The 114,758-nt window shown below is 63.9% G+C and carries 103 protein-coding genes, 1 other RNA gene and 1 pseudogene (1 of these 105 only partly in view); 54 read left to right on the top strand and 51 right to left on the bottom strand.

Going from position 1 to position 114,758, the window contains the following annotated elements:
• Positions 1-103: 103 nt before the first annotated feature.
• The 4 genes and pseudogenes from PQQ51_RS05725 (at position 104) to PQQ51_RS05710 (ending at position 3,326) form a co-directional block, all read left to right on the top strand.
• Positions 104-931 carry an AraC family transcriptional regulator gene (locus PQQ51_RS05725; protein ID WP_408495529.1) on the top strand — a complete coding sequence of 276 codons (828 nt, stop codon included), beginning with the start codon at positions 104-106 and terminating at the stop codon, positions 929-931.
• 88 nt (positions 932-1,019) lie between these two features.
• Positions 1,020-1,760, top strand: a pseudogene (locus PQQ51_RS05720) (AzlC family ABC transporter permease); the annotation flags it as partial.
• Between the two features lie 191 nt (positions 1,761-1,951).
• Positions 1,952-2,275, top strand: a complete 324-nt coding sequence (locus PQQ51_RS05715) for a branched-chain amino acid transport AzlD family protein (RefSeq protein ID WP_408495527.1) — start codon at positions 1,952-1,954, stop codon at positions 2,273-2,275.
• A gap of 274 nt (positions 2,276-2,549) precedes the next feature.
• Positions 2,550-3,326 (top strand): DUF4088 family protein, encoded by a 777-nt coding sequence (locus PQQ51_RS05710; RefSeq protein WP_408495525.1) that lies wholly within the window; start codon positions 2,550-2,552, stop codon positions 3,324-3,326.
• A gap of 91 nt (positions 3,327-3,417) precedes the next feature.
• Here PQQ51_RS05710 and PQQ51_RS05705 read toward each other — a convergent pair whose 3' ends face one another.
• From PQQ51_RS05705 to PQQ51_RS05695, 3 genes are all read right to left on the bottom strand, one after another.
• Positions 3,418-5,571 carry an ATP-dependent helicase gene (locus tag PQQ51_RS05705; RefSeq protein ID WP_408495523.1) on the bottom strand — a complete coding sequence of 718 codons (2,154 nt, stop codon included), beginning with the start codon at positions 5,569-5,571 and terminating at the stop codon, positions 3,418-3,420.
• A gap of 256 nt (positions 5,572-5,827) precedes the next feature.
• Positions 5,828-6,088 (bottom strand): hypothetical protein, encoded by a 261-nt coding sequence (locus PQQ51_RS05700; RefSeq protein ID WP_408495521.1) that lies wholly within the window; start codon positions 6,086-6,088, stop codon positions 5,828-5,830.
• Between the two features lie 58 nt (positions 6,089-6,146).
• On the bottom strand, positions 6,147-6,596 hold the full coding sequence (locus tag PQQ51_RS05695; RefSeq protein WP_408495519.1) for a hypothetical protein: 450 nt from the start codon (positions 6,594-6,596) through the stop codon (positions 6,147-6,149).
• Positions 6,597-6,878: 282 nt separating this feature from the next.
• Between PQQ51_RS05695 and PQQ51_RS05690 the strand changes: the two genes are divergently transcribed.
• From PQQ51_RS05690 to fumC, 5 genes are all read left to right on the top strand, one after another.
• The gene (locus PQQ51_RS05690) at positions 6,879-7,097 is read left to right on the top strand and encodes an RNA-binding S4 domain-containing protein (protein ID WP_172311306.1); all 219 of its coding nucleotides are present in this window, start codon (positions 6,879-6,881) and stop codon (positions 7,095-7,097) included.
• 315 nt (positions 7,098-7,412) lie between these two features.
• Entirely contained in the window at positions 7,413-8,825 is a 1,413-nt protein-coding gene (locus PQQ51_RS05685; RefSeq protein WP_408495517.1) for an MATE family efflux transporter, read from the top strand.
• A 491-nt stretch (positions 8,826-9,316) separates the two neighbouring features.
• Complete coding sequence (panS, locus tag PQQ51_RS05680) at positions 9,317-10,276, top strand: ketopantoate/pantoate/pantothenate transporter PanS (RefSeq protein WP_408495515.1); 960 nt, start codon at positions 9,317-9,319, stop codon at positions 10,274-10,276.
• Between the two features lie 345 nt (positions 10,277-10,621).
• The gene (locus tag PQQ51_RS05675) at positions 10,622-12,232 is read left to right on the top strand and encodes a phospholipase D family protein (protein WP_408495513.1); all 1,611 of its coding nucleotides are present in this window, start codon (positions 10,622-10,624) and stop codon (positions 12,230-12,232) included.
• A 13-nt stretch (positions 12,233-12,245) separates the two neighbouring features.
• Positions 12,246-13,646, top strand: coding sequence for a class II fumarate hydratase (gene fumC, locus PQQ51_RS05670; protein WP_408495511.1), 1,401 nt, complete (start codon positions 12,246-12,248; stop codon positions 13,644-13,646).
• A 44-nt stretch (positions 13,647-13,690) separates the two neighbouring features.
• Here fumC and PQQ51_RS05665 read toward each other — a convergent pair whose 3' ends face one another.
• The 4 genes from PQQ51_RS05665 to PQQ51_RS05650 form a co-directional block, all read right to left on the bottom strand.
• Entirely contained in the window at positions 13,691-14,197 is a 507-nt protein-coding gene (locus PQQ51_RS05665) for an acyl-CoA thioesterase (RefSeq protein ID WP_408495509.1), read from the bottom strand.
• A gap of 174 nt (positions 14,198-14,371) precedes the next feature.
• Positions 14,372-15,475: a GlxA family transcriptional regulator gene (locus PQQ51_RS05660; RefSeq protein ID WP_408495507.1), complete on the bottom strand. Its 1,104-nt coding sequence runs from the start codon at positions 15,473-15,475 to the stop codon at positions 14,372-14,374.
• Positions 15,472-16,647 (bottom strand): MFS transporter, encoded by a 1,176-nt coding sequence (locus tag PQQ51_RS05655; protein WP_408495505.1) that lies wholly within the window; start codon positions 16,645-16,647, stop codon positions 15,472-15,474. Before PQQ51_RS05655 ends, PQQ51_RS05660 begins: the two co-directional genes overlap by 4 nt.
• A 274-nt stretch (positions 16,648-16,921) precedes the next feature.
• Positions 16,922-17,062 (bottom strand): hypothetical protein, encoded by a 141-nt coding sequence (locus PQQ51_RS05650; protein WP_408495714.1) that lies wholly within the window; start codon positions 17,060-17,062, stop codon positions 16,922-16,924.
• A gap of 266 nt (positions 17,063-17,328) precedes the next feature.
• Here PQQ51_RS05650 and PQQ51_RS05645 point away from each other — a divergent pair, with 266 nt between their 5' ends.
• Positions 17,329-18,042, top strand: coding sequence for an ArsR/SmtB family transcription factor (locus PQQ51_RS05645; RefSeq protein ID WP_408495503.1), 714 nt, complete (start codon positions 17,329-17,331; stop codon positions 18,040-18,042).
• A 206-nt stretch (positions 18,043-18,248) separates the two neighbouring features.
• Positions 18,249-20,807: a DUF6600 domain-containing protein gene (locus PQQ51_RS05640; protein ID WP_408495501.1), complete on the top strand. Its 2,559-nt coding sequence runs from the start codon at positions 18,249-18,251 to the stop codon at positions 20,805-20,807.
• A gap of 103 nt (positions 20,808-20,910) precedes the next feature.
• Here the strand turns inward: PQQ51_RS05640 and PQQ51_RS05635 are convergent, their stop codons facing one another.
• On the bottom strand, positions 20,911-21,882 hold the full coding sequence (locus tag PQQ51_RS05635; RefSeq protein ID WP_408495499.1) for a thymidylate synthase: 972 nt from the start codon (positions 21,880-21,882) through the stop codon (positions 20,911-20,913).
• Between the two features lie 166 nt (positions 21,883-22,048).
• The gene (locus PQQ51_RS05630) at positions 22,049-23,443 is read right to left on the bottom strand and encodes a sigma-54 dependent transcriptional regulator (RefSeq protein ID WP_408495497.1); all 1,395 of its coding nucleotides are present in this window, start codon (positions 23,441-23,443) and stop codon (positions 22,049-22,051) included.
• Positions 23,444-23,976: 533 nt separating this feature from the next.
• Here PQQ51_RS05630 and PQQ51_RS05625 point away from each other — a divergent pair.
• The 9 genes from PQQ51_RS05625 (at position 23,977) to PQQ51_RS05585 (ending at position 32,552) form a co-directional block, all read left to right on the top strand.
• Positions 23,977-24,465 carry a hypothetical protein gene (locus PQQ51_RS05625; RefSeq protein WP_408495495.1) on the top strand — a complete coding sequence of 163 codons (489 nt, stop codon included), beginning with the start codon at positions 23,977-23,979 and terminating at the stop codon, positions 24,463-24,465.
• Positions 24,466-24,552: 87 nt separating this feature from the next.
• Positions 24,553-25,080 (top strand): FapA family amyloid fibril periplasmic chaperone, encoded by a 528-nt coding sequence (locus PQQ51_RS05620; protein ID WP_408495493.1) that lies wholly within the window; start codon positions 24,553-24,555, stop codon positions 25,078-25,080.
• On the top strand, positions 25,077-25,721 hold the full coding sequence (locus PQQ51_RS05615) for a FapB/FapC family functional amyloid domain-containing protein (protein WP_408495491.1): 645 nt from the start codon (positions 25,077-25,079) through the stop codon (positions 25,719-25,721). The genes PQQ51_RS05620 and PQQ51_RS05615 overlap by 4 nt, the downstream gene beginning before the upstream one ends.
• A 26-nt stretch (positions 25,722-25,747) precedes the next feature.
• The gene (locus PQQ51_RS05610; protein WP_408495489.1) at positions 25,748-27,139 is read left to right on the top strand and encodes a FapB/FapC family functional amyloid domain-containing protein; all 1,392 of its coding nucleotides are present in this window, start codon (positions 25,748-25,750) and stop codon (positions 27,137-27,139) included.
• 131 nt (positions 27,140-27,270) lie between these two features.
• A complete protein-coding gene (locus tag PQQ51_RS05605) occupies positions 27,271-27,984 on the top strand; it encodes a C39 family peptidase (RefSeq protein ID WP_408495487.1) in 714 nt (237 codons plus the stop codon).
• A 7-nt stretch (positions 27,985-27,991) separates the two neighbouring features.
• Positions 27,992-28,843: a peptidase C39 gene (locus PQQ51_RS05600; RefSeq protein ID WP_408495485.1), complete on the top strand. Its 852-nt coding sequence runs from the start codon at positions 27,992-27,994 to the stop codon at positions 28,841-28,843.
• 115 nt (positions 28,844-28,958) lie between these two features.
• Positions 28,959-30,395, top strand: coding sequence for a hypothetical protein (locus tag PQQ51_RS05595; protein ID WP_408495483.1), 1,437 nt, complete (start codon positions 28,959-28,961; stop codon positions 30,393-30,395).
• A gap of 192 nt (positions 30,396-30,587) precedes the next feature.
• Positions 30,588-31,937, top strand: a complete 1,350-nt coding sequence (locus PQQ51_RS05590) for a sigma-54 dependent transcriptional regulator (RefSeq protein ID WP_408495706.1) — start codon at positions 30,588-30,590, stop codon at positions 31,935-31,937.
• 114 nt (positions 31,938-32,051) lie between these two features.
• The gene (locus PQQ51_RS05585; protein WP_408495481.1) at positions 32,052-32,552 is read left to right on the top strand and encodes a dihydrofolate reductase; all 501 of its coding nucleotides are present in this window, start codon (positions 32,052-32,054) and stop codon (positions 32,550-32,552) included.
• Between the two features lie 97 nt (positions 32,553-32,649).
• On the opposite strand, the gene pmbA is transcribed toward PQQ51_RS05585, so the two are convergent.
• Positions 32,650-34,020, bottom strand: a complete 1,371-nt coding sequence (gene pmbA, locus PQQ51_RS05580) for a metalloprotease PmbA (RefSeq protein ID WP_408495479.1) — start codon at positions 34,018-34,020, stop codon at positions 32,650-32,652.
• Between the two features lie 248 nt (positions 34,021-34,268).
• On the opposite strand from pmbA, the gene yjgA reads away from it, so the two are divergent.
• A complete protein-coding gene (gene yjgA / locus PQQ51_RS05575) occupies positions 34,269-34,883 on the top strand; it encodes a ribosome biogenesis factor YjgA (protein ID WP_408495477.1) in 615 nt (204 codons plus the stop codon).
• Entirely contained in the window at positions 34,864-35,508 is a 645-nt protein-coding gene (mog, locus tag PQQ51_RS05570; protein ID WP_408495705.1) for a molybdopterin adenylyltransferase, read from the top strand. Before yjgA ends, mog begins: the two co-directional genes overlap by 20 nt.
• A 53-nt stretch (positions 35,509-35,561) precedes the next feature.
• Here mog and orn read toward each other — a convergent pair whose 3' ends face one another.
• Positions 35,562-36,170 (bottom strand): oligoribonuclease, encoded by a 609-nt coding sequence (gene orn / locus PQQ51_RS05565; RefSeq protein ID WP_408495475.1) that lies wholly within the window; start codon positions 36,168-36,170, stop codon positions 35,562-35,564.
• 180 nt (positions 36,171-36,350) lie between these two features.
• On the opposite strand from orn, the gene PQQ51_RS05560 reads away from it, so the two are divergent.
• Genes PQQ51_RS05560 through PQQ51_RS05550 form a run of 3 tightly spaced genes read left to right on the top strand, consistent with a single transcriptional unit; the run spans position 36,351 to position 38,917 of the window.
• Positions 36,351-37,610, top strand: coding sequence for a M48 family metallopeptidase (locus PQQ51_RS05560; protein WP_408495473.1), 1,260 nt, complete (start codon positions 36,351-36,353; stop codon positions 37,608-37,610).
• Complete coding sequence (gene rsgA, locus PQQ51_RS05555; protein ID WP_408495471.1) at positions 37,607-38,560, top strand: ribosome small subunit-dependent GTPase A; 954 nt, start codon at positions 37,607-37,609, stop codon at positions 38,558-38,560. The genes PQQ51_RS05560 and rsgA overlap by 4 nt, the downstream gene beginning before the upstream one ends.
• Before the next feature lie 36 nt (positions 38,561-38,596).
• Positions 38,597-38,917, top strand: coding sequence for a putative signal transducing protein (locus PQQ51_RS05550; RefSeq protein ID WP_408495469.1), 321 nt, complete (start codon positions 38,597-38,599; stop codon positions 38,915-38,917).
• An 84-nt stretch (positions 38,918-39,001) separates the two neighbouring features.
• Here the strand turns inward: PQQ51_RS05550 and PQQ51_RS05545 are convergent, their stop codons facing one another.
• The 6 genes from PQQ51_RS05545 to rpsP form a co-directional block, all read right to left on the bottom strand.
• A complete protein-coding gene (locus PQQ51_RS05545; protein ID WP_408495467.1) occupies positions 39,002-39,940 on the bottom strand; it encodes a CobD/CbiB family protein in 939 nt (312 codons plus the stop codon).
• Positions 39,941-40,053: 113 nt separating this feature from the next.
• Entirely contained in the window at positions 40,054-40,770 is a 717-nt protein-coding gene (locus tag PQQ51_RS05540) for a CoA pyrophosphatase (protein WP_408495465.1), read from the bottom strand.
• Positions 40,771-40,878: 108 nt separating this feature from the next.
• Positions 40,879-41,268, bottom strand: coding sequence for a 50S ribosomal protein L19 (rplS, locus tag PQQ51_RS05535; protein ID WP_310814272.1), 390 nt, complete (start codon positions 41,266-41,268; stop codon positions 40,879-40,881).
• 144 nt (positions 41,269-41,412) lie between these two features.
• Complete coding sequence (gene trmD, locus PQQ51_RS05530) at positions 41,413-42,180, bottom strand: tRNA (guanosine(37)-N1)-methyltransferase TrmD (RefSeq protein WP_408495462.1); 768 nt, start codon at positions 42,178-42,180, stop codon at positions 41,413-41,415.
• Between the two features lie 24 nt (positions 42,181-42,204).
• The gene (gene rimM, locus PQQ51_RS05525) at positions 42,205-42,948 is read right to left on the bottom strand and encodes a ribosome maturation factor RimM (RefSeq protein ID WP_408495460.1); all 744 of its coding nucleotides are present in this window, start codon (positions 42,946-42,948) and stop codon (positions 42,205-42,207) included.
• Positions 42,949-43,107: 159 nt separating this feature from the next.
• Complete coding sequence (rpsP, locus tag PQQ51_RS05520; protein WP_007180912.1) at positions 43,108-43,362, bottom strand: 30S ribosomal protein S16; 255 nt, start codon at positions 43,360-43,362, stop codon at positions 43,108-43,110.
• A 172-nt stretch (positions 43,363-43,534) separates the two neighbouring features.
• Here rpsP and PQQ51_RS05515 point away from each other — a divergent pair, with 172 nt between their 5' ends.
• Both PQQ51_RS05515 and PQQ51_RS05510 read left to right on the top strand, forming a co-directional pair.
• Positions 43,535-44,719 (top strand): PQQ-dependent sugar dehydrogenase, encoded by a 1,185-nt coding sequence (locus tag PQQ51_RS05515; RefSeq protein WP_408495458.1) that lies wholly within the window; start codon positions 43,535-43,537, stop codon positions 44,717-44,719.
• Positions 44,720-44,892: 173 nt separating this feature from the next.
• A complete protein-coding gene (locus tag PQQ51_RS05510; RefSeq protein ID WP_408495456.1) occupies positions 44,893-45,360 on the top strand; it encodes an NINE protein in 468 nt (155 codons plus the stop codon).
• Between the two features lie 14 nt (positions 45,361-45,374).
• Here PQQ51_RS05510 and PQQ51_RS05505 read toward each other — a convergent pair whose 3' ends face one another.
• Both PQQ51_RS05505 and PQQ51_RS05500 read right to left on the bottom strand, forming a co-directional pair.
• Positions 45,375-46,520: a PA0069 family radical SAM protein gene (locus PQQ51_RS05505; protein ID WP_408495454.1), complete on the bottom strand. Its 1,146-nt coding sequence runs from the start codon at positions 46,518-46,520 to the stop codon at positions 45,375-45,377.
• A gap of 113 nt (positions 46,521-46,633) precedes the next feature.
• A complete protein-coding gene (locus PQQ51_RS05500; RefSeq protein ID WP_007180908.1) occupies positions 46,634-47,122 on the bottom strand; it encodes an Lrp/AsnC ligand binding domain-containing protein in 489 nt (162 codons plus the stop codon).
• Between the two features lie 166 nt (positions 47,123-47,288).
• On the opposite strand from PQQ51_RS05500, the gene PQQ51_RS05495 reads away from it, so the two are divergent.
• Positions 47,289-48,575 (top strand): D-amino acid dehydrogenase, encoded by a 1,287-nt coding sequence (locus PQQ51_RS05495; protein WP_408495452.1) that lies wholly within the window; start codon positions 47,289-47,291, stop codon positions 48,573-48,575.
• A gap of 133 nt (positions 48,576-48,708) precedes the next feature.
• Here the strand turns inward: PQQ51_RS05495 and PQQ51_RS05490 are convergent, their stop codons facing one another.
• The 6 genes from PQQ51_RS05490 to PQQ51_RS05465 form a co-directional block, all read right to left on the bottom strand.
• On the bottom strand, positions 48,709-50,496 hold the full coding sequence (locus PQQ51_RS05490; protein WP_408495450.1) for an acyl-CoA dehydrogenase: 1,788 nt from the start codon (positions 50,494-50,496) through the stop codon (positions 48,709-48,711).
• Positions 50,497-50,597: 101 nt separating this feature from the next.
• A complete protein-coding gene (locus PQQ51_RS05485) occupies positions 50,598-51,533 on the bottom strand; it encodes an electron transfer flavoprotein subunit alpha/FixB family protein (RefSeq protein WP_408495448.1) in 936 nt (311 codons plus the stop codon).
• Positions 51,534-51,556: 23 nt separating this feature from the next.
• On the bottom strand, positions 51,557-52,306 hold the full coding sequence (locus PQQ51_RS05480) for an electron transfer flavoprotein subunit beta/FixA family protein (protein ID WP_408495446.1): 750 nt from the start codon (positions 52,304-52,306) through the stop codon (positions 51,557-51,559).
• Positions 52,307-52,551: 245 nt separating this feature from the next.
• Positions 52,552-53,352: a MetQ/NlpA family ABC transporter substrate-binding protein gene (locus tag PQQ51_RS05475; RefSeq protein WP_408495444.1), complete on the bottom strand. Its 801-nt coding sequence runs from the start codon at positions 53,350-53,352 to the stop codon at positions 52,552-52,554.
• A 48-nt stretch (positions 53,353-53,400) separates the two neighbouring features.
• The gene (locus PQQ51_RS05470) at positions 53,401-54,054 is read right to left on the bottom strand and encodes a methionine ABC transporter permease (RefSeq protein WP_310814260.1); all 654 of its coding nucleotides are present in this window, start codon (positions 54,052-54,054) and stop codon (positions 53,401-53,403) included.
• A complete protein-coding gene (locus PQQ51_RS05465; protein ID WP_408495441.1) occupies positions 54,044-55,078 on the bottom strand; it encodes a methionine ABC transporter ATP-binding protein in 1,035 nt (344 codons plus the stop codon). Before PQQ51_RS05465 ends, PQQ51_RS05470 begins: the two co-directional genes overlap by 11 nt.
• Before the next feature lie 241 nt (positions 55,079-55,319).
• Between PQQ51_RS05465 and PQQ51_RS05460 the strand changes: the two genes are divergently transcribed.
• A complete protein-coding gene (locus PQQ51_RS05460) occupies positions 55,320-56,219 on the top strand; it encodes an alpha/beta hydrolase (RefSeq protein WP_408495439.1) in 900 nt (299 codons plus the stop codon).
• 37 nt (positions 56,220-56,256) lie between these two features.
• Here the strand turns inward: PQQ51_RS05460 and PQQ51_RS05455 are convergent, their stop codons facing one another.
• The gene (locus tag PQQ51_RS05455) at positions 56,257-57,057 is read right to left on the bottom strand and encodes an enoyl-CoA hydratase (protein ID WP_408495437.1); all 801 of its coding nucleotides are present in this window, start codon (positions 57,055-57,057) and stop codon (positions 56,257-56,259) included.
• Positions 57,058-57,111: 54 nt separating this feature from the next.
• Complete coding sequence (locus PQQ51_RS05450) at positions 57,112-58,035, bottom strand: histone deacetylase family protein (RefSeq protein WP_408495435.1); 924 nt, start codon at positions 58,033-58,035, stop codon at positions 57,112-57,114.
• 283 nt (positions 58,036-58,318) lie between these two features.
• On the opposite strand from PQQ51_RS05450, the gene mltB reads away from it, so the two are divergent.
• A complete protein-coding gene (gene mltB / locus PQQ51_RS05445; RefSeq protein WP_408495704.1) occupies positions 58,319-59,473 on the top strand; it encodes a lytic murein transglycosylase B in 1,155 nt (384 codons plus the stop codon).
• A 129-nt stretch (positions 59,474-59,602) separates the two neighbouring features.
• On the opposite strand, the gene cysM is transcribed toward mltB, so the two are convergent.
• The 17 genes from cysM to gyrA form a co-directional block, all read right to left on the bottom strand.
• A complete protein-coding gene (gene cysM / locus PQQ51_RS05440) occupies positions 59,603-60,505 on the bottom strand; it encodes a cysteine synthase CysM (protein WP_408495433.1) in 903 nt (300 codons plus the stop codon).
• Between the two features lie 315 nt (positions 60,506-60,820).
• Positions 60,821-61,222 carry a ComEA family DNA-binding protein gene (locus tag PQQ51_RS05435; RefSeq protein WP_408495431.1) on the bottom strand — a complete coding sequence of 134 codons (402 nt, stop codon included), beginning with the start codon at positions 61,220-61,222 and terminating at the stop codon, positions 60,821-60,823.
• A 76-nt stretch (positions 61,223-61,298) separates the two neighbouring features.
• Positions 61,299-62,291, bottom strand: coding sequence for an ADP-glyceromanno-heptose 6-epimerase (rfaD, locus tag PQQ51_RS05430; RefSeq protein ID WP_408495429.1), 993 nt, complete (start codon positions 62,289-62,291; stop codon positions 61,299-61,301).
• A gap of 37 nt (positions 62,292-62,328) precedes the next feature.
• Positions 62,329-63,336 (bottom strand): D-glycero-beta-D-manno-heptose-7-phosphate kinase, encoded by a 1,008-nt coding sequence (gene rfaE1, locus PQQ51_RS05425; protein ID WP_408495427.1) that lies wholly within the window; start codon positions 63,334-63,336, stop codon positions 62,329-62,331.
• On the bottom strand, positions 63,290-64,705 hold the full coding sequence (locus PQQ51_RS05420; RefSeq protein ID WP_408495425.1) for a UDP-glucose dehydrogenase family protein: 1,416 nt from the start codon (positions 64,703-64,705) through the stop codon (positions 63,290-63,292). The genes rfaE1 and PQQ51_RS05420 overlap by 47 nt, the downstream gene beginning before the upstream one ends.
• Positions 64,706-64,851: 146 nt before the next feature.
• Positions 64,852-66,027, bottom strand: a complete 1,176-nt coding sequence (lapB, locus tag PQQ51_RS05415; RefSeq protein WP_408495423.1) for a lipopolysaccharide assembly protein LapB — start codon at positions 66,025-66,027, stop codon at positions 64,852-64,854.
• Between the two features lie 69 nt (positions 66,028-66,096).
• The gene (locus PQQ51_RS05410; protein ID WP_408495421.1) at positions 66,097-66,390 is read right to left on the bottom strand and encodes a LapA family protein; all 294 of its coding nucleotides are present in this window, start codon (positions 66,388-66,390) and stop codon (positions 66,097-66,099) included.
• A gap of 357 nt (positions 66,391-66,747) precedes the next feature.
• Positions 66,748-67,074 carry an integration host factor subunit beta gene (locus PQQ51_RS05405; RefSeq protein ID WP_074300394.1) on the bottom strand — a complete coding sequence of 109 codons (327 nt, stop codon included), beginning with the start codon at positions 67,072-67,074 and terminating at the stop codon, positions 66,748-66,750.
• 32 nt (positions 67,075-67,106) lie between these two features.
• Positions 67,107-68,840 (bottom strand): 30S ribosomal protein S1, encoded by a 1,734-nt coding sequence (gene rpsA, locus PQQ51_RS05400; RefSeq protein WP_408495418.1) that lies wholly within the window; start codon positions 68,838-68,840, stop codon positions 67,107-67,109.
• A gap of 167 nt (positions 68,841-69,007) precedes the next feature.
• Positions 69,008-69,694, bottom strand: coding sequence for a (d)CMP kinase (gene cmk / locus PQQ51_RS05395; protein ID WP_408495416.1), 687 nt, complete (start codon positions 69,692-69,694; stop codon positions 69,008-69,010).
• Positions 69,695-69,729: 35 nt separating this feature from the next.
• On the bottom strand, positions 69,730-71,034 hold the full coding sequence (gene aroA, locus PQQ51_RS05390) for a 3-phosphoshikimate 1-carboxyvinyltransferase (protein ID WP_408495415.1): 1,305 nt from the start codon (positions 71,032-71,034) through the stop codon (positions 69,730-69,732).
• Positions 71,035-71,053: 19 nt separating this feature from the next.
• Positions 71,054-72,007, bottom strand: a complete 954-nt coding sequence (locus tag PQQ51_RS05385; protein WP_408495414.1) for a prephenate dehydrogenase — start codon at positions 72,005-72,007, stop codon at positions 71,054-71,056.
• A gap of 51 nt (positions 72,008-72,058) precedes the next feature.
• Positions 72,059-73,171, bottom strand: a complete 1,113-nt coding sequence (gene hisC, locus PQQ51_RS05380) for a histidinol-phosphate transaminase (RefSeq protein WP_408495413.1) — start codon at positions 73,169-73,171, stop codon at positions 72,059-72,061.
• Positions 73,172-73,228: 57 nt separating this feature from the next.
• On the bottom strand, positions 73,229-74,311 hold the full coding sequence (pheA, locus tag PQQ51_RS05375; RefSeq protein ID WP_408495412.1) for a prephenate dehydratase: 1,083 nt from the start codon (positions 74,309-74,311) through the stop codon (positions 73,229-73,231).
• Positions 74,312-74,383: 72 nt separating this feature from the next.
• On the bottom strand, positions 74,384-75,466 hold the full coding sequence (gene serC, locus PQQ51_RS05370; protein ID WP_408495411.1) for a 3-phosphoserine/phosphohydroxythreonine transaminase: 1,083 nt from the start codon (positions 75,464-75,466) through the stop codon (positions 74,384-74,386).
• 324 nt (positions 75,467-75,790) lie between these two features.
• Complete coding sequence (locus PQQ51_RS05365) at positions 75,791-76,396, bottom strand: DUF2059 domain-containing protein (RefSeq protein ID WP_408495410.1); 606 nt, start codon at positions 76,394-76,396, stop codon at positions 75,791-75,793.
• Positions 76,397-76,530: 134 nt separating this feature from the next.
• Entirely contained in the window at positions 76,531-79,155 is a 2,625-nt protein-coding gene (gene gyrA / locus PQQ51_RS05360; protein WP_408495409.1) for a DNA gyrase subunit A, read from the bottom strand.
• 499 nt (positions 79,156-79,654) lie between these two features.
• Between gyrA and ompA the strand changes: the two genes are divergently transcribed.
• The 8 genes from ompA to PQQ51_RS05320 all read left to right on the top strand — a co-directional run bounded on the left by ompA (position 79,655) and on the right by PQQ51_RS05320 (position 84,729).
• Positions 79,655-80,302, top strand: coding sequence for an outer membrane protein OmpA (gene ompA, locus PQQ51_RS05355; RefSeq protein ID WP_408495408.1), 648 nt, complete (start codon positions 79,655-79,657; stop codon positions 80,300-80,302).
• A gap of 229 nt (positions 80,303-80,531) precedes the next feature.
• Complete coding sequence (gene ubiG / locus PQQ51_RS05350) at positions 80,532-81,230, top strand: bifunctional 2-polyprenyl-6-hydroxyphenol methylase/3-demethylubiquinol 3-O-methyltransferase UbiG (RefSeq protein ID WP_408495406.1); 699 nt, start codon at positions 80,532-80,534, stop codon at positions 81,228-81,230.
• Positions 81,231-81,264: 34 nt separating this feature from the next.
• Positions 81,265-81,978: an HAD family hydrolase gene (locus PQQ51_RS05345; protein WP_408495404.1), complete on the top strand. Its 714-nt coding sequence runs from the start codon at positions 81,265-81,267 to the stop codon at positions 81,976-81,978.
• A 63-nt stretch (positions 81,979-82,041) separates the two neighbouring features.
• Positions 82,042-82,411, top strand: a transfer-messenger RNA (tmRNA) gene (gene ssrA, locus PQQ51_RS05340).
• Positions 82,412-82,882: 471 nt separating this feature from the next.
• Positions 82,883-83,359, top strand: a complete 477-nt coding sequence (locus tag PQQ51_RS05335) for an Hcp family type VI secretion system effector (RefSeq protein ID WP_408495403.1) — start codon at positions 82,883-82,885, stop codon at positions 83,357-83,359.
• Between the two features lie 15 nt (positions 83,360-83,374).
• Positions 83,375-83,857, top strand: coding sequence for a DUF2778 domain-containing protein (locus PQQ51_RS05330; protein WP_408495402.1), 483 nt, complete (start codon positions 83,375-83,377; stop codon positions 83,855-83,857).
• Positions 83,854-84,162, top strand: coding sequence for a hypothetical protein (locus PQQ51_RS05325; RefSeq protein ID WP_408495400.1), 309 nt, complete (start codon positions 83,854-83,856; stop codon positions 84,160-84,162). Before PQQ51_RS05330 ends, PQQ51_RS05325 begins: the two co-directional genes overlap by 4 nt.
• Positions 84,163-84,360: 198 nt before the next feature.
• Positions 84,361-84,729, top strand: coding sequence for a COG4315 family predicted lipoprotein (locus PQQ51_RS05320; RefSeq protein ID WP_408495399.1), 369 nt, complete (start codon positions 84,361-84,363; stop codon positions 84,727-84,729).
• A 98-nt stretch (positions 84,730-84,827) separates the two neighbouring features.
• On the opposite strand, the gene PQQ51_RS05315 is transcribed toward PQQ51_RS05320, so the two are convergent.
• Together PQQ51_RS05315 and PQQ51_RS05310 are read right to left on the bottom strand one after the other, a co-directional pair.
• The gene (locus tag PQQ51_RS05315; RefSeq protein ID WP_408495398.1) at positions 84,828-85,094 is read right to left on the bottom strand and encodes a hypothetical protein; all 267 of its coding nucleotides are present in this window, start codon (positions 85,092-85,094) and stop codon (positions 84,828-84,830) included.
• Positions 85,095-85,250: 156 nt separating this feature from the next.
• Positions 85,251-86,330, bottom strand: a complete 1,080-nt coding sequence (locus tag PQQ51_RS05310) for a substrate-binding domain-containing protein (RefSeq protein WP_408495397.1) — start codon at positions 86,328-86,330, stop codon at positions 85,251-85,253.
• A gap of 135 nt (positions 86,331-86,465) precedes the next feature.
• Between PQQ51_RS05310 and PQQ51_RS05305 the strand changes: the two genes are divergently transcribed.
• From PQQ51_RS05305 to PQQ51_RS05290, 4 genes are read left to right on the top strand one after another with little or no spacing between them, the layout of a single operon-like run.
• Positions 86,466-86,963 (top strand): NAD(P)H-dependent oxidoreductase subunit E, encoded by a 498-nt coding sequence (locus PQQ51_RS05305; protein WP_408495396.1) that lies wholly within the window; start codon positions 86,466-86,468, stop codon positions 86,961-86,963.
• Positions 86,960-88,516: a formate dehydrogenase beta subunit gene (locus tag PQQ51_RS05300; RefSeq protein WP_408495395.1), complete on the top strand. Its 1,557-nt coding sequence runs from the start codon at positions 86,960-86,962 to the stop codon at positions 88,514-88,516. Before PQQ51_RS05305 ends, PQQ51_RS05300 begins: the two co-directional genes overlap by 4 nt.
• Positions 88,517-88,530: 14 nt before the next feature.
• A complete protein-coding gene (gene fdhF, locus PQQ51_RS05295) occupies positions 88,531-91,512 on the top strand; it encodes a formate dehydrogenase subunit alpha (protein WP_408495394.1) in 2,982 nt (993 codons plus the stop codon).
• An 8-nt stretch (positions 91,513-91,520) separates the two neighbouring features.
• Positions 91,521-91,772, top strand: a complete 252-nt coding sequence (locus tag PQQ51_RS05290) for a formate dehydrogenase subunit delta (RefSeq protein ID WP_408495393.1) — start codon at positions 91,521-91,523, stop codon at positions 91,770-91,772.
• A gap of 96 nt (positions 91,773-91,868) precedes the next feature.
• Here PQQ51_RS05290 and PQQ51_RS05285 read toward each other — a convergent pair whose 3' ends face one another.
• Complete coding sequence (locus PQQ51_RS05285; RefSeq protein ID WP_408495392.1) at positions 91,869-93,593, bottom strand: FAD-dependent monooxygenase; 1,725 nt, start codon at positions 93,591-93,593, stop codon at positions 91,869-91,871.
• A 189-nt stretch (positions 93,594-93,782) separates the two neighbouring features.
• Between PQQ51_RS05285 and PQQ51_RS05280 the strand changes: the two genes are divergently transcribed.
• Positions 93,783-95,630 carry a tetratricopeptide repeat protein gene (locus PQQ51_RS05280; protein WP_408495391.1) on the top strand — a complete coding sequence of 616 codons (1,848 nt, stop codon included), beginning with the start codon at positions 93,783-93,785 and terminating at the stop codon, positions 95,628-95,630.
• Positions 95,631-95,765: 135 nt separating this feature from the next.
• On the opposite strand, the gene PQQ51_RS05275 is transcribed toward PQQ51_RS05280, so the two are convergent.
• Complete coding sequence (locus PQQ51_RS05275; protein WP_408495390.1) at positions 95,766-97,064, bottom strand: MFS transporter; 1,299 nt, start codon at positions 97,062-97,064, stop codon at positions 95,766-95,768.
• A 307-nt stretch (positions 97,065-97,371) separates the two neighbouring features.
• Here PQQ51_RS05275 and PQQ51_RS05270 point away from each other — a divergent pair, with 307 nt between their 5' ends.
• Entirely contained in the window at positions 97,372-97,911 is a 540-nt protein-coding gene (locus tag PQQ51_RS05270; protein WP_408495388.1) for a GNAT family N-acetyltransferase, read from the top strand.
• A gap of 96 nt (positions 97,912-98,007) precedes the next feature.
• Here PQQ51_RS05270 and PQQ51_RS05265 read toward each other — a convergent pair whose 3' ends face one another.
• The 3 genes from PQQ51_RS05265 to PQQ51_RS05255 all read right to left on the bottom strand — a co-directional run bounded on the left by PQQ51_RS05265 (position 98,008) and on the right by PQQ51_RS05255 (position 102,331).
• Positions 98,008-98,622, bottom strand: a complete 615-nt coding sequence (locus PQQ51_RS05265; protein ID WP_408495387.1) for a DUF2968 domain-containing protein — start codon at positions 98,620-98,622, stop codon at positions 98,008-98,010.
• 320 nt (positions 98,623-98,942) lie between these two features.
• The gene (locus tag PQQ51_RS05260; protein WP_408495386.1) at positions 98,943-100,445 is read right to left on the bottom strand and encodes a gamma-glutamyl-gamma-aminobutyrate hydrolase family protein; all 1,503 of its coding nucleotides are present in this window, start codon (positions 100,443-100,445) and stop codon (positions 98,943-98,945) included.
• A 128-nt stretch (positions 100,446-100,573) separates the two neighbouring features.
• The gene (locus PQQ51_RS05255) at positions 100,574-102,331 is read right to left on the bottom strand and encodes a cation:proton antiporter (RefSeq protein ID WP_408495385.1); all 1,758 of its coding nucleotides are present in this window, start codon (positions 102,329-102,331) and stop codon (positions 100,574-100,576) included.
• A 222-nt stretch (positions 102,332-102,553) separates the two neighbouring features.
• On the opposite strand from PQQ51_RS05255, the gene PQQ51_RS05250 reads away from it, so the two are divergent.
• The 10 genes from PQQ51_RS05250 to guaD all read left to right on the top strand — a co-directional run.
• Positions 102,554-103,243, top strand: coding sequence for a DUF2848 domain-containing protein (locus PQQ51_RS05250; RefSeq protein ID WP_408495384.1), 690 nt, complete (start codon positions 102,554-102,556; stop codon positions 103,241-103,243).
• 7 nt (positions 103,244-103,250) lie between these two features.
• On the top strand, positions 103,251-104,597 hold the full coding sequence (locus PQQ51_RS05245; protein WP_408495383.1) for an MFS transporter: 1,347 nt from the start codon (positions 103,251-103,253) through the stop codon (positions 104,595-104,597).
• Positions 104,598-104,673: 76 nt separating this feature from the next.
• A complete protein-coding gene (locus tag PQQ51_RS05240) occupies positions 104,674-105,354 on the top strand; it encodes a GntR family transcriptional regulator (protein ID WP_408495703.1) in 681 nt (226 codons plus the stop codon).
• A gap of 81 nt (positions 105,355-105,435) precedes the next feature.
• Positions 105,436-106,815 (top strand): amidase, encoded by a 1,380-nt coding sequence (locus PQQ51_RS05235; protein ID WP_408495381.1) that lies wholly within the window; start codon positions 105,436-105,438, stop codon positions 106,813-106,815.
• Between the two features lie 148 nt (positions 106,816-106,963).
• Positions 106,964-107,473, top strand: a complete 510-nt coding sequence (locus tag PQQ51_RS05230) for a disulfide bond formation protein B (protein ID WP_408495379.1) — start codon at positions 106,964-106,966, stop codon at positions 107,471-107,473.
• A gap of 366 nt (positions 107,474-107,839) precedes the next feature.
• Positions 107,840-109,387: a xanthine dehydrogenase small subunit gene (gene xdhA / locus PQQ51_RS05225; RefSeq protein WP_408495377.1), complete on the top strand. Its 1,548-nt coding sequence runs from the start codon at positions 107,840-107,842 to the stop codon at positions 109,385-109,387.
• Positions 109,384-111,948: a xanthine dehydrogenase molybdopterin binding subunit gene (gene xdhB / locus PQQ51_RS05220; protein ID WP_408495375.1), complete on the top strand. Its 2,565-nt coding sequence runs from the start codon at positions 109,384-109,386 to the stop codon at positions 111,946-111,948. The genes xdhA and xdhB overlap by 4 nt, the downstream gene beginning before the upstream one ends.
• Positions 111,929-112,942 (top strand): xanthine dehydrogenase accessory protein XdhC, encoded by a 1,014-nt coding sequence (gene xdhC, locus PQQ51_RS05215; RefSeq protein ID WP_408495372.1) that lies wholly within the window; start codon positions 111,929-111,931, stop codon positions 112,940-112,942. Before xdhB ends, xdhC begins: the two co-directional genes overlap by 20 nt.
• A 111-nt stretch (positions 112,943-113,053) precedes the next feature.
• The gene (locus PQQ51_RS05210; protein WP_408495370.1) at positions 113,054-114,100 is read left to right on the top strand and encodes an adenosine deaminase; all 1,047 of its coding nucleotides are present in this window, start codon (positions 113,054-113,056) and stop codon (positions 114,098-114,100) included.
• 119 nt (positions 114,101-114,219) lie between these two features.
• Positions 114,220-114,758: the beginning of a guanine deaminase gene (gene guaD / locus PQQ51_RS05205; protein WP_408495368.1), read on the top strand. Its footprint extends 799 nt past the window's final position; only the first 539 of its 1,338 coding nucleotides appear in the window; the start codon lies at positions 114,220-114,222; its stop codon lies beyond the right edge, outside the window.

Below are 114,758 nucleotides of genomic sequence, written 5' to 3'. Positions count from 1 at the left end.
GAGCGCGCTAAACTGACCGATCGTCCGGCCGCTTCGCTGAATTCATCCGGCCGCTTCGCCGAATTCAACGACTGCCGGATCACAGCACCGCGCCACCTCCTCCATGACAGCCCACCGCTTCCAGGACTCCGCCCGCTACTGGCGCACGCCGCTTCTCCCCGGCGCGGATCTGGTCACGGCTGAATATCGCGACCACGAGTTCGCGCCGCACTGGCATGACGCGTACACGATTCCGGTGATCACGGCAGGCGCGGAAGGTTACCGGTATCGCGGCTCGAACTATGTCGCCGAAACGGGTGGCGTGCCGATCATCAATCCCGGCGAACTGCACACCGGGTCGAAGGCGATCGAGGCGGGCTGGCGCTATCGCGTGATGTACGCGCCGGTGAATTTCATCCACGAACTCGCCGGCGAGATTGCCGGCAAGCCGCAGCCGTTGCCGTGGTTCGAAGCCGGTGTGATTCGCGATGCCGATCTGGCGCGCCGCCTCGCGCATGCGCATCGTCTGCTGGAAGCCGGCGACGATCCGCTTGCAGCCGAAGCCGCGATGCTCGACGCGTTGTCGACGCTACTGGCCCGCTATGCACAGTCGCAGTCCACGCCCACTCGCGTCGCCATCGACGACACCCGGGTGGCGATCATGAAAGAGCGCCTGACCGGCGATCTCACCGCTCCCGTCACGCTGGCCGATATCGCGGAGGCAGCAGGGCTTTCGCCGTTTCACGCGGCGCGACTGTTCGCGCAGGCCGCCGGCATGCCGCCGCATGCGTGGCGCAACCAGGTGCGCTTGCAGCGTGCGCTGGGGCCGCTGCGCTCGGGTGTCCCGGTGACGGAGGTCGCGGCAGCCAGCGGTTTTACGGACCAGAGCCATTTCACGCGGCACTTCCGCCGCATGTTCGGCGTCCCGCCCGGACGTTGGCAAGGCGCCTGAAGTTCGGGCGGCCTGATACTTGCGCCGCAAGAACGTACAAGTCGGTCGCCACGCCGCCCGCTATCCTTGCCGGATCAAGGAGGCAAGATTGACCCATTCCACCCCCGGCCCGTCCGAAAGCAACGGCCATCTGAAAGAATTCACCGCCGGCGCGCGCGACATCATCCCGATGATGGTCGGCGCGGTGCCCTTCGGCGTCATTTTCGGCACGCTCGTCGCATCCGGACCGCTGCATCTATGGCACGGGCAGTTGATGTCGCTGGTCGTGTTCGCCGGCTCTGCGCAGTTCATCGCGCTCGGCCTGATCGCGGGTCACGCGAGCTTCGCGGTGATCTGGGCCACCACGCTGGTCGTCAATCTGCGTCACGTGCTCTACAGTGCGACCCTCGCGCCGCATGTCGCCCATTTGCCGGCGCGCTGGCGCTGGGCGCTCGGCGCGCTGTTGACCGACGAGGTCTTCGCGGTCGCGTGGGAACACTACCGGCATCGCGAGCCGGGGACGGTCGGCCCGCACTACTTCTTCGGCGCGGGTTTCGCGATGTATCTGAACTGGCAGATCTGGACGGTGGCCGGTCTGCTGTTCGGCGCTGCGTTTCCAGGCCTGCAATCGCTCGGGCTCGATTTCGCGATGGTCGCCACCTTCATCGCGATCGTCGTGCCGCAACTCGTCGCGCTACGCTTTATCGCGGCGGCTGTCACGGCGGGCGCGCTGGCGTTCTTCTGGCAGGCGTGGCCGTACAAGCTCGGGCTGCTCGGCGCGGTGTTCGCGGGTGTCGCGGTCGGCGTGTTGCTGTCGGCGCCGCGGCTTCGCGCGGGCGGTGAGCGGCGGGGTGAACGGCGCGACGAAAGTGCGCAGGACAATACCCGGAACAATACCCAGGACGTTACCCAGGACAATACCCGCGGAAATGCGCAAGACAACGCACGCCAAAGCGCGTCAGAAACCCCACGCAACGGCACGCGACAAGCTACGCACAACGACTCCCACGACACGACGCAAAAAACCGCGGGAGCATCGCAATGAACTATGTCGTTCTGATTCTCGGCATGGCGGCAATTACGTGGGTGATCCGCGCGGCCGTCTTCGTACTCGGCGACCGGCTGGTGTTTCCGGCGCTGGTGCGCACCGCGCTCGGCTTCGTGCCCGTCACCGTGCTGACGGCGATCATCGTGCCGATGGCGGTCTCGCCGCACGGCTCCAGCGCGGAATTGACGTGGCGCAACCCACAACTGGTCGGCGCGCTGGCCGCGATCGCCGTCAGCGCGTTGACGCGGCGCCCGCTGTTGACCATCGCGGTCGGCCTTACGGTGTTCTTCGTCTGGCAAGGCGTGGTGCTCAAATAGGCATAAGCGGCTGACCACGCCGCAGCCATGTTGCCGGCAACCGCGTTCCGCACAACCGGCATCATTCTCTTCGCGCCACGTCAATCATCCAGAACCCTCAAGTTTCCCACCGATCCGCCGATATGAAGTCGAGGTCCGCTCGTCGGGATACGTCCCGCTGGTGATGCGGCAACAGGCAGGAATCAAGCGCGCCGGCATCGGCGTCGTGTCGCCCGGTCCGCTCGTCGACGGACGACACGACAATGCCGCGCGGCAGGACCAAACGGGATAACACATGGGTCAAATCACCCTCACGCTCAAAGACGAGACCATTGCCACGCTGCGCAAGGATTTCGACGCTTTCCTGCGGGTTTCGCTGAAGCTCGATCCGCAGTTCGCGACGCCGTCGTTCGAAGACTTTTTGCGCGCCAAGCTGCTCGACAACATGGTGCCGCTGACCGAACACGCGGTGCAGCGGATGTTGCAGGGCGGCCAGTACGCGTGGGCAAAACGCACGCTGGACAAGGAATTTCCGGATGTCGTCGCGATCCTGATGCGCCAGGCGGGCGAGTTCGGTTTCGGCTTCGCGTCGCGCTCCGAGTGGACGCCGGAAGAACTGGCGAAGCAGTGCCGCGACTGGGCGGCGGCGATCGTCAAGGAAGCGGAAGGCGAAGCGGTGCTGATCGACCCGCTCGCGGCGCAAATCAAGAGCGCCGCGCAGGACATCCAGGCGCTGGAAGAAGTGATGCAAACGCCGGCGTGGCGCCTCGTGGAGTCGCTGCGTCAGCGCGTGTACGAAGCCAAGGTGGCGTGCGAAACGGGTGTGGGCAGCACCGCGCGCGAGAAGCTCGGCGAGTTGCGCGGCCTGTTGCGGCTCGGCATTTCGCACGGCTCGATCCAGAAACAGGAAGCGCAGCAGATCATGGAATACCTGCGCCTGCTGAAGCCGGAGATTTTCGTCGAAGAGCCGTACGACGTGTTTTCGCGGCTCGCCGCGTGGCTGCGCAATTTCTTCGTACCGCCGCGCCCGGTCTCACAGCAGCAGCAACAGCAGCAACGGCAGTCGCGCTAGCGACAACTAGCAACAACGGGCAGCAACCGGCTGCCTGCCGAACGCCGCGGTTGTCAGAACCGCGGCACACCCGCCGGCGGCCGCGCCGCCGTCAATCCCACATTTTCCTGAGCTTCGCCGCGATCGCAATCTTCGCCTGCGCCGCCGCGGCGAGTCCCGCCGCGCTCGGCGCCGTCGGCACCGGCACACGCGGCCACGCATATGCGTCGAACAGCGGCATCAGATGCGCGGGAATGAAACGCGTGCGCGACGCCCACACGTGACGATCTCCCATCTGCGTCTGGTTGTGTACGTAAAAGCGTTGCGGCACGACGATATGCAGATCTTCCTTCGCGCGCGTCATCGCCACGTAGAGCAGACGCCGTTCTTCGTCGATTTCCTCCTCGGTGCCGGTGCCCAGATCGGACGGAATGCAACCGTCGACGCCGTTCAGCACGAACACATTGCGCCACTCCTGCCCTTTCGCGGAATGGATCGTCGACAGGATCAGATAGTCCTCGTCGAGCAGCGGCACACCGGATTCGTCACTGGTGGCATCCGGTGGATCGAGCGTCAGTTCGGTCAGAAAACGTTCGCGCGACGCATACGTGCCCGCGATGCTTTCCATCTGCAGCAAGTCTGCATGGCGGATCGCCGCGTCCTCGTGATTGCGTTCGAGATGCGGCTCGTACCAGCGCCGCACCATCTCGAACTCGGCCGGCCACGGCGTTTGCCGCCCGTAGACGCTCGACATCAGCTTGACGAACGGATGCCAGTCTTCCTGCGCGCGAGCGGGCGGCGCGAACGCGGCCAGCGCGTTGCCGGCGCGGTGGCTGAAATCGGCGGCTGCGCCGGCGCTTGCCCGCGCGACGACTTCGTCCAGCACCTTCGCGGCGGTCGCCGGCCCCACGCCCGGCAGCAATTGCACGACCCGGAAGCCGGCCACGCGGTCGCGCGGATTCTCCGCCCAGCGCAGCACGGCGAGCATGTCTTTCACGTGCACCGAGTCGAGAAACTTCAGACCGCCGAACTTCACGAACGGAATGTTGCGCCGGGTCAGTTCGATTTCGAGCGCCGCGCTGTGATGCGCGGCGCGAAACAGCACCGCCTGCGACTTCAGCGTGATCCCCTGCTCGCGCGCCTCGAGCACCTGCTCGACGATGTAGCGGGCCTGATCCGCTTCATCCGCGACGCTCACCAGACGCGGGCGCTGCGCCGACGCCGTGTCGGTCCACAGATTCTTCGTGTAGCGCTCACTCGCGAGTTCGATCACCGCATTCGACGCCGCCAGGATCGGCGCAGTGGAGCGGTAATTGCGCTCGAGCGTGATCTGCCGCGCCGGCGGATCGAAGTGCGCGGGAAAGTCGAGAATATTGCGCACGGTCGCACCGCGAAACGAGTAGATGGACTGCGCGTCGTCGCCGACTACGGTGAGGCCGCGGCCGTCGGGCTTCATCGCGAACAGGATCGACGCCTGCAGGCGATTGGTGTCCTGGTATTCGTCGACCAGCACATGGTCGAAGCGCGCCGACAGATCCGCCGCGATCGCGGGCTCGGCAGCCATATGCGACCAGTACAGCAGCAGATCGTCGTAATCGAGCACGCTTTGCTTCTGCTTCGCTTCGACATACGCCGCGAACAGCATGCGCAGATCCGCCTCCCACTCCTCGCACCACGGGAACGCACTGGAGAGCACGTGAGAAAGCGACGCACCGGTGTTCACGACGCGCGAATAGATCGCGAAACATGTGCTTTTGGTCGGAAAACGCCGCTCTTTCGCCGACAAACCGAGTTCGTGGCGCACCAGGTTCATCAGGTCGGCGGAATCTTCGCGGTCATTGATCGTGAACGCGGGCGCGAGACCGATCAGCTCAGCGTATTCGCGCAACAGCCGCGCGCCGACGCTGTGAAACGTGCCCGACCACGTGAGTCCTTGAGCCAGCGCCGCCCGCGTGCCGAGCGCCGCACCGGCGATCCGCGTGACGCGACGGGTCATTTCGAGCGCCGCACGGCGCGAAAAAGTCAGCAACAGGATGCGGCGCGGATCGGCGCCCTTCACCACCAGATTGGCGACGCGGTGCGCCAGCGTGTTGGTTTTGCCGGAACCGGCGCCGGCGATCACCAGTAGCGCGCCGAGCGGCTCGCTGGGGCTGTCGGTGCCGTATTCGACGGCTTCGCGTTGCGCGTCGTTGAGCTTCGCGAGCCAGTCGACGGCAGAGGACGGCGAAGACGAGGCAGGCGGCGGAGATTCGGCGACGGGGAGCACAGTGGTTTGGGCAGCGCGAATAGGGTTAGAAGAAGAAAAGGGTGAAGAGCCGGTTTGAAGACGGCGACGCATACTGTATATCCATACAACCTTCATCGACAAGCGACCCTTTTTTCCACGCCGCCCAACGCACGCGGTGCGTGTCGCCTTCGCGCCCAATAAAAATGGCCCGGCGCACAAGCTGCGCACCGGGCCATTCCTTACTGTTGAAGTACCGCGCGGGACTCGCGAGCGCAAGCCCCTTTACGACCGACGCCTACTGCTTCTTCGCGTCCTTCAGATTCGCGTCGGCGTTCGCCTTGTCGGCGTCGGCCTGAGCGTCGGTCTTCTTTTTATCGGCCTTGGCCTGCGCGACCGACGCCTTCTTGTCGGCCTTCGACTGTTCCTTGACGGCCTTCTTGTCGGCATGCGTGACCGGCGCGGCGGCCGGATCGCTAGCCTGCGCGATGGCCATCGACGACAGGCAGCCGGCAATCAACGCGGCGTACACCTTGTTCATCGGTTTATGGATACTCATGCGTTACCTCCGTAAATGACTGCCCGGTCCGACGATGCAAAAGCTCAGTGCGTCGCGCTCAGTGCTTCACATCCGCGCCATCAGCCTGATCGGCCGGCTGACCTTGCATGTTCATCTTCATTTCGTTGTTGGCGGTCTGCTTGTCCGCCTTCTTGTTGATTTTGGCGTCACGCACCTGCTCCTTGTACTGCGACTTCGCGGCCTTCTGCTGATCCTTCAACTCGGTCTTGGACGCCTTCTTCGACGCGCGATATTCGGCATTGGCCTGCGCGTTCGCGTCGCGCTTCTGGACCAGCGGATCGGTCGAACCCGATGCCGTCAGACGCGTCGGCGCCGGCGTGACCGGCTGCACACCCTGTGCGGCCGGCGCGGCGGGCACGACACCGGCGCCCTGGACCTGCGCCTGATCGGCGGCGCCGGCGGCAGGCTGGGCGGTTTGCGCCACGGCAGCGGTTGCAGCAAAGGCGGTCAGGGCGGTACCGATCAGGAGTGTACGAATCTGGGTCATGGCGAATCCTCTCTAAAATTGTTGTGACACGGGCGGGTAGTCCTGCGCAACGCGCCCCGCCCGGTCGTATGCCACTGAAAAATCCAGCAGCCTCTACTTCTGATGATCACTTTACGAGTGAATAACTCGATAAACGACCGCTGTTACGTAGCGTTTCATTTTCCTACATTTACATAACAACTCATTGCAACTGCTTGCACGTGCGGGTGGCGGCACGCGGGTTTCGTCGGGAGCAAGCTTCTGGCTTATGATGCGAACCCTTTGCCTGAAGGTGCAAACGCCATGCCCAACCTCGATTTCACACTCACCGGCGACTACGTCGAACTGCACAATCTCCTGAAGATAACGGGACTCGCGGACAGCGGCGGCTCGGCAAAAATGATGGTCGCCGACGGTGCGGTGACCGTCGACGGCCAGGTCGAAACGCGTAAAACCTGCAAAATCCGCGCGGGCCAGGTCGTACTGCTGGGCGACACGCGGATCGCGGTTCACGAGGCTTGAGCGGCACCGCGAACCTCTCGCCAGGCCGCAGTGACTGAGCCGCGAGCCGCACGCAAGTCCGAAAACCCGGAGCGACGCACGCACCAGAATCGTGCGTTCTCCATCGACATTGCGCTGTTGACGCAATAAGCTGTCGGTTTCGACAGACAAACAGCCGACTGACAGCCGCCCTACGGCGCTACGCGTCCGGCGAGGCCTGCGGGCCTGCGGGCCTGCGGGCAGATTGCCGTCACCGTGTGCGCTGGCCGCATGCTCGCCGCCACGTGATCGCCCCGCTGTCGCCCTGCTGTTGCCTTTTTGCCGCCCAAGCGCTCCATGACTCAATCCGGCTTCACCCGGGTGGCCGCCCGGCCGCCGACCTTCTCCCGCCACGCCGCCGACACCGCGCGCCTCGCCGCGCCGCTCGCGATCGCGCAGCTTTCGCAGATGGCGATGGGCGTAACCGACACGATCCTGCTCGGCTCGCTCGGCCCCGACGCGCTCGCCGCCGGCGGACTCGGCGCCAACCTGTTCTTCGTGGTGGTCACGCTGCTGCAAGGCGTGCTGACCTCCGTCAGCGTGAGCGTGTCGCATGCGCGCGGCGCGCAGGACGAAAGCCGCGTGCCGCACATCTACTGGACCGGCTTCGTGATGTCGGTGCTGTTGTCGGTGCCGGCGTTCATCCTGTTGTCGTTCGCCACGCCGATCCTGCTGGCGTTCGGCGAACCGGCGCTGCTCGCACACAACGTCGGCGAATATGCGGCGGTGCTGCGCTGGGGCACACCCGCCAGCCTGATCGGCGTCGGCCTGATGCGCTCGTTCCTGCCGGCGATCGGCGCGGCTCGACGCCTTTTGTGGGTGTCGCTCGCGAGCGTGGTCGTCAACGGCTTTCTCAATTACGGGCTGATTCATGGCGTGTACGGGTTGCCGCGCCTCGGTTTCCTCGGCTCGGCCGCGGCGACCTCGATCACCGTCTGGCTGAGCGCGCTCGTTTTGATGGCGCTGTTGCATCTGCGGCCGCGCTACAAGCACTTTGTCGTCGCGACGCGCCCCAACGTGCCGTTGATGAGCGAGCTGTTCGGCATCGGCTGGCCGGTGGCGATCACGTACGGCGTCGAGTCGACGCTGTTCCTCGCCACCGGCCTGATGGTCGGCCTGCTCGGCGAATCGCAACTGGCCGCGCACCAGATCGCGTTGAACGTGGCGTCGGTGGCTTTCATGGTGCCGCTCGCGATCGGGCAGGCGGCCAATGTGCGGGTCGGCTACTGGTCCGGCGCCGGACAGCCGCTCGCCGCGCGCCACGCGGGTTTTGTCGCGCTGGGGCTGGGCGTCGGCTTCATGACGCTGTCGGGGATCGTGCTGATCGCCGCGCCGCACTGGATCGTCGGGCTGTATCTGCATCTCGACGACCCGGCCAACGCAGCCACCGTCGCATTGGCGAGCACCTTGCTCGGCGTAGCGGCGATTTTCCAGATCGTCGACGGGATGCAGACGGTCGGCTCAGGCTGCCTGCGCGGCCTGAAGGACACCCGCGTGCCGATGATCGCCGCCACCTTCGGCTACTGGGTGATCGGCTTTCCGACCGGCTACGTGCTCGCATTTCATTTCGGCATGGGCGCGCCCGGCTTATGGTGGGGACTCGCGGCCGGCCTCGCGAGCGTCGCGTTGCTGATGACGCTGCGCTTTCACAAGCTGAGCCTGCGGTATGCACCGCCGGCACCGGCCACGCCGCCCGCGCGTTCGTCCTGAGCCATGAGCCATGTGCCATGAGCCATGCGCCGTGAGCCGTGAGCCGTGAGCCGCGATCCGCGATCCGCGATCCGTGCGATCGACCCCGCACGGGAAGCTAAGCAAAGCACGGATGATTGGTTTGCCGGCCGCGGCGCCCACGCTACGATTGAGCCGTCTCCTTGACATACTCTGAATGGGTTTAACCCGCGCACTGCGCGGGTTTCTTTTTTTGTGCCGCCGCGTTTCGCGTGCCGTTTCCAGTTTCCCCCTTGCCACAGCGCGGCCGACGCCGACGCATCCATCTCGTTGCAACTGCAACCGTCGAATCGGACCAAAGCCGCGTTGAACGGTAAAATACGCCGCCTCGCGCGCCTCACGAAGGCTCGTGCCGCCCGTTGACCCATCCGCATCCGCAGGCCCTTGGCCGCTCCACGCGACAAACCTCCGGACACGTGCCGCACCGCTCGGCCTCTCTTCTCGCCATAAAACATAATCAAGGAGCATCCGTCATGCTTGCCCGCGTCACCCGTCTGTTTCCGCTCTGGGCCGTGCTCGTTTCGATCGCCGCGTACTTTTCGCCCGCTTCGTTCGCGGGCGTCGCGCCGCACGTCACCACGCTGCTGACGATCATCATGCTGGCGATGGGTGTCACGCTCTCGGTCGCCGACTTCCAGCGCGTCTTCACGCGGCCCGCGCCGGTGATCGCCGGCATCGTGCTGCATTACCTGGTGATGCCGCTCGCCGCCTGGGCGATCGCGAAGGCGTTGCGCATGCCGCCCGATCTGACCGCCGGCATGGTGCTGGTGGGCAGCGTGGCGAGCGGCACCGCGTCGAACGTGATGATCTATCTGGCGCGCGGCGACGTCGCGTTGTCCGTGACGATCAGCGCGCTGTCGACGCTCGTCGGCGTGTTCGCAACGCCGCTGCTCACGCGTCTTTACGTGGATGCGTCGATCGCCGTCGACGTGCACGGGATGCTGATGAGCATCCTGCAGATCGTAGGATTGCCGATCGTGGTCGGGCTGTTCATCAACCACTTTTTCAACAAGGCGGTGCGCGCGATCGAACCGATCCTGCCGCTGATCTCGATGATCTCGATCGTGCTGATCATCGGCGCGGTGGTGGGCGGCACGCAGAAGAGCATTGCGTCGGTCGGGCTCGTCGTGATGGTCGGCGTGGTGCTGCATAACGGCATCGGCCTGCTCGGCGGCTACTGGGGCGGCAAGCTGCTCGGCTTCGACGAAGCCGTGTGCCGCACGCTCGCAATCGAAGTCGGGATGCAGAATTCCGGCCTCGCGGCGACGCTCGGCAAGTTGTATTTCACGCCGATCGCGGCATTGCCCGGCGCGCTGTTTTCGGTGTGGCACAACCTGTCCGGGTCGCTGCTCGCCGGCTACTGGGCCGGCCGCCCCGCGAAGGGTTCCACGCATCCGGACGGCCAGCGTGCGCTGAACGCCGAACGCGGCTGAGCGAGCTGCACTGCCTCGTCGCGCTATGACGGCGGCGAGGCAGTCAAGCAAACGCCACAGCACGAAGACCGCAACGCACGAGCTGTAACGTAAAGGCCCACGCACAAAGGCCGCACGCAACGCACAAGCCGCAACGTAAAAGCTCAAGCACAAAGGCCGCCACGCAAAGGGGACATCGAAGGCCCCTTTGCCTGATTCCCCTTAGAATGCATTTCTCGACGGCGCGTACCACGCCGCCATCCGCGCGATGAGAAGCCTGCAATCAACGGAGAACGAAGCGTGCCGTGGCATCAAGATCACCACCCGATCACACAGCGACGCCGGCGCGAATCTGGCGCCGTCCAGATGCAGTCTTTCTGGCGGACCACGAGACAACTTCTCCTGCTGGGCTACGCGGCGGCCTGCCTGAGCGCCTGCGCGACCAAACCTCCCGCTACTGCGTTCGACCGTCAGGTCACCCACGCGCTTCCCGCCACCGACTCCAATCCGCTGCACACCGCGCTCGCGCCGCTCGAAGCCGCGCATCCGGGCGAGTCGGGCTTTCGCGTGCTGTCGAGCGGCACCGACGCATTGCAGATGCGCATCGCCCTCGCCCGCGCGGCGACGAAAACGCTGGACATGCAGTACTACATCGCCAATGAGGACACCACCGGCAAACTGCTGCTCGGCGCCGCGCTCTACGCCGCGGACCACGGCGTGCGGGTGCGGATGCTCGTCGACGATCTGAACTTCAAGGACATCGACCAGTTGATGGCGGGCTTGAACTCGCACGACAAGATCGAGATCCGCGTCTTCAATCCGTTCGGCAGTGCGCAGCAAGGCGTGTTCGAACGCACGACGAACCTCTTCACGCAGATCGGCCACTTCACGCGCCGCATGCACAACAAGGCGATGATCGCGGACAACCAGCTGGCAATCGTCGGCGGCCGCAATCTCGGCGACGAATACTTCAGCGCCAGCGAAACGCTGCAATTCCGCGACCTCGACGTGCTCGCCGCGGGTCCGGTCACCGCCGACGTCTCCGCGAGCTTCGACGACTACTGGAACAGCAGCATCGCCTATCCGTTGCGCGTGCTGAACAAACAGAAGTTCGACGCGAAAGAACTCGACCAGACCCGCGACGATCTGCGCCAGCACTGGCGCACCAACGCCGATCCGTATAACGCGAAGCCGTTGAACGCCACGCCGCTCGCATCGCAGATCGCCGCCGATCAACTCGGCCTGACGTGGGCGCGTGCCGAATTCAAGGTCGACGCGCCCGGGAAAATCGAGCATCCGTCGCCGGATTACGTGAGTCCGCCGCTGCAGCGGCTCGGCGAGTTGATGAAAGAGGCGCAGAAAGACTTCCTGATCATTTCGCCGTATTTCGTGCCGCACGACGCAGGCGTGAAAGCGGCCGGCGAACTGACGCATCGTGGCGTGCGCATCGCCGTGCTGACCAATTCGCTCGCCGCCACCGACGCGGTCGCGGTGCAAGCCGGCTACAGCCCCTACCGTGTGCCGCTGCTGCAACAGGGCGTGGAATTGTACGAGTTCAAGCCGGAGCAGCCGACACCGCGCACGAGCTTCGCCGGCTCGCGTTCGCGCGCCAGTCTGCACGCGAAAACCTATGTGATCGACCGCAAGATTCTAGTGATCGGCTCGATGAATCTCGATCCGCGCTCGGCCAATCTGAACACCGAACTGGCGCTGGTGATTCACAGCCCGCCGCTCGCCGAGCAGGTCGCTCAAATCTTCGCGCATGCAACCTCGCCGGAGGAAAGCTATCGCGTGACGCTCGCCGATTCTACGCAGATCGCCTATCTGCGCTCGATCGGCGCGCCGCTGTCGCCGCTTGTCTGGACCGACGTCGAAAACGGCCTGCCGCGCACCTACATATTCGATCCCCAAGCGGGTTTGTACCGTAACGCGCTAACGGGACTATTCTCTTTATTGCCTGTCAACGCAGAACTTTGAAGTGGAGTGGAAGATGACTGAAGACGTACGAATGGAGCGTGACACGTTCGGTGAAATCGCCGTGCCGAACGCTCGTTTATGGGGCGCGCAAACGCAGCGTTCGTTGCAGAATTTCCGCATCTCGACCGAGAAGCAATCGCCCGAACTGATCACCGCGCTCGCCGTGATCAAGCGCGCCGCCGCCGAAGTGAACCACGGCCTCGGCGTGCTCGACGAGAACAAGGCGAAGGCGATCATGCAGGCGGCCGACGAGATCATCGGCGGCAAGCATCCCGATGAATTTCCGCTCGCGGTCTGGCAAACGGGCTCCGGCACGCAGACCAACATGAACCTGAACGAGGTGATCGCGAACCGCGCGAGCGAGCTGCTCGGCGGCGAACGCGGCGAATCCCGCAAGGTGCATCCGAACGACGACGTGAATCGCGGCCAGTCGTCGAACGATGTGTTCCCCACGGCGATGCACGTGGCCGCCGCCGATGCGATCGTCAAGCATCTGCTACCGGCGCTGAAGACGCTGCGCGACACGCTCGACGGCAAGGCGAAAGCGTTTGCCGGCATCGTCAAGATCGGCCGCACGCACTTGCAGGACGCGACGCCGCTCACGCTCGGCCAGGAGTTTTCGGGTTATGTCGCGCAACTCGATCACGGCATTCGTCACGTGGAATCGGCGCTGCCGCATCTGTATGAGCTCGCGCAGGGCGGCACCGCGGTCGGCACGGGTCTGAACGCGCATCCGCAGTTCGCCGACAAGGTCGCGGCCGCGATCGGCAAGCTGACCGGCCTGCCGTTCGTGTCGGCGCCGAACAAATTCGAAGTGATGGCGGCGGCCGATTCGCTGGTGTTCGCGCACGGCGCATTGAAGACGGTGGCGGCCAGCCTGAACAAGATCGCCAACGACATCCGCTGGCTCGCGAGCGGTCCGCGTTGCGGCCTCGGCGAACTGTCGATTCCTGAAAACGAGCCGGGCAGCTCGATCATGCCGGGCAAGGTCAATCCGACCCAATCCGAAGCATTGACCATGCTGTGCTCGCAGGTGTTCGGCAACGACGTCGCGGTGAATATCGGCGGCGCGAGCGGCAACTTCGAGTTGAACGTGTTCCGCCCGATGATCGCGCACAACGTGCTGCAATCGGTCCGCTTGCTGGCCGACGGCGCGCGCAGCTTCAACGACAACTGCGCGGTCGGCATCGAGCCGAATCACGAGCGGATCGATACGCTGCTGAACGAATCGCTGATGCTGGTCACCGCGCTCAATCCGCACATCGGCTACGACAAGGCCGCGCAGATCGCGAAAAAAGCGCACAAGGAAGGCACTACGCTGAAGGCGTCGGCACTGGCGCTCGGCTATGTCACCGAGCAGCAGTTCGACGAATGGGTGCAGCCGCAGGATATGGTCGGGCATTCGGCGGCGTGACGGGCTGGCGCCTGAAGCACGACGAGGCCTCAGGCGCCTGGCGCTTACACCTTCCCTTGCGCCACTTCTTCCGGTTTCAGTTCGACGATCGCGTCGAGCGCTTCCTTCACATCCATCGCGTATTTGGCAAGACGCTTCTGTTCGTCCGTCTCCGGTACGAACGCCGGCACCGGCACCGGGTGGCCGTTTTCATTGACGGCGACCATCACGACCAGACAGTCGGTGGTTTGCAGCAGTTCGCCGCCCTTCGGATCGCCCGCCTGCACCGACACGTGAATGTGCATGCTGGTGCGGCCCGTCGCGACGACGCGCGCGCGCAACTCGACCAGGTTGCCGACCTGAATCGGCCGGCGAAAACGGATATTGCCCACGCTGACCGTCACGCAATAGCGGCTCGACCACACCGCCGCGCACGCGTACGCGGTCTCGTCGATCCACTTCATCAGCGCGCCGCCGTGCACCTTGCCGCCGAAGTTGACCGAGATCGGCTCGGCTAGAAAACGAAACGTGGTTTCGGAACGGTCCAGCGGCACAAAGGCAGGGGTGTTCATCGTGACTCCGGTCAATCGGATGCATTGAAAGGAGCCGATTATACGAGCGCAATATTGACGGCGTCGTGGGCTCGGCGTGTGGACGGCCGCGCCGTGTTGCGCGCGGGGTCGCCGGGCTTTCGAACGGCCTTCACTCCGGATGCTGGGGCGAGGTTAGCGTTGCCCGGACGTCGTTTAGCTCGCCGCCGCGACCGCCGTTCGCCCCTGTGTTCGTCCCGCCGTCACCGCCGACGCAAACCGCTCCCGATAATCGAGCGGCAGCACGCCGAAGCGCCGCACGAACGCGCGACGCAGGTTCTGCTCGCTGCCGAAGCCGCAATCGAGCGCAATCCGCTTGAGCGGCCGGCGCGATTCCGCGAGCGACTGCGCAGCCGCCTCCAGCCGCAGCGCCGAAACGGTCTTGGCCGGCGTGCGGCCGACCTCGTCGACGTAACGCCGCGCGAAGGTCCGCGGACTCATTTGCGCGCGCTCGGCAAGCCGCTCGACGGAAAGATCGTCGCGTAAATGCGCGGCCATCCAGCTATGCAGGGCCTCGAACGGGCCGCCCGCCGACGCCTGCGCGGCCAGCGCCGCGCTGAACTGCGACTGTCCGCCTGGCCGCTTCATGAACACCACGAGCCGCCGCGCCGCCTGCATCGCGACCGCGTGACCGACGTCTTCTTCGATCAGCGCAAGCGCCAGGTCGATGCCTGCCGTGACGCCGGCCGAGGTCCACACGGCGCGCTCGCCGTTACCGTCTCCGTCTCCGTCGCGCACGTCGCGGATGAAAATCGGATCGGCATCCACCCGCACGTTGGGATAACGCCGCGCGAGAAGCGGCGCGTCGCGCCAATGCGTGGTCGCGCGACGGCCGTCGAGCACGCCCGCTTCGGCCAGATAGAACGCGCCCGTACACACCGAGCACACGCGCCGGACCTGCGGCGCGCGCCGTCTGATCCACGCGACGAGTTCGGGCTGCAAGCCCCCTTGTTCGTCGACCGGAATGCCGGGGACGATCAGCGTGTCGATCGGCTGGTCGTCGAGCGAATCGAGCCGCTCGGTGACGACCGGCAGCCCCGGAAAGGTTTGCAGCACGCCGCCTTCGATCGATGCGACCGTCGTCCGATACGCGACGGGACCGGCGCGCTGTTCCAGCGACGTGTCCGAAGCCGAAGCCGAAGCCGAAGCCGCAGCCGCAGCAAGCGTCAACTCCGCGCGCCAGAATGCCTCCAGCGGCCCGCATGCATCGAGCAGCACGAGATCCGGCGCGACCGCAAACACGATATGACGTACCGTCATCGGTCCCCACCCTCCGTCAATTTCCGTTTCGCCGACCATGCGTACGCGAGCGTCGCCAGCGCCGCGATGCCTAGCGGCGGAAAAATCGCCGCGTTGATGGTCGCCCAGCCGAAACGCGTGAGCAATTGCCCGGCGAACAGCGAGCCCAGCGCGGAGAACGCGAAGGTCGTGAACTCGCTGGTCGCCTGCGTCTTTGCGCGTTCGGACGGCCGGTACGATTGCGCGAGCAGCGTCGAGCCGCCGACGAACATGAAATTCCAGCCGACGCCCAGACACGCGAGCGCCGCGTAAAAATGCGGCAGATCGGTCGAGCGCAACGCGAACACGCCGCACAGCGCCGACAGCACGATCCCCGCGCCGATCACCGGCAGCACGCCGAAGCGCCGGATCAGCCGCGCCGAAAACAGCGACGGCGCGAACATCCCGACCAGATGCCACTGGATGATCGCCGCGCCGTCGCCGATCGTGTGACCGCAGGCGACCGCGGCAATCGGCGTGGCGGTCATCACGAACATCATGACCGCGTAGCCGAGCGCGTTGTTGGCGAGCGCCGCCGCGAAGATCGGCTGCCGCACGATCTCGCCGAGCGGCCGCGCCGCGTCGTGGCGCGTGGCAGCGCCCACGGCGGGCGCGGCGTCGCGATAAAGCAGCGCCAGCAGCGCGATCGACACGAGCCCGAAGCCCGTCACCAGCGCATAGGAACCGGCGAACGCGACCGGCGCCAGCCAGTCCTTGCTCCACGCGGCGAGCAGCGGGCCGCAGGCCGCGGCGACCACGCCGCCCGCCAGCACGGTCGAAATCGCGCGGCTTTTGCTTTCGACGCCGACGGCGTCGGCGGCCGCCAGCCGGTAGTACTGCGCGAACGCCTGAAACACGCCGACCGTCGCGGTACCCGCGCAGAACGCCCAGAAACTCTGGTGAAAGATCGCCCATACCGACACCGCGCCGCCCAGCGCGCCGACACTTGCGCCGAGCACGAAACCCGCGCGCCGGCCGATGCGCGCCATCAGGAACGACGCGAAGATCGTCGTCAGCGCGGCGGCGACGGTGATCAGCGAGAACGGCAGCGTCGCGAGCGCCTTGTCGTCGGCGAGCGTGTAGCCGACGAGTCCGGTCAAGGTCAGGTCGATCGAAACCGACGACGTGTACAGCGCCTGGCAGACCGCCAGCACGCGCGCGGCACGGCGGCCGTGCGGGTCGGCGTCGTGGGAGGCTTGTTGGGAAGCTTTCTGTGAAGCGGAAGGGGACGCGGAAGAGCGAACGGCGGGAGAGGCTGACGAAGAAGCGGATGAAGAAGCGGACGGAAAAACTGACGGCGGCATCGGTGGCCTCGGGCGGCAAAAGTAACGATGCCCAGATCGTCACATGGCGGAGGATGGCAGAAATGACAATGATGCATCAATTCCAGCCATCTGCGAGCTCTCTCGGCCGACGCGGTGCGCCTGCCTACTTGCGCACGGTGATGCCTTCGTCGATCGTTCCGTACATCGTGACGCTGCCGGTGCCCGCCCCCGAAGACGAACCGCCCTGCGCGCACGCGCTGAACAGCAGCACAGCGGCGGCCATTGCAAAAAGAAGTTTGATCACAGCGTATCCCCGCAAAGACAGACTTCGATTCTAGCCTGGCGGCCTGCCGCGACACCGTAAGCGTGCCATGGCACCTGAGCCTGGCAGCGGCTACCGGTTTTCGTAGCTGTTGCATTCGATGCTTCACGCTAAGCTGAAACATCGAATACACCCGTCCGCTACAGTGAAAGTGAAGTGAAGAAGTGACACAGCGAACCTGAGCTGACGGCGCCCCTGCCAGGCCCGCCCCGCGCCCCACCACGCCCCACGCAGACAAGGAAACCACCATGACCGCCCTCCTCGCAGACGACCAGCACCATTTCCCGGGCCTGAGCCGGATCGGCGCGCTGCTGGCCGACCCCGGCCGCGCCGCGATGCTGTGGGCGCTGATGGACGGCAGCGCGCGCCCCGCCGGCGAACTGACGATCATCGCCGGGCTATCGCCGTCGGCGGCCAGCGCCCATCTCGCGCGGCTCACCGACGGCGGGCTGCTCGCGCTGGAAGTGCGCGGTCGGCATCGCTATTTCCGCATCGCGTCGGCGGACATCGCGGCGTCGATCGAAGCGCTCGCGAACGTCGCGCAAGTCAGCGCGCCGCAACGCACGCCGCCGCGCCCCGCGCGCACCGTGCCCGTCGACATGCGCTACGCGCGCACCTGCTACGACCATATGGCAGGCGAGCTGTCGGTGCAGGTATTCGAACGGCTGATGACGCGCGGGCTGTTGACACTCGACGGCACGTCGCTCGAAGCCACCGTCGACGGCGCCGCGCGGTTCGCTGAATGGGGCATCGACATGAGCGCGCAGAAAAGCCGCCGGCGCCGCTTCGCGTGCACGTGCCCGGACTGGAGCGAACGGCGCCCGCATCTGGGCGGCGCACTCGGCGCCGCGCTGCTCGATTCATGGACCACGCATGGCTGGGTCGAGCGCACTGAACGGCCGCGAATTCTGCGCATCACGCCGTCCGGGCATCGGCATTTCGATGCGCTGCTGGCGAGTTGAACCGGCGCCTGAAAACCCCGCGGCAATCGCGCTGTAAGCCCCGCCGCCATTACGGAAATGGCCCATTCCGCTTACGAAAAGCCTAATCGAGACCTTTTGTTACACGGTAGGGAAAAGGCCTTACAAAAGTGGGGCCTCTGAAACAATCGCCACGGGTAAAGTGACTCATGGATGCAGCAAAATGCGGCCTCCGCCGGAGATAAATCATGAGAACACTGACCACACCGAAAAACACAAACCACCGCGTGATCGGCTACACACTGATCGCAGCCGCCGCCTTCATGTTCACCGCGCAAACCGTGTTCGCGCAGCAAGCCGAACAGGCGCCGCCGGACATCTCCGCGCAAAACCCGCAGAGCGTGTCGCAAACCGATCCGCCGGGACGCGTCGCGCGTCTGAACTACACCGCGGGCACCGTCACGACGGAACCGGCCGGCGCCACCGACTGGTCGTACGCGCAGATCAACCGTCCGCTCACCACCGGCGATCAGTTGTGGAACGATCAGAGCGCGCGCTCCGAATTGCATATCGGCTCGACTGCCGTCCGGCTCGATCAGTCCACCAGCCTCGACATCCTCAATCTCGACGACAACAGCGCGCAGCTGAAAGTTGCGCAAGGCACGTTGTCGGCGCGCGTGCGCGAACTGGCGCCGGGCTCGTCGTATGAAATCGACACGCCGAACCTGGCGCTGGGCCTGAACGGTCCCGGCGACTATCGCGTCGACGTCGCGCCGGACGGCAGCAGCACCACCGTCACCGTACGCAGCGGCAGCGCGACCGTGTATGGCGACGCGGGCCAGGTGCCGATCTCGGCTGGCCAGCAGATCCGCTTCGCCGGCACCAACCTGCAGCAGGTCGCCGACAACGGCGTGCCGGGTCTCGACGGCTTCGATCAATGGGCGGCGAGCCGCGATGCCGCGGAAGACCGCTCGGTGTCGGCGCGCTACGTGTCGCGCGACATCCCGGGCTATCAGGACCTCGACGCGAACGGCACGTGGCGCAGCACGCCGCAGTACGGCGAAGTGTGGGTGCCGCGCGCGACGCCCGTCGGCTGGGCGCCTTATCACGAAGGTCATTGGGTGTGGCAGGCGCCGTGGGGCTGGACGTGGGTCGACGACGCGCCGTGGGGCTTCGCGCCGTACCACTACGGCCGCTGGGCGCAGATCGACGACTCGTGGGCGTGGGTGCCGGGTCCGGTGGTGGTCGACGCACCGCCCGTCTATGCGCCGGCGCTGGTGGCTTTTGTCGGCGGCGGGGGCGGCGGCGGAATCGGCTGGGGCGTGAGTCTCGCGATCGGCGGCGCGGTTGCGGCCGGCGTCGCGTGGTTCCCGCTCGGGCCGGGCGAGCCGTGGCATCCGCACTGGGGCGGCCACGACAACTGGAGCCCGAACTACTACAACCGCGTCAACCGCACGACCATCGTCAACAACTACAACCACAACGTGACGAACGTGAATGTGACCAACATTCACAACACGTACATCAACTATCGTCCGGGCGCGGTGACCGCGGTGCCGGCTACGGCTTTCGTGCACGGCCAGCCGACCGCACGCTTCGCGCAGAAGGTCGATCCGCAACAGTGGCATAACGCGCAGATCAATCCGGGCGGCCCGGGCATCGCGCCGGTCAAGGAAAGCTTCGGGCCCGGCCTGCGTAACGCGAACTACCGGCCGCCGGCCGCCGTGACGACGCGTACCGTGGTCGCCACGCGCAGTCCGGCCACGCCGGCCGCGTTTCACGACAACCTCGCGCAACGTTTTGCGCAGAGTGGCGGACGGGTACCCGGTGCGGGCGCGCCGATCGTCCGGACGTCCGTGCCGGCGCATCTGGCCGGCGGTCCGGGCGCGCTGCCGGTGCAGAACGTGCGGGTCGTGCAGTCGCATATCGCCGGCCGCGCGCCGGGGATCGCGCCGGGTGCGCCGAACTCCCCAGCGGCCATGCAGCAGGCGGCACAGCGGCCAGGACAGCCGCCGGTCAGCGGCAACGGTGTCAATGGCCAGCCGCAGCGTGGCGGCGAACCGCAAGCGCGGCCGGGCGTGCCGCCGCAAGTGGCCAACGAACGTCAGCAGGCGGGCGAAGCCGCTCGTCCGGCGAACGGCGTGCCGCGTCCGCCGCAAGCGAACGGCGGCAATCCGAACGCCTTCGCGCAGCAGCATGGCGCGGCGGCACAACCGGGTCAGTCGGCCGAGGCCGGCGGCCGTCGCGAGCCGGCATGGACGCAGCCGCACACGCCGATGGCCCAGCAGGCGCAACAACATGGCGGCCCGCAGGAACAGGCCGGCAGGCCGAACTACGCGCAGCAGCCGGGTGGGCCGGCGAACGCCGCGATGCAGCAGCATGGCGTGCCTCGTCCGGAGGACAACGCGGCGGCGGCTGACGAGGCGCGGCAGCAGGCCGCACGTGCGCAGGCGCAGCAGCAGGCACAGCAGCAGGCGCAGCGTCAGTCCGAGCAGCAGGCGCAGCGTGCAGCAGAGGCACGTCAGCAGCCGGTGCAGCAGCAGCGTGAAGAGGCCCGTCCGCAAGTGCAGGCGCAGCAGCCGCGTCAGGAGTTCCATCCGCAGCAGGTGCAGCAACCGCGACCGGAACCGCGTCCGCAGCAGGTCCAGCAGCCGCGGCCGGAACCGCGCCCGCAACCGCAACCTCAGCACGCCGAGCAGCCGCGTCCGCAACCCCAACCGCAGCGCGCGGAACAGCCGCATCCGCAACCGCAACATCCGGAGCAGCACTCGGGTACCAACAACCGGGACGAGCATCGCCGGGGCTGAACCCCGTCGCTAGCGAGTTCCAGGTATCCAGGAAGGACAAAACCCCCGCGATTTGCATCGCGGGGGTTTTTTTATGCAGCGTGAAGGTCGCGCAGGGAAACGCTTAAACCGCCATCGGCGCCGTCAGCGGCTCATGATGCCGGTAGCCCACCAGCGAGAAATCCGACGGCTCGATTTTCTCGAGCCATTCCGGCTCGTACACGCCGGTTTTCGCATAGTCCGGCACCCGCTCCGAGATCGCGAACGACGGGCTTTCGTACGGCTCCCGTGTGAGCTGTTGCTGCAGCATGTCGAGCTGATTCTCGTAGATGTGCGCGTCGCCGATGAAATAGGTGAACCAGCGCGGCGTATAACCCGTCAGGCGGCCGACCAGATGCAGCAACGCCGCGCCTTCGGTCAGATTGAACGGCGTGCCGAGGCCGACGTCGTTGCTGCGGATGTACAGACACAGCGAAATCTCGCGGCGCGCGACGTTCGGCAGGAACTGATACAGCAGATGACAGGCCGGCAGCGCGATCTGATCGAGCACTGCGGGGTTCCATGCATGAAACAGAATGCGACGGTCGGCGGGGTTCTGCATGATCGTGTCGAGACACTGACGCAACTGGTCGATCGCCTTGTACAGCAGCACCTTCGGGCTGCCGTTCTCTTCGAATTGCGTCACCACCTGAAAGCCGCGCGCGGCGGCGTCGGCCAGCTGCGCGCTCGCGCCCGCGTCGAGCACCTTGTACGCGGGCCATTGGCGCCACTGCACGCCGTACACGTCGCCGAGATCGTCCGGGCCTTGCCGGTAGGGATTCGCAAGCCACTGCGGATTCTGGTTGGCATTCGCGTCCCACACTTTGCAGCCGAGATCGCGGAAATCCGCCGCGCTGCGCGACGCGCGCAGGAAGCCGACCAGTTCGCCCACGGCGGACTTGAACGCCAGCTTTTTCGTGGTCACCGCGGGGAAGCCCTGCTGGAGATCGAAACGCAACATCGCGCCCGGCATGCTGATGGTGCGGATGCCGGTGCGATTCTCCTGCCACGTGCCGGTGTCGAGAATCGTGCGAACGAGGTCCAGGTATTGTTTCATGCGGGTTCCTTCGACGGGACGCGCGTCCGGATGGAATCGGGCGCCTCGGGGATTAAGCGGAAAACCCGATTTTAACAAGCGTGACCGGACACTGTCCGGTCACGGCTCGCAACGAGGGAAATCGCGGGAAGGAGAGTCGGGCAAAGCCACGCACAACCGCCTCGCCTCAAAGATGCGGCACCGAAGCAGGCAACTCCCCATGCGGCGTGGACAGCGTCTCGCTTTCCATATGCCGCATCCCATGAGCGCACAGCAAGCGGTACAAGGTCACACGCGAGATGCCGAGTTCCTGGGCGGCGTCGCCGAGACGTCCGCGATGGCGCAGCAGCGCGAGTTCGATCGCCTGACGTTCGGCGGCCTCGCGCGCCTGCGCGAGCGACACCGGCACGATCTCCACATATTCGGCGAGTTCGAGATCGCGCGCCGTGATCGCGCGCCCTTCCGACATCACGATGGCGCGCCGCACGCGATTGATCAGCTCGCGCACATTGCCCGGCCAGCCGTAGTTATGCAGCGCCGCGATCGCATCGGGCGCGAAACCGCGCAGGCGGCGGCTTGCATCTTTCTTGAAACGTTCCAGCATGTGCCGCGCAAGCAGTTCGATATCCTTACCGCGTGCGCGCAACGGCGGTTCGTCGATCTGCAGCACGCACAGACGGTGATAAAGGTCGGAGCGGAAGCGCCCTTCGATCATCGCGGCGGTCATGTCCACGTGCGTGGCGGAGATGATGCGCACGTCGACCTCGATCGAGCCATGGCCGCCCAGCCGCTCCACCTTGCGTTCCTGCAGGAAGCGCAGCAGGCTCGCCTGGCTCTCCAGCGGCAGATCGCCGATTTCGTCGAGAAACAGCGTGCCGCCGTTGGCCGCTTCCACCCGGCCGATCTTGCGCTGGTTCGCGCCGGTGAACGCGCCGCGCTCATAGCCGAACAGTTCGGATTGCAACAGATGCGGCGGAATCGCGCCGCAATTGATCGGCACGAAAGGCGCATTGCGGCGCGCCGAGCGTTCGTGAATCGCGACCGCGGTCAATTCCTTGCCCGTGCCCGACTCGCCGGAGATGAACACCGGCGCGTCGGTCATCGCCACTTTGCGGATCGAGCGGAACAGCGCGAGCATCGCGTCGCACGAACCGACCATTTCGCCCTCGGCGCCTTGCGATGCATCGTTTGAAGCGGGTTCGCCCAGCGACACCATGCCATACGCATGACCGACCGAATCGACGATCCGATCGCCCGAGTACGGCACCGTGACGTAGTCGAAACAATAGTCGCGCACGAGCCGGCGCAGCGCGGCGTCCTGCAACTGGCCGGGCATCGTGGCCGCGACCCAGCCGACGTTCGGCATGGTCAGGCAGGACTCGAAAGCAGCAATCTCGTGCGGCTGAAAATGACTCGAAAGATCGAGCAAACCGCCCGCCGCCATACCGGCGCGAACGGCACGGCGCACGTCGCGCGCCGATCCCACGACTTCAACATGCCAGCCGCGCTGGTGAAACCGGCTATTCAATTCCGCGCTCGGATCGCGTGAAACATAAATCAGTTGCCGCGTTGCGGGTTCCATTATTCAGATCCTCTCGTCAACGAACGTTAAGGATGACGCACGCGCCTGAATGAGTTCAGACACGCTGACTCGATCGGGATTCGCAATAGCAAAACCCGAACGGTCATTCCATTCCGTGCGGACAGCTGATCCCCAAGAAAGCGGCGTGTGTGTTTGAGACGGCCCTTAACCAGGCTTTTTTAAATCTGAAGCTGTTTTCGAGAGCTTACTATACGCGCGCCGCCTGGAAAACAATTATGCGAATTTAATGGAGTAACTCCTTGTCCGGCACGGCTGCGCGGGCAATACAGCGTTATTCAGCCGATGAATAAAACAATTGTGGAAGCGCTTTTCCTAGTGTTCACCCGAAGGTAGTTCGTACCGCCGGGATTAACAAATAACAGGTATTTTCTGCCTGCCGTTTCAACGCTGAAACGTTTTTGACCGATTTCCCAATTATTACTCCGCAGATTGCGCGTCGCATCCCGTTGCATCAATGGATTGCGAGTGATGGCACACGTTTCGCTAAATGCTGTGCACCAAGGAGACACATCATGCGACTCGTTTTCCGCATCGATCCGGGCAGCATTGCATCACAGGCGGTGATTTGCACCGCAATGGCCTTGTTAATGGCGTTTTCTGCGAACGTCCATGCGCAGGACCCCGTTCTGGCGCAATCCGCCACGTTGGCCGAAACCGCCGATGCCGGCTCCGCCACCCTCGCGAGTCCGTCGCTCGCAGCGGTGGTCCCGCCGGATTCGACGGCCGCCGCGAAGGGTCCGGTGAACGGTTCGGCCAGCGGCCAACTCAGCGCCGATGCATTTGTGAACGACTTTTCCCTCGACGACCAGGCGTTGTCGCGGCAACGCGGCGGCGCGGTCGGCATGGTGATGGTGGCCGCGACGCCGCAGTTGATGCGCGGCAACGCAAGCGGCAGCACGGTGACGCTGTGGGACGAGATCGCCCCGCCCTCGCCGCTGCCGATTCCAGTCGATGCCGCGCGCGCCGCTCAGGGGAACGTCGCGAATTACCAGAGAAAGTAGCGCGAACCCATCAGGGATGCAAAACCGGCGGCGGTCGCGTACCCGACGACCCCACGCTTAAAAAGACCAGAAGCCCAAGGACCGATCATGACTTCCTCACCCGAGACACGGCGCGCCGCCAGGCCGCCGGCGGCACTGCTCACCCTGGCGCCGGCCGCCATCGCCGTCGCGATCGCTTTCGCCGGCACGCTGCTCAGCGCGGTAGCCGGCGCGCAGCAGGCCGTCAATCCGGGCGACATCATCGTCGAGCGTACGGTCACCCCGCGTGACGCATTCGTCCCCGTGCCGCGAAATCAGGACCCGGTTGCCGTGCGCGCCACCACGTTCCCCGCCAATACGTTCAATCCGGCCGTCGCCCAACTGGTCGGCGACACCGATCTGACGAACGCGCACGGTTCGAGCGGCGTGGCCGAAGGCGGCGTGCTGGGCGGCACGGGTATGCAGGCGGTCACGCAGATCCTGAGCGGCAAGGCGACCGGCAACAACGTCGCGCTGAACGCGGGCGGCATCGGCATGCCGGCGCCGGGAATCGGCGGCACGATCACCTCGTCGGTGACGGGTTCGCTCGCGCCGCTGTCGAATGTGTTGAACGGCGCGCTCGGAGGTCTGAAATGAGCTCGCTGAAATCCATGACCCCGCCCGGCTTCTCGCCACGGCGCGCAGCACTGCTCCTCTGCCTGAGCGGCGCGGCGCTGGTCGCCGGCCACGTTCGTGCGCAGGCGCTGCCGACGGTCAGCGCCACCTCGACGATCGGCAACGGCGCTGGCGCCGGCACGACGGGCGCGTTCACGGTCAACGAAACGGCCGGCCTCGACAACGCGCAGGCCAACCAGGTCACGGTCTCGAACGGCGGCGTCGTCGCCAATGCCAATGTCAGCGTGCAAAGCGCCTCGGTGGCCGCGAAGGTCACGAGCGCGCGGGCGTCGATCGAGGCCAACGCTTTTTCGAATACATCCGGCGCGGTGCTGGTGAACCAGTCCGCCGGAGCAGGGAATCTGCAGCGCAACAGCACGCAAATCGGTACTGCGGCGCTCGGAGTCGAGACCGTCTCGGATGGGGAGCTATCCGCGACGGCCCCGAAAAACGGAGGTTTGGGCCAATCCATCGGGGTTCATAGCGTGCGCGAGGCAAACATCTCAACCGATGCCTTCAAGAACGCAAGCGGGATCGTGCAGATCAACCAGACAGCCGGCGCCGGTAATGCCACGGCAAACAGTTTTGTGCTCCGTCCCCCGGCGGGCACTTTTTTTAACTGACCACACTTAAAGTATCGGAGCGAATCATGAAGCGCACTCTCATTGCTGCAGCCGTACTCGTCGCCGCTTCCAGCAGCGCGTTCGCCGCACCGCAAAAGGCCTACCTGTTCAATGCCACGCTGATCGGCGAAGCGGTCGGCGTCGAAGGTCTGGTGGGCCTGTACGGTTGCGTGCATGTGTCGAGCACGGCCGGCGCGGTCGTCAACAACAACCAGTCGGTCAACGTTCACGCGTCGCTCGATCCGCAAGCGCAAAGCTACACGACCGGCCACGTGACCACATCCGTCCACAACAACTCGTCGTCGATCAATGCGAGCGGCAGCGCGTTCCTCGTGACGGGCCAAAGCCATACGTCGTCGTCTTCCGGCGCGCAAGGCTACCAGGCATCGGGCGGCTATGTGTACGGCAGCCAGAGCAGCAGCGTGGCGGGCGGCGGCTATCAGACGAGCCAGCAGGCATCGGCGATCCAGGGCGGCTTCAGCCACACGAGCCAGAACGCCGGCGGCCATATCGCGGCGGGCGGCTCGATCGGCGGCAGCTACCAGTATCAGGGCTTCAATACGCCGTTCTTCGGCGAAGGCTCGGCGCACGCGAGCGGCGGCTTCCAGGCCGGCTACAACGAATCGAGCTATGCCAATTCGTCGGGCGTAGCGGGCGGCTTCGAAGCGTCGCAGGCATCCGGGCAAGGCAAGGTGTGGGGCTACAAAGCCAGTGAGGGTTCGGGCTTCGCCGCGGTCGGCGAACAGTCGTCGGGCTATCAGAACAGCAAGTCGTCTTCCACCGACGCCTACGGCGCCGCCTGGGGCCTCAACGCAAGCGTCGCGACCACCGACGTGACCGTCAGCGGCTCCGTCACGCAGCACATCAACACGCAAACGGCAGGCACGCTGACGGCCACCACCGGCGCCAACGCGGCCAACGGCGTGTCGGGCAACCTCGGCATCAACATCGCCGAAGGCATCAGCAACGCCCAGAGCAACGATGTGTCGCTCGCCTCGGTCGACATCGGCAACGTGTTCGGCAACGCGCAGATCTTCAACAACCAGACCTCGTCGGGGATGGCGAAGATCAACAACTTCAATCTGAACGCGTCGATCGGAGATGGCTCGCTGTCGGGTGTGACGGGCAATGTCGGGGTGAACGTCGCGTCGGGTATCGGCAACGTGCAAAACAACAGCCTTGCCGGCGCCGTGACGACGACCACGCCGGGCAACGCGCTGACCACCGCGATGGTCGCCACGGACGACAACTCGCAGAGCGCCAGCATGGCGGTCAAGGGTCAGTTCCAGGGCACGGCGATGTTGGGCGCGAACGCGCTGGCTAATGCGTCGGGCAACATCGGCGTGAACATCGCCGGCGGCGCGGGCAACCTGCAACACAACGGCCTCGCGATCGCCGCGCTGAACAGCGGTCATTGAGCTGACGATGTGATGCGAAAAACAGGCGCAGCAGTCTTACAAGCAGCCTGAAAGCAGTCGAAAAGCAGCAGTCGGGAGGTACGCGCCGGCGGCCAATGAAGCCGCCGGCGCGTGATAAGCGGGAGACCAGCATGTCCGGGTTCAAGGGGTTCCGGGCGCTACGCGTTGCGGTAGCGCTGGCAGGCTGCACGCTGTGCGTGGACCAGACTTACGCACAGGCGAGCATCGACACGTCGACGTTGGCGGGCGTTCCGCTGACCAAGACCGTGCGCTCGATGAAGGACATTCGCTACAGCCACATCGTCAGCCAGCAATTCGACTACAGCTGCGGTGCGGCGGCGCTCGCGACCCTCCTCAAATTCGGCTACGGCATCGATATTCCGGAAACCGAACTGATCCGCCGGATGATGGTGTTCTCGACGCCCGAGGTCGTGGTCAAGAACGGCTTCTCGATGCTCGACATGAAGAAGTTCGTCGAGACCATCGGCTTGCGCGGCCGCGGCTTCCGGGTCAACGCCGACGCCCTTCAACATTTGCAGATCCCCGTCATGGTGCTGATGAACATCGACGGGTACGAGCATTTCGTGATCGTCAAGCATGCACAGGACGGCCGCGTCTTCATCGCGGACCCGGCGCTCGGCAATCGCATCGTGCTCGCGGAGGACTTCGCGAAGACCTGGAACGGTCTCGTGTTCGCGGTCCTCGGCAAACCCTTCAGGGAGGATTCACCGCTGTTGCAGGACAACGAGTCGCTCGCGCTCAAGCTGCGCGCCAATGCGCTAGCCAACGGCACGGCCGCGACTCCCTTCGTCGAGTACGGCTTGATCAAGGCAGACCTGTTCTGACCCAACCATGAAGCATCATCTCTCAACTCTTCGCGCATCTTGTCTGACGCCGCTCAGTCTCGCGATCTGCGCGATCTCGTGCGGCGTCACGAGCGGCGCTCATGCCGCGGAAAGCGCCGCTTCGCCAGCGGTGCCCGTCGCCTTGTCCGCGTCGCTTGCGTCTCACGACATCGACACCGCGGTCGTCAAGGTACAGATGGTCGGCGACGACGTTCTCGCCACCCAGACCGGCAAATACGCCGGCGCCGCGATGATTTCCGGCTTCGTTCTGAACGTGATTTCGCAATGGCAGTTGCCCAACGGCGTGACCGCGCTCGCCCAGGGCACGCTCGGCGCGGTGCAGAACGCGGCCGGTCAACTGGTCAGCACCGTCAGCACGCTCGCCAGCGTGACGGGCGGCTCCGGCGGCAATCAGGCCGGCGGCACGGGAGCCAACCCGAACGCGCAGGCGACCGGCGGCCAGAGCATTTCCGTCAACGGCGTCTCGCAGATCACGCAGGTGGCCGGCGACAAAAACACCGGCACCAATTCCGCGCTGATCGATTTCAATTCAAATGCCGTGACGCTGGCGGGCACCGCCAATGCACCGTCGGCCACGGCCAGCAATTCGACCGGCTCGATCAAAGCCGGCATCTCGTTCGGCAGCAACGGCATCCGTGTCGCGCTGCAGACTCCGGCTGGGCTCGCCACCCAGACCATCATGCCAGGCAACGGGCAGATCGCCCAGTTGCTGCAAATCGCAGGCAATAACCAGCAAGTCGCCAACGCATTGCAGCTGAATTTGCAGACGCAGCAAATGTCGGCCTCGATGTTGCGGCAACTCGGCGTACTCCAGGCCCTGCAGAACTCAAGGAGATGACGACGCGGGCCGCCACCCGCCGACCACGAAATACACAGTAAGACACGCAGTAAATAAGGGCCGCGCAACGCCAGGAGACGGGCGGCGCGCGGCCGGAACACCGGGGGAGTACACAATGAAAAATCGTTTATCGACAAAGGTGCCGCGCATGGCACTGGCGGCCATTCCTGCCGCCGTGATGCTATTCGCGATTTCCCAGGGGGCGGACGCGCAGGCGCTCGCGGGACAGTCGGTTGAAGAACGGCTCAACACGTTGATGCGGGTCGTCGACGAACAGCAGCGGCAGATTCACTCGCTCGAGCGTCAGGTGACCAACCTCGAGATGGCGCAACGCGGCCGCGGCGCACCGGGCTACGGCGCGCCGGCGGGCAGCGAGGCGGTGGCCGAGCAGCCCGGCTCGGACGGCCTGCCGATGCCGCTGCCGCCGCTCGCGCAGCTCAGCCCGGGCACGCCGGCAACGGGTGGCAATACGGGCACGGCAACCGGCGTGCCGGTTTATCCGCCGTCGCCCGAGAACAACAATGCAGGCGGCCTGCCCCCGGCCACCGACGGCAGCGGCGCGATCGGCACCACGCAAAAGGCCGCCGAACCGGTCCGCACGCAGGCCGAAGAAGCGGTCGTGCAGCGCGAACACGCGCCGCTCTTCGACCACAAGCTGACGCTGGACTGGGGTATCAGCGACACCTACTACGACCGCCGTCAGTTGCAGTTGTCGGGCTTCCTCGCACTCGACGCGATTTTCCTCGGCAACATCAACCTCGGCGAAACCAAGTCGCACCAGGTGATGGCCGACCTCGACACGCGCTACGGTCTCACCGACCGGATGAGCATCGACGTCGACGTGCCGTACATCTACCGGCACAGCAACTTTATCGTCGGCGGCGCGGGCGGCGCGGCGAGCACGCTGTCGGACGCGTCGGTGAACGGCAGCAGCATCGGCGACGTGAACTTCGGGGTCTATTACCAGTTCCTGAAGGAAACCAATAGCCTGCCGGACGTGGTCGGCAGCCTGCGCTTCAAGGCGCCGACCGGCACCTCGCCGTTCGGCGAAAAGCTGGTGCAGGTCGACGCCAACAACACCAACCTGGTCGCGCCGAGCAAGCTGCCCACCGGTACCGGCTTCTGGAACATCACGGCGGGCGTCTCGCTGCTGAAGACCTACGACCCGGTCGTGCTGTTCGGCAGCCTGTCGTACACGTACAACGTCGCCCGTTCGTTCTCGGATATTTCTTCCGTGCAGGGACAGACGCAGCCGGCCACCGTCAAGCTCGGCGACATCGTGCAGTTCGGCGGCGGCGTCGCGCTGGCTTTCTCCGACAAGGACTCCGCGAGCATCTCGTACACGATGGCGCTCGAACCCGAATCGAAGACGCGCGCACCGGGAGGGTCGTACGAGAAAGTGCCGGGCAGCGAGACCACGGCGGCCGCGTTGAATTTCGGGCTGAACCACGTGGTCAACAAGCATCTGACCATCAACGGTTCGGTGTCGGTCGGCTTGACGCCGGACGCGCCGAACTTCGTGGTCGGCGTGCGCTTTCCGTACACCTTTTAACCCGTCAACGAATCGAGGTCGACCGTGCGTGAATCACCTCATCTGACCAGTGTGACTCCGGTGGCGGGAGTGGGATCGGCATCCGCTATGACGCTTGCGGCTGCGCAGGACATACCCGCGGCTCGCGCCGCCGCGGCGACGCTGACCGCGGTCGCGGGCGGCATCGCCGCGGTGGGCTTGCGCCACGGGCGCATGCTGCTGTACGTCGCGCGAACGCCTGACGAAACCCTGATCGCGCATCTGAAGAGCCGCGGCTGGCACGTCGTCGCCGCGCGCTCCGCGCATGAACTCGGCAAGCTCGTGAAGCCCGATCTCGCGTGCGCCGGCATCGTCGATCTGGCGAGCTTTGCGCCGCGCGATCTGGGCGGACTCGAAGCGAGCCTGCGCCAGCAGCAGGTCGGCTGGATCGCGCTCGCCACCCACGAACGGCTCAACGATCCGCTGGTGCGGCGGCTCGTGCGCCACTACTGCTTCGACTACGTGAAGATGCCGGTCGCGAATACGACGCTCGACTATCTGGTCGGCCACGCGTTCGGCATGGTGACGCTCTGCGAACCGGAACTGGCGCCGCCCGCGAGCGACGCCGGCGACGAGGAAATGGTCGGCACCTGCGACGCGATGCAGCAGCTCTTTCGCACGATCCGCAAGGTGGCCAACACCGACGCGAGCGTGTTCATCTCCGGCGAGTCGGGCACCGGCAAGGAGCTCACTGCGCTGGCGATTCACGAACGCTCGCCGCGCCGCAAGGCGCCGTTCATCGCGATCAATTGCGGGGCGATTCCGCATCATCTGTTGCAGTCCGAACTGTTCGGCTACGAGCGCGGCGCGTTCACCGGCGCGAATCAGCGCAAGATCGGCCGGGTCGAAGCGGCCGACGGCGGTACGCTGCTGCTCGACGAAATCGGCGATCTGCCGCTGGAGAGCCAGGCGAGCCTGCTGCGCTTTCTGCAGGAAGGCAAGATCGAACGGCTCGGCGGCCGCGAGTCGATTCCGGTCGACGTGCGGATCATTTCGGCCACTCACGTGGATCTCGAAGGCGCGATGCGTGACGGCCAGTTCCGCGCCGATCTGTTTCACCGCCTGTGCGTGCTGCGCGTGGACGAACCGCCGCTGCGCGCGCGCGGCAAGGACATCGAAATTCTCGCGCATCACATCCTGCACAAGTTCAAGACCGACAGCGCGCGCAAGATTCGCGGCTTCACGCCGTCGGCGATCGAGGCGCTCTATAGCTACAACTGGCCCGGCAATGTGCGCGAGCTGATCAACCGGGTGCGCCGCGCGATCGTGATGGCGGAGAACAAGCTGATTTCCGCCGACGACCTCGACCTCGCGCAATTCACCGCACAGCAGACGACGACGCTGTCGCAAGCCCGCGAGGTCGCCGAGAAACGCGCGATCGAGGCCGCGTTGTTGCGGCATCGGCATCGGCTGAACGAGGCGGCGGTCGATCTGAATATTTCGCGGGTCACGTTGTACCGGTTGATGGGACAGCACGGCTTGCGCGAACTGAGCGGCGCGGAGGACGATGCCGGGCACGCGTGACGTCTATCGCGGACGCCTGTCGCGCGGGCGGCCCCGGGCCGGTCTCCGGCCAGTCCCGGGTTGGCACTTGCGGCTCAGGTAGAATCGATCCGGTTACGTTCCCTTCTCCATTCGATGACGACGCTCACCCTGATCGTCGCTCGCGCCAACAACGGCGTGATCGGCCGCGACAACCAGTTGCCCTGGCGACTTCCCGAAGACCTCGCGTTCTTCAAGCGCACCACGATGGGTGCGCCCATCATCATGGGCCGCAAGACGCATGAATCGATCGGCCGGCCGCTGCCGGGGCGCCGCAACATCGTCGTGACACGCGACGCCGCGCGCCGCTTCCAGGGCTGCGACGCGGCCACCACGCTCGAAGAGGCGCTGAAGCTGGCCGCACAGGATCAGGCGCCGGAGGCGTTTCTGATCGGCGGCGCGCAGTTGTACGCGGAAGGGTTGCGGCAAGCGGACAAGCTGATCGTCACCGAGATTTCCGCCGACTTCGAAGGCGACGCGACCTTCCCCGAGCTCGATGAAAACGAATGGGAAGAAGTCGCACATGAAACGCATCGTGCGGATGCGCCGAACGATTTCGATTATGCGTTCGTGACTTATAAGCGTAAGGGTGCCTGAGTCCGGACGCTGAGGTTGAAAAAAACGCCACGCAGTTGCTTGCGTGGCGTTTTCGTTTGCAGCGTGTCAGCGCGCCTGCCGTCTGCGCGCATCGTCCTTACTGCCCGGCGATCGTCATCCGTTCGATCAGCACCGAGCCGGTCTGCTTGGTGCCGCGCGTGATCGTATCCGCGCCGATCGCGACGATATGGCGGAACATCTCCTGCAACGTGCTCGCCACGGTAATTTCCTCGACCGGATACTGGATCTTGCCGTTCTCGACCCAGAAGCCCGACGCGCCACGCGAATAATCGCCCGTCACGTAGTTCACGCCCTGCCCCATCAGTTCGGTCAGCAACAGGCCCGTGCCGAGCTTCTTCAGCATCGCTTCGAAGTCGTCTTCCGGGCGCGTGTTCGAACTCTTCAGCGACAGGTTGTGCGAGCCGCCCGCATTGCCGGTGGTCTGCATGCCGAGCTTGCGCGCCGAATAGGTGGACAGGAAATAACCTTCGACCACACCGTCCTTCACCACCGAACGCTGCTTCGTGCGCACGCCTTCTTCGTCGAACGGCGCGCTGCCCATCGCCCGCGCGACATGCGGATCTTCGACCACCTGCACGTGCGGCGCGAACACCGGCTTGCCGAGGCTATCGACGAGGAACGAGGTCTTGCGGTACAGCGCGCCGCCGCTGGTCGCCTGCACGAACGCACCGAGGATGCCGGCCGCGAGCGGCGCTTCGAACAGCACCGGCACCTTGCGCGTATCGAGCCCGCGCGCGCCGATGCGCGCCAGCGCCCGCTGTGCCGCATAACGGCCCACCGCTTCCGGATTGGCCAGATCGTCCGCGCTGCGGGTCGACGTGTACCAGTCGTCGCGCTGCATGTTGCGCCCGCTGCCGGCGATCGGCGCGCACGCAATGTAGTGCCGCGAGTACGGATAGCCGGCGAGGAAGCCGCGCGACGTGGCCAGCACGAACTGCGAGTGCTGCGCCGAGACGCTCGCGCCCTCGGAGTTCCTGATCTGCGGATCGGTGGCGAACGCCGCGTCTTCCGCGCGACGGGCGAGTTCCACCGCTTCGTCGGCGTTCAGATTCCACGGGTGATACAGATCGAGGTCGCGCGGCGCGGTTTCGAGCAGGTCGGCTTCGGCAAGGCCCGCGCAGTCGTCTTCGGCGGTGAAGCGCGCGATGTTGTACGCGGCCGCCACCGTGTCCTTCAAAGCCTGCGACGAAAAGTCCGAGGTGCTGGCGTTGCCGCGCTTGTTGCCGATGAACACCGTCACGCCGACCATCTTGTCGCGGTTGTGTTCGATCGTCTCGACTTCGCCGCGCCGCACGGAGACCGACAGGCCGTCGCCTTCGGAAATCTCGGTTGCCGCATCGGTGCCGCCGAGCGACTTCGCGTGACGCAGGATGTCCGAGGCGATTTCCTTCAGTTCATCCTGGGTATGCGGAAAAAAGCGCTGCTTGACGTCCATGTCTGCTGCCATTGTCGTTGCCGTCCTGTTGGGGCCGCGCGGCCCTGAGTGTTCGCAAATGCACGGCGTGCACGTTGGCACGCCCGGTCATCCCGCTATGCATCCCGCGATCATAGCAAGGTAAGCGAAGCTGTACCTGGCATTCGCCGGGCTCGGCCAGCGCGCGGTCGTGGCCGAATGCGCGCGCGACGGCCGGCGCAGTTGCGCTTGCGCACGGCGACACAGGCGGTTCGGCAGGCGCGGCACGCTACAATATCGGTATGACACGCAAAACCCGCATTCAACCCATCGAGTCCGCCGAGCCGGAAGTCGACGAAAACGGCTACGACCGTCCCAGCAAGTCCCAACTCAAGCGCGAAATGCACGAGTTGCAGGAACTGGGCTCGGCGCTGATCGCGCTGCCGAAAGACGCGCTCAAGCGCATGCCGATGCCCGAAAAACTCGACGACGCCGTGCGCGAAGCGCGCCGCATCACCGACCACGAAGGCAAACGCCGCCAGGTGCAGTACGTCGGCCGCGTGATGCGTTCGCTGCTGGAAGAGGAAATCGCCGCGCTGCGCACCGCGCTCGACAAATACAACGGCGTCAACAAGGCGGAAACGGCCAAGTTGCACTGGATCGAGCGCACCCGCGAAAAACTGCTCGCCGACGACGCCGCGCTGACCGAATTCATCCGTGTACATCCGAACGTCGATCCGCAGCAAGGCCGCACGCTGATCCGCAACGCCCGCAAGGAAGCGCAGTTGAGCAAGCCGCCGCGCTACTTCCGCGAACTGTTCCAGTGGATCAAGAACGCGGACGGCCAGTCCGCCGAGACCGATTCCGATGCCGAAGAAAGCCTGGAAGACGACGACGATGACGACCGCGACGCCTGAGCCCACTCACCGCGCGACGCGCCGGCACCCTGACGAAATCGTGATCGGCCTCGTGTCGGTCAGCGACCGCGCGTCGGCCGGCGTGTACGAGGACAAGGGGATTCCGGCGCTGCAGGAATGGCTCGGCGCGGCGCTGACCTCGCCGTTCCAGTTGATCACGCGCCTGATCCAGGACGACGCCGCCACTATTTCCGCGACGCTGACGGAACTGGTGGACGAAGTCGGCTGCGATCTGGTGTTGACCACCGGCGGCACCGGCCCGTCGCGCCGGGATGTGACGCCCGAAGCGACTTTGGCGGTGGCCACGAAAGAAATGCCCGGTTTCGGCGAGCAGATGCGCCAGATCAGCCTGAATTTCGTGCCGACCGCGATTCTGTCGCGCCAGGTGGCGGTGATCCGCGAAACCGCCGATCACGCAGCGTTGATCGTCAATTTGCCGGGTCAGCCGAAGTCGATCAGGGAAACACTGGAAGGTCTGCGCGACGGCGAAAGCGGCGCGGTGAAAGTGCCGGGCATTTTCGCCGCGGTGCCGTATTGCATCGACCTGATCGGCGGCCCGTATGTGGAAACGCATGCCGAGGTCGTGAAAGCGTTCCGGCCTAAAAACGCTGTGCGCAAGGGTTGAGATTCGCGGGTGAAACTGCGGCGGCGCAACTTCTGCTGCCGCAGTTCCCGGTCTTACTCCGCAGCCGCCGCGTCAGGCGCCGACGGAATCAGGAAATGCTCGCGGTAGTACTTCAGCTCGTCGATCGATTCGTGGATGTCGGCCAGCGCCGTGTGCATCGCGCGCTTCTGGAAGCCCTTGTAGATCGCCGGCTGCCAGCGGCGGCACAGTTCCTTCAGCGTGCTGACGTCGAGATTGCGGTAATGGAAGAAGCGCTCCAGATCCGGCATCCAGCGCGCCATGAAACGACGATCCTGGCAGATCGAGTTGCCGCACATCGGCGATTTGCCGGGCGGCACGTAAGCGCTGAGGAAATCGCGAATCTGTTCGGTCGCGTCGGCCTCGCTCACCGTCGACGCCTTCACCCGGTCGATCAGGCCCGAGCGGCCATGCGTGTTCTGGTTCCACTGATCCATTTTGGCAAGCGTCTCGTCGCTCTGATGAATCGCGAGCACCGGGCCTTCGACCAGCCGGTCGAGCGTGGAATTGGTCACCACCACCGCGATTTCGATGATGCGGTCGGAATCCGGCTCGAGTCCGGTCATTTCCATGTCCAGCCAGACGAGGTTCATGTCGCTGCGCACGAGCGGCGGCTGGTCGGTGGAGGCGAGGATGTCAGTCATGAAGGCAACCCTGGTGACCGGGCGAGCGGTTTGCTGGAAGCCGGGTTCGATGCCCGTATTCCAGACGCTACGCCGCGGCGATTGTTCGTTTGAAATTGGTTTGAGCCGGTTTTGGCTTACCTCCCGCCTGCCGGCGGGAAGAAACATATAATTCTCGCATAGATACCACGGAATCCCCGGATGCCTACCCTGTACTTCACCGTTCTGTTCGTCGTCGCCGTCGTGGCGATGGTCGGCACCAAACTGTGGCTCGCGTCGCGACAGATCCGCTTCGTCGCCGGCCATCGCGAGCAGGTGCCGAGCCAGTTTGCCGGCACCATCGCACTGAGCGCGCACCAGCGCGCCGCCGACTACACCGTCGAACGCACGCGCCTCACGATGATCGAGATCGTCGTCAGCGCGGCCGTGCTCATCGGCCTGACGCTGCTCGGCGGCGTGCAGGCGCTCGATCTGGCGCTCTCCGACTGGCTCGGCCGCGGCTATGTCGGTCAGATCGCGCTGGTCGCCGCCGTGATCGCGATCACGAGCGTGATCGACCTGCCGTTCGACTATTACCGCCAGTTCGTGGTCGAGCAGCGCTTCGGCTTCAACCGGATGAGCAAGGGTATTTTCTTCGTCGACCGGCTCAAGGGTGTGCTGCTCGGCGCCGCGTTCGGCTTGCCGCTGCTGTTCGTCGTGTTGTGGCTGATGAACCGCGCGGGCGATTTGTGGTGGCTGTGGACGTGGATCGTCTGGGTCGCGTTCCAGATGCTGGTGCTGGTGCTGTATCCGTCGTTTATCGCGCCGCTTTTCAACAAGTTCGAGCCGCTCAAGGACGAAGCGCTGAAGAGCCGCATCGAAGCGTTGATGCAGCGCTGCGGTTTTGCCGCAAAGGGCCTGTTCGTGATGGACGGCAGCCGCCGCTCCGCGCACGGCAACGCGTACTTCACCGGCTTCGGCGCGGCCAAGCGGATCGTGTTCTTCGACACGCTGCTCGCACGCCTGTCCGGCAACGAGATCGAAGCGGTGCTCGCGCACGAGCTCGGCCATTTCAAGCGGCGTCACGTGATCAAGCGGATGCTGGTCACGTTCGCGATCAGCCTCGTGATGCTCGCGTTGCTCGGCTGGCTCACGCAATGCGTGTGGTTCTACGAAGGGCTCGGCGTGCGCCCTTCGCTGATCGGCGGTAACAGCGGCCTTGCACTGGTGCTGTTCTTCCTCGCGTTGCCGGTGTTCCTGTTTTTCGTGACGCCGCTCGGCAGCCTCAGCTCGCGCAAGCACGAGTTCGAAGCCGACGCGTTCGCCGCCACGCAAACCGATGCGCAAGACCTCGTCAACGCGCTCGTCAAACTGTACGAAGACAACGCGTCGACCCTGACGCCCGATCCGCTCTATACCGCGTTCTACTATTCGCATCCGCCGGCGTCGCAGCGGATCGACCGACTGCTGCGGCACGCATGAGCGGCCGCTCCCCGAAGAAGGCGCCGCGCGCGTCGTCCAGCACGCGCGTGGGCGGCCTTGTCGTGGCCGCGCATGGCCGCCACTATCTGGTCGCGCCGGAAGACGGCAGCCCGATGCTCCAGTGCTTTCCGCGCGGCAAGCGCAGCGAAGTGGCGGTCGGCGATCGGGTGATTTACGAGCCCACTTCCGCCGATCAAGGCGTGATCGTCGAAATCGGCGAGCGGCGCAATCTGCTGTATCGCTCGGATCAGTACAAGTCGAAGCTGTTTGCGGCGAACCTCGATCAGTTGCTGATCGTGCTCGCCACCGAACCGCATTTCAGCGAAGACCTGCTCGGCCGCGCGCTGGTCGCCGCCGAGGCGAACGAGCTGAAGCCGTTGATCGTGCTGAACAAGATCGACGTCGAAGCCGAACTGGCCCACGCGCGTGCGCGGCTCGAACGCTATACGGCGTTGGGTTATACGGTGGTGGAGGTGTCGATCAAGACTCAGCCTGAAGCTGCGCGCGCCGCGTTGATCGAGCATCTGCACGCTCATTCGACGTTGCTGCTCGGCCAGTCGGGGATGGGCAAGTCGACGCTTGTGAATCTGTTGATTCCGAATGCCGAAGTGGCGACGCGCGAGATTTCGACCGCGTTGAACAGCGGGCGCCACACCACCACGTTCACGCGGCTCTATCCGTTGCCGGACAGTCCGGACGGTGTAGGCGGCGCGCTGATCGATTCGCCGGGCTTCCAGGAATTCGGCTTGCATCATCTGACCGAAGGACGGCTCGAGCGCGCGTTCCCGGAGTTCCGGCCGCTGCTGGCGAATTGCCGCTTCTACAACTGCCATCATCTGCACGAGCCGGGTTGCGCGATTCTCGAAGCGGTCGCCGACGGCCGCATCCGTCGCGAACGGCATGCGCTGTATGCGCAACTGGTTCACGAAGCCAGCCAGATCGTGCGCTGACCGCGCTTGATCCATCCCTGACGGATTCCATTCACGATGAAATTGATGCGCGCGCCGAATCTGATCATCGGACAGCACTGGATCAATGTGCTGAAGACGGCGGGCATCGATTGCGAATTGCACAACCGCTATCTGAACGGCGCGCTCGGCGACATTCCGGCGGATCAATGCGCGCCGGAGTTGTGGCTCGTCGACGAGCGCGACGAAGCAATGGCGCGCAGGCTGATCGAAGCGGCGCGACGTGGGCCGGCGGCGGGTTCGCCTGGGTGGCGATGCCGTCAGTGCGGTGAGATGCTCGAGCCGCAGTTCACCGTGTGCTGGCAGTGCGGGACGGAGCGGGATCCGCTGGATGGGTGATGCCAGTACTGGCCAATAAAAAACCGGGCAGTTCAATTGCCCGGTTTTTTATTATTGCCTACGTCCACACACGTTAGCGCGACTTCAAGCGAGCCACACTGCGATTGTCAGCATCAACAACAAGATCATCCACAGCACCACCGCGCGCCAAACCAGACCGACCGCCGACTGAAGCGTGCGCGGCGTGCAGTCGTCGCCGACCTGCATCGGACCGCCGTCGCCGGTGGCGAGCGCGTCGAGGCTCGACGGTTCCGCGAGCGGCCCGCTCAGGCGCGCGCCAAGCGCACCGCTTCCCGCAGCAAGCAACACGCCGTCGTTCGCATCCGGCCACTGACGCGCATGGTTGCGCCATGCATAGATCGCGTCCTCGAAATTGCCGACGATCGCAAAACCCAGCGACGTGAGCCGCGACGGCACCCAGTCGATCACAAAAAACGCGCGTTGCGCAAAGCTCGAAAACGCGACCGTGCGATCGTCGACCGGCCGCGCCCATGTACGCGCCAGATACTCGGCGATCCGGTACAACACCGCGCCCGCCGGCCCGACCGGAATCAGAAACCAGAAGAACACGCCGAACACATGGCGATGCGACGCGACCACCGCATGAATCAGCGTATGACGCACGATCTCGCTGACCGGCATATCGACGGTATCGAGACCGGTCCATTCGTTGAGGATTTCACGCGCACGCGGCACGTCGTCGTTATTCAACGCGAGGTGGATGTCGGTGAAGTAATGGCTGAACTGGCGAAAGCCGAGCGTGAAATAAAGCACCGCGACGTTCCACAGAAACGCGAGTGCGAAATGAATGTGGTACAGCACGTAGTAGACGAGCGCCACGGCCAGTGTCCACGGCACCACCACCACCAGCCACGCGAGCAAACCGTGCTTCGGCTTGCCGGCATCGAATCCGTGCGCCGCCGACTCCGCATGGTATTGAAGCAACGCCGACACCGGATTGTTCGGCGACAGCGCGCGTACCTGTTCAATGATCAGAGCCAGCAATACGGAGAAAAAAGTCATGCGGTGCGCCGTGCTTTTCGAGTTTTACGATTATTTTATAACGATAGCACAGGGCCGGATGCCGCTGAGGGCAGACGTCGACAAACGCGCGGTAAGCGCGTGGTTCGTTGCAATCATGCTGCAAGAAAGCGGTAGAAGTTGCGCAGCATTGCCGCCGTCGCGCCCCAGATGAAGTGATAGCCGCCCATCTGCGGCTCGCCGTCGGCCGATGCGACCGATGCCGCGCGCGGATACGGCATTGCGAAGAAGCGCCGCTCGCCGCCTTCCCAGCGGAACACGCGTTCTTCATGGTGCGCGGGGTTCATCAGGAAACTGAGCGGCACTTCGAACACTTCGGCGACTTCGAGCGCGTCGGCCTTCAGCGTGAACGGCGGATGCACGAGACCGATCACCGGCGTCACGCAAAAACCCGTGCCGGTCAGGTAGTCGGGCAATGCACCGAGAATCTCCACACGCGATGGGTCGAGGCCGACCTCTTCCTGTGCTTCACGCAGCGCGGTGGCCGTTGCGTCGGCATCGAACGGTTCGTGACGACCGCCAGGAAAACTCACCTGGCCTGCGTGGTCGTTCAGATGATCGGCACGTTGGGTCAACAGGACGGTCAGGCCGGTGTCGCGAATCACCAGCGGCACCAGCACGGCCGCGACACGCGGATCCCCCTGCGTGTTGCGCCACGGTACTTCGATAATCGGTTCAGGGGTCCAGGCGAGGCGCTGTTCGAAACGCGCGCGCAACGCGTCGGGCGTCAGGAGGCCGGCCGCCACCGACGGCAGATCGGCGCCGGTCGCCGCGACAGGCAGTGTTTCGGGCTCAAAGACGGGGCGGATCAACGGGTTTCTCGGAACGGGCAGTTATCGGAATGGGGGGAAATTCAAACATCCGCTATTCTGACCTGGCAAACAAAAAAGCACCCGCGAGGGTGCTTTTTCTTACAGCTTTTACGCTTCGGCAGCGTTGCGATCTTTCTTCGCAACCAGCTTTTCCTTGATCCGGGCCGACTTGCCCGAACGGTCGCGCAGGTAGTACAGCTTTGCACGACGCACATCGCCACGACGCTTCACGACGATGCTTGCCAGCAGCGGCGAGTACGTCTGGAACGTACGCTCGACGCCTTCGCCCGACGAAATCTTGCGGACGATGAACGACGAATTCAGACCACGGTTACGCTTGGCGATCACGACGCCTTCGTAAGCCTGAACGCGCTTACGCGTACCTTCAACCACGTTCACGCTGACGATCACCGTGTCGCCGGGGGCGAATTCGGGGATGGTCTTCTCGCCGAGGGCGCGCGCGATTTCTTCCTGCTCGAGTTTTGCAATCAGATTCATCACTGACTCCTAAGTCCATCTTGTCGGCGTTCGTACCTGCCTCGTGAAGACACTTGGCTACGGCCCCGATAGAGGATGGGTTCACATCTGGCGCCGTACACGCATGTGCGGCACCGCCTATGTCCGCTCGAAAGACCCAAGGCGCTATGCCTTCGACGCTTCCTTCGCGAGACTCGCAAGCCATGCCTCGTCGGCACGGCTCAACATCTTGTTCTGCCTGGCCTTCACGATCAGATCAGGCCGTTTGTTCAACGTATTGCGCAATGCTTCGCGCCGACGCCACGCTTCGATTTCCGCATGATGGCCGCCGAGCAGCACATCAGGCACACGCACGCCGTCGTATTCCTCAGGACGCGTGTAATGCGGACAATCCAGCAGCACATTGACAAAACTGTCCTGCACCGCCGACTGCGAGTCGTTCAGCACGCCGGGCAACTGACGCACCACGGCATCCATCAACGCCATCGCGGGCAGCTCGCCGCCCGACAGCACGAAGTCGCCAAGGCTGACTTCTTCGTCGACGACACGGTCCAGCAGACGCTGATCGATCGCTTCGTAACGCCCGCACAACAGGATCAAACCGGGCTCGGCAGCAAACCGCATCACGCGTTCGTGATTCAACGTGGCGCCTTGCGGGGACATCATCACGACGCGCGCCGTGCCGATACCCTGCTCCGCCTGCGCCGCTTTCGCCGCGCCGATCGCGTCTTCCAGAGGCTTGGCCAGCATCACCATGCCGGGGCCGCCGCCATAAGGACGATCGTCGATTGTGCGGTAGTTGTCGGTTGTGAAATCGCGTGGATTCCACGTGCGCAAACCGTAGCGCTCCTGCTTCGCCGCCCGGCTGGTGATACCCCAGTCGGTCAGCGCGCGAAACATGTCAGGAAAGAGCGTCACGACATCGAACTGCATCGCTCTCTCCGTTCAGCGAATGATTTAGTAATCGGCTTCCCACTCGACGGTAATCTGCTTCGCCGCCTGATCCACCGTTTTGACAAAGACGCCGACGAACGGGATCAAACGCTCGCCGGTGACCGGCTTACCGTTTTTGTCGGTATCCGGATATTCGATGCGCAACACCGAGTGCGCACCGTTGTCGATCATGTCTGCAACCTTGCCGAGGGCCACCCCGGCAACGTTCACCACATCCAGGCCGAGCAGGTCGACCCAGTAGAATTCGTCGGCCGCGAGTGCCGGAAATTCGCTACGGCTGACATACACGCGGGAGCCGCGCAGTGCCAGCGCCACATCGCGGTCAGCAATGCCGCCCAGATGGGCCACCACACTGTCGCTATGCGTTTTTGCCTGCAATGACGGCGCCGACTTGCGCTCCTGGCCTTTGATCAGCCACCAGCGCTTCGCGCTCAGCAATGCGTCGCCGCCATGGCCGGCATCCACATGCGCGGCGACCTTGACCCAGCCTTTGAGGCCGTAAGCGTCGACGATTGCACCGACCTCGACCGCATCGGCCGGCCAGCTTTCCGCCGTTTCCACGCGCATTTCTGCCGCTGCGGAACCGGCGGTAGCGACTTCGGCTTTCGCCTTGCCCTCGGCCCGTTCGACCGGCTTGCGGACGAATGCGCCGAACGGCTTCTGATCAGACGTCTTGGCGCGCGGGGCCGCTGCTTTTGAGGCTTCTGCCTTTACGTCCGCGGAACTGCCGGAATCACGTTCAGACATCAGGGAACCCTCTAAAGAATCTCGCCACCAGCTTCGACGCCTGCTTCAGTAAAACTCGCGCATCGGACTGCTTGCGGCATTGCCGCGAGCCGTCGGCCGAACCGACGACGATACGCAGACTCGCGCCGACCCGCGCAAACTCACGGGTTCTCGCCGCAATTAAGCAGCCGGCTGCGCCTTTGCAGCTTCCTTCACCAGACGCTCGACGGTCGGCGACAGTTGTGCGCCAACGCCTTGCCAGTACGTCAGGCGATCTTGAGCGATACGCAGCGACTCACCCTTCGTAGCGACCGGGTTGTAGAAGCCAACGCGCTCGATGAAGCGGCCGTCACGACGGTTACGCGAATCGGTTGCGACGATGTTGTAGAACGGGCGCTTCTTGGAGCCGCCACGAGCCAAGCGGATGATGACCATATTAGAATCCTTGAAAACCGGGGTGCGGAACGACTGAAACACGCGATTATAGCGGGAAACCAACGCCATAACAAACACTTACGGGGATAAACTGAGGCAACAGGCCGCGCCGGCCTTCCTGGCGTGGCTCCCGGACAACGCGAAGTCGCCCGAACCACCTGACGGAAAGCCCGTGAAACTCCTGCCGCAGACTACCTTTTTGCTCAATTCGTTTAACTTTCCGGCCGACGCCGACGTCGGCGCCGGGCGTGCGTTCCGGACTTGGGCCCTGCGCGCCGCCGCGTTATTCCTCGCGGCCGCCACGTTGCCGGCGTTGGCCGCGCTGCCGGTCGAGCGCATCAAGTTGCCGCCCGGGTTCCATATCGAGGTGCTGTCCGACGCCGTTCCCAGCGCGCGCGCGATGGCGCTGTCGCCGAAAGGCGTTCTCTATATAGGTAGCCTCGACGGTCATATCTACGCGCTCGAATTGCAGAACGGGCGCGTGAGCGCTCGCCATGTCATTGCCTCCGGGCTGGAAACGCCCGCAGGCGTGGCCTGGCACGACGGCGCGCTGTATGTGTCGGCAGTTTCGACAATACTGCGCTTCGACGCAATTGACGCCCATCTGAACGATCCGCCCAAGCCGGTCGTCGTGACCGACAAACTGCCGACGGAAACCCATCACGGCTGGAAATTCATCGCGTTCGGGCCGGATGGCAAGCTGTATGTACCGCAGGGTGCGCCCTGCAACGTGTGTGTGAAAGACCGCGACCGCTACGGACTGCTCGCCCGCATGGGCGCCGACGGCAGCCACTACGAAGTGGTAGCGCGCGGCATCCGCAACACGGTCGGCTTCGCGTGGCATCCGGTAACGCACGACCTGTGGTTCACCGACAACGGCCGCGACCTGATGGGCGACGACATCCCGGACGACAAACTCAACCGCGCGCCCCGCGCGGGCATGGACTTCGGCTTCCCCTACTGCCACGGCGGCGATACGCCCGACCCCGAGTTCGGCAAGGGCCACCCGTGCAGTTCGTTCACGCCGCCGGTGGTCAAACTCGGCGCGCACGTCGCGGCGCTCGGCATGCGCTTTTACACAGGACCGATGTTTCCGGCGACCTACCGCAACAGTATTTTCATCGCCGAGCACGGTTCGTGGAATCGCAGCAAGAAAGTGGGTTACCGCGTCGTGCGTGTGAGCACCGATCCGGACGGGAGCAACGCTCATCAAGAAGTGTTTGCCGAGGGCTGGCTTCAGCCGGGCGAGTCCGTATGGGGCCGCCCGGCAGACGTCCTACCGATGCCCGACGGTTCACTGCTGATCAGCGACGACTACGCCGGCGCAGTCTATCGTGTCACCTATTCAACACCCTGACGGCATTCGCGCGGAGTGCCGAGCGAGGAAATCCGGCGCCATACACGATCCGCTATGCCGATGCGCTCATAAGCCACGTGGCCGCCGACGCGCACCGGGCGTAGAATGCGCGTCGATCCGCGCCCACCGTCGCGCCGCGCCCTCCGACCTACTGCCACCCTGCCCCCGCCTACATGTCCACCCAGGTTTCGAGTTCCCCGCGCTTCAGATCCAAAACGATTACCGCCGCGCTGGCATTCTTCTTCGGCAGCCTCGGCGCGCACCGCTTCTATCTGTACGGGATGCGCGACATCTACGGCTGGGCGCATCTGCTCGGCACGTTGATCGGCATTCCAGGCGCGCTGCTCGTGGTAGCGAGCGAGCGGAGTTCGATGCTCGGCTGGGCGCTCGCATTGCCGGGCGCCGTTTCGCTGCTCGCCGCCTTCCTTGCCGCGATCGTCTACGGCTTGCGCCCGGACGAAAAATGGGACGCGCAATTCAACGCGCAAACCCAGCGAAAAAGCCGCTCGGGCTGGACGGTCATCTTCGTCGTGATCTTCTCGCTGCTGATCGGCGCGTTCCTGCTGATGACCGGACTGGCCATCTCGTTCCAGACTTACTTCGAAAGCCAGGTTCAAGCGGCCAAAGCGTTGTCGCAATAACACCGCGAGGCGCGCTAAAACAGCCGCAATTGCGGATTAGCAGCCACAGGTTCAGGAGCACGCTGCGGCTCGATGCGCCGAAAGTGCGACATATCCAGAATGCCGCGATCGCGCTGGTTCAATCCCAGACGGCGCACCGCGTTATGGAAGCGCTGCTTCAACAGATCCGCCCACAAGCCCTCACCCTTCATTCGCGTCGCGAAGTTCGAGTCGTAATCCTTTCCGCCACGCATGTCACGCACACGGCTCATCACCCGGTCCGCCCGATCGGGGAAATGTGCCGCGAGCCAATCCTTGAATAACGGCGCAACTTCCCACGGCAAGCGCAGCACGATATAGCTCGCGTTGCTCGCGCCCGCCTCCGCGCAAGCTTCCAGCACCCGTTCCATATCCGGTTCTGTGACGAACGGAATCACCGGCGCGATGCTCACACCGACCGGAATACCCGCCTCGCTCAGCGTGCGGATCGTGCGCAGCCGACGCGACGGTGTAGCCGCGCGCGGTTCGAGCGTGCGCGCGATGTCCGCGTCTAACGTGGTGATGGTGATGGCCGCCATGAACTGCCCACGCGCCGCCATCGGCGCGAGCAGATCGAGGTCACGCTCGATCAACGACGATTTGGTGATCGCCGCAAACGGATGGCCGCGCTCGCTGAGCACTTCGATCACACGTCGCGTCAGGCGCAAATCGCGCTCCGCGGGCTGCCACGCATCGGTATTGACGCCGAGCGCGATCGGCTCCGGCACATAAGACTTCTTCGACAATTCGCGCTCGAGCAATTCCGGCGCATTGATCTTCGCGTAAATGCGGCTTTCGAAATCGAGCCCCGGCGACAGGCCCAGATAACTATGTGTAGGCCGCGCGAAGCAGTAGATGCAACCGTGCTCACAACCACGATAAGGGTTCAGCGACACACTGAACGGAATATCCGGCGATGCATTGCGGTTGAGAATGGTCTTTGCGCGTTCTTCGAAAACCTGGGTGCGGAGTGCTTTGGGTTCATCGCCCTCTTCAGCAGGCGCAACCCAGCCGTCGTCCACGGCTTCGCGCTGGTCGAGTTCGTAGCGGCCTTGCAGGTTCGTGACCGCGCCACGCCCTTTGCGCGGCGCGGGCGGCGCGATGGGAAACTCATTAGCAGCAGGGATATCGGGATCGGTCACGGGCAGCACACACTCGAAAAACAGCACAAGACACCTGTATAAATATACAGTGTTTACGCCGTTTGTCGAGCATCAACTAGCGCCGCGATTCGAACAACCTTCGGACAAACCGCCTAATCCCCTACCGCAATCGTCAGCGTTTCCTTGATCTCTTCCATCACCACGTAGCTTTTCGATTGCACCGCGCCGGGCAACTGCAACAGGATGTCGCCGAGCAGCTTGCGGTAGTCCGCCATTTCGCCGATGCGCGCCTTGATCAGGTAGTCGAAATCGCCCGACACCAGATGGCATTCCAGCACCTCGGGAATCTTCTGCACCTCGCGGCGAAACTGGTCGAACATGTTGCCGCTTTTGTGATCGAGCGTGATCTCGACGAACACCAGCAGCGCCGCGCCCAGCTCCGCGGGGTTCACCCGCGCGTGGTAGCCGGTGATCACGCCGTCGCGCTCCATCCGCTTGACGCGTTCGATACACGGCGTTACCGACAACCCGACCTGCTCGGCCAGATCTTTCATCGCCATCCGGCCGTCCTGCTGCAGGAGCCGCAGGATCTTGTGATCGAGCTTGTCGAGGGCACGGACCGGCTGGCGCTGTGTTCGCATAGTGTTTTTGCTGAAAATCTTGAAAATACAATAACAAAACCTGCCTGACTGTTAATAGTATAGCGGTTAACACTGGGTGATCCGCGTTCCACCTCGTCAATCGAATGAATCCAACGAATCGACGAGCACGGCACCCACAGACCTCTTATCGAATCCTGGAGCAGCTATGCGAGTCGTCGTTTTGGGCAGTGGCGTCGTAGGCGTGACGAGCGCGTATTACCTGGCACGCGCCGGTCATGACGTAACCGTGATCGACCGCGAGGCCGGCCCGGCGCTCGAAACCAGCTTTGCGAACGCCGGCCAGATCTCGCCGGGCTATGCATCGCCGTGGGCCGCGCCGGGCGTGCCACTGAAGGCCGTCAAGTGGATGTTCCAGAAGCACGCGCCGCTCGCGATTCGCCTCGACGGCACGCAATTCCAGTTGCAATGGATGTGGCAGATGCTGCAAAACTGCACGTCGTCGCGTTATGCGGTGAACAAGGGCCGAATGGTGCGCCTCGCCGAATACAGCCGCGATTGTCTGCAGGCGTTGCGCGCCGAGACCGGCATCCAGTACGAAGGCCGTACCGGCGGCACGCTTCAGGTGTTCCGCACCCAGCAGCAATTCGACGGCGCGGCCAAAGACATCGCCGTGCTGCAGGAAGCGAACGTGCCGTACGAACTGCTGTCGGCTGCCGAACTGGCGCAAGCCGAACCGGCGCTGGCCGCCGTGTCGCACAAGCTGACGGGCGGTCTGCGCCTGCCCGGCGACGAAACCGGCGACTGCCAGATGTTCACCACGCGCCTCGCTGCGCTGGCTGAGCAACTGGGCGTCAAGTTCCGCTACAACACGCCGATCGACTCGCTCGCGCTGGCGGGCGACCGCATCGCGGGCGTGCAATGCGGCGGCGAACTCGTGCGCGCGGACTCGTTCGTCGTCGCGCTCGGCTCGTACTCGACGAAATTCCTGTCCGGCCTCGTGAAGATTCCGGTCTATCCGCTGAAGGGCTATTCGATCACCGCGCCGATCGTCAACGAAGCGGCTGCGCCGGTGTCCACCGTGCTCGACGAAACCTACAAGATCGCGATCACGCGTTTCGACGACCGGATTCGCGTCGGCGGCATGGCCGAGATCGTCGGCTTCGACAAATCGTTGCGTCAGGCTCGTCGCGAAACGCTGGAACTGTGCGTAAACGATCTGTTCCCGGGCGGCGGCGATACGTCGAAGGCGAGCTTCTGGACGGGGCTGCGCCCGATGACGCCGGACGGCACGCCGATCGTCGGCCGCACTCCCGTGTCGAACCTCTTTCTGAACACGGGCCACGGCACACTTGGCTGGACGATGTCGTGCGGCTCGGGCCAGTTGCTCGCCGACGTGATGTCGGGCAAACAGCCGGTGATCAAGGCGGACGATCTGTCGGTGCATCGCTATCTCGGCGAGACCGGCGGCGCGCATCGTCCGGCGTATGCCTGAGTATCGGGAACGGTTGCGCTGATTCGTCGACGCAAGCCGTTCAGCCCGACAAAAACAAACGGCGCCTCACTCCGAGGCGCCGTTTGTTTTTTGCGCTTGCGCTTTCGTCAGGTAGCGCACGAGCCGTGCGTCGTCAGAACTGATCGTCCGACAACGCCAGCACACTTTCACCACCCTTCGCGCTGACAATCGACGCCTCCAGCGCCGACGCCATTGGCAGCACATGCTCCGCGTAGAACTGCGCGGTCGCGATCTTGGCGCCGTAGAACGACGGATCTTCAGCGCGCTTTTCGGCCGCCACGAGCAACGCGCGCGCCATCTGCCAGCCGCCAAGCACGACGCCCGCCAGCTTCAGATAAGGCACGCTGCCCGCGAACACCGCATTCGGATCGCTCTTCGTATTCGCGACCACGAAATCGACAACGGCGCCAAGCGACGCCTGTCCTTGCGCGAGGTATTTCTTCATCGATGCGAACGCCGGACCTTGCTGCGCACCGAGCGCTTCCACCGTTTCCGCGACGTCGGCCAACAGCGCCTTCGCCACCTTGCCGCCGTCGCGCAGTGTTTTGCGGCCGATCAGATCGTTGGCCTGAATCGCGGTCGTGCCTTCGTAGATCGGCAGGATGCGGGCGTCGCGATAATACTGCGCGGCGCCCGTTTCTTCGATGAAACCCATCCCGCCGTGCACCTGCACGCCGAGGCTCGTCACATCGATCGACAGTTCCGTACTCCAGCCCTTCACGATCGGCACGAGGTATTCGTAGATTGCCTGATGCTCGGCGCGCTTCGCTGCGTCGGGATGGCGATGCGCGATATCGCAATGCGCGGCCGCGACGTAGGCCAACGCGCGCGAAGCTTCGGTGAGACCACGCATCGTCGCGAGCATGCGGCGCACGTCGGGGTGCTGGATGATCGCCACCGATTGCTTCGCGGAGCCGTCCACGGGCCGGCTTTGCACGCGATCCTTCGCATAAGCGACCGCCTTCTGATACGCGCGGTCGGACACGCCCACACCTTGCATCCCCACCGCGAAACGCGCCGCATTCATCATGATGAACATGTATTCGAGGCCGCGATTTTCCTCGCCGATCAGATGACCGAGCGCGCCGCCGTGATCGCCGAACTGCAGCACCGCGGTCGGGCTCGCCTTGATGCCGAGCTTGTGTTCGATCGACACGCAATGCACGTCGTTGCGTTCGCCGAGCGAGCCGTCTTCGTTGACGAGAAACTTCGGCACGATGAACAGCGAAATGCCCTTCACGCCGTCCGGCGCATTCGGTGTGCGCGCCAGCACGAGATGCGCGATGTTCTTCGCCATGTCGTGCTCGCCCCACGTGATGAAAATCTTCGTGCCGAAGAGCTTGAACGAACCGTCGCCTTGCGGCTCGGCGCGCGTGCGCACCAACGCCAGATCGGAGCCCGCTTGCGGCTCGGTCAGGTTCATCGTGCCGGTCCACTCGCCGGAAATCAGCCTGGGTACGTAGGTCTGTTTTTGTGCTTCGGTGCCGGCGGTCAGCAGCGCTTCGATCGCGCCGTCGGTCAGGAGCGGACACAGCGCGAACGACAGATTCGACGCGTTGAGCATTTCGACGCAGGGCGTCGCGATCAGCTTCGGCAGGCCCTGGCCTTCGTAGTCGGTCGGATGCTGGACGCCTTGCCAGCCGCCTTCGGCGAACTGACGGAACGCCTCCTTGAAACCGGGCGTCGCGGTGACCACGCCGTCTTTCCAACTGCTCGGATTGCGATCGCCGTCGACGTTCAACGGCGCCAGCACCTCGCCGCACAGTTTCGCCGACTCTTCCAGCACGGCCTGAGCCGTATCGAGGTTCGCGTCCTCGAAGCCCAGCAAGGTCGCGATGTCTTCGAGACCGGCCAGTTCCGTCATCACGAACAGCATGTCCTTGATTGGCGCGTTATACATGTCAGTTCTCCTCCTGCATTGGATAAAAAAAGGGCGCGGGACTTGATCGGTCCTGCGCCCTTTGTCTGCTGCCAGCCGCCTTTTACACGGCGCTGTGGCGCTTAGCCGAGCTCGCTAACGAGTTCCGGCACGACCGTGAACAGATCGCCCACCAGACCATAATCGGCGACGCTGAAAATCGGCGCTTCCGGGTCCTTGTTGATCGCGACGATGACCTTCGAGTCCTTCATCCCGGCCAGATGCTGGATCGCACCCGAAATGCCGACGGCCACGTACAGTTGCGGCGCGACGATCTTGCCGGTTTGCCCGACCTGATAGTCGTTCGGCACGAAGCCTGCGTCGACTGCCGCGCGCGATGCACCGAGCGCCGCGTTCAGCTTGTCCGCCAGCGGCTCCAGAACCTTCGTGTAGTTCTCGCCGTTGCCCAGCCCGCGACCACCCGAAACAATGATCTTCGCCGACGTCAGTTCCGGACGGTCCAGCTTCGTCACTTCACGGCTCACGAATGCAGAGAGGCCGCTGTCTGCCGCTGCCTCGATCTTCTCGACCGTCGCGCTGCCGCCTTCTGCCGCGACTGCGTCGAAACCGGTCGAGCGCACCGTGATGACCTTGATCGGATCGTGCGATTGAACCGTTGCGATCGCGTTGCCGGCATAGATCGGACGCTCGAACGTGTCGGCGCTGTCCACTGCCGTGATGTCGCTGATCTGCGCGACGTCCAGCTTCGCGGCGATGCGCGGCGCGATGTTCTTGCCGTACGCAGTGGCCGGCGCCAGGATATGCGTGTAGTCCTTCGCGATGTTCAGCACCGTCGCTTCGACGTTTTCCGCGAGACCCGCTTCGAGTTGCGGCGCGTCGGCCAGCAGCACCTTGCTAACGCCTGCGATTTTCGCCGCCGCATCCGCCGCCGCCTGCGCGTTGTGCCCGGCCACCAGCACGTGAATGTCGCCGCCGATCTTCTGCGCCGCTGCAATCGTGTTCAGCGTCGCGGCCTTGATCGACGCGTTGTCGTGTTCTGCTATTACCAGATTCGTCATTTCGTCCGTCTCCTGCGTTGTCCTTAGAGCACCTTGGCTTCGGTCTTCAGTTTCTCGACCAGCGTCTTCACGTCCGGCACCTTCACACCAGCGGAGCGCTTCGGCGGCTCGACAACCTTCAAGGTCTTCAGGCGCGGCGTCACGTCGACACCCAGATCTGCGGGCTTGAGCGTTTCCAGCGGCTTCTTCTTCGCCTTCATGATGTTCGGCAGCGTCACATAACGCGGCTCGTTCAGGCGCAGATCGGTGGTGACCACGGCCGGCAGCGTGAGCGACAGCGTTTCGGCACCGCCGTCCACTTCGCGCGAAACGGTGGCCTTGCCGTCGGCCACGACCACCTTCGATGCGAACGTCGCTTGCGGAAGACCCGCCAAAGCAGCCAGCATCTGACCGGTCTGGTTCGAATCGTCGTCGATCGCCTGCTTGCCGAGGATGATCAGTTGCGGCTGCTCCTTGTCGACCAGCGCCTTCAGCAGCTTGGCGACCGCCAGCGGTTGCAGTTCTTCGGCAGACTCGATCAGGATCGCGCGATCCGCGCCGATTGCGAGCGCCGTGCGCAGCGTTTCCTGCGATTGCGTCACACCGGCCGATACGGCGATCACTTCGGTCGCCACGCCCGCTTCGCGCAGACGCACCGCTTCTTCAACCGCGATTTCATCGAACGGATTCATCGACATCTTCACGTTCGCGATGTCGACGCCCGTGCCGTCCGATTTCACCCGGACCTTCACGTTGTAGTCGACCACTCTTTTGACTGGCACCAGGATTTTCATGCACACGCTCCAAAGTTACGAATACGTCAACCCAACGGACATTATAACGACTGCACTTTCGCGGCAGCCTTGTCGCGGGCGCTCTAGCAGGAGGATATCGCTCCTCAGCGGCGTGACGGCAATATCGAACGATCGTTCTATTTTAATCTCGAAAAAACCCGGGCGACAACCCCGGGTCCCGACATACGACTCTAATTTGCATTGCCGCCGTGTGTTGCGATGTGAAACAGGCTTTGCTTACACGCTCACCAGGCCGTGACCACCGAGCCGCCGAACTTGCTGTCGACAAACTGCTTCACTTCCGGCGAATGATACGCCGCGACCAGCTTGGCCACCCACGGCTTGTTCTTGTCGGCCTCGCGGATCGCGATGATGTTCACGTAAGGACCTTTCGGGTCTTCGATTGCGATCGCGTCCTGCTTCGGCTTCAGGCCGGCTTCCATCGCGAAGTTCGTGTTGATCGCCGCGGCGTCCACGTCGTTCAGCGAACGCGGGATTTGCGCGGCGTCGAGTTCGACGATCTTCAGCTTCTTCGGGTTGTCGACGATGTCGAGCGGCGTCGCCTTCAGACCGGCATCCGCGCGCAGCTTCAGCAGACCCTGCTTTTGCAGCAACAGCAGCGCGCGGCCGCCATTGGTCGGATCGTTCGGCACCGCGATCTTCGCACCCGGTTGCAACTCGGCCAGCGACTTGACCTTCTTCGAGTAAATGCCCATCGGGTACGTGACCGTATCGGCGATGCGGATCAGCTTGTAGCCGCGGTCTTTCACCTGCGCCTGCAAGTACGGGTCGTGCTGGTAGCTGTTCGCGTCGAGGTCGCCGCCGGCGAGCGCCGCGTTCGGCTGCACGTAATCCGAGAACTCGACGATCTTGATGTTCAGCCCGTTCTTCGCGGCGACCGTCTTCACGACTTCCATGATCTGCGCGTGCGGACCGCCGGTGACGCCGACCTTGATCGTGTCTTCGGCATGGGCCGCGGTGGCAGCCGCGAAGAGCGACGCGGCGCCGAGCGTGGCGGCCAGCTTGAGAATGAAACGACGTTGCATGATGGACCTTTCCAAACCTTGAATGAGCGGGCTCTGACGACCCGCGTTTTATTTATGGCTCAAACGACGCACGAGCCAATCCCCGAACGACTGCACCAGTTGCACGAACACGATCAGAATCACGACGACCGTGAGCATCACCTCCGGCAGAAAACGCTGATATCCGTAACGAATGCCCAGATCGCCGAGGCCGCCGCCGCCGATCGCGCCGGCCATCGCCGAATAGCCGACCAGCGACACGAACGTGATCGTCAGACCGGCGACCACGCCCGGCAGCGATTCCGGCAACAGCACCTTGAAGACGATCTGGCTGGTGGTCGCGCCCATTGCCTGCGCGGCTTCGATCAACCCGCGGTCGACTTCGCGCAACGCCGTTTCGACCAGACGCGCGATGAACGGCGCGGCGGCGATCGTCAGCGGCACCACGGCCGCGGCCGTGCCGATCGACGAGCCCACCACCAGACGTGTGAACGGAATCACCGCGACCAGCAGAATGATGAACGGCGTCGAGCGCACCGCGTTGACGATCACGCCCATCACACGATTCACGGCGACGTTCTGCAACACGCCCTGGCGGTCAGTCAGATATAACAGCACGCCGAGCGGCAACCCGACCAACGCGCCGACCAGTCCGGAAATGCCCACCATCACGAGCGTTTCCCAGAACGACTGGACGAACATATCGAACATTTCACTCAACATAGGACAACTCCTCCACCACCACACCCTGTTCGCGCAGATACGTGATCGCCGCGGCCACCTTCGCCGGTTCACCGCCCGCGAGCACCGCGAGCGAGCCGAACGCCTGCCCCTGGATCTCGTCGATCTGGCCGTGCAGGATGTTGAAATCGAGTTCGTAGCGGCGAATCGTCTCCGAGAGAATCGGCTGGTCCACGCCCGAGCCGGTGAACGCGAGCCGCAGCAAATGGCCGCTGCCGGTCTTCAGTCGCTCGGCGACGCGCACCTTCAGCGCGGGCGGCAGTTCCTGCGCGATCACGTCGCCGATCAGCGCGCGCGTGACTTCGTGATGCGGTTGCAGGAACACGTCGATGACCTTGCCCTCTTCGACCACGCGGCCTGCATCGAGCACCGCAACGCGGTCGCAGACCTGCTTGATCACGTCCATCTGGTGCGTGATCAGCACGATCGTGAGGTTCAGTTCGCGATTGATGCGCTTCAGCAGATCGAGAATCGAACGGGTGGTTTCGGGATCGAGCGCAGAGGTCGCTTCGTCCGACAACAGCACTTTCGGCTTGCTCGCGAGCGCCCGTGCGATGCCCACGCGCTGCTTCTGGCCGCCGCTGATCTGCGCCGGATAGCGATCCTTCTGCGCCGACAAGCCGACCAGATCGAGCAACGGCAGCACGTTCGCCTCGATCTCGTCGCGTTTCATGCCGGCCAGCTCGAGCGGCAACGCCACGTTCTCGTAGACCGTGCGCGACGACAGCAGGTTGAAGTGCTGAAAGATCATGCCGATTTCGCGGCGCGCTTCGCGCAATTGCGCGGCCGGCAGCGTGGTCAGATCGCGCCCGTTGACGACGATGTTGCCTTCGGTCGGCCGGGTCAGCAGGTTGATGGTGCGCACGAGCGTGCTCTTGCCCGCGCCGCTGCGGCCGATGATGCCGAACACCTCGCCCGCCGGAACCGACAGATTGACGTTGTGCAGCGCTTCGACCCAGCCCCGGGGTCCCGGGAAGCGCTGAGAGATATTGCGTATTTCGATCATTGGAAAAACGAAACGGCGGGGTTTGCCCGCGAGCGTCGTGCGCTCCCGACAAGCTGCCGCCGTTGCTTTTATTGGGATTTGAGCCCGCGATTCTACCGCAGCGCAAACATTTCCTTTAATAATCAATTACGATCTTTTCATAACGGATTGGCATTAGAGGCCCGCGAAACGCGAGATCGCTCGCGCTGGGCGGCCCGCTCCGACTATGATCGGCGGACCCCAAACAGCACACCCGGCGGCCATGGATATTTCCAGCACAAACAACATCCACCCCATCACAGGCGTGCGCGGCGGCACTGCACAGCGCTCGACCGTCACGACCGGCGACGGCGTCGAATTGCCGCTGTACCGGTGGCCCGCCAACGCGCCGACGCGTGCCACGGTCGCGCTGGTTCACGGACTCGCCGAACATGCCGGGCGTTACGCAGCGTTGGCCGCGCGGCTGAACGCGGCGGGCATCGAACTGGTCGCGATCGATCTGCGCGGCCACGGCGAGGCGCCCGGCAAACGGGCCTACGTCGAACGTTTCGACGACTATCTGCAGGATACGCAAGCGTTGCTCGACGCCGCCGCGCAGAGCTGCGCACCGCTGTTCCTGATGGGACACAGCATGGGCGGCGCGGTCGCCGCGCTCTATGCGATCGAACGGCTCGATGCGACCGGCCGGCGGCTGAGCGGTCTGATCCTGTCGAGTCCCGCGCTCGCGCCGGGGCGCGACGTGCCGCGCTGGATGCTCACGCTGAGCCAGGTGATCAGCCGACTCTGGCCGACGTTCCCAGCGATGAAAATCGATGCGGCGTTACTGTCGCGCGTCGAATCGGTGGTGAACGCGAACCGGCGCGATCCGCTGGTTCATCACGGTTCGGTTCCGGCGCGGACGGGCGCGGAGATTCTGCTCGCGATGGCGCGCATCGAACGGGGCCGCACGGGCTTGCGCGTGCCGCTGCTGGTGTATCACGGCACGGCCGACAAACTCACCGAACCCGACGGCAGCCGTAGTTTCGGCGCGCACGCGGGCTCGCCGGACAAGACCCTCACTCTTTACGAAGACAGCTATCACGAGACGATGAACGACCTCGATCGCGACAAGGTGATCGGCGAATTGATCGCGTGGATCGACGCACGGGTTCAGAGGGTTTAAGCGCGCAGCAAGTGCACAATAAGCGCGCAAATAAGCGTTAGCGCTTCCAGCCAGGCACGCGCTTGTCGATGAATGCCTGCACGCCTTCGAGCGCCGATTCGTCCATCATGTTGCAGGCCATCGTCTGGCCTGCGAGTTGGTAGGCGGCTTCCACGCCCATTTCGAGCTGCCGGTAGAACAGCCCTTTGCCCGCGCTGACCGCTTCGACCGGCTTCGCGCAAATGCTGCGAGCGAGCTTGGCGACTTCCGCGTCCAGTGCATCGAGCGGCGCGATGCGGTTCACGAGGCCCTGCTGTTTCGCCTGAAGCGCATCGATGAAATCGCCGGTCAGCAGCATTTCGAGCGCTGCCTTGCGCGACAGGTTGCGCGATAGCGGCACCGACGGCGTCGCGCAGAACAGCCCGAGATTGACACCCGATACCGCAAAGCGCGCGGTGTCGGCAGCGACCGCCAGATCGCACATCGCGACAAGCTGACAACCTGCCGCCGTCGCCAGGCCGTGCACCCGCGCGATCACCGGTTGCGGCAAACGCTGGATCGTCAGCATCAGTTTCGTGCAGCGCGCGAACAGGCTCTGGTAATAGTCGAGCGACGGCGCCGCGCGCATTTCCTTCAGATCGTGTCCCGCGCAGAACGCGCGACCCGCACCGGCGATCACGACCACGCGCGCGCCGGTTTGCGCGAGTTCGGTCAATGCCGTTTGCAGATCGTCGATCAGCGCTTCGGAGAGCGCGTTGAAAGCGTCCGGGCGGTTCATCGTCAACAGTACGACGCCCGGCACGCCGTAAGCGTCGTGCTCGATCTCGACCAGTGAAGCGCTGCTCGCGTCGGCGTTCATCGCGTCGTTCTCCCTGTTGCGTTGTTTGCTGCAAGAAAACGCGCAGCGCGCACTTCAGATTCCGGCCAGCGCACGCACATGCGCGACCACGCTGCGCCCGAGCGCCGACAGGTTGTACCCGCCCTCCAGACAACTGACGATCCGGCCGCGCGCATAGCGCTTCGCGATCTCGCGCATCTGGTCGGTGATCCACGCGTAGTCGTCTTCGACGAGTCCCATGTTGCCGAGATCGTCTTCGCGATGCGCGTCGAAGCCCGCCGAGATGAACAGCATCTCCGGCTTGAATTCGTGCAGACGCGGCAGCCACAGCATGTCGATCGCCTCGCGCACCGCCATCCCCTTCGAGCGCGCCGGCATCGGCACGTTGCACATGTTGGGTGCCTGATTGTCCGCGCCGGTGAACGGATAGAACGGATGCTGGAAGATGCTGCACATCAGCACGCGCGGATCGCCGGAAAAGGCCGCTTCCGTGCCGTTGCCGTGATGCACGTCGAAGTCGATGACCGCGACGCGCTCCATGCCGTGCACGTCGAGCGCATGGCGCGCGGCGATCGCGACATTGTTGAAGAAGCAGAAGCCCATTGCGCGCGCCGGTTCCGCGTGGTGGCCGGGCGGGCGCACGCTGCAGAACGCGTTGTCGTAGCGGCCTTCGATCACGGCGTCCGTCGCGGCGACCGCGGCGCCTGCCGCTCGCAACGCGGCCTGCAAAGTGTGCGGATTCATCGTGGTGTCGGGATCGATCTCGGCGACACCTTCGAGCGGCGAGCGGCTACGGATGTAATCGACATGCGCCTGTGTATGCACACGCAGCAGCGCGGCTTCGTCGGCGAGCGGCGCCGACTCGCGCTCGATCAGCGAGTCGATGCGGCTCGCGATCAGTTGGTCTTCGATCGCCTGCAGACGCGCGGGGCACTCGGGATGCCATTGCCCCATATCGTGCAGCAGACAGTCAGCGTGGGAATAAAAGCCGGTTGCCATGATTCTCTTCTGCGGCGCGGCGCCTGTGAGCGCGCGCGGCGTGTCTCCGTCCATGGGCGCGCGCACTGGGCGCGCCAACACTCATCAAGTTACCACACCATCGAGCCGCAACGTGTGTGAGGCGCGGTTCTGCGGATAGCGTCGGGTATACTGCCCCGATCCGTTTTCCCCTGTCTCTTTCGCACTGCGCCCCCAGCTCACTATGACCGTCAAGCTTGCTCTGTCTGCACGAAACCGGCTACGCATGAAGACCGTGGCCGCCGCCCTCTCCGTCGTATCGTGCATGTTCATGGCAACCAGTCCGGCGATGGCGCAAAGCGCCGGCAAGAAGCCGTCTACCGTGCTCGCGCAAAGCCAGCCGCAACCGGCCGTGCCGCAAGGGCAAACGTTTGAGGAAGAGATCATCCCGCAGCGCTATTCGAACAACCCGAATGTCGATGCGTTCATCAGCGACATGGCCGCGCGTTACGACTTCGACGAAACCGCGCTGCACGCGCTGTTTGCCGGCGTCAGCTACTCGGCGACCGCGGTCAAGCTCGTCACGCCGTCGCCGTCGCCTTCGGTGAAAAACTGGCGTGTGTACCAGTCGCGCTTTCTCGATCAGGTGCGCATCAACGCCGGCGTGAAGTTCTGGCGCGCGAACCAGGCCACGTTGCAGCGCGCGTATGAAGAGTTCGGCGTGCCGCCGGAGGTGATCGTCGGCATTATCGGCGTGGAGACGATTTACGGCCGCTTCATGGGCAACTTCCGCGTGCTCGACGCGCTGACCACGCTCACGTTCGACTACCCGAACACGCCGAATCGTGCAGATCGTCAGGCGACCTTCCGCAAGAATCTCGAAGACTACCTGGTGTGGACGCGCGAGTCGCAGATCGATCCGACCACGGTGCTCGGCTCGTACACCGGCGCGATCGGCATTCCGCAGTTCCTGCCGAGCAGCATCGTGCAATACGCAGTGAGCTACGACGGCAACAAGCAGATCGATCTGCGCACCAGCCAGGCGGATGCGATCGGCAGCGTCGCCAATTATCTGCGTCAGAACGGCTGGGAAAACGGCCGGCCGGTGGTGTGGAAGATCGGCACGGACGCCGGCAGCCTGGGCGTCGCGCAAGCCGCCGCCGACGGTCAGCCGGAGCCTCACTGGCAGTTGCAGCAACTGCTGAGCGCCGGCTTGCTGCTGAACGAGCCGGGGCTCGACGTCACATCGGAAGCGGGCACGCCGGTGACGGTGGTCGATTTGCCGTCGCCCGGGCGCGGCACCGAGTTCATGCTCGGCCTGAAGAACTTCTACGTGCTGACGCGTTATAACCGCAGCTTCTTTTATGCGCTCGCGGTTTATCAACTGGGTGAGCGCGTCAAGGCGCAGATGCAGGCTAGCGATGCGGCGAATGCCGCCGGCAACAATGGCGCGGCAGCGCCGGTAGCGGCGTCGCAGTGAACGGCGAGGCTTCGAGTCCCGCTGTGCTCTGATAGCAAGAACAAAAAAAGCGCCGGCCGGCGCTTTTTTTATTGCTGCACTGTGAAGCTTCCGGCTGGATGAACATCCAGGCCGACACGCGACACACACTTACGCCGGAAACACACCCGTCGACAGATACCGGTCGCCGCGATCGCACACGATGAACACGATCGTCGCGTTCTCGACCTGGCGCGCGACACGCAACGCCACTTCACACGCGCCGCCCGACGAAATGCCGGCGAAAATCCCTTCGACCGACGCCATCCGCCGCGCCATCGCCTCAGCGGCTGCCTGGCTTACGTTCTCGACGCGATCCACGCGGCTGCGGTCGAAAATCTTCGGCAGATACGCTTCCGGCCACTTGCGGATGCCCGGAATGCGCGAGCCTTCTTCCGGCTGCGCGCCGACAATCTCGATCTCGGGATTCTGTCCTTTCAGATAAGTGGACACACCCATGATCGTGCCGGTCGTGCCCATCGACGACACAAAATGCGTAATGCGCCCTTCGGTGTCGCGCCACAGTTCGGGACCGGTGCCTTCGATATGCGCGGCCGGATTGTCCGGGTTCGCGAACTGATCGAGAATGATGCCCTTGCCTTCGCGCTGCATCTGTTCGGCGAGATCGCGCGCGTATTCCATGCCGCCGGTGACCGGCGTAAGAATGATCTGCGCGCCGTAAGCCGCCATGCTCTGGCGACGCTCGACCGACAGATCCTCCGGCATGATCAGCACCATCTTGTAGCCGCGAATCGCTGCCGCCATGGCGAGCGCAATGCCGGTATTGCCGCTGGTCGATTCGATCAGCGTGTCGCCTGGCTTGATGCGCCCGCGCGCTTCCGCTTTCTTGATCATCGACAGTGCCGGCCGATCCTTCACCGAGCCCGCCGGATTATTGCCCTCGAGCTTCGCGAGGATCACGTTGTTGCGGCTGCGGATTTCGTCGTCGGGGAGCCGGACGAGTTGGACGAGCGGCGTATTGCCGATCGTGTCTTCAATCGTTTTGTAAGCCATATGGGGTTCAGCTGTTGTCGCCGCGCGAAGTCTCGAATCTATCGATTCTAAACCACCATGCGTACGGGTGCCGCGTGGCCCTTCTGGCCACATGGATGCAGGCGACGAGTTACGCATTGAGAAAATCCCGCTCGCGTCACGCAAAAAGCCCGCGGCGAGTCACCGCGGGAGCCAGTCATCTGGATGACAGCTGAAGGAGTGTTCTTTCAACTCCGACCATGAAGGGGACCACAATACTCAACTACAACTCGCAGCTGGAGCGGCGGACCGCACGCGCGGTTGACCACATCCGCGTGCGCAGCCCGCATCATCACGCTACTTTTTCACTGCCACCGCGGCATTGCTCTTCTGCGCGTTAGACGTGTTCGACGCGCTTGACGAATTGGCCGAAGCGCCCGCAGCGGCCGCGCCCCTGGCCTGTGAAGACGCCGCAGTCTGCGCGCCAGCAGCCGCGCCAGCCGGACCGACAGCGAGACCCTCCGCCTGCAGGCGCTCGACGGTATGCCCGCCCATGCCTTTGACGCGCTTGCCGAGATCGGTCGGGTCCTTGAACGGACCATGCGCTGAACGCTCGTCGAGAATGGCTTTCGCTTTGGCAGGACCGATGCCCTTGATGCCGCGCAGCGCGTCCTCGTTGGCCGTATTGACGTCGACCGCCGCGTACGCGTGGCCGAAAGCGGCGAGCATAGCCGCGGTAACCAGAGTTTTTCGAAACATATGGAATCTCCCTCTTACAACCGGCTGGCGCCATCACCAACCGGGAGATTCCAGTTTAAAGAGGTATCCGAAAGATTTACACCTGGCCGAATAGCCAACGTACGTAGCGATCGACACCTTCCTGCACACTCAAAAACGGCGCGTCGTAACCGGCCGCGCGCAGCTTCGTGAGGTCCGCCTGCGTGAAGCACTGGTACTTGCCGCGCAGCGCGTCGGGGAACGGAATGTACTCGATCAGACCGCGCTGCACCTGATCGGCCAGCGACAACGGCGCCTCGCTCTTCAGCGAGCGCAGAGTGTTGACCACCGTGCTCGCGATATCGTTGAACGGTTGCGCGCGGCCGCTGCCCAGGTTGAAGATGCCCGACTTGTCCGGGTTGTCGAAGAAGAACAGGTTCACCTTCACCACGTCTTCGACAGACACGAAATCGCGCGTCTGCTCGCCGGCCGCATAGCCGTTGTACTCGCCGAACAGCTTGACCTTGCCTTCGGCGCGGAACTGGTTGAAGTTGTGAAACGCCACCGACGCCATCCGCGCCTTATGCGTCTCGCGCGGCCCGTACACGTTGAAGTAACGGAAACCGGCGATCTGGCTTTTCGCGGTGGGCAACACGCGACGAATCACCTGATCGAACAGGAACTTCGAATAGCCGTACACGTTCAGCGGCTGCTCGACTTCGCGCTCTTCGACAAAACGGCTCGAGCCGCCATACGTTGCCGCCGACGATGCATACAGAAACTGGATGTTCTGCGCGAGACACACGTCGAGCACCTGCTGGCTATAACGGAAGTTGTTTTCCATCATGTAGCGGCCGTCGGTTTCCATCGTGTCCGAGCAGGCGCCTTCGTGGAAAATCGCGCGCACTTTGCCGAAGTCGCCGCGCGCAAAGCGTGCGACGAATTCGGTCTTGTCGAGGTAGTCGTCGATTTCGCAATCGACGAGGTTCTTGAATTTGTCGGCGCGCGTGAGGTTGTCCACCGCGATGATGCGTTGTTCACCGCGCTCGTTGAGCGCCTTCACGAGATTGCTGCCGATAAAGCCGGCTGCGCCGGTGACGATGACGGTCATGATGATCCTGCGGTAATGAGCTGTGCGTGGGGCTGCATCAGAGAAAGAGTTCGTCGTAATCGACGGTGGCAGTGCCCAGTTTGCCGACCACGATGCCGGCCGCGCGGTTCGCCAGTCCAACTGCCTCGACCAGCGTCAAACCCGCGCCGAGCATGGCTGCGAGCGTGGCGATCACGGTGTCGCCCGCGCCCGATACATCATACACTTCACGTGCAACGGCCGACGCGTGCAGGATGCCGTCGTTGGAGAAGAGCGTCATGCCTTCTTCCGAACGCGTGAGCAGTAACGCGTCGAATTCGAGCTCGGCGCGCAATTGGGTAACGCGCGCGATCAGATCTTCTTCCGACTTCCACTGCCCGACCACTTCGCGCAACTCGGCACGGTTCGGCGTGATCAGCGTCGCGCCGCGATAGCGCTCCCAGTCGTCGCCCTTCGGATCGACCAGCACCGGCTTGCCCGCAGCATGCGCCTTCGCGATCATCTGCGTGACGTGGGTCAAACCGCCCTTCGCGTAGTCGGACATCAGGATCACGTCGTGCGACGGCAGCAGTTCGTCGAAACGCGCAAGACCGGCAAGCAGCACTTCATGAGCCGGCGTGTTTTCGAAGTCGACCCGCAGCAGTTGCTGCTGACGCGACAGCACGCGCAGCTTGATCGTCGTGAGCAGATCCGGGTCGCGTTCGAGATGCGGCGCCACGCCGCTTTCGTCGAGCAACTGCACGATCCGCTCGCCCGGTTCGTCACGGCCGACCACACACAACAGACCCGCTTGCGCGCCGAGCGCCACCGCGTTGCGCGCGACGTTCGCGGCGCCCCCGAGGCGGTCTTCCTGACGCTGCACGTGGACGACCGGCACTGGCGCTTCGGGCGAAATGCGGTTCACGTCGCCAAACCAGTAACGGTCGAGCATCACGTCGCCGACCACGAGCACGCGCGCCGCGGCGAGTTGTTCGCGCGGCACGACGGTGAGTTCGGGCGCGGTCACGGCCGGACCGCCGTCAGACCTCGTCGGAGACATGGGCCGAAAGTTCAGTGGGTTGGGCATAGGGGCGTCCAATCGAGTGGTAGTCGATGCCGAGTTCGGTCATCGCATCCGGCTCGTACAGATTGCGGCCGTCGAAAATCAGCGGCGACTTCAGCACCGATTTCAGATGCAGGAAATCCGGGCTCTTGAATTCCTTCCATTCGGTGACGACCACCAGCGCGTCCGCGCCGGTCAGCGTTTCGTCCTGAGTCCCGGTGAACGTGAGACGTGCGAGCTGCTCCGGCGCATCGTGCAGATCCAGCGCGAACACGCGGCGCGCTTCGGTCACCGCGACCGGATCGTACGCGCGAACGTTCGCGCCGCGCGCCAGCAATTCGGCGATCACGCGACGGCTCGGCGCCTCGCGCATGTCGTCGGTATTCGGCTTGAACGCGAGGCCCCATACCGCGAACGTGCGGCCGCTCAGATCCTGGCCGAGCTTGTCCGTGATCTTGCGCACGAGCACGTCTTTCTGCTTGTAGTTCACGTCCTCCACCGCTTCGAGGATGCGCAAATTCTCGCCGATTTCGCTCGCGGTGCGGATCAGCGCCTGCACATCCTTCGGGAAGCACGAGCCGCCGTAACCGCAGCCGGCATACAGAAAGTGATAGCCGATGCGCGGGTCCGAACCGATACCGCGACGCACCGCTTCGATATCCGCGCCGACCTTGTCCGCGAGGTTCGACATCTCGTTCATGAACGAGATGCGCGTGGCGAGCATGGCGTTGGCCGCGTATTTGGTGAATTCCGCCGAACGCACGTCCATGTACAGCGTGCGCTCGTGATTGCGGTTGAACGGTGCGTACAGGCGCTTCATCAGCTCACGCGCGCGCAGACCGGCTTCGTCTTCGTCGCTGCCGAGCACGATGCGATCGGGGCGCATGAAGTCGTCGACCGCCGCGCCTTCTTTCAGGAACTCGGGATTCGACACCACCGAGAAGCGATGCTGCGCACTGTCGGCGAGACCACGTTTGGCCAGTTCCTCGTCGACCACCGCGCGCACGCGCTGCGCGGTGCCCACCGGCACCGTCGATTTGTCGACGATAACCTTGAAGCCGTTCATCGTGCGGCCGATATTGCGGGCCGCTTCGAGCACGTATTGCAGATCGGCGGATCCGTCTTCGTCCGGCGGCGTGCCGACCGCGATGAACTGCACTTCGCCATGCGCGACGCTCGCTTCGATATCGGTCGAAAACTGGATCCGGCGCGCCGCGCGCGTGCGGGCGATGATCTCCTGCAACCCCGGCTCGTGAATCGGCACGCCGCCGTTGTTGAGGATTTCGATCTTGCGCGGATCGACGTCGAGACAGAACACGTCGTGGCCGATTTCGGCGAGGCACGCGCCGGTGACGAGGCCCACATAGCCCGTGCCGATGATGGTGATTTTCATACGCTTTCCGGTAGAAGGTTCCGGTGATGAATCCCGGTGGTGATGCCGGTTATGAACACGTTGCGGGGTCGGCGCGCATCCGGGCCGGGCCGTCATTGACGCTATTGCCGCCTACGCGGCGCAGCGCCGGCATGACCTTCACGGCGTCAGTTCGACGCTGTGATCGGTTCGACGCGACGCGGCGCATAGGTCTCCCAACCGCTGCAACCCGGGCACTGCCAATAGAACAGGCGCGCCCTGAAACCGCAATTCTGGCACGTATACCGTGGCAGATTTTTGGTGCGCTGACGGATGAGTGTGCGCATCAGTTCGAGTTCGCTGCGCCGCGGCTCTTCCGCCACCGCCTGTTGCGCTTCGAGCAGACGCGTCATGCCCGCCAGATTCGGCGACTTCTGCATCTGCGAGCGCGCGAGCGCATGCGCGGCATCCGGCCCACGCAGCGCCGCGACGTGCTGGTAGGCGATGTCGAGCAGATCGTTGGTCGGGTAGCGGTCCACCCAGGTGGTCAGCAGATCGGCGCCGTCCTGCGGACGGCCGAGCGCCTCGTACGCTTTCATCAGCTTTTCCGCGACGAGCGGCAAATAAGCCGGATTCTGCTCTTCGACGCGCAGCCATTGCCTGATTGCTGCTTCGTACGCACCGCCGGCCGCGTCGACGTCGCCAAACAGGATCGTCGCGCGCACGTTGGTCGGGCTCGCCTTCAACGCGAGGCCGAGTTGACGGCGCGCTTCGTCGGCGTTCTTCTGCTGCAACGCTTCCTGCGCGAGTTCGCAGTGGAATTGCGCGATTTCCTTGTCGAGCGATTCGGCACCCATCGTTTCCAGATGGCGCGCGGTGTCGATCGACTTGAGCCAGTCCTTCTCGATTTCGTAGATGGTCAGAAGCGCGCGCTGCGCGCCTAGCGCGTAGTCGCCGCTTTCGAGCGAACGGAAGGTTTCTTCGGCACGGTCGAGCAGTCCCGCTTTCAGGAAGTCCTGCCCCAGTTCATACAGTGCGTGATCGCGCTCGGTCACCGGCAGGTCGGCGCGGCTCAACAGATTCTGGTGCACGCGGATCGCGCGGTCTGTTTCGCCGCGCCGGCGGAACAGATTGCCCAGTGCGAAGTGCAACTCGACCGTTTCGGGATCGAGCTTGACCACTTCGATGAACGCATCGATCGCCTGGTCCGGCTGCTCGTTGAGCAGAAAATTCAGTCCGCGAAAATACGACCGCGGCAGGTTGGCGCTTTCGGACAGCAGCGTCTTGAGGTCGTAACGCGCGGCCATCCAGCCGAACGCGAACGCGACGGGTATGACAAGCAGCCACCAGAAGTCTAGATCCATGCGATTAATGCAAACGAAACGGAAGCAACAACGGAAAGCCGCGCGTTGCCGCGCGCGGCGGAAGGAAACTCAGATCAGCGGCGGCATGGGCGGTTGTTCGACCACCACCGGGGTTTCGCGCGCCACCCGCAATTCGCGCTTGAGCCGGCCGTTCTCCATGCGCAGGCGCACCATCGCCGGCACCGACGACACCAGCCCGGCCAGCAGCCCCACCACGAAGAACGCGAGCCCGATCAGGATCAGCGGCGCGGACCATGCGTAGCCGGCGAGGAAATTCAGCGTAGCAGGTTGCGTATTGGAGAGTGCGAGCACCAGCAGCAGCACGAACACCAGCACACGGATCAGCCAGACGATAAATTTCATGTATAGATCTCTTGACGGCAGTTGCGGGATGACGCCGGCCTGATGACGCGTCGCGCCACGGTGTTGCCCGCGCCGAAGTGACCCGTATTGTAATTGAAGCCCTCGCGGCTGGGCAGGAACTGGCTGATGCGGGGATGGCGTGGGGATTGTGCGCGATTTGTGCGAGGTTATGCAGCGGCAACGGGTGCGACGGTGAAGCCGAGCAAACGTAGTGGATAAAACCACGGCCACGCAGGCCGCGAAAACAAAAACACCAGACGAAAAAAAAGCGCCTAAGGCGCTTTTTCTGGTCTTTTGCCGTCTGGCGTTGGCCGCTGACGCTACCCATGCCACGCTGCGCCCGGCACAGCGAAGCACTTACAGGTCGTCGTCATCCGGCTCTTCGGCTTTCAGCGGCTCGCCCGAGCGTCGATCCACCCGCTCGCGCAATTCCTTGCCCGGCTTGAAGTGCGGCACGTACTTCTCAGGTACCAGCACCTTCTCGCCCGACTTCGGATTACGCCCGACGCGGGAGGGACGACGATTAAGGCCGAAGCTGCCGAAGCCGCGAATTTCGATGCGATGACCGTTGGCAAGTGCCTCCGACATCGCATCAAGCATCGTCTTCACCGCGAAATCCGCATCTTTAAGAACAAGCTGCGGAAATCGCGTAGCCAGCTGGGCGACCAATTCCGATTTGGTCATACTGCAGCAGACCCCTTAAGAAAACTCTGGGCTTACTGGTTCTGGCCGTCGAGCTTGGCCTTGAGCAGCGCGCCGAGGTTCGTCGTGCCGGTAGCAGCCGTGTTCGAATCCGACGAAGCCAGGCCGCGGATCGCTTCCTGTTGCTCAGCCGAGTCCTTGGCCTTGATCGACAGGTTGATGCCACGCGACTTGCGATCGATGTTGATGATCATCGCGTTGACCTTGTCGCCTTCCTTCAGCACGTTGCGAGCATCTTCCACGCGGTCTTGTGCAATTTCCGAAGCGCGCAGGTAGCCTTCGACTTCAGCCGACAGGGTAACCACTGCACCCTTCGCGTCCACCGTCTTGACCACGCCGTCGACGATCGAACCCTTGTCGTTCATTGCAACGAAGTTGCTGAACGGGTCGCCTTCGAGCTGCTTGATACCCAGCGAAATGCGTTCCTTCTCGACGTCGATGCCGAGAACGATCGCTTCCACTTCGTCGCCCTTCTTGTACTTGCGAACGGCTTCTTCGCCCGTTTCCGACCACGACAGGTCCGACAGGTGAACCAGACCGTCGATGCCGCCCGGCAGACCGATGAAGACGCCGAAGTCGGTGATCGACTTGATTGCGCCTTGCAGCTTGTCGCCCTTCTTGAAGTTGCGGCTGAAGTCGTCCCACGGGTTCGGCTTGCATTGCTTCATGCCGAGGCTGATACGACGGCGGTCTTCGTCGATTTCGAGAACCATGACTTCGACTTCGTCGCCCAGTTGCACAACCTTCGACGGTGCAACGTTCTTGTTCGTCCAGTCCATTTCCGACACGTGAACCAGGCCTTCGATGCCCGATTCGACTTCGACGAATGCGCCGTAGTCGGTGATGTTGGTGACCTTACCGAACAGGCGCGTGCCCGACGGGTAACGGCGGGAAATGCCTTCCCACGGATCGTCGCCCAGTTGCTTGATGCCCAGCGAAACGCGGTTCTTCTCTTGATCGAACTTGAGGATCTTCGCGGTGACTTCCTGGCCAACCGACAGCACTTCGCTCGGGTGACGCACACGACGCCATGCGATGTCGGTGATGTGCAGCAGGCCGTCGATACCGCCGAGGTCCACGAATGCGCCGTAATCCGTGATGTTCTTCACCACGCCTTCGACGATCGCGCCTTCCTTCAGCGTTTCGAGCAGCTTTGCGCGCTCTTCGCCCTGGGTCGCTTCGATCACAGCGCGGCGCGACAGCACCACGTTGTTACGCTTGCGGTCGAGCTTGATGACGCGGAATTCGAGGGTCTTGCCTTCGTACGGGGTCGTGTCCTTGACCGGACGCGTGTCGACCAGCGAACCCGGCAGGAACGCGCGGATGCCGTTGACCATCACGGTCATGCCGCCCTTGACCTTGCCCGTGATCGTGCCGGTCACGAGTTCGTTGTTGTCGAGAGCCTTTTCCAGCGACAGCCACGAAGCCAGACGCTTCGCCTTGTCGCGCGACAGGATCGTGTCGCCGTAGCCGTTTTCCAGCGCGTCGATCGCGACGGAAACGAAGTCGCCCGCCTGCACTTCTACCTCGCCCGCGTCGTTCAGGAACTCTTCGAGCGGGATGTAGGCTTCGGACTTGAGACCAGCGTTGACGACCACGAAGTTGTGGTCGACGCGCACGACTTCGGCGGAGATCACTTCGCCGGCGCGCATGTCTTGCTTGGTCAGCGACTCTTCGAACAGAGCCGCAAAAGATTCGGTATTCGGGTTGGAAGTTTGCAGGTCGGACATAAAAATCAAAATTTGCATGGTTCTCGCGGTGCCCGGCTGGCCGGACGGTCAGCAATTTCGGCTAGTGCGAATGCCACGCGGGGTTAAAGGGTTAATACACGCTTCATGACGAATCACAACGACTCGCGAAGCACCTACTGACAACGAACTTCTATTGCGCCTGCCGCACGCCTGATCAATTCAGGTCATGCATGCGGGACTAATGCTTCATACCACTGCACCACTTGCTCGACCGCCTGGTCGACCGACAAGGCGGAGGTGTCAAGCAGCTTTGCATCCGCCGCAGGCTTGAGCGGCGCGGCCGCGCGCTGACTGTCACGCTCGTCGCGCTCACGCAAATCCCGGAGCAAGTCATCTATATTAGCAGAAAATCCTTTTTGGATCAATTGCTTATGCCGACGCGTCGCGCGGGCCTCGACGCTGGCGGTCATGAACACCTTCAGCACCGCATCCTGGAAGATCACGGTGCCCATGTCGCGGCCGTCCGCGACCAGCCCCGGTTCCTTACGAAACGCCCGCTGACGCGCCACCAGCGCGGTCCGCACCGGCGCGTGCACGGCGATCGCGGACGCCCGGCTGCCGACTTCCTCGGCCCGGATATCGGACGACACGTCGGCGCCGTCGAGTTGCGCGAGACCCTCGCGGAACGTGATGTGCAGGTCGTCGATCAGCTTGACGAGTGCGTCTGAATCATTCGCGGCGACGTCGTAGCGGATGCTGGCGAGCGCCGCGAGACGATACAGCGCGCCGCTGTCCAGAAGGTGGAAGCCAAGGCTCGCGGCAACCAGCGCGGCAACGGTGCCTTTGCCGGAAGCGCTGGGGCCGTCGATCGTAATGACGGGCGTCTGGTGAAAGGGACGGGTCGGTTTCATCGAAAAAGTCGCGCGTCAGTCGATTCGGGAGCGAATCAGGGTTGGGCGAGCGCCGTGAAGCGCTCGAAATAATCAGGGAAGGTCTTGCCGACGCACTTCGGGTCGTTGATCCGGACCGGCACGCCGCCCAGACTCACGAGCGAGAAGCACATTGCCATCCGGTGATCGTCGTAAGTGTCGATTGCGGCGTTCGGAATCAGTTGCTCGGGCGGCGTGACGACGAGGTAATCCTCGCCCTCCTCCACCTTCGCGCCGACCTTGCGCAACTCGGTTGCCATCGCGGCGATCCGGTCGGTTTCCTTCACGCGCCAGCTCGCGATATTGCGCAGCGTGGAGGTGCCGTCCGCGAACAGCGCCGCGACCGCGATCGTCATCGCGGCGTCCGGAATCAGGTTGAAGTCCATGTCGATCGGATCGAGCTTGCCGTTGTCGTTGCCGACGCCGCGCACTTCGATCCAGTCGTCGCCCATTTGCAGGTTCGCGCCCATCCTGATCAACGCGTCGGCGAAACCGACGTCGCCCTGGATGCTTGCGCGGCCCACGCCCTCCACTCTCAGCGGGCCGCCGCCGAGCGCGCCGGCCGCCAGAAGATACGACGCCGACGACGCATCGCCTTCCACCATGATCGTGCCCGGCGACTGATAGCGCTGCCCCGACGGCACGACGAAGCGATGCCATTCATAGCGCTCCACCTTGATGCCGAAACGCTCCATCAGCCTGATCGTGATCTCGATGTACGGCTTCGAGATCAGTTCGCCATCCACCTGCACGGTCGTCACGCCGCTTTCGGTGCGCAACAGCGGCAGCGTCATCAGCAGCGAGGTGAGGAACTGGCTCGACACATCGCCGCGCACGTGGATCGGCGCGTCGGCAGTGATTTGCGCGGGACGAATCCGCAGCGGCGGATAGCCTTCGTTTTCTTCGTAGTCGATGCGCGCGCCGATCTGCCGCAATCCGTCGACCAGATCGCCGATCGGCCGCTCGTGCATGCGCGGCACGCCGTGAATCCGGTAGTCGCCGCCGTTGACCGCGAGCGCCGCCGTCAACGGACGCACCGCCGTGCCGGCATTGCCGAGGAACAGATCGGCCGTGCGCGCGGTGAACGCGCCGCGCGTGCCGGTAACGACACACGTATCGCCTTCGCGCCTGAACCGCACGCCGAGCTTTTCGAGCGCGTCGAGCATCACGCGGGTGTCGTCGGAATCGAGCAGATTCGTGATCGTCGTTTCGCCTTCGGCGAGCGCCGCGAGCAACAGCACGCGGTTCGAAATGCTCTTCGAGCCAGGCAGACGAACCGTGCCGGACGCACGAGAAAATGGTCCGAGATCGAGGAATTCCATGATTGAGTCCAGTTTCCGGTTATTTCGACGCGTCGCCGACGGGCGCCGCGGCCGCGCTGCGCTGTTCCTGCCACTCGCTGCGCGCAATGCGAGAGCGCGCGAACACGGCTTCGAGCGCGGGGCCGTCGGCGGCATCGATCGCCGCGCGCAGGCGCGCGAGCACTGCCGTGTATGCGTCGAGCTCTTCGAGCAATGCCACACGATTCGCCACGCACACGTCGCGCCACATTTCCGGGCTCGACGCGGCGATGCGCGTAAAGTCGCGGAAACCGCCCGCCGCGAATGAAAATTTCAGCGCCGCGTCGGGCGAATTGAGAATCTGCTCGACCAGCGCGAACGACAACACATGCGGCAAATGGCTGACCGAAGCGAGCACGCGATCGTGCTGCTCAGGCGTCATGTCCCGTACGACCGCACCCGTAGCGCGCCACATCGCGGCAACGCGCTCGACTGTTTGCGGCGCATTCTCCGGCAACGGGCACAACACGACGTTGCGATTCACGTACAGATCCGGCAGCGCGGCATCCGGTCCGCTCGCCTCGCGGCCGGCAATCGGATGCCCGGGCACGAACTGTCCGATCCGCGAACCCAGCGCCGCTCGTGCGGCCGCGACCACGTCGGACTTGGTACTGCCGGCGTCCGTGACGATCGTGCCCGCGTCGAGAAACGGTGCGATGCGTTCGAGCAGCGGTTGAGTTTGCGCGACGGGCGCCGCGAGCAGCACGAAGTCCGCGCCGGACAATGCGTCGCGCAACGCGGCGTCGTCATTCAATGCAGCGCTGGCGTCGATTACGCCCAATTCCAAAGCACGCGCGGTGGACGTGGGCGATCGCCCGACACCGACCACGCTACGCGCGCCAGCCGTCTCGCCGCGCTCACCCCGCTCACGCAGCGCACGCGCAAGCGAGCCGCCGATCAGACCGACACCAAAAATCACCAGTTTGTTAAATGAGAACGCGGCCACATCGATCACAAGTAAAAGCGCGCCTTCCACGTACAAAGGCGCGCGGGTCAGAATCTCCGCTTACGCGGTGGCGAGCGTCTTTTCGAGCGCCGCGATGAATGCTTCGTTTTCTTGCGGCAGGCCGATCGTGATGCGCAGCCATTGCGGCAAACCGTAATTACCGACCGGCCGCACGATCACGCCCTGCTTCAGCAAAGCGAGGTTGACGCGATTGCCGGCGGTGTCGTCGTTACCCACGCGCACCAGCACGAAGTTGCCGTCCGACGGCACGTACTCGAGACCGAGCTTGTCGAACGCTTCGGTCAAACGGCGATAGCCTTGCGCGTTCAGCGCTGCGCTCTTTTCCAGAAACGCCTGGTCGTTCAACGCCGCGATCGCCGCGGCTTGTGCCAGCGTATTCACATTGAACGGCTGACGCAGACGGTTCAGCAGATCGGTCAATTCAGGCTGCGCGATCGCAAAGCCGACGCGCAAACCGGCGAGACCGAAAGCCTTCGAAAACGTGCGCGACACCAGCAGATTCGGATAACGGCGCACCCATGCGATCGAGTCGTAGCGCTTTTCCTGCGACAGATATTCCGTGTACGCCTCGTCCAGCACGACCACCACGTTGCGCGGCACCTTGTCGAGAAACGCTTCGAGCGCCGGGCCTTCGATAAACGTACCTGTAGGGTTGTTCGGATTCGCGACGAAGATCAGACGCGTATCGCCGGTGATCGCCGCCAGCATCGCGTCGAGATCATGACCGTACTTGACGGCCGGCACGACGATCGCGCGAGCGCCGACGCCTTGCGTGGCCAGCGCGTACACCGCGAACGAATACTGCGCGTAGACGATCGACTCGTCTTTCTGCACGAGCGCGTGCGCCGCGATTTCGAGGATGTCGTTGCTGCCGTTGCCGAGCGTGATCCAGTCGGCCGGCACGCCGTAGCGCGCGCTCAGCGCGGCCTTCAGTTCGAACGCATTCGCGTCCGGATAGCGGCCGAGTTCGCTGGCGGCTTGCGCCATTGCGCGCTGCGCCGATTCCGGCATACCGAGCGGGTTTTCATTCGACGCCAGTTTCACGATCGTCGCTTCGTCGAGACCGAACTCGCGGGCCACTTCCGAAATCGGTTTGCCGGCAATGTAAGGCGCGATCGCGCGCACGTAGGAAGGACCGAAAGACGCTGTCATGAAATCTCCGAACGACTTATAAGTAGATGAGTGTGTGACTTGCGCACCGTGCCCGCCTCAGCGAGCACGCGGATACGAACCGAGAATCTTCAGGAACGCGGCCTTTTCGCCGAGCTCGACGAGCGCGGCGGCCACCGACGGGTCGTCGCGATGACCTTCGATGTCGATGTAAAAGTAGTACTCCCACGTGCCGACGCGCGCCGGGCGCGATTCGAAACGTGTCATCGACACGCGATGGCGCGCCAGCGGCTCCAGCAACCCGACCATGGCGCCCGGCGCATTCACCACCGAAACGATCAGCGAAGTCTGGTCGTAACCGCTCGGACCGGACGGCTGCTTGCCGATCATCACGAAGCGCGTGCGATTGTGCGGATCGTCCTGAATCAACGCATACGCGACTTGCAAGCCGTAGTGCGTCGCCGCGCGATCGCCGGCGATGGCCGCGACCGTCGGATCTTCAGCGGCCATGCGCGCCGCTTCCGCATTGCTCGACACCGCCTGGCGCTCCAGATGCGGTGCGTTGGTGGAAAGCCAGCGCTGACATTGAGCGAGCGCCTGCGCGTGCGCGCACACGCGCGTCACGCCGGTAAGACCGCCGTTGAGCGAAAGCAGATTGTGGTGGATCGGCAAGGCCAGTTCGCCGCCGATCGTGAGCTGCGTTTGCAGCAGCAGATCGAGCGTACGCGACACCGCGCCTTCGGTCGAATTCTCGACCGGCACGACGCCGAACTCGGCGGCGCCGGCTTCGACCGAACGAAACACTTCGTCGATCGACGGACACGGCAGACCTTCGATCGACTGACCGAAGTACTCGTGCATCGCCTGTTCGCTATACGTGCCGACCGGGCCGAGATACGCGGCCTTGATCGTTTTTTCGAGCGCGCGGCTCGCGGCCATGATCTCGCGCCAGATCGCGCTGATATGCTCGCTCGCGAGCGGCCCCGCGCTCATATCCTGCAGACGCGCGATCACCTGCTGCTCGCGCTCGGGGCGAAACACCGGCGCGTTGAAATGCTTCTTCACCTCGCCCACTTCGAGCGCCACCGCGGCGCGCTGATTGAGAAGCGCGATCAACTGCGCGTCGAGTGCGTCGATGCGTTCGCGAAGGGGTTTGAGTCGGGTATTGAGTTCGTCGTCCATGCGTGAAAACGGCCCTGCCGGTAGCTCTGCTGCACAAATGCGTGCTGGAAAGGATGCGCGCGCCCTGATCGGTCAGGCGCTCTGCTGTTCGAATTCCTTCATGTATTCGACAAGCGCTTTGACGCCTTCGAGCGGGACGGCGTTATAAATCGACGCCCGCATGCCGCCGACGGACTTGTGGCCCTTTAGCTGCACCATTCCCCGCGCTTTCGCGCCGGCCAGGAAATCTTCGTTGCGCGACTCGTCCGCGAGGAAAAACGGTACGTTCATCCGCGAGCGCGAGCCACGTTCGACCTTGTTCAGATAGAAGCGGCTCGAATCGATTGCGTCGTACAACAGCGTCGACTTTTCGAGATTACGCGCTTCCATCGCGGCGAGGCCGCCCTGTTTCTTCAACCACTTGAACACCAGCCCGGCGATATAGATCGCGTAGGTGGGCGGCGTGTTGTACATCGAATTGTTTCCGGCGACGGTCTTCCACTCGAACGCCGACGGGCAGATTGACTGCGCGCGATCGAGCATGTCTTCACGTACGATCACCACCGTCACGCCCGCCATGCCGATGTTCTTCTGCGCGCCGCCGAACAGCACGCCGTATTTGGCGATGTCCATCGGGCGCGACAGAATGTGCGACGACGCGTCGGCCACCAGCGGAATATCGCCGAGATCGGGAATCTCGAACGTCTCGACACCGTGGATCGTTTCGTTGGTACACACATGCACGTAGGCCGGATCGTCCGACAGTTGCCACTCGCTGCGCGCCGGCGCGCGCGTGAAACCCTCGGCCGTCTGGCCGCTTGCCGCCAGATGCACGCTGCCGTACTTCTGCGCTTCCTTCAGCGACTTCTGCGACCACGAACCCGTGACGACGAAATCCGCGCGCGGTTTCGCGCCCATCAGATTCATCGGCACGATTGCGTTTTCGCCGAGGCCACCGCCTTGCAGGAACAGGATACGATGGCTCGCCGGCACGGCGAGCAGTTCGCGCAGATCGACGAGCGCCTCTTCGTGGATCGACATGAATTCTTTGCCGCGATGGCTCATTTCCATCACGCTCATGCCGCTGCCCTGCCAGTCGAGCATTTCGTCGGCTGCCTGACGCAGCACTTCTTCGGGCATGGCCGCCGGGCCGGCGGAGAAATTAAAGACGCGCATCGTGATGATCCTGGGGAAGCTGGCGCGAAAAGGAAAAATCGCGCAAAAATCGGCGAAGTTGGCAGCCGCGAACACGACCGCCGCAAAGGTGGCGACACACATCCGGCCCTGCCAATTCTGATGGCGCGTCCGGCAAAATCTCGCGCCCAAAAGAAAACGGCCGTTTGCGCGTGTGCGCAAACGGCCATTATCGCATTGTCGCTGGCAACCCGCCAAACGCGGCCGCGGTAAAGGGTACCGGGCGGCCGCTCAGTGCGGATTCAACGTAAACCCAGCAACGCAAACTTTGCAGCGTAAATCCAGCGTGGCCTTTCGGCCCCTAACTTACTTAGCCGCCGGCTTGACCGAAGCGACTTCCTTGTCAGCCTGGCTACGCGTTGCCTGGATCGATTGCGGCATGTACTTTTGCATCAAGCCGTTCACGACGTCGCGGCCAACCTGGTCTTGCACCTGGATGAACTTGCGGCCAGTCGGGCTCTTGTAGAACGCGGTCAGATCCTTGATTTCCGACGTGCTGTAGTACTTCGCGTACGCGTCGTACTGAGCTTGCATGGCGTCCTGACGGAAGCCGTCGGTTGCGAACACCTGGCCCGCGCCGTCAACCAGCTTCGGCACTGCATTCTTTTGCAGCGTCGGGACGGAAGCCTGCTTCTGCTTGTCCGTCATCGTCTTGTTTTCGCTCAGAGCGTCCGACAGGATTGCCGGGACCAGTTGCTTGGCCTGCATTTGCGCGCTGTTGCCGATTGCGCCGACGAGCTTTTGCGCGTCGATTGCGTCCAGCAGGTCTTTGATTGCTGCCTGCTTGGCCGGATCAACCGGTGCTGCGGCGGAAGCCGGAGCCGCCGGAGCCGGGCTCTGCAGCGCTTGAGCCATGGCGAAGGTCGGCACGAGGGCAGCCAGCAACATCAGTTGTTTGAATCGTTTTTGCATCATTACTCCCTAAGAGAAATTAACTTGAACTGCGCGCCGCGCGGGAGGCGTATTGGCCCGATACAGGCCCGACACGCCATTATTCCCTGCGCAGCTTTCAACCAATCGCTGAGACTGAAAGCCGCGAACCTGGATCAGACTGCGCCAGCGTCATCGCCGCCGTTTTCAGCTTCGGCATCGCTTTCCACGTCACCCTCGGCCTCCGCCTCGGCAACCTGCTGCAGACCTGAAAGCTTGGTCCCTTCGTCAAGGCTGATGAGTGTAACACCTTGGGTAGCGCGCCCCATTTCGCGGATTTCCGACACACGCGTGCGGATCAGCACGCCCGTATTGGTGATCAGCATGATCTGCGCTTCCTGGTCCACCAGCGTGGCAGCCACGACCCTGCCGTTACGCTCCGACGTCTGGATCGCGATCATGCCCTTCGTCCCACGGCCATGACGGGTGTACTCGGTGATCGGCGTGCGCTTGCCAAAACCGTTTTCCGTTGCGGTGAGCACCGACTGCTGCTCGTCGCCGGCCACCAGCAACGCGATCACGTTCTGGCCGTCTTCGAGCTGCATGCCACGCACGCCGCGCGCTTCGCGACCCATCGGACGTACGTCGTTCTCGTCGAAGCGAACCGCCTTGCCCGAATCCGAGAACAGCATCACGTCGTGCTGACCGTCGGTAATGGCCGCGCCGATCAGGTAATCGCCGTCATCCAGACCGACCGCAATAATACCCTTGCGCAACACGCGGCCAAAGGCTTCCAGCGGCGTCTTTTTTACAGTTCCTAACGCAGTGCCCATGAAGACGAATTTGTCGGCCGAGAATTCCTTGACCGGCAGCACGACCGTGATCTTCTCGCCTTCCTGCAGCGGGAAGATATTGATGATCGGACGGCCGCGCGAGTTCCGCGAACCTTGCGGCACTTCGTAGACCTTCACGCTATAAACACGGCCGCGATTCGAGAAGCACAGAATGTGATCGTGCGTGTTCGCGATGAACAGCGTGTCGATCCAGTCGTCTTCTTTCATCGCCGTAGCCTGCTTGCCGCGACCACCGCGCTTCTGCGCGCTGTATTCGGACAACGGCTGCGATTTCACATACCCCGCATGCGACATGGTCACGACCATTTCCTGCGGCGTGATCAGGTCTTCGGTGTTCAGTTCGGTCGCGTTCAGCTCGATCTTCGAGCGGCGCGCGTCGCCGAATTCGGCTTTGATCGACGTGAGTTCGTCGACGATGATCGCCGTAATGCGTTCCGGGCGAGCCAGAATATCCAGCAGATCGGCGATTTGCGCCATCACTTCGCGGTACTCGCCGATGATCTTGTCCTGCTCCAGACCCGTCAGGCGTTGCAGACGCATCTGCAAGATTTCCTGAGCCTGGGTGTCGGACAAACGGTAAAGGCCGTCGGTTTGCATACCGAACGACGGATTCAATCCGTCAGGACGGTAAGCCTCGCGACCACCGGCCGACGCGTTGTCCGTCTCGGCACGCGCCAACATTTCCCGCACCAGCGACGAATCCCACGGACGCGCCATCAATTCCTGCTTCGCAATCGGCGGAGTCGGCGCGGCCTTGATGATTGCGATGAACTCGTCGATGTTGGCGAGCGCAACCGCGAGACCTTCGAGCACGTGGCCCCGTTCACGGGCTTTGCGCAGTTCGTATACAGTGCGCCGCGTCAACACTTCCCGGCGATGCGACAGGAAGCACGACAGCATTTCCTTCAGGTTCAGCAGCTTCGGCTGGCCGTCGACCAGCGCGACCATGTTCATGCCGAAGGTGTCCTGAAGCTGGGTCGCCTTATACAGATTGTTGAGCACCACTTCGGGCACTTCGCCGCGCTTCAGCTCGATCACGACGCGCATGCCGCTCTTGTCGGATTCGTCGCGGATGTCGGAGATGCCTTCCAGCTTTTTCTCGTTGACCAGCTCGGCGATGCGTTCCAGAAGTGAGCGCTTGTTCACCTGGTACGGCAGTTCGTCGACGATGATCGACATGCGCTGACCGCGGTCGATCTCTTCGAAGTGGGTCAACGCGCGCATCACCACGCGGCCGCGGCCGGTGCGATAGCCGTCGCGCACGCCGGCCACACCGTAGATGATGCCGGCGGTCGGGAAGTCAGGCGCCGGAACGATCTCGATCAGCTCGTCGATCGTGGCTTCCGGGTTTTTCAGCAGATGCTGGCAAGCGTCGACAACCTCGTTGAGGTTGTGCGGCGGAATATTGGTGGCCATGCCGACCGCAATACCGGACGAACCATTGATCAGCAGATTGGGAATGCGCGCGGGCAGAATGGCCGGTTCGTTTTCGCTGCCGTCGTAGTTCGGCGTGAAGTCGACCGTTTCCTTGTCGATATCGGCCAGCAGTTCGTGACCGATCTTGGCCATGCGGATTTCGGTGTAACGCATCGCCGCGGCATTGTCGCCGTCGACCGAACCGAAGTTGCCCTGACCGTCCACGAGCATGTAGCGCAGGGAGAAGTCTTGCGCCATCCGGACGATGGTGTCGTATACAGCCGTGTCGCCGTGCGGGTGATATTTACCGATCACGTCGCCGACGATACGCGCCGACTTCTTGTAAGCCCGGTTCCAGTCGTTGTTCAGCTCGTGCATCGCGTACAGCACGCGCCGGTGCACCGGCTTCAGGCCATCGCGGACATCGGGAAGCGCACGCCCCACGATCACGCTCATCGCGTAATCGAGATACGAACGGCGCATTTCCTCCTCTAGGGAGATTGGCAGAGTCTCTTTGGCGAATTGATCCATTATCCGTATCTTTTACGTGCCAGGACGGCGGCTCGATGTTCGGCTCGGAGCCTGCTCGACCGCGCCCTCGCGTAAGCATTGCAGGCGCAACGCATCACGCGATTCTAACATGCCGCGCATCCGCCCCCGACGAGGGTACGTATACCTATTAGAGGGACGTACGCGAACGGCTCCGCGACGCCACACTTCTGGTCGGGTCAGGCTCGATTCGTGCGTGGGGCAATCCGCCGCTCAGCCATGACTGGCGGCGTCTTCGGCGGATTGCTTCTGTTGCGCATGCACCACAATTGGAAGGCGATTTGATCGGGGGCAGATTTTTTTATCGTTGGAAGGGAACGATATGGCAAAATGCCAACGCACAAAGAGTTAGACACTGCTCGAAGTCTACACAGCACGTTTTTTGTTCTACACCGATGTTATACTTCGAGCAATGTATGACTTGTCTTCGTCAACAGGCTCGCAGTAAACCTGCGGTAATCTCAATTTCGAGAGGAGAAATATGAATAAACTTTCAAAGCTCGCCTTCATTGCAGCTACCGCAGTTATGGCTGCATCCGCCATGGCGCAATCGGTGCCGGCGTCGCGACAAGCTACGAACGACAACTGGGTGAATGGTACCGGCGAATACGTGTGGATGAACGGCACGAACGAGCTTTGCTGGCGCGATGCATTCTGGACGCCGGCAACGGCCAACGCAAAGTGCGATGGCGCCCTGGTCGCCCAGGCTCCGACGCCGCCGGCTCCGGTTGCACCGGCACCGGTCATCACGAGCCAAAAGATTACGTATCAAGCTGACGCGCTGTTCGACTTCGACAAGGCTATCCTGAAGCCGGCTGGCAAGGAAAAGCTGGACGATCTGGCATCGAAGATCGGCGCGCTGAACCTGGAAGTCGTGGTCGCAACGGGTTACACCGACCGCATCGGTTCGGACAAGTACAACGACCGTCTGTCGCTGCGTCGTGCTCAAGCTGTGAAGGCATACCTGGTCAGCAAGGGCATCGAATCCAACCGTATCTATACGGAAGGCAAGGGCAAGCGCAACCCGGTCACGACCGGTTGCAACCAGAAGAACCACAAGCAACTCATCGCCTGCCTCGCACCGGATCGCCGCGTGGAAGTCGAAGTTGTCGGTACTTCGAAGCAGTAAGCTCCAAATTACCGCAGTATCAAACCCCGCTTCGGCGGGGTTTTTTTATGCCCGGCGTTCCCGCGATGTTTCGCGCTTGCCTCGCGCAGGTGAATGCCTCGCCGCGCTTCAGCCCCCAGACCCGTCGGGCTGCCGGCGGGCGGCATTTTGCCGCCCCGTCTCGTGACCTATATACTCGGGGTTTATCCTCGAGCGCTCGCTCATCGCTCTCATCGAGGCAGCTTCCGCCATGACCAACGCCGATCCCCACGAATTACAGAAATTCAGCGACCTCGCTCATCGCTGGTGGGACCCCAATGCCGAATTCAAACCGCTGCACGAGCTGAATCCCGTTCGTCTCAACTGGATCGACGCGCACGCGCATCTCGCCGGCAAAAAGGTGCTCGATATCGGTTGCGGCGGCGGCATTCTGTCGGAGTCCATGGCGGGATTGGGTGCGCAGGTCAAAGGCATCGACCTCTCGACCCAGGCGCTCGGCGTCGCGGATCTGCACAGCCTTGAAAGCGGCGTAACCGTCCATTACGAAGAAATCGCCGCAGAGGCACTCGCGGCCCGCGAGCCTGGCACGTACGACATCGTCACCTGCATGGAAATGCTCGAACATGTGCCTCAGCCGGCGGCCATCGTCGAGGCTTGCAAGACGCTGGTGAAACCGGGCGGCTGGGTGTTCTTCTCGACGTTGAATCGCAACGTGAAGTCGTACCTGTTCGCGGTGATCGGCGCCGAATACATCGCACGAATGCTGCCCAAGGGTACGCACGATTACGCGCGCTTTATCCGTCCGTCGGAACTGGCGGGCTTCGTGCGCGCCGCCGACCTGCGCACGGCCGACATCAAAGGTATCGTGTACAACCCGCTAAGCAAGCACTTCACGCTGTCCGCCGACACCAGCGTGAACTACATGCTGGCCTGCCGCCGCGACGCCTGATTCGCGCCGCCCCGTCCTCACTCCAGCCCAATCAATGAGCGATCCCACGCCCCTGCCCCAACGCGAAGACAACGACGACGCACTCGGTCTTTGCCAAGCCGTCCTGTTCGATCTCGACGGCACGCTGGCCGATACCGCGCCCGACCTCGCCGCCGCCGTCAACAAGATGCGTCACGATCGCGGGCTCGAGATGGTGCCACTCGAGCAGCTTCGGCCGCTGGCCTCGGCCGGTGCGCGTGGGCTGATCGGCGGCGCATTCGGCATCGGTCCGGACGATCACGAGTTCGCGTCGATGCGCGAGGAGTTTCTTGCCAATTACGAAGCCGACCTGTGCATCGAAACCACGCTATTCCCCGGCATCCCCGAATTGCTCGACGACCTCGACGCGCGCGGTGTGCGCTGGGGCATCGTGACGAACAAGGTCGCCCGTTTGACCGAGCCGCTGGTTGCGCAACTCGGCCTCGAAGAGCGCGCGGGTTGCGTGGTGAGCGGCGACACGACCCCGCACTCGAAACCGCATCCGGCGCCGCTGCTGCATGCTGCACGCGATCTGGACATGGTGCCGGAGCGCGTGGTGTATGTCGGCGACGATCTGCGCGACATCCAGGCCGGCTTCGCGGCCGGTATGAAAACGATTGCTGCCGCTTACGGCTATTGCGGCAACGATATTCCGCCGACGCAATGGCATGCGCAGCACGTGGTGCAGTCGCCGGCCGAGTTGCAGCGGTTGTTGCGCGATATAGGCTGAGACTTGGCAGTCAAAGTATTGTAAAATCTCCGCTTGGCCCAGATATTTTGGGCAACGAACCGTGGGGGCGACCTGGTTTCGACAGGGGTTGCGAAGCGGCTAGGGCATGTCGAGGACCCGTCACCTCGTTAATCAATGGGAAAAACGTAACTGCAAACGACGATACGTTCGCACTGGCAGCCTAAGGGCCGCCGTCCTCTGCCTAGTTCACTGACGGGCTAGAGTCGCAAGACCGGTAGCAATACCGACAGAGGTCATATACGTCAGTTAAGCCTTGGTGGTGTCACGACATCCGGGTCGAAAATCTAGTGAATCGCCGTAGTGCAGCGTGTTCGTCCGCGTCACTCCGGTTAAATCAAATGACAGAACTAAACATGTAGAACTGGTCGTAGAGTGCTTCTGGACGCGGGTTCGATTCCCGCCGCCTCCACCATTGATTGCGATAAAAGCCCCGTAATTCTGTCGAATTACGGGGCTTTTGTTTTTGTGGCCGAGCATAGTAGAAAGCTCATTGGTGAGTTGCTTGCGGGCCGGTTGAGCAGTGCTGCGCACGTGTTGAATTTCGGAAGACTAATGATCCACGCCGGCCCCAATGAATGCTTCGCTCGAAGCATTGAGCAACATGCTGGACTCGCGCCATGACTGGTCTCCACCCGTCTTTGAACGGCGAGATGCCGTCGTACCTGACAGAACTCCTCCATCTCCAAAAGAACGCTCATTGCTGGTGCCGCCGCGCATCAGCATAACGACAAATCTTTTCAGAAACAGCCGTGTTTTCAGATTTGTCGGATACCAACGCGGTCCTCGATTCGTCGTAATCGACTGTGGTGATAGCGTGTCCGCGCGAGATGGGTGCGCAGTCACAAGACACCAGGAACCACACTCATCGCTTTGGAGTTTTTGAATGGCACAGGATATTTTCATCAGAATTAACGGTATTGACGGCGAATCGCAGGACGTTGAGCATTTGAACGAGATTGACGTAATTGGCTGGCGCTGGAAGGTCTCCCAGCAATCAACCATGATGTCGGGTTCCGGCGGCGGCGCGGGCAAGGCCACGGTTTCAGATCTGGAATTCACGCATACGCTAGACCGCGCAAGCCCAAATCTGGCGAAGTACTGCTTTACAGGAAAACACATTGATCAAGTGAAGCTAAGCGCGCGAAAGGCCGGCGGCCTGCCCTTCGAATATCTGAAAATCACGATGTACGACGTGGTCATTACCCAGGTTGAATCGGTCGGCGGCAGTGATGTATGCCACGAAGATGTGCGCCTTTCCTTTGCGACGATGAAACACGAATATTTCGTACAGAACCAGTTAGGAGGAAGTGGCGGCGCGGTCACCGCTACGCTGTACATCAAGAACAACACAACGAATTGATCCGGGGTAACAAGCATGCCGGTCAAATGCACCTTTGTTCTTAACAAGCAAACAACTTCAACATTTACGTGCGAGGGAACTGCGCCAGTGGAGGCGTTTTCGGGAACCGGACGCGGGCGGGACAACCCCGATGATACGGCCATAGAAAAGATCGGACCGCTTCCAACAGGCACCTACTACCTCGTAGATCGCCAGTCAGGCGGCCTCCTAGGCGGTATGCGCGACTGGTGGAGCGCAAACGGCGACTTCTCAACCGACAGGCATAAATGGTTCATGCTCTGGAATCCGGTATCAGGCGACACGACCAACATTCATGGAATCCAGCGAGGAAACTTTCGGTTGCATCCGATGGGACGCATGCAGCTAAGCGAAGGGTGCATTACTGTCAAAAATCCATACGAATTCGAGAGACTACAAAAATTCATTCGTTCTCGAGGTCAGACCGTACCTGTGCCCGGTACGTCGCTAAGAGCGTACGGAATCGTCGAGGTGAAATGAGAAAGAAACTTGCGATATCGCTACTTCGATATGTCGTCTGGGCTGTGTTATCCGTCATTGGCGGATGGCAACTGACGTATCACATTGATGACGTATTCCCAGGCAACATGCCTTATTCCATTGATATGTTTATTCGCTTTTGCCTGGCCGTCGCAGGCCGTAATGATCTGGCGAATCCGGATGATATGGAAGTGCTCGCGCTGCTCCTGTATTGGGCGATAGCTACCGTGCTAGTCGGCACTCTTCTATTCCTCTGCTTCCTCGCACTATCAAAATATCGAGCGGGGAAAGTCCGTAGTCGCTAACTCACAAGCCAGATTCAATTTTCAGAGCACATCGCCAATGAAGACCATGGGACTTCGGCATAAGCGACCTATCATCAATGAGTCGATCCGCCGAACGTCCCCGGAATAAACCCCTCCGCCGATTCGTTCAATCTCCACGCGCACGCAAACACGCCGCGTCGTCGCGCGAGACCACCTTCAAAACCAGGAGCCCACATCATGCGCAAGACTCCCTTCGCTCTCTCCACGCTCGTCCTCTTTGCGCTGCAACACAACGCGTTCGCGGAAGCGCCGAAAGTCATGGACGGCCGCTTTGTCAGTGCCGACGGCATGACGCTCTACACCTTCGACAAAGACACCACGCCCGGCGTCAGCGCCTGCACCGGCGGTTGCATGGGCAACTGGCCGGCGGCGACTGCAAGCGCGTCGGATAAACCATCAGGCGACTGGACCATGATCCCATCCGCGGACGGCAAACAGCAATGGGCATACAAAGGTCATCCGCTGTATCGCTACGCTGCCGACAAACAGGCCGGCGATATGAAAGGCGACGGTTTCAAGGACATGTGGCACACAGCCAAACCCTGATCGCCGACCCAACCCCGGCCTCTGCGACAAATAAAGCCAACCCCAAAAACAAAAGCGCCGGCAAACGCCGGCGCCCACATCAACCCACCCTCAAACCGTCACTCGTCTTTCGGACACTGCAAATTGCAGCCGTTCGGATCGCCGTTGTCGCCGCGCTTGCGCATCGCCGACTTCTTGTTCGACTGGTACTTGTCCGAAGGCGCGGACGCGGCAAACGGCATTTGCGGATGCTCGGCAAGACGGAACTGATCCTGCAGAATGCCGCCCGGCACACCCGGCGAGTTCTGCGCGAAAGCCACCGAAGTCGTGGCGAGAAGCACACCGGCGGTGGCGGCGGCAACACATGCGTGTAGTAGAGCGTTCATATCGTTTTAGCGCGACAAAGCGCGCGTTTAGGCAGAAGCGGAAGCCCAGAGATTATCCCAAACAGACGCCGCACGCAGCGCCGACTACCGCATTATGTTTACAGCCGCTTACCTGCCACCTTACGTGCCACCTTACGTGCCACCTTACGTGCCACCTTATGCGGCCACCACACCGAGCCCCGAATCGAGATCGACCAGCGTGCCGCAATCACGCGGATCGTAACCCTCGAGTTGGTCGACGCTGTGCCGGAACGCGGCGCCGCGCAGCAGTTCGACCACTGTCGCGAGCGGCGCGCGCTCGAGCCGCGTGCGGTCGCAGGCAAAGTAATAGTCTTCGTCGACGATCGGAATGAAGTCGAGCCCGAAGTGATGCGCGGCCGGCTCGACGCCGAACCCGACATCCGCCATTCCGCTCGCCACGAACGCGGCGATCGCCGAATGCGTGAGTTCCGTCGACGCATAGCCGTTCACACGATCCGGATCCACGCCGACCTTGCGTAACGCGAGATCGAGCAGCATGCGCGTGCCGGAGCCCGGCTGACGATTGACGAAGCGAATGTCGTCGCGTGCGAGATCGCCGAGGCCGCCGATCCGTTTCGGATTGCCCTTGCCGAGAAAGAGCCCCTGCTTGCGCCGCGTCAGATGCACGAGCACGTGACGCTGCGGATCGAGCCAGCGTCGATAGGTATCGGCGCACGCCGCACGAAATTCGCCGAGCGGCAAATGGAAGCCGGCCAGATCGCATTCGCCGCGCGCGAGCGCGCTGACCGCGTCCGCGCTGTCGCGATACTTGATGTCCACCGGCAGATCGTTGGCGACCAGCGCGGTCACCAGCGCCGCCACCGCGTAACCGTGCGATGCGTAGATGCGCACGTCGTCGGCGGCGGGCGCGAGCCAGCGGTTCAGATCGCTGGCGACTTCGCTGGCCAGCGCCTGCATGTTGCCGTCGAGCCGCTCGCCGCACAGACGCTGCGCGCGCAACACCGCCTGACCAAGGTCGGACAGCACCGAACCGCGCCCGCGCTCCTTCGCAATCAGCGGACCGCCCAAACGCTCCTCGATGCTGCGCAGCAAACCCCACGCATGACGATAGGACAAACCCTTAAGCGTCGCCGCCTGCGCGATGCTGCCAGATTCGTCCACCAGCGCGAGCAGCGGCACGACGTCCGACAGGCTTGCCTCACGGCCGTCCGGCCCCTTCACCACCAGCTGCGCCTGGCACTCGATCCTGATCATATATGTTCGACTCTTTCCTATTGCATGGGGCGTTTGTCACGCCTATTGTTCCGCTATCCCATATCGAATAAACAAAGCATAAGTGCACGCTTTATGAATAACAAGTGCATATATGACTTTTGGAGGAGCCCCCAATTGGACGATTCCCAGGCCATCACGCCGGATCAGATCGTGCAGCGTCACGCCCAGCCGGGCAGGTCGTTGATCGCGATCCTGCACGCGATCCAGGACGAACTCGGCTACGTGCCGCCCGACACGGTCCCCGCGCTCGCGCGCTCGCTGAACCTGTCGCGCGCGGAAGTGCACGGCGTCATCACTTACTACCATCACTTCCGTACCGAGCCGGCCGCGGCTGTGACCGTGCAGTTGTGCCGCGCGGAAGCGTGCCGCAGCATGGGCACCGAAGCGCTCGCGCAGCATGTCGAAGCGCGCACGGGCTGCCGCTTCGACGCGCACCACGACCACGATCACCCGCCCCACGAAGGGGTGGAACTGCAATCGGTGTATTGCCTCGGCCAATGCGCGCTGTCGCCGGCGCTGATGATCAACGGCACGCTGCACGCGAAAGTCACGCCGCAGAAATTCGACGCGCTGTTCAGCGCGGCCAGCAAATGCGTGGAGGTGACAGCATGACGCGCATCTACGTTCCGCGCGATTCGTCCGCGCTGGCGCTCGGCGCCGATGCCCTCGCACACGCGATCGAGACGGAAGCCGCCAGACGCGGTGTCGACATCGAACTGGTGCGCAACGGTTCGCGCGGCCTGCTGTGGCTCGAACCGCTGGTCGAAGTCGCCACCGCCGAAGGCCGCATCGGCTACGCGAATCTCGACGAGACCGACGTCGCCGCGTTGTTCGATGCGGGCTTTCCCGAAGGCGGCGACCATCCCAAACGTGTCGGCGTGGTCGACGACATTCCGTATCTGAAGAAGCAGCAGCGCCTGACCTTCGCGCGCATCGGCATCACCGATCCGCTGTCGATCGACGACTACGTCGCGCACGGCGGCCTCGAAGGCTTGCGCAACGCGCTGCGAACCGACGGCGACGCCGCCTGCGCAGCGCTGATCGACTCCGGCCTGCGCGGCCGTGGCGGCGCGGCCTTCCCGGCCGGCATCAAATGGCGCACGGTGCGCGGCGCGCAAGCGGCGCAGAAATACATCGTCTGCAACGCGGACGAAGGCGACTCCGGCACCTTCTCGGATCGCCTCGTGATGGAAAGCGATCCGTACGTGCTGATCGAAGGGATGATCATCGCGGGCATCGTGACCGGCGCGACGATCGGCCATATCTACGTGCGCAGCGAGTACCCGCACTCGATCGCAACACTCGAAGCCGCAATCGCGAAAGCGCGCGCCGCCGGCTGGCTCGGCGACAGCGTGCTCGGCTCCGCGCATCGCTTCGATCTGTTCGTCGCGAAGGGCGCGGGCGCCTATGTGTGCGGCGAAGAAACCGCGCTGCTCGAATCGCTCGAAGGCAAGCGCGGCATCGTGCGCGCCAAGCCGCCGGTGCCGGCGCTGGTCGGCCTGTTCGGTCAGCCGACCGTGATCAACAACGTGATCACGCTCGCCACCGTGCCGATCATCTTCGCGCGCGGCGCGGCATTCTACAAAGACTTCGGGATGGGCCGTTCGCGCGGCACCTTGCCGTTCCAGCTCGCCGGCAACGTAAAGCAAGGCGGCCTCGTCGAGCTTGCGTTCGGCGTGACGCTGCGCGAGTTGCTCTACGACTTCGGCGCAGGCACCGCAAGCGGCCGTCCGGCGCGCGCGGTGCAGGTCGGCGGTCCGCTCGGCACGTATCTGCCGGAAAGCCAGTGGGACATTCCGCTCGACTATGAGGCGTACGCGGCGGTCGGTGCGGTGGTCGGCCACGGCGGCATCGTCGTGCATGACGACACGTCGAATCTTGCCGAACTCGCGCAATACGCGATGCACTTCTGCGCGCTCGAATCGTGCGGCAAGTGCACGCCGTGCCGGATCGGCTCGACGCGCGGCGTCGAAGTCATCGGCCGGATTCGCAACGGCGACACGTCGGTTCGGCAGGTGCAATTGCTGCGCGATCTGTGCGACACGATGGTGTCCGGTTCACTGTGCGCGATGGGCGGCATGACGCCGTATCCGGTGCTGTCCGCGCTCGATCATTTCCCCGAAGACTTCGGTCTCGATCTGGCGCCGAAAGCGGCCGCCGCCTGACCCAGGAGCCTCACATGTCCGACATGCTCAACTCCCCCGCTAGCGCCACGCAGCAAGTCCCTGTGGCGGGCGGCTGCGGCTCCGGCAACTGCGCCTGCAAATCACAAGCGCAGGCGCAAGCGCGCGAAAAGACACCCCGCTCCTTCGACGACACCGACTACGGCACGCCCGAACGTCACGCCGACATCGACGTCACGCTCGAAATCGACGGCCTGCCGGTGACGGTGCCGGCCGGCACGTCGGTGATGCGCGCCGCGGTCGAAGCCGGCGTCAACGTGCCGAAGCTGTGCGCGACCGATTCGCTCGAACCGTTCGGCTCGTGCCGTTTGTGCCTCGTCGAAATCGAAGGCAAACGCGGCTATCCGGCGTCGTGCACGACGCCGGTCGAAGCCGGGATGAAAGTGCGCACGCAAACCGACCGTCTGCAATCGTTGCGTCGCAACGTGATGGAGCTGTACATCTCCGATCACCCGCTCGACTGCCTGACCTGCCCCGCCAACGGCGACTGCGAACTGCAGGACATGGCGGGGGTGACCGGCTTGCGCGAAGTGCGTTACGGCTTCGACGGCGCGAATCACCTGAAGGACAAGAAAGACGAATCGAATCCGTACTTCACGTACGACGCGTCGAAGTGCATCGTCTGCAATCGCTGCGTGCGCGCATGCGAAGAAACGCAAGGCACGTTCGCGCTGACGATCGCCGGACGCGGTTTCGAATCGCGCGTCGCCGCGAGCGAAAACCAGCCGTTCATGGAATCGGAATGCGTGTCGTGCGGCGCGTGCGTCGCCGCGTGCCCGACCGCGACGTTGCAGGAAAAGACCGTCATCATGCTCGGCCAGGCCGAGCATTCGGTCGTCACCACGTGCGCGTATTGCGGCGTCGGCTGCTCGTTCAAGGCGGAGATGAAGGGCAACCAGGTCGTGCGGATGGTGCCGCACAAGAACGGCCAGGCGAACGAAGGCCACGCATGCGTGAAGGGCCGCTTCGCATGGGGCTACGCGACGCACAAGGACCGCATCACGAAGCCGATGATCCGCGCAAAGATCACCGACCCGTGGCGCGAAGTGAGCTGGGAAGAAGCGCTCAGTTATGCGGCATCCGAATTCCGCCGCATCCAGGCAAAGCACGGCCGCGATTCGATCGGCGGCATTACGTCGTCGCGTTGCACGAACGAAGAAACCTATCTGGTGCAGAAACTCGTGCGCGCCGCGTTCGGCAACAACAACGTCGACACCTGCGCGCGCGTGTGCCACTCGCCGACCGGCTACGGACTGAAAACGACGCTCGGCGAATCGGCCGGCACGCAGACCTTCGCATCGGTCGACAAAGCCGACGTGATCATGGTGATCGGCGCGAATCCGACCGACGGCCATCCGGTGTTCGGCTCACGCCTGAAACGTCGCGTGCGGCAGGGCGCGAAGCTGATCGTCGTCGACCCGCGCCGCATCGATATCGTCGATACCGCGCACGTGAAGGCGTCGCACCATCTGCAATTGCGGCCGGGCACCAACGTGGCCGTCGTGAACGCGCTGGCCCATGTGATCGTCACCGAAGGGTTGCTGAACGAAGCGTTCATCGCCGAGCGCTGCGACACGCAAGCGTTCGCGCAATGGCGCGATTTCGTCGCGCTGCCGGAGAACGCGCCGGAGGCGACCGAAGCGCTGAGCGGCGTGCCCGCTCAAGCGGTGCGCGAAGCCGCCCGCATCTACGCGACCGGCGGCAACGCGGCAATCTACTACGGCCTCGGCGTCACCGAACATGCGCAAGGCTCGACCACGGTGATGGGCATCGCCAACCTCGCGATGGCGACGGGCAACATCGGCCGTGAAGGCGTGGGCGTGAATCCGCTGCGCGGCCAGAACAACGTGCAGGGTTCGTGCGACATGGGCTCGTTCCCGCACGAACTGCCGGGCTATCGTCACATCAGCGATCCGGTCACGCGCGCGCTGTTCGAGGATGCGTGGAACGTCACGCTGCAACCCGAGCCCGGCCTGCGCATTCCGAACATGTTCGAAGCGGCGCTCGACGGCAGCTTCATGGGTCTTTATTGCCAGGGCGAAGACATCGTCCAGTCCGATCCGAACACGCATCATGTGGCGGCGGCGTTGTCGTCGATGGAATGCATCGTCGTGCAGGACATTTTCCTCAACGAGACCGCGAAGTACGCGCACGTGCTGCTGCCGGGTTCGTCGTTCCTCGAAAAGGACGGCACCTTCACCAATGCCGAGCGCCGCATCTCGCGCGTGCGCAAGGTGATGCCGCCGATTCCGGGCTACGCCGACTGGGAAGTCACGGTGCTGCTCGCCCGCGCGCTCGGTTACGAAATGGACTACACGCACCCGTCGCAGATCATGGATGAGATCGCGCGCCTCACGCCGACGTTCCACGGCGTGTCGTACAGGAAACTCGACGAACTCGGCAGCATTCAGTGGCCGTGCAACGAGCATGCGCCGAACGGCACGCCGACCATGCACATCGACGCGTTCGTGCGCGGCAAGGGCAAGTTCGTGATCACGAAGTTCATCGCGACGCCGGAAAAAGTCACGCGCAAATTCCCGCTGCTGCTCACCACGGGCCGCATCCTGTCGCAGTACAACGTCGGCGCGCAAACACGCCGTACCGAGAACTCGCGCTGGCACGACGAAGACCGCCTGGAGATTCATCCGCACGATGCGGAAGATCGCGGCATCAAGATGGATGACTGGGTCGGCATCGAATCGCGCGCGGGGCAAACCGTGTTGCGCGCGAAGGTGACCGAGCGCATGCAGCCGGGCGTCGTCTATACGACGTTCCACTTCCCCGAATCGGGCGCGAACGTGATCACCACCGACAGTTCCGACTGGGCGACGAATTGCCCCGAGTACAAGGTGACCGCAGTGCAGGTGATGCCGGTCGAACAGCCGTCGCAATGGCAGAAAGACTACTCGCGCTTCAACACCGAGCAGCTCGATCTGTTGAAGAAGCGCGAACTGGCGAACACGACTTCGGGTAAGTGAGGCGAGCCATGGACACGCAGAACCTGATCGACATGGCGAACCGGATCGGCGACTTTTTCGATTCGATGCCGGATCGCGACGAAGCGCTCGACGGTATCGCCGATCACATCCGCCGCTTCTGGGAGCCGCGCATGCGGCGCGCGTTGCTGAAATCGCTCGACCAGCCGGACGCGGGCGGCGTCGCGATGTCGGGCATCGTGCGCGAGGCGGTGCTCAAGCATCGCGAGAGTCTTACGCCGACGGCGCCGGCTACGGTGTAGGCGTCGGTATAGGCGTTGGCATTCCGCTTACGCCACGCGGCCGCCTGACGTGTGCAACGTCAGGCGGCCGTTTTCATTGACAGCGTCGATTGTCGATTACAGCGCGACCGGCTCCGCAAACGTGCCGCCGACCGAGAACCACGACTCGCAGTGCCGCAGCAAGCCGTGCAGATCCGACCCAGTGCGCCCGCGCGCGCTGATGTAGCCGTCCGGCCGCACCAGATAGAACGAAGGCCGCGTGCGCCCATACGACTCGCTCAACGACGGGCCGCCCTCGCCCGTCGTATCGGTCACGCGCCAGATGCGTACCGCGGCCGGCAACAACTTCTCCACTTCCTCCGCCAGACGGTCCAGTTCCGCGTCCGGCGGCGGCGCGTGATTCGCGGCGGGATCGAGCGGAGTCTGGTCGACGGGCAGCGGCGGCACGAGTACGAACAGCGAGAAAAACGCGGGATCGTGCAGATCGAAAATACAGCCGACACCCGGCGCGCGGCCCAACGGTCCATCCACCACGTGCACCAGCGCATCCGGCGCGCGTTCGCCGGCACGCGGACCGCCGTCGAGCACCCGCTCGAGCGTCAACGGACTGCGCCGGTACTGGATCGCCAATTCGCTGATGGTCAGACGCGCCGCGTCGCGCAACGGGCCGAGCGCCGCCAGCACCGGCATCACGCGTTCGCGCAGCAGCTTGAGCGGACCGTGGTCGGCCTCGGCCATCTGCGTGATGAAGCCGGTTTGACGCAGCACGTCGCGCTCGATCGGATGACGTTCCGCGTGATACGTGTCGAGCAGGCGGTCCGGCGCCGCGCCCTTCAGCACGCGGGCGAGCTTCCAGCCGAGATTGAACGCTTCCTGGATACCGGTATTCATCCCTTGCGCACCGGCCGGGCTGTGCACGTGCGCGGCGTCGCCGGCGAGGAAAATGCGGCCGACACGCAGCTTCTCCACCATCCGGCTGTTCAGATGAAAGTACGACGACCACGCAAGGTCCGACACGTCGACCCGTTCCTGCACGCGTCGCGCGATCAAGGCACGGCATTCGTCGAGCGACGGTGGCGGCGCCGTGTTCGACGGCGGCTCGCCAGGTACCGCGGCGGCGAGCGGCGCGCCCATGGCGGCAGGCGGGATCGGCTGATCGGCAATCAGCCGGTGCCGCCCGTGGCCCATCGGAAACAGCGCAACAAGACCCTCGCCGGACGCGAAGATATGGAACTCGTCGTCGGGCCAATCGGTTTCGGCATGCAGATCGGCGAGCAGGAAGGTCTGCTCGAACGTCTTGCCGGCGAAGCTCAACCCCAACCGGTGACGGATCGCGCTATGCGCGCCGTCGGCGGCGATCATGTATGACGGATGCATCGTCTCGGTATGGCCGTCCGCGCGGCGCAGCGTCGCCTGAATGCCGGCCGAGCCCTGCGAAAACATCGTCAGTTCGACGCCGCGTTCGATACTCACGCCGAGTGTCGCGAGGTGCTCGGTCAAAAGACGCTCGGTGACGGACTGCTCGATAAACAGCAGATACGGATAACGCGTATGCAGCGGATCGAAATCGAGCTGCGCGAGACGCATGCCGTTGGAAAAAAGATTGGCGATCCGCGCGCGATGACCGAGCTCGAGAAACGGCCCGATCAGGCGATGCTGCTCGAGCAGTTCGAGCGTGCGCGCCTGAATGCCGATGGCCCGCGAATACGGGTTCGGTTGCAGCGCCTTGTCGATCAGTCGCACGGGGATGTGGGCACGCGCGAGACTCATCGCCGCGGCGAGCCCGGTCGGACCCGCGCCGACGATCAGCACCGGCGACGCATCATGCGAAGCAGCGTCCATGCAGAACTCCGGAGGCAACAGTGCGTTCTAGTGTACGCCGCCGAAATCCGGTGCTACGGTGCGCCGCATCAATCGCGACGTGATTCGCGGCGTCATTGGTGCCGGCCCCGCGCCCGGCCGAATCCGGGTGCGAACCGGCGAGTGTGGGAAAATGCGGCCTTCGCCTCACCGAACTGCCATCCCAGCGTCATGCAACCAGTATTTGATCGCGCTTACGCGGCGCATCGCGACGGCCGCCTCGACGACGCCGAACGCGACTACCGCGCAACGCTCGACAGCAATCCCGCGCACGTCGACGCGCTGCACCTGCTGGGCGTTCTGCGCCACCAGCAGGGCCAGCACGCCGAAGCCGCCGAGCTGGTGCGGCGCGCGGTGAATCTGCGCCCGGAAGACGCCGCGCTGCAGCTGAATCTGGGCAATGCACTGAAAGCGCTGGGCCAGGTCGACGACGCCATCGAACAGTTCCGCAATGCGCTGACGCTCGCGCCGTCGTTCCCGATGGCGCATTACAACCTCGGCAATGCATACGCGACACTCGGCCGTCACGAAGACGCCGCCGACGCGTTCGAGAAGTCGTTGCGCCTGCAACCGAACGACGCATCGTCGCACAACAATCTCGGCAACGCGCTGCATGCGCTCGGCCGTCATACCGACGCGATCGCGTCGTTCCAGCGCGCGCTCGAATTGCGCCCCGGGCATGCGGGCGCGCTCAACAACATGGGCATGTCGCTGAATGCGCTCGATCGCGCGGACGAGGCGATTCCGTGCTTCCAGGCCGCGCTGGCCGCCGAGCGCCGCTTCGTCGCCGCGCACTTCAATCTCGCCAATACGCTCGACGCCACTGGCCGCCACGACGAAGCGGTCGCTTCGTTCCAGGCGGCGCTCGCGCTGCAACCGAATCTGCCGCCGGCGATCTTCGGTCTCGGCAATGCGCTGGCCGCATTGGGACGTCACGCCCAGGCGCTGCCCTACTTCGAGCGCGCCGTCGGGCTAGACCCGCAATTCGCGGTCGCGTGGCTGAGTCTCGGCACCACGCACCAGGCGCTGGGCGCGCATACCGCGGCGGTCCGCGCGTTCGATCAGGCGCTGCGCTTGCGCCCCGACCTTCCGTCCGCACACATGAACCGCGCGCTGGCGTGGCTCGCCCTGCGCGATTTCGCGCGCGGGCTGCCCGAGTACGAATGGCGGCTGCAAACCATGGCCCAGCCGGTCGTGCAGACACTGCCGCGCTGGCACGGCGAGCCGATCGAACAGCGCACGCTGTTCATCCACGCCGAGCAGGGTTTCGGCGACACGCTGCAGTTCGTGCGCTTCGTCCCTCTCGCTGCGCAGCGCGCGGCACGCGTCGTGCTGGAAGTGCAGCCGCAACTGGTGCCGCTGCTTGCGCCCGCCGCGCAGGCGTGGCGCGTGACGCTGATCGCCCAGGGCGCGCCGCGTCCGGCAGCCGACGTGCAATGCCCGTTGCTGAGCTTGCCGCTCGCGCTCGGCACGACCTACGACACGATTCCAGCGCGCACACCGTACCTCAGCGTGCCGGCCGCCTACGGCCGCAAATGGCGCGGCTCGCTGGGCGGTCACGCGAAACGCAAGATCGGTATTGCATGGTCGGGCCGCATCCAGCAGAACGAAAACCGTTCGATGCCGCTCGCCACGCTCGCTCCGCTGTTCGCGCTCGACGGCATCGACTGGATCGTGCTGCAGCCCGAGTTGAGCTCGGCCGAGCGCGCGGCGCTCGATGCGCATCCGCACGCCGGGTCGATTCATCGCTTCGACAAACGGATCGGCGATTTCGCGGACACCGCGGCGATCGTCGAACGGCTCGATGCGGTGGTGTCGATCGATACGTCGATTGCCCACCTCGCCGGCGCGCTCAGAAAACCGCTGTGGCTGATGCTGCCGTTCGCCGCGGACTGGCGCTGGTTCGCCGGCGAGACGCGCAGCATCTGGTATCCGGGCGCGACACTGGTACGTCAGACGCAACCCGGCGCGTGGGACGCGGTGGTCGAGACGGTGGCGAACGAATTGCGGCGCGGGTAGCGTGCGGCAGCGAAAACAGTTGTCTTCGCCGCGCTGCAATAAAAAACCCCCGCGTTCGTGAGAACGCGGGGGTTTTTTGTCAATCCGCTTGCCCTGACCGGACAAGCACAAAACGTCAGGCAACGACCGAACGCACTATGCCGCCCGATACTGATTGCGCGATTCCGGCGTGCGATACAGCACCAGCGTCGCGATCAAACCGCAGATCGCCGCCACGCCGAGGAACAGGCCAGGCGCTGCCTTGTTGCCGGTGGTGTGGATCAGCAGCGTCGAGATGGCCGGCGTGAAACCGCCGATCGTCGTCGCGAGGCTATAGGCCAGCGAGAAGCCGGCGGTGCGCACTTCGACCGGCATCACTTCGGTAAGCGCCACCACCATCGCGCCGTTATAGGAGCCGTACAGGAACGACAGCCACAGTTCGACCGCCAGCAGACGCGCGAACGACGGTTCCGCGACCAGCCATTGCAGCGCCGGGTACGCGGTGATGATGGTGAGGATCGTGAACGCGATCAGCACCGGACGACGGCCGATCCGGTCGGACAATGCGCCCGCGAGCGGCAGCCAGAGCAGGTTCGACAGACCGATACACACGGTGACGACCAGCGTATCGATCGACGACAGCTTCAGCACTTCCTTGCCGAAGGTCGGCGTGTAGGCCGTGATCATGTAGAACGACACGGTGGTCATGATCACCATGCCCATGCCGCCCAGCACGATGCCCCAGTTGGCGGCCATCGTCTTCAGGATCTCGCCCATGGCCGGGTGATGCTTGCGCGCCTTGAACTCCTCGGTTTCCTGCAGCGAACGGCGGATCAGGAACAGGAACGGCACGATCAGACAGCCGATCAGGAACGGCACGCGCCAGCCCCATGCCCCCATCTGGTCGGCCGGCAGCCACTTGTTGAGCAGCACGCCGATCAGCGCGGCGAACACCACGGCAACCTGCTGGCTACCCGATTGCCATGCGCAATAGAAGCCTTTGTTGCCCTTGGTCGCGATTTCCGACAGATACACGGACACGCCACCCAGTTCGACCCCGGCGGAGAACCCTTGCAACAATCGCCCGAACAGCACCAGCACCGGCGCGAGTACGCCGATGGTCGCGTAGCCTGGAATCGCCGCCACCGCGAGCGTGCCGAGCGCCATCAAACCGAGCGTGAGGATCAGGCCTTTGCGCCGGCCGTGATGGTCGATGTAGGCGCCGAGCACGATCGCGCCGAGCGGTCGCACCAGGAAGCCCGCGCCGAACACCGACAGCGACAGCATCAGCGACGCGAATTCGTTACCGCTAGGGAAGTAGGTCTTGGCGATCGCCGAGGCGTAGTAGCCGTAGACCATGAAATCGTACATCTCAAGAAAGTTGCCGCTGACCACGCGGAAGACTGTCTTGACTTTGGATTCCTCGGACGAGGTAGCGTGTGACGCAGTAGACATGACATTCTCTGATGAGCCCATCGCCACGACGAACGCAGCGCTCAGGCAGTTGAAACGATCCACTGCGTTCGGCAAGCGGATGCCGCAGGCGGCATCCATTTGATCGCGCCGGGGGGCGCTGCATTTTCATGCCGAACGTATTGGCGGGGTATCAGGGTAAACGTGGTGAACCGTGCTGGGCCGGCTCCACGTAATGTTACCGGTGATGGCGCTGTCGCGTATTCCCTACAGTTTCATTACAGACGTCGCTGCACGGCCCGTCACGATAGACTTTGCAGCCAGGCACTTTCCGTCGAGCACTTCTCCGATGCACACCACCCGCGCTCTGTCGTTGCGCCCCGCGAGCGCCGCCGATGCCGCGCTGATCGCCTCGATCCACAGCACAAGCTGGCAGGCCACTTATCGCGGCCTGCTGCCCGACTCGTTTCTCGACCGCGAAGTCACGCGGGAACGCGCCGCTTATTGGGACGCGCGTCTGCGCGCGCCGGGCGGCGAGCGCCGCATCGTGCTGATCGCGGAACTGGAGGACGAGCCGGTCGGTTTCGTCTGCGTCGAACGGCAACCCGACTCCGCGTGGGGCGTACTGCTCGACAACCTGCACGCGCTGCCGCAGCACCAGGGCATCGGCGCGGGCAAGCTGCTGATGCGCGCCGCCGAAGACTGGGCACGCGAGCAAGGCGAGACGAAGTTGTACCTCTACGTGCTCGAAGGCAATACGCCGGCTATCCGCTTCTATGAACGGCAAGGCTGGCGGTTCGTCGGCGCCGAGCCCGATCATATGGGCGGCGTGGACATCACTGCGTTGCGTTACGTGTACCGGATGGATCCGGACGATCGGCACGGATGAGTTGTGTCCGGTCCGGCGCGGGCGCAGATCGCCGGACCGCCGCGCACGCTTCGGCGCACGGTTCATATGTTGCTGGACCTTTTCGCGAACTCGACGCTACTTCGGCGTAGTCGGCAAGCCGAACTCGGTCTGCCGCTGCAACTGCATCACCTCACCCTGCACCTGACGCAGTTGCGCCTGCGCCCGCTCCTTGTCCGCATGCAACGCCGCGGCTTCGCCTTGAGTCTGCCGCTGGTAGTCGTCGGCCCTCGCCTGCTGCGTGCGCGCGACGTCGAGGTCGGCCTGCAGGCGCTTCGCCCGGTCCGCGGATAACGCGATGATGTCCGCGATATAAGCGTTTTGCGCGCGCAATTGCGTGCGGCGAATTTCGACATCCGCGAGTTGCACCGTTTGCTGCGCGAAGTCCGCGTAGATCGTTTCAGCGCGGCTCATGTCTTCGGTCTTGATGACCCGCCAGAAATGCTTGTCCTGAAACAGCGCGACGTAGTACGTCATGTCCTGCGGATAGAAGAACAGGCTCGCGCCATAGCTGCCGTTATACGTGGTGCGCAGTTCGCTCAGCTTCGTATCGTGGATCATCTGCATCAGTTCGGCGACATCGCCTTGCGCGGCTTCGCTTTCAGGCGCGGCCAGCACGGAACCGCCATGCTGCAATATCGCGCACGAGGCAGCGAGTAGCACGGCGCGCCGTACTAGTAAGGGGTACTTCATACGTACATGCTCCATGCAAATCCAGAATAGCCGCGGATTATCGCGCGGATCAGCAGTGAAGCGAAGCATTCAGGTACGTTGCGGAAGCACTTTAAATCGAGATAAATCGAAGATCGTGAATTCGGTTAAGCAGACGCGTTTATCTCGTATTACTGACGATACCCGCAACAGGATGAAACCGAGCCGCGCGCGAACCACCGCGGCTCTCACGAAGCAATGACAACGACAAAGACCAAGAGAAAAAATGACTACGCGAGGCACGCCTGTTAGCCGGACGCCACCTCGCGCATGAACACGCATGAACACACAAACCGGAAGAATCAGAACCGCGTTTCGCGCGCCACCCGCAGGAAGGTGTCGAGCAGCGGCGTGCAATCGAGCAATTCGGCACCGCCCGCGCGATGAAACTCCGGATGCCATTGCACGCCCATCACGAACGGCGCGCGCCGATAGCGCACCGCCTCGATGATGCCGTCCGAAGCCGACACCGCCTCGATGTTCAGATCGCGGCCCAGCGTCTTGACCGCCTGATGGTGAATCGAGTTGACGATCGCATCGCGGTGGCCCGGGAACATGTTCTTGAGGGTCGAGCCGTCGGGGAAATGAATCCCGTGCCGATGCTGGTCGTAGTTTTCGTTCACGTGCGCGCCGGCGGTCGGTACATCGGTGGCGATGTCCTGATACAAGGTGCCGCCGAACGCCACGTTGATCAGTTGGCAGCCACGGCACACGCCGAGCACCGGCTTGCCCGACTCGATGAATTCATGCAGCAGCTCGAGCTCGTACATGTCGCGCACGCGGTCGCCCGGCCATTCGGGGCTGCTCGCCTGTTCCGCGTAAGACTGCGGCGACACGTCGGCGCCGCCTTGCAGCAGCAGGCCGTCGAGATGCTTCGCGTAATCGCGCAGGCGGATGTTGCTCGGATGCAGCATCCCCTGATGACCGACGGTCGGGATCATGAACACCAGCACGTCGCGCGACATCACCCAGTGCGCGATCGATTCCTCCAGATACTGCAGCGTCTTGCCGCGCAGCCCCTTCGCCCCCGGCTCGGGATGGAAGATCCGCGCCGACACGCCGATGCGCAACGTGCGCTGCGTGATCCGCTGCCCGGCTCGGTCGAAGATCTGCCGGGCCCGCGCCGCGATGATCCGGCCGAACACAGTCCATGCGGAATCGTTCTGCTTCAGATAACGCGGCGGCGACGGTGGCAATGCGTTAGGCGGCGGCGGATTGGTCGCCGAGAAATCCGGCGCGGCGCCGAAGCCCGGCGGCGGCGAGCCGGACGGGCGCGCTTTCGACGCCGCGGCTTCCTGCTGCGCGGGAGTGTCGTCGGCAACGGCTGTGACTTCGCCGACGCTCGGTTCGCCGGTCTCAGGCGTCATTACATGCGAGACCGGATGAACATCGGTCACATCGGCGGTCATACGCGGACTAACACGCGCCGCCCCACGCGCGGCCTCACGCGCATCCTGCTCACGCGCCGCCGTCTCCTGCTTCGCGGTAGACGCCGCAGCGGAGCTGCGCGCCTCGGCAGCGTCGCGTTGGCGCGCTGTTTGCGGATCGACCGGCGTCACTGCGGACGCGCTGTCCGGGTCGTCGGTCGACGAGCGCACTGCCGCTTCTTCCGCAGACGACGCGACCGTATCCTTGACCGGCGATTGGATGGAATCTTCGTGAGACGGGGGTAATGAAACGACAGGATCCGGCGGCACGGTGCCGGACTTCGGCGCGCCGGGCGTGATGTCGGGCGCCGGAGACCCCGTGGGCGTAGGGGACGAGTTGCCGGGCTGGCCGGCGTTTTCAGGTTTGTTTTCGCTCATGACTGTCAGACAGGCGCCTTCCACGCGAACGAATGAATATGCCCTGATTATCCGCTAGCGGGGGAAGCGCCGCAAACCCGCACACAATTGCTCACATTGTTGCGCCATTGTGCGCAAACCCATCTGACTCAAGGATCCGGCTGTTCCTCGAAAGTTTCACGCAACGCGATCTGCATGGTCGCGTGGATTTTCACGCACCAGCGCCACAGCAGCGCGAGCAGGAGCGCCGCGCAGATCAGCACGACCGTCAGCAGACCGGTGGGCGGCAGAATACTGCCCGAGAGCGCGGCGACCAGCAGAAACACGCCGACCATCGAGACAACCGGCACCAGATCGGAGATCGCATAACGGATCGCGCTGGTGAAGCGCCCCGCCGTCGCCGGCTGCACGCTTACTTCGGCGAGCAGCAGCGCGAGCGACTTGGTCTTGCGGTAGACCGCCACGAGGAACGGCATCGACACGACCAGCGCCACACTCCACAGCACCACGCGCTGCATCGGCTCGGACTTGAGCCAGCGTGCCAGGAAATCGCTGGTGTACGGCGCGCTATACGACACGATCAGGAAAATCGCCGCCACCAGCGCGAGATTGACCGCAATCTGCACGATGATCCGCCGCGTCATGCTGAACAGCGTCGGCTCGCCGGTTCCGGTGCTCAGACTGCGCAGCCACTGCCCATAGGTGCCGAAGACGTTGACCAGCGTGCGCGGCATCGCCTTGCCGAGCCGCCGCGTCAGCGGATCGGCGGCCTGGATCAGATACGGCGTGAACAGCGTGGTCAACGCCGACACGGCGACCGCAATCGGATACAGAAACGCGCTCGTCACCTTCAGCGTGAGGCCGAGCGACGCGATGATGAACGAGAACTCGCCGATCTGCGACACCGTCATGCCGACCCGCATCGCGGTGCGCCCATCCTTACCCGCGAGAAACGTGCCGAGCCCACACGACACGATCTTGCCGACGATCACCGCCACCGTGATCACCGCAATCGGCCACGCGTAGTCGACCAGCACCGCGGGGTTCAGCATCAGCCCGATCGTCACGAAGAAGATCGCGGAGAACGCGTCGCGCAGCGGCGCGATCAGATGCTCGATCCGGCGCAGATGGCGCGATTCGGCCATGATCGCGCCGATCAGGAACGCGCCGAGCGCGATGCTGTAGTCGAGCTTGACGACCAGCAGACAGAAGCCGAAACAGAAGCCGAGCACCGACACCAGCAGCATCTCGTCGCTCTTCGCTTTCGCCACGTAATTCAGCGCGCGCGGCACGAGCAGGATGCCGACCACCAGCGACACCGTCATGAACAGCAGCAGCTTGCCGAGCGTGACGACCGCGACACCCGCGCTCAACTGCCCGGTCTGCGCGATGCCCGAGAGCAGCACGAGCATCGCGATCGCCAGAATGTCCTCGACGATCAGAATCCCGAACACGAGTTGCGCAAAGCTTTCCCGCTTCAACCCCAGATCCGACAGCGCCTTGACGATGATCGTGGTCGACGAGATCGCGAGAATCGCGCCGAGGAACAGCGAGTCCATCGAACTCCAGCCGAACGCGCTGCCGATCTCGTAACCGATCCACAGCATCAGCACGATCTCGGAGAGCGCCGCGACGATCGCCGTCACGCCCACCTTGAAGAGTTTGCGCAGACTGAATTCGAGTCCCAGCGAGAACATCAGGAACACCACGCCGAGCTCGCCGAGCGTCTGGATGGTCTGTTCGTCGTGGATCAACTGGAACGGCGGCGTGTACGGCCCGATGATCACGCCGGCGGCGATGTAGCCCAGCACCACCGGCTGTTTCAGGCGATGGAACAGCACGGTGACGACGCCGGCAAGCGCCATCACGACCGCCAGGTCCTGAATGAAGCCGAGGCCATGATGCATAAGATGCGTCCCTTACAGAAAGTAATGTCTCAAAAACGAAGTGTAACCCACGCGGATGAAGCGGCGCAGCGGGCCACGCCGCCAGCGGACGGGCTTTGCCGGGTTTTCATAGGGCCGTCCGCGCCCACCTTCACCTCGACTTATCCAAAACATTTTTGACACGCTGGACGCCTGTGAAATATCACAATAATATTTACGGAATATTTACCAAGGAGCGAAGTCATGCAGCAGGTGTCTTTCAACGTCGTCGAGCGGTCCGGCAACAGCACCGCGGAGCTCGTCCAGATCGACCGTCTGACGATTGCCGGCTGGGCCGGGCGCGATCAGGCGGCGATCGAGCATCACATCGCCGAACTGGCCGAACTCGGCGTGAAGCGGCCGTCCACCACGCCGTGCTTCTACCGCCTCGGCGCGGAACTGCTGACGCAGGCCGAACAGATCGACGTAGTCGGCGTGAAGTCCAGCGGCGAAGCGGAATGCGTGCTGGTGCGCTCGAACACCGGCTTGCTCGTCAGCATCGGCTCGGATCACACCGACCGCGAAGTCGAGGCATACGGCGTCACCGTCTCCAAACAGGTCTGCCCGAAGCCGGTCGCGCGCGACGCATGGCGTTTCGACGACGTCGCCGGTCATTGGGATCAGCTCGAACTGCGCGCATTCGCCGTGACGAACGACGGCGCACGGCGGATCTATCAGCAAGGCAGCGTCGCCGGGCTGCTGCCCGCCGTCGATCTGCTCGAGCGCGCGCCGCTCGCAGCCGGCGCGGCGATGTTCTGCGGCACGCTCGCGGTGCAGGGCGGCATCGTCGGAATGGCCGACGGCGACGCGCTCGAACTCGAACTGCACGACCCCGTGCTGAACCGCACGCTGCGCCACGCGTATCGCGTGCGCGCGCTACCTATCGTCGAATGAGGCACCCATGAGCTCCCCATCGCTATCCGCCGACGCGGCGTCCGACGCCTCGCTCGAAGCCGCCGCACTGCACAAGATCACGTGGCGCATCATGCCGTTCCTGTTTCTCGTCTACGTGCTGTCGTACCTGGACCGCGTGAACATCGGTTACGCGAAGCTGCAGTTCACCGGCGACCTCGGCCTGTCGAACGCCGCGTACGGACTGGGCGCGGGGATCTTTTTCTTCGGCTATTTCGTGTTCGAAGTGCCGAGCAATCTGTTGCTGAAGAAGTTCGGCGCGCGCGCCACCATCGCCCGCATCACGATGCTGTGGGGTCTGCTGTCGTGCCTGATGATGTTCGTGCGCTCGGAAACGATGTTCTACGTGCTGCGCTTTTTTCTCGGCGTCGCCGAGGCGGGGCTGGTGCCGGGCGTGGTGCTGTATCTGACCTTCTGGTTTCCGTCCGACCGGCGCGCGCGGATGGTCGCCGTGTTCATGGCGGCGATTCCGGTCGCGGGGATCATCGGCGCGCCGTTGTCGGGCTTTTTGATGTCGGCGCTGCATGAAGCGCACGGCCTGCGCGGCTGGCAGTGGATGTTTCTGATCGAAGGGATTCCGTCGATCCTCGCGGGTTTCTGGGCGCTGGCCGTGCTGCGCAACACGCCGGCCGAAGCCGCGTGGCTGACCGACGACGAAAAACGCGTGATTCTCGGCCGTCTCGCTCGCGAAAACGCCGCGGCCGCCGATGCCGGCGCCGAGCACAGTCTGGCCGTGGCTTTGCGCTCGGGCCGCTTCTGGCTGCTCACGCTGATCTACTTCTGCCTCGTCACCGGCAACGCGGGCTTCTCGTTCTGGCTGCCGCAGATCGTCAAGGACCTTGGCGTGACCAATCTCGTCACCAATGGCTTCGTCACCGCGATTCCTTATCTGGCGGCGGGCATCGGGATGATCCTGATCGGCCGTTCGTCGGACGTCACCGGCGAGCGCCGCTGGCACTATGCGGTGTGCTGCTTCATCGGCGCGGCGGGGTTGCTCGGCAGCGCTTCGGTGACGAACTCGATCCCGCTCGCCGTCACCGGCCTGTCGATCGCGTATATCGGCATTCTGGCGGGCTTCGGCATCTTCTGGTCGATGTCGACGACCTTCCTGCAAGGCACCGCGGCCGTCGCCGGGATCGCGGTGATCAACTCGATCGCGAACCTCGCCGGCTACGTGAGTCCGTACGTGCTCGGCATCGTGAAAGACGCGACCCATAGCGTGACGCTCGGGCTGGTGCTGATCGCGGGCGCGCTGATCGTCGGCGGGCTGGTCACGCTGATGATGCCGCGCGTGAAAGTGCAGCATGCGGCGGCGGTCGCGCCGAGCCGCGCTTGATGTGATGCGCGCCCCGCGCCGGGCGCGCAAATCCTTGCTCTACAATGCGGACGACATCCGTCCGCCCCTTTTTCACATGACGCTTTCGCAGACTGCAAGCCCTTCGAAGTCCCTCCGCGCGACCGCTTCCGCCAGCCTGGCCGAGCAGGCCTACGAGTTCGTCAAGCGCGAGATCATCACGATGCGCCTGCGGCCGAGCGAGGTGCTCAACGAAGCGGAACTGATGACGCTGACCGGCATCGGCCGCACGCCGGTTCATCAGGCGCTGCATCGGCTGGTGCACGAAGGGATGCTGACCATCATGCCGAGGAAGGGCATCATGGTCCGCCCGGTTTCGCTCGACGACGTGCTGGCGATCATCGACGTGCGGCTCGTCAACGAAAGCTACTGCGTCGAGCTGGCCGCGCGCCACGCGCAGCAGCACGATTACGACACGATGCAGGCGCTGCTCGCGCGCTCGGCGGTGTGCGTCGCCGCGCACGACATCGAAGGCATGATGGATATCGACCGCGAATTTCATCTGGCGATCTCGGCCGCGTCGCGCAACCCGGTGCTGGCCGACATCCTGCGCGGTCTGCATGAGCGCTCGCTGCGCTTCTGGTTCATTTCGCTGTCCGAGCCGCATCATCTCGAAGACGTCCACGAAGAACACCTCGAACTGTTTCACCTGCTGCGCGAACGCGATGCCGAAGGCGCCCGTCGATCGGTGCAAAAGCATATCGAAGCGTTCCGCGCGACCGTATTCAACCGGATCTGAGCGAACCCGCGCATAGCCCGACCATCCGCAAATCGTTCTGTCATTCCATCGCCGTTCAACCACCGGATTCCCACCGACATCATGGCCACCGAATTCACGCCCTTCCCGCCGCTCGCCCAGCTTGCCGCCGATCTCGGCGCCGGCCGCACCACCAGCCGCGCGCTCGTCGAAACCGCGCTCGAACGGATCGCCGATCCGGCCAGCCAGGGCGCGGTCGCCTTCATGCACGTCGACGCCGACAGCGCCCGCGCCGCCGCCGATGCGCACGACCGCCTGCGCGCCGCCGGCACGGTGTTGTCGCCGCTCGCCGGAATTCCGGTGTCGGTGAAGGACCTGTTCGACATCGAAGGCCAGCCGACCCGCGCGGGCTCCGTGGTGCTGGCCGACGCGCCCGCCGCGAAAGCCGACGCGATTGCGGTCGCGCGCCTGAAGCGGGCCGGCGCGGTGATCGTCGGTCGCACCAACATGAGCGAGTTCGCGTTCTCCGGGCTCGGCCTGAACCCGCACTACGGCCATCCGCTGTCGCCGTACCGGCGCGGCGTGACGGGCGACGAGCGGATTTCCGGCGGGTCGTCGTCGGGCGCGGCGGCTTCGGTCGCGGACGGCATGGCCGCCATCGCGCTCGGCACCGACACCGGCGGCTCGATCCGCATCCCGGCCGCGCTGTGCGGCCTGACCGGCTTCAAGCCGACCGCCGCGCGCATCCCGAAGCAAGGCGGCGTGCCGCTTTCGAGCACACTCGATTCGTTCGGACCGATCGGCGTTTCGGTCGCGTGCTGCGCGCTGGTCGACCGGATGCTGGCCGGGCTCGAACCGCGCGTGCCGGCGGCCCGGCCGCTGGAAGGCGTGCGCCTCGGCGTGCTGACGAACTACGTGACCGACGGCGTGGAGCCGGCGGTGGCCGCGGCGATCGAATCGGCGTTGAAGCATCTGGAAGCGGCCGGCGCGATCGTCAGCGAAGTGCGTTTCGCGCCGCTCGACCGTCTGCCGGAGATCAACCGCTTCGGCTTTTCGCCGATCGAGGCGTATGCGTGGCACCGGCCGTTGCTGGACAAGCACCGCGAACAGTACGACCCGCGCGTGCTGGTGCGCATCCTCAAAGGCCAGCCGGCCAGCGCGGTGGACTATCTGGATCTGCTCGCCGAGCGGCAAGCGATGCTCGACGAAGCGGCCCGCACGCTGTGGCAGCGTTTCGACGCCGTGGTCGCACCGACCGTGCCGGTGGTGCCGCCGCGCGTAGCGGACCTGATCGACGACGACGATGCGTTCGGCCGCACCAACGCATTGATCCTGCGCAATCCGAGCGCATTCAATTTCCTCGACACCTGCGCGCTGTCGCTGCCTTGCCATCTGCGCGGCGAAGCGCCGGTGGGCCTGATGCTGGCCAGCGCGCCGCATGCGGACGACGCGCTGCTCGCGATCGGCCGCGGCGCCGAAGCGGTGCTCAACGCGATCCGGTGAACAGCCGTGGAGCGGGGGCCGGAAGCCCGGCGGGCGGCCCCGCTCGCCGCGGCTTAAAGCGATAAGCGACGGAGCGAAGGTTCGCGCTAGAATCGCGGGCACCCGCCCTTTCCGGCCCTTTCCGTTTATCGACAGCCACACACGATCCATGAATAACGACGATGCAATGCTGCGCCGCGAGCGCTCCCTGCTGGTTTTGCTCGGCCTGATCTGCATCGCGCTGGTGGCCGGCGCGCTGTATCTGCAATACGGCTTGCACGAAGACCCGTGCCCGCTGTGCATCATCCAGCGCTATTTCTTCCTGCTGATCGCGATTTTTGCGTTCCTCGGCGCCCGCTTCGACAACTGGCGCGGCGTGCGTCTGCTGGAAGTGCTGGCGGCGTTGTCGGCGCTGGGCGGCATCGTGACGGCCGCGCGGCACGTGTATGTGCAGGCGCATCCGGGCTTCAGTTGCGGGTTCGACGCGCTTCAGCCGATCGTCGACAGCCTGCCGCCGGCTCATTGGCTGCCGGGCGTGTTCAAGGTCGCGGGGCTGTGCGAAACGCCTTATCCGCCGATTCTGGGTCTGTCGTTGCCGACGTGGTCGCTGATCGCGTTCGTCGTCGCGTTCGTGCCGCTCGCGCTTAGCCTCAACCGTAATCGCCGCCGGATCGCCTGAGCGCGGAATTCATGCTTCGACGGGCGGCAGTGCGGCTTTGGCCGCGCTGCCGCCCGAGCGGCGCCCCGATCAGGGTCCAGATCCGCTTCGATCCGCCGTTCCTAGCCGTTCGCTCGCGCGTTCTACCGTTTTTCTCCCGCTTTCCGCCCCTTCTCCTTCCCCTTCTCCAACGCAACTTCCCGCCTTTGCGCGAATCGTACCTATCTCATGACCGCTCGCGAATAAGCTTCATGCGAGTTGGGAAATGTTTTCGAGATAAGGTGATGCTATCTTCCGATATGGATGGCGATCTACGTGCGCGAGGCCGGCTTCGGCGCGACCCCATGCGTAACGCGCGCCCGGTCCGCACTGTCTTCTGGATTCGCCATGACATCGCAAACCATCCGTTTTTATCGCCAGGGGTCCGTCCGTGAAGTGGCGGGCGTGCCGGCGTCGCGCACCGTGCTTCAGCACCTGCGCGAGGATGAGCATTGCACGGGCACCAAGGAAGGTTGCGCGGAAGGCGACTGCGGCGCCTGCACGGTCGTCGTCGGAGAACTCGACGCTCAGGGCCGGCTCGCGCTGAAAGCGGTCAACGCCTGCATCCAGTTCCTGCCCACTCTCGACGGTAAAGCGCTCTTCACCGTCGAAGACCTGCGCGCCGCCGACGGCGCGCTGCATCCGGTGCAACAGGCGATGGTCGATTGCCACGGCTCGCAGTGCGGTTTCTGCACGCCGGGCTTCGTGATGTCGATGTGGGCGCTGTACGAAAACCAGCCGGCCGCCGCCGGCCTGCCCACCCGCGACGAAATCAACGCCGCGCTGTCCGGCAATCTGTGCCGCTGCACCGGTTACCGGCCGATCGTCGATGCGTCGCAGAAAATGTTCGACTATTCGCACTACCCGCGCGTCACGCTGGACCGCGCGGCGCTCGCCGACACACTGCGCGAGATCCGCCGCCGCGACACCTTCGAATACAGCGCGGCCGATGCGCGCGGCGCCGCGTTCGGCTCGCCGACCTTCCACGCACCCATCACGCTCGACGCCTTCGCGCAACTCCGCGCCGCCCGGCCGCAAGCCCGGCTGCTCGCCGGCAGCACCGACGTCGGCCTGTGGGTCACCAAGCAGTTTCGCGATCTCGGCGACATTCTGTATATCGGCAACGTCGCCGAATTGAAGACGATCGCGCGCGACGCGCAGACGCTGACCATCGGCGCCGCCGTCACACTGGAGGACGCGTACGCGGCACTGGCCGCCGACTACCCCGAGCTGGCCGAATTGTGGACGCGCTTCGCGTCGCTGCCGATCCGCAACGCCGGCACGCTCGGCGGCAACGTCGCGAACGGCTCGCCGATCGGCGATTCGATGCCTGCTCTGCTCGCGCTCGGCGCCGAAGTCGTGCTGCGGCACGGCGCGAAAAGCCGCACGCTGCCGCTCGACGCGTTCTACGTCGGCTATCAGAAGACCGCGCTCGCGGCCGGCGAATTCGTCGCGGCGCTGCGCGTGCCGCGTCCGGTGGGCAAGCTGCGGTTTCGCACCTACAAGGTATCGAAGCGCTACGACCAAGACATCTCCGCGGTGTGCGCGGCGTTCGCGCTGCACCTCGACGAACACGGCACGATCGAAGCCGCGCGCATCGCGTTCGGCGGGATGGCGGCCACGCCGCAGCGCGCAGCACGAACCGAAGCGGCGCTCACCGGCGCGACATGGGACGACAGCACCGCGCGGCAAGCGATGAACGCGCTCGTCGCGGATTATCAGCCGCTCACCGATATGCGCGCGTCGAGTGCTTATCGGCTGAAAGTCGCGCGTAACCTGCTGTGGCGCTTTCACCTCGAAACACGCGACGACGCCCCGCTCGCGTTGCTCGACGTGAATGCATTCGCGTTCGAAGCGGGCGCGGCGGAAGCGGCCGTCGCGAAGGAGTCGCCATGAACCGGACCGATGCGTTCGTCGCACAACGCGCGACGCCCACCGCGGAGCGAACCGACGAGCTTGTTGCAAACCAGCGCCACGCGAACCTCGACGCAGCGATCGGCCTCTCCTCGCCGCACGAATCGGCCGCGCTGCACGTGAGCGGCGAAGCCACCTACACCGACGACATCCCCGAATTGCACGGCACGCTGCACGCCGCGCTGGGGCTTTCGCGGCACGCGCATGCAAAGATCGTGTCGATCGATCTGAGCGCCGTGAGGAAAGCGCCAGGCGTGATCGCGGTGCTGACCGCCGAAGACATCCCCGGTGAGAACAACTGCGGCCCGGTGCTGCACGACGATCCGATTCTCGCCGCCGACGAAGTGCTGTACCTCGGCCAACCCGTATTCGCGGTGATCGCCGAAAGCCACGAACTCGCGCGCCGCGCCGCCGCGTTGGCGAAAAGCGACGACGTGATCCGCTACGAACCGCTCGCAGCGATCCTCACGCCTGCCGAAGCGAAAGCCGCGAAGCAGTTCGTGCTGCCGCCGCTGCATCTGACGCGCGGCGAACCCGCTGCGAAAATCGCCGCCGCACCGCATCGGATCAGCGGCACCTTCGAAGTGGGCGGCCAGGAGCAGTTCTATCTCGAAGGGCAAATCGCCTACGCGGTGCCCAAAGAAATGGACGGCATGCTGGTCTACAGTTCGACGCAGCATCCAAGCGAAATGCAGCAGGTGGTCGCGCATATGCTCGACTGGCCCGCGCACAACGTGATCTGCGAATGCCGGCGCATGGGCGGCGGCTTCGGCGGCAAGGAATCGCAATCGGCGCTGTTCGCGTGCGTTGCGTCGCTCGCGGCGAAACTGCTGCGCCGCCCGGTCAAGCTGCGCGCCGACCGCGACGACGACTTCATGATCACCGGCAAGCGCCACGACGCGGTCTACGAATACGAAGCGGGCTTCGACGACACCGGCCGCATCCTCGGCGCACGCGTGGAAATCGCGCTGCGCGCGGGCTATTCCGCCGACCTGTCCGGCGCGGTCGCCACGCGCGCCGTCTGTCACTTCGATAACGCGTACTACCTGTCCGACGTCGACATCGTCGCGCTGTGCTGCAAAACCAACACGCAATCGAACACCGCGTTTCGCGGCTTCGGCGGACCGCAAGGCGCACTCGTGATGGAAGTGATGCTCGACGGCATTGCGCGTCAATTGCAGCGCGATCCGCTCGACGTGCGGCTCGCGAATTACTACGGCGTCGGCGAGCGCGACACCACGCCGTACGGCCAGAAGGTCGAGGACAACATCATCGCGCCGCTGACCGACGAGCTGCTCGCGTCCAGCAACTACCGCGCGCGCCGCGCCGCACTGGCCGCATTCAACGCGACAAGTCCGGTGCTCAAACGCGGCCTTGCGTTCTCGCCCGTGAAGTTCGGCATCTCGTTCAACGTGCCGTTCCTGAATCAGGCCGGCGCGCTGGTGCACGTGTACAAGGACGGCTCCGTGCTCGTCAATCACGGCGGCACCGAAATGGGCCAGGGGCTCAACACGAAAGTCGCGCAGGTGGTTGCCAACGAGTTGGGGTTGAAGCTGTCGCGTGTGCGAGTGACGGCCGCCGACACGTCGAAGATCGCGAACACCTCGGCGACCGCCGCCTCTACCGGCAGCGACCTGAACGGCAAGGCCGCCGAAGCCGCCGCGCGCACGATCCGCAACCGGCTCGCCGAACTCGCCGCGAAGCAACTCGGCGGCGCCGCTCACGACGTGCAATTCGAGCACGGCGAGGTGTCCGTGAACGGCGGCGCGATGCCGTTCGAGCAACTGGTGGGCGCAGCGTACCTCGCGCGCGTGCAGTTGTGGTCGGACGGTTTTTACACGACGCCGAAAGTGCATTGGGACGCGAAAACGCTGACCGGTCACCCGTTTTATTATTTCGCGTACGGCGCGGCCGTCTCCGAAGTCGTGATCGATACGTTAACCGGCGAATGGAAACTGGTGCGCGCGGACGTGCTGCACGACGCCGGCCAGTCGATCAATCCGGCGATCGATATCGGCCAGATAGAAGGCGGCTTCATTCAGGGGATGGGCTGGCTCACTACCGAGGAACTGTGGTGGAACCGCGATGGCCGTCTGATGACGCATGCGCCGTCCACCTACAAGATTCCCGCGGTGAGCGACACGCCCGCCGCGTTTCACGTGCAGCTCTATCGAAACCGCAACGCCGAGCCAACCGTGTTCCATTCGAAGGCGGTCGGCGAGCCGCCGCTGCTGCTGCCGTTTTCGGTGTTTCTCGCGATTCGCGACGCAATCGCAGCCGCGGTGCCAGATGCGGACGAAGCGCCGGCGCTGCGCGCACCGGCCACGCCGGAGGCGATCCTCGACGCGCTGGAAGCGTTGCAAACGCCGCCCTCCGATGGACATCGGCACAGCGCTGAACAAAGCACTGAGAACTGCGCCGGGCACGGCACTCAGCACAGCAAAGCGACGCCCACGAACGCGTCACCTCGCACTCAACCGGCCGCACGGACACCCCGCGCGGCCACGTATGGAGAACCGCCGGATGCAAGCCTGGCTACCTGACCTGCAACAACTGCTCGCGCACGGCGACGCCGCCGTGCTGGTGACGGTCGCGCGCGTCGAAGGTTCGGCGCCTCGCGAGGCCGGCACCAAGATGATCGTCACGCGCGAGTCGGCGAAACACACGATCGGCGGCGGCCACCTCGAATGGAAAGCGATCGAGACCGCGCGCCAGGTGCTGCGCGACGGGATGCGCTCGCCGCATATGCGACGGCTCGAACGTTTCGCGCTCGGCCCCAGTCTCGGCCAATGCTGCGGCGGCGCGGTGATTCTCGCGTTCGAGCGGCTCGACATCGGCGATCTCGGCTGGATCACGTCGCTCGCGAAGCGCGTGGCCGCGGGCCAATCGACGGTGCGTAGCGTATCATTCGGCCCCGCACCGGATGCGGTGATGCTGTCCGACCCCGAGCCGGGTGTCGAGACCGCCGACTGCCTGCTGTGGGACGGCGCCGGTTTCGCCGACAGCGGCGCGCTGCTCACCGAGACGATCGCACCGGGCGACTTCCACGTCGTGCTGTTCGGCGCCGGTCATGTGGGCGCGGCGCTGGTGCGCGTGCTCGCCACGTTGCCGTGCACCGTGCGCTGGGTCGACGAACGCGACGCGCAGTTTCCGCCTCTGGAAACGCTGCATGCGCCGAACGTGAAGATCGACCCGAACGACGCGCCCGACGAAGCAATCGACCAGGCCGCGCCGCACACGTACTTCATCGTGATGACGCACAACCATGCGCTCGACCTCGAACTCGCCGAGCGCATTCTGCGGCGCGGCGATTTCGCGTTCTTCGGGATGATCGGCTCGCATAGCAAACGCAAGCAATTCGAGCATCGGCTCGCCGCACGCGGCATCGATCCGTCGCAGATCGCGCGAATGAAGTGCCCGCTCGGCGTGGACGGCATCGTCGACAAATCGCCGGAGATCATAGCGGTCTCGGCGGCCGCGCAGGTGTTGCAGGCCGTGGAGGCGAACGCGGGCGCGCGCACGGCGCAGACGGTCTGATTTGCCGCACAATCGGTCTGCTGCGCCAGTCGCGCACCGGTACGGCATTCCTTCCGGCATCCAGCATCCGACTTCCGGCGCGAACGTACTCCAACGAACTCTTGACCGACCATGAATACAACGACTGTTACCCCACTGCTAGAGAAAGCCGCTCGCGCGCCGAAGGCCGAGCTGCATATTCATATCGAAGGCTCGCTCGAACCCGAGTTGATCTTCGCGCTCGCCGAACGCAACGGCGTGAAGCTCGCGTACGACTCGATTGAAGCGCTACGCGCCGCCTATGCGTTCACCGATCTGCAATCGTTCCTCGACATTTATTACGCCGGCGCGAGCGTGCTGCTGCACGAGCAGGACTTCTACGACATGACGACCGCCTACGTGGAACGCTGCCTCGCCGATAACGTGATCCACAGCGAAATCTTCTTCGACCCGCAGACGCACACCGAACGCGGCGTGCCGATCGCGACCGTCGTGGCCGGTATCGAACGCGCGCTCGCCGACGCGGAAAAACGCGGAATGACGAGCAAGCTGATTCTGTGCTTCCTGCGCCATCTGTCGGAAGAAGACGCGCTCGCCACGTTCGAAGAAGCGCGGCCGTTGTTCGAGCAATACAGGCATCGCCTGATCGGCGTGGGGCTGGATTCGTCGGAGCGCGGTCATCCGCCTTCGAAGTTCGAGCGCGTGTTTGCGCAAGCACGCGCGCTCGGTCTGAAGCTCGTCGCACATGCGGGTGAAGAAGGCCCGCCGTCGTATATCTACGAAGCGCTCGATCTGCTGAAAGTGGATCGCGTCGACCACGGCGTGCGCAGCATCGAAGACCCGGCGCTGGTCACGCGTCTCGCGGATTCGCGCGTTGCGCTGACCGTGTGCCCGCTGTCGAATCTCAAGCTGTGCGTGTTCGACGACATGACAAAACACACGCTGAAGGATCTGCTGGATCGCGGCGTTGCCGTAACGGTGAATTCCGACGACCCGGCCTATTTCGGCGGTTACGTGAACGCCAATTATTTCGCCACCATCGACGCGTTGAAGCTCAACGATGCCGAGGTCTACACGATCATCCGCAACAGCTTCGAAGCGTCGTTCGTCACGCCCGGGGAACGCAGCGAACTGATCGCGAAGCTCGACGCGCACTGGCACTCAGGCGGCCCGCACTGACGGGCCGATACAGCGCAGCCGGCGGCGGCCGGGGTTCTCGCAGGAACCCATGGCCAGTTACCGTCCGCGCTGTTCAGCTTCTCACCTCGGTTCCCAACAATACGGAGACGGTTTCACCCATGACTCAATCGGCTTACCGCGCACAACTGCTGACCTTCAACGGCGATCCCGCGCAATCGTCCAAAGCGGCGGTCTTCAACGAGGACGGCCTGCTGATCGTCGAAGACGGCCATGTCGTCGCGGCAGGCGCGTATGCGGCGCTCGCGTCGCAACTCGCGCCGGGCACCCAGGTGCAGGAGATGCGCGACAAGCTGATCGTGCCGGGCTTCATCGACACGCACATCCACTATCCGCAGACCGACATGATCGCGTCGCCGGCGCCGGGTCTGCTGCCGTGGCTGAACGAATACACGTTCCCGACCGAACGCCGTTTCACCGATCCGGCCTATGCGCGCGACACCGCGAGTTTCTTCGTCGAAGAACTGCTGGCTTGCGGCACGACCACCGCGCTCGTGTATTGCACCGTGCATAAGGAATCGGCCGACGCGCTGTTCACCGAGAGTGAAGCGCGCAATCTGCGCATGGTGGCCGGCAAGGTGCTGATGGACCGCAACTGCCCCGAGTTTTTGCGCGACACCGCGCAGTCGGGCTACGACGA

Origin of the sequence: Paraburkholderia xenovorans (assembly GCF_046030735.1) — a bacterium.
GTDB lineage: Bacteria > Pseudomonadota > Gammaproteobacteria > Burkholderiales > Burkholderiaceae > Paraburkholderia > Paraburkholderia xenovorans_A.
The sequence above is the reverse complement of the archived record's forward strand: the minus strand, read 5'-3'. Positions and strand labels throughout refer to the sequence as shown.

What these genes read in the sequence shown, in the direction of transcription:
- PQQ51_RS05725 (WP_408495529.1), top strand. Translation starts at nt 104, where the DNA reads ATGACAGCCCACCGCTTCCAGGACTCCGCCCGCTACTGGCGCACGCCG.
- PQQ51_RS05715 (WP_408495527.1), top strand. Translation starts at nt 1,952, where the DNA reads ATGAACTATGTCGTTCTGATTCTCGGCATGGCGGCAATTACGTGGGTG.
- PQQ51_RS05710 (WP_408495525.1), top strand. Translation starts at nt 2,550, where the DNA reads ATGGGTCAAATCACCCTCACGCTCAAAGACGAGACCATTGCCACGCTG.
- PQQ51_RS05700 (WP_408495521.1), bottom strand. Translation starts at nt 6,088, where the DNA reads ATGAGTATCCATAAACCGATGAACAAGGTGTACGCCGCGTTGATTGCC.
- PQQ51_RS05695 (WP_408495519.1), bottom strand. Translation starts at nt 6,596, where the DNA reads ATGACCCAGATTCGTACACTCCTGATCGGTACCGCCCTGACCGCCTTT.
- PQQ51_RS05690 (WP_172311306.1), top strand. Translation starts at nt 6,879, where the DNA reads ATGCCCAACCTCGATTTCACACTCACCGGCGACTACGTCGAACTGCAC.
- PQQ51_RS05685 (WP_408495517.1), top strand. Translation starts at nt 7,413, where the DNA reads ATGACTCAATCCGGCTTCACCCGGGTGGCCGCCCGGCCGCCGACCTTC.
- panS (WP_408495515.1), top strand. Translation starts at nt 9,317, where the DNA reads ATGCTTGCCCGCGTCACCCGTCTGTTTCCGCTCTGGGCCGTGCTCGTT.
- PQQ51_RS05675 (WP_408495513.1), top strand. Translation starts at nt 10,622, where the DNA reads ATGCAGTCTTTCTGGCGGACCACGAGACAACTTCTCCTGCTGGGCTAC.
- fumC (WP_408495511.1), top strand. Translation starts at nt 12,246, where the DNA reads ATGACTGAAGACGTACGAATGGAGCGTGACACGTTCGGTGAAATCGCC.
- PQQ51_RS05665 (WP_408495509.1), bottom strand. Translation starts at nt 14,197, where the DNA reads ATGAACACCCCTGCCTTTGTGCCGCTGGACCGTTCCGAAACCACGTTT.
- PQQ51_RS05660 (WP_408495507.1), bottom strand. Translation starts at nt 15,475, where the DNA reads ATGACGGTACGTCATATCGTGTTTGCGGTCGCGCCGGATCTCGTGCTG.
- PQQ51_RS05645 (WP_408495503.1), top strand. Translation starts at nt 17,329, where the DNA reads ATGACCGCCCTCCTCGCAGACGACCAGCACCATTTCCCGGGCCTGAGC.
- PQQ51_RS05640 (WP_408495501.1), top strand. Translation starts at nt 18,249, where the DNA reads ATGAGAACACTGACCACACCGAAAAACACAAACCACCGCGTGATCGGC.
- PQQ51_RS05635 (WP_408495499.1), bottom strand. Translation starts at nt 21,882, where the DNA reads ATGAAACAATACCTGGACCTCGTTCGCACGATTCTCGACACCGGCACG.
- PQQ51_RS05630 (WP_408495497.1), bottom strand. Translation starts at nt 23,443, where the DNA reads ATGGAACCCGCAACGCGGCAACTGATTTATGTTTCACGCGATCCGAGC.
- PQQ51_RS05625 (WP_408495495.1), top strand. Translation starts at nt 23,977, where the DNA reads ATGCGACTCGTTTTCCGCATCGATCCGGGCAGCATTGCATCACAGGCG.
- PQQ51_RS05620 (WP_408495493.1), top strand. Translation starts at nt 24,553, where the DNA reads ATGACTTCCTCACCCGAGACACGGCGCGCCGCCAGGCCGCCGGCGGCA.
- PQQ51_RS05615 (WP_408495491.1), top strand. Translation starts at nt 25,077, where the DNA reads ATGAGCTCGCTGAAATCCATGACCCCGCCCGGCTTCTCGCCACGGCGC.
- PQQ51_RS05610 (WP_408495489.1), top strand. Translation starts at nt 25,748, where the DNA reads ATGAAGCGCACTCTCATTGCTGCAGCCGTACTCGTCGCCGCTTCCAGC.
- PQQ51_RS05605 (WP_408495487.1), top strand. Translation starts at nt 27,271, where the DNA reads ATGTCCGGGTTCAAGGGGTTCCGGGCGCTACGCGTTGCGGTAGCGCTG.
- PQQ51_RS05600 (WP_408495485.1), top strand. Translation starts at nt 27,992, where the DNA reads ATGAAGCATCATCTCTCAACTCTTCGCGCATCTTGTCTGACGCCGCTC.
- PQQ51_RS05595 (WP_408495483.1), top strand. Translation starts at nt 28,959, where the DNA reads ATGAAAAATCGTTTATCGACAAAGGTGCCGCGCATGGCACTGGCGGCC.
- PQQ51_RS05590 (WP_408495706.1), top strand. Translation starts at nt 30,588, where the DNA reads ATGCTGCTGTACGTCGCGCGAACGCCTGACGAAACCCTGATCGCGCAT.
- PQQ51_RS05585 (WP_408495481.1), top strand. Translation starts at nt 32,052, where the DNA reads ATGACGACGCTCACCCTGATCGTCGCTCGCGCCAACAACGGCGTGATC.
- pmbA (WP_408495479.1), bottom strand. Translation starts at nt 34,020, where the DNA reads ATGGCAGCAGACATGGACGTCAAGCAGCGCTTTTTTCCGCATACCCAG.
- yjgA (WP_408495477.1), top strand. Translation starts at nt 34,269, where the DNA reads ATGACACGCAAAACCCGCATTCAACCCATCGAGTCCGCCGAGCCGGAA.
- mog (WP_408495705.1), top strand. Translation starts at nt 34,864, where the DNA reads ATGACGACCGCGACGCCTGAGCCCACTCACCGCGCGACGCGCCGGCAC.
- orn (WP_408495475.1), bottom strand. Translation starts at nt 36,170, where the DNA reads ATGACTGACATCCTCGCCTCCACCGACCAGCCGCCGCTCGTGCGCAGC.
- PQQ51_RS05560 (WP_408495473.1), top strand. Translation starts at nt 36,351, where the DNA reads ATGCCTACCCTGTACTTCACCGTTCTGTTCGTCGTCGCCGTCGTGGCG.
- rsgA (WP_408495471.1), top strand. Translation starts at nt 37,607, where the DNA reads ATGAGCGGCCGCTCCCCGAAGAAGGCGCCGCGCGCGTCGTCCAGCACG.
- PQQ51_RS05550 (WP_408495469.1), top strand. Translation starts at nt 38,597, where the DNA reads ATGAAATTGATGCGCGCGCCGAATCTGATCATCGGACAGCACTGGATC.
- PQQ51_RS05545 (WP_408495467.1), bottom strand. Translation starts at nt 39,940, where the DNA reads ATGACTTTTTTCTCCGTATTGCTGGCTCTGATCATTGAACAGGTACGC.
- rplS (WP_310814272.1), bottom strand. Translation starts at nt 41,268, where the DNA reads ATGAATCTGATTGCAAAACTCGAGCAGGAAGAAATCGCGCGCGCCCTC.
- trmD (WP_408495462.1), bottom strand. Translation starts at nt 42,180, where the DNA reads ATGCAGTTCGATGTCGTGACGCTCTTTCCTGACATGTTTCGCGCGCTG.
- rimM (WP_408495460.1), bottom strand. Translation starts at nt 42,948, where the DNA reads ATGTCTGAACGTGATTCCGGCAGTTCCGCGGACGTAAAGGCAGAAGCC.
- rpsP (WP_007180912.1), bottom strand. Translation starts at nt 43,362, where the DNA reads ATGGTCATCATCCGCTTGGCTCGTGGCGGCTCCAAGAAGCGCCCGTTC.
- PQQ51_RS05510 (WP_408495456.1), top strand. Translation starts at nt 44,893, where the DNA reads ATGTCCACCCAGGTTTCGAGTTCCCCGCGCTTCAGATCCAAAACGATT.
- PQQ51_RS05500 (WP_007180908.1), bottom strand. Translation starts at nt 47,122, where the DNA reads ATGCGAACACAGCGCCAGCCGGTCCGTGCCCTCGACAAGCTCGATCAC.
- PQQ51_RS05495 (WP_408495452.1), top strand. Translation starts at nt 47,289, where the DNA reads ATGCGAGTCGTCGTTTTGGGCAGTGGCGTCGTAGGCGTGACGAGCGCG.
- PQQ51_RS05490 (WP_408495450.1), bottom strand. Translation starts at nt 50,496, where the DNA reads ATGTATAACGCGCCAATCAAGGACATGCTGTTCGTGATGACGGAACTG.
- PQQ51_RS05485 (WP_408495448.1), bottom strand. Translation starts at nt 51,533, where the DNA reads ATGACGAATCTGGTAATAGCAGAACACGACAACGCGTCGATCAAGGCC.
- PQQ51_RS05480 (WP_408495446.1), bottom strand. Translation starts at nt 52,306, where the DNA reads ATGAAAATCCTGGTGCCAGTCAAAAGAGTGGTCGACTACAACGTGAAG.
- PQQ51_RS05475 (WP_408495444.1), bottom strand. Translation starts at nt 53,352, where the DNA reads ATGCAACGTCGTTTCATTCTCAAGCTGGCCGCCACGCTCGGCGCCGCG.
- PQQ51_RS05470 (WP_310814260.1), bottom strand. Translation starts at nt 54,054, where the DNA reads ATGTTGAGTGAAATGTTCGATATGTTCGTCCAGTCGTTCTGGGAAACG.
- PQQ51_RS05465 (WP_408495441.1), bottom strand. Translation starts at nt 55,078, where the DNA reads ATGATCGAAATACGCAATATCTCTCAGCGCTTCCCGGGACCCCGGGGC.
- PQQ51_RS05460 (WP_408495439.1), top strand. Translation starts at nt 55,320, where the DNA reads ATGGATATTTCCAGCACAAACAACATCCACCCCATCACAGGCGTGCGC.
- PQQ51_RS05455 (WP_408495437.1), bottom strand. Translation starts at nt 57,057, where the DNA reads ATGAACGCCGACGCGAGCAGCGCTTCACTGGTCGAGATCGAGCACGAC.
- PQQ51_RS05450 (WP_408495435.1), bottom strand. Translation starts at nt 58,035, where the DNA reads ATGGCAACCGGCTTTTATTCCCACGCTGACTGTCTGCTGCACGATATG.
- mltB (WP_408495704.1), top strand. Translation starts at nt 58,319, where the DNA reads ATGTTCATGGCAACCAGTCCGGCGATGGCGCAAAGCGCCGGCAAGAAG.
- cysM (WP_408495433.1), bottom strand. Translation starts at nt 60,505, where the DNA reads ATGGCTTACAAAACGATTGAAGACACGATCGGCAATACGCCGCTCGTC.
- PQQ51_RS05435 (WP_408495431.1), bottom strand. Translation starts at nt 61,222, where the DNA reads ATGTTTCGAAAAACTCTGGTTACCGCGGCTATGCTCGCCGCTTTCGGC.
- rfaD (WP_408495429.1), bottom strand. Translation starts at nt 62,291, where the DNA reads ATGACCGTCATCGTCACCGGCGCAGCCGGCTTTATCGGCAGCAATCTC.
- rfaE1 (WP_408495427.1), bottom strand. Translation starts at nt 63,336, where the DNA reads ATGCCCAACCCACTGAACTTTCGGCCCATGTCTCCGACGAGGTCTGAC.
- PQQ51_RS05420 (WP_408495425.1), bottom strand. Translation starts at nt 64,705, where the DNA reads ATGAAAATCACCATCATCGGCACGGGCTATGTGGGCCTCGTCACCGGC.
- lapB (WP_408495423.1), bottom strand. Translation starts at nt 66,027, where the DNA reads ATGGATCTAGACTTCTGGTGGCTGCTTGTCATACCCGTCGCGTTCGCG.
- PQQ51_RS05410 (WP_408495421.1), bottom strand. Translation starts at nt 66,390, where the DNA reads ATGAAATTTATCGTCTGGCTGATCCGTGTGCTGGTGTTCGTGCTGCTG.
- PQQ51_RS05405 (WP_074300394.1), bottom strand. Translation starts at nt 67,074, where the DNA reads ATGACCAAATCGGAATTGGTCGCCCAGCTGGCTACGCGATTTCCGCAG.
- rpsA (WP_408495418.1), bottom strand. Translation starts at nt 68,840, where the DNA reads ATGCAAATTTTGATTTTTATGTCCGACCTGCAAACTTCCAACCCGAAT.
- cmk (WP_408495416.1), bottom strand. Translation starts at nt 69,694, where the DNA reads ATGAAACCGACCCGTCCCTTTCACCAGACGCCCGTCATTACGATCGAC.
- aroA (WP_408495415.1), bottom strand. Translation starts at nt 71,034, where the DNA reads ATGGAATTCCTCGATCTCGGACCATTTTCTCGTGCGTCCGGCACGGTT.
- hisC (WP_408495413.1), bottom strand. Translation starts at nt 73,171, where the DNA reads ATGACAGCGTCTTTCGGTCCTTCCTACGTGCGCGCGATCGCGCCTTAC.
- pheA (WP_408495412.1), bottom strand. Translation starts at nt 74,311, where the DNA reads ATGGACGACGAACTCAATACCCGACTCAAACCCCTTCGCGAACGCATC.
- serC (WP_408495411.1), bottom strand. Translation starts at nt 75,466, where the DNA reads ATGCGCGTCTTTAATTTCTCCGCCGGCCCGGCGGCCATGCCCGAAGAA.
- PQQ51_RS05365 (WP_408495410.1), bottom strand. Translation starts at nt 76,396, where the DNA reads ATGCAAAAACGATTCAAACAACTGATGTTGCTGGCTGCCCTCGTGCCG.
- gyrA (WP_408495409.1), bottom strand. Translation starts at nt 79,155, where the DNA reads ATGGATCAATTCGCCAAAGAGACTCTGCCAATCTCCCTAGAGGAGGAA.
- ompA (WP_408495408.1), top strand. Translation starts at nt 79,655, where the DNA reads ATGAATAAACTTTCAAAGCTCGCCTTCATTGCAGCTACCGCAGTTATG.
- ubiG (WP_408495406.1), top strand. Translation starts at nt 80,532, where the DNA reads ATGACCAACGCCGATCCCCACGAATTACAGAAATTCAGCGACCTCGCT.
- PQQ51_RS05345 (WP_408495404.1), top strand. Translation starts at nt 81,265, where the DNA reads ATGAGCGATCCCACGCCCCTGCCCCAACGCGAAGACAACGACGACGCA.
- PQQ51_RS05335 (WP_408495403.1), top strand. Translation starts at nt 82,883, where the DNA reads ATGGCACAGGATATTTTCATCAGAATTAACGGTATTGACGGCGAATCG.
- PQQ51_RS05330 (WP_408495402.1), top strand. Translation starts at nt 83,375, where the DNA reads ATGCCGGTCAAATGCACCTTTGTTCTTAACAAGCAAACAACTTCAACA.
- PQQ51_RS05325 (WP_408495400.1), top strand. Translation starts at nt 83,854, where the DNA reads ATGAGAAAGAAACTTGCGATATCGCTACTTCGATATGTCGTCTGGGCT.
- PQQ51_RS05320 (WP_408495399.1), top strand. Translation starts at nt 84,361, where the DNA reads ATGCGCAAGACTCCCTTCGCTCTCTCCACGCTCGTCCTCTTTGCGCTG.
- PQQ51_RS05315 (WP_408495398.1), bottom strand. Translation starts at nt 85,094, where the DNA reads ATGAACGCTCTACTACACGCATGTGTTGCCGCCGCCACCGCCGGTGTG.
- PQQ51_RS05310 (WP_408495397.1), bottom strand. Translation starts at nt 86,330, where the DNA reads ATGATCAGGATCGAGTGCCAGGCGCAGCTGGTGGTGAAGGGGCCGGAC.
- PQQ51_RS05300 (WP_408495395.1), top strand. Translation starts at nt 86,960, where the DNA reads ATGACGCGCATCTACGTTCCGCGCGATTCGTCCGCGCTGGCGCTCGGC.
- fdhF (WP_408495394.1), top strand. Translation starts at nt 88,531, where the DNA reads ATGTCCGACATGCTCAACTCCCCCGCTAGCGCCACGCAGCAAGTCCCT.
- PQQ51_RS05290 (WP_408495393.1), top strand. Translation starts at nt 91,521, where the DNA reads ATGGACACGCAGAACCTGATCGACATGGCGAACCGGATCGGCGACTTT.
- PQQ51_RS05285 (WP_408495392.1), bottom strand. Translation starts at nt 93,593, where the DNA reads ATGGACGCTGCTTCGCATGATGCGTCGCCGGTGCTGATCGTCGGCGCG.
- PQQ51_RS05280 (WP_408495391.1), top strand. Translation starts at nt 93,783, where the DNA reads ATGCAACCAGTATTTGATCGCGCTTACGCGGCGCATCGCGACGGCCGC.
- PQQ51_RS05275 (WP_408495390.1), bottom strand. Translation starts at nt 97,064, where the DNA reads ATGTCTACTGCGTCACACGCTACCTCGTCCGAGGAATCCAAAGTCAAG.
- PQQ51_RS05270 (WP_408495388.1), top strand. Translation starts at nt 97,372, where the DNA reads ATGCACACCACCCGCGCTCTGTCGTTGCGCCCCGCGAGCGCCGCCGAT.
- PQQ51_RS05265 (WP_408495387.1), bottom strand. Translation starts at nt 98,622, where the DNA reads ATGAAGTACCCCTTACTAGTACGGCGCGCCGTGCTACTCGCTGCCTCG.
- PQQ51_RS05260 (WP_408495386.1), bottom strand. Translation starts at nt 100,445, where the DNA reads ATGAGCGAAAACAAACCTGAAAACGCCGGCCAGCCCGGCAACTCGTCC.
- PQQ51_RS05255 (WP_408495385.1), bottom strand. Translation starts at nt 102,331, where the DNA reads ATGCATCATGGCCTCGGCTTCATTCAGGACCTGGCGGTCGTGATGGCG.
- PQQ51_RS05250 (WP_408495384.1), top strand. Translation starts at nt 102,554, where the DNA reads ATGCAGCAGGTGTCTTTCAACGTCGTCGAGCGGTCCGGCAACAGCACC.
- PQQ51_RS05245 (WP_408495383.1), top strand. Translation starts at nt 103,251, where the DNA reads ATGAGCTCCCCATCGCTATCCGCCGACGCGGCGTCCGACGCCTCGCTC.
- PQQ51_RS05240 (WP_408495703.1), top strand. Translation starts at nt 104,674, where the DNA reads ATGACGCTTTCGCAGACTGCAAGCCCTTCGAAGTCCCTCCGCGCGACC.
- PQQ51_RS05235 (WP_408495381.1), top strand. Translation starts at nt 105,436, where the DNA reads ATGGCCACCGAATTCACGCCCTTCCCGCCGCTCGCCCAGCTTGCCGCC.
- PQQ51_RS05230 (WP_408495379.1), top strand. Translation starts at nt 106,964, where the DNA reads ATGAATAACGACGATGCAATGCTGCGCCGCGAGCGCTCCCTGCTGGTT.
- xdhA (WP_408495377.1), top strand. Translation starts at nt 107,840, where the DNA reads ATGACATCGCAAACCATCCGTTTTTATCGCCAGGGGTCCGTCCGTGAA.
- xdhB (WP_408495375.1), top strand. Translation starts at nt 109,384, where the DNA reads ATGAACCGGACCGATGCGTTCGTCGCACAACGCGCGACGCCCACCGCG.
- xdhC (WP_408495372.1), top strand. Translation starts at nt 111,929, where the DNA reads ATGCAAGCCTGGCTACCTGACCTGCAACAACTGCTCGCGCACGGCGAC.
- PQQ51_RS05210 (WP_408495370.1), top strand. Translation starts at nt 113,054, where the DNA reads ATGAATACAACGACTGTTACCCCACTGCTAGAGAAAGCCGCTCGCGCG.